Genomic DNA, 115,343 nt, shown 5'->3' with positions numbered 1-115,343 from the left:
TGCTCCTTGATGAAATGTGCAATGCTCATCGGTTCAAATCTCTTCCAAACATCCGTCGTTCATATCGTTCAAGCGACCAAAGAAACCGACCGGTGTGGCACTATCCGAATACCGCATCATGCTCCGCTGCCCTTCTTCTTTTTCTTGCCGCCCTCCGTCGTGGGTGCTGGCTCGTAGAGATCCTCCAGGTCGTGGGCGATGGCGAGTGACTTATCTGTCTTGCATTTTTCGCGCACGCGATCGGGCCAATAGCTCATGGCCAGATGCGCCCAGTCATAATCGCCCTTTTCAAGCTTGGCCCAGGTGTCTTTCAAGACCTTCTGCCAGGGCTTGTGGCGAAACAGCGGCCACAGGGGTGCTGCCGTGATCTGAACGCCGTCGTCATGGTTGGGGCGATAGGCCGGGGCTATGTCCAGCAAGGTATCGCGCAGCTCGATCAGCTCTAGCTCAAGCGCTTGAAGCGCTTCGAACGCCTTTTCGTCATCGCGGGTGCGGGCAGCGCCCTTGTCGCGCAGCGTGGCGGCGTCGCGGCTGACCTGCTTTAGTTTCGGCTCTACGAAATCGTTGACGGCGGTGTAGAGCGTCTGGCTGGTCAGGCTGGGGTAATAAAGCCACAGCGTATAGCTGCCCGAAATGGTCGAGAGCGGCCAATAGATCGGGGCCTTACGGCGGCTCTTGCTGTATTGCTTCAGGTGCAGGGGGAAGAAGTCACGCTGCAGCCAGCGGCGCACGTCTGCCGGCACATCTGCCTCGACACGGGTCAGGACCTCTTCGATCAGCCGCGCCAAATCATGCGGATGGCCCTGGTCGTCCACAAGGATACCGCTGTGATCGTGGAATGGTGTGGCACCCTCAGGCAGCATTCCAGGGCTTTTGGCTGGAAGCGGGTCAAACGGATCAGGCTCGGGCGGTGCTTCGCGCTCACCGGTTGCCAGACGCCAGTCGAAGCGACCAAAGGCGACGCCGATAGCCCAACTGAGAAGGCCGTAAGACTGGTCGATGGCGTCGGCAACATCTTCATCCTCGCTTTCGTCATCGTCCTCGAATCCTTCGCTGTCATCGTCTGCCGCCATACCAGGTGGTCCGAGCGCAGCGTTACGATCTGCGTCGACAAACCGGTATAGTTGCATTGCAATCTCGTCGATCTCGGCTTGGATCTCGGCCAACCTCGCATCAGTGGACAGCGGGTCGTAGTCTCCTAGGTGGGTTATCAGCGCAACTGGCAGAAGAAATGCAGGGGATGTTTCATCGACCGTGGCCAACATTCGTTGGGTCGACCAAGCTCGGCGAGCCAATGCTGACAAAATAACGGTTTGGTCGCGTGTGAGAGTCGGCAAGGGCGTCTGTTGAATTAGTCCAACTTCAAATGACTGGGCCAATTCGGTGCGGGCCAAACGAACTGAAACAAGAATGCCAAACGGCTCACTATTTGAAATAGCGCAAAGCGCGAGAAGCTTCTGAGGGTCATCACCTTCAACGAACACGGCCGGCCCTTTATCCCCGAAAACACAACCTTCCGGCAACGCTCTGAAGCTCAAGCCATTCGTTCGCCTTGGCCAGGTCAATCCTGGCCTGAAATAGAGATGTGCGTTGAGTAAAGCGGCAGTCCAATGAGGACTGAAACCTCTTCCACGTCTGTATTCTTCAACGAAAATTTTTATCTCTTCGCCGTCATTCTGCCAGTTTATACGTAGATAAACTGTTGCATAGTAAGGTGAGAACTTTCCACCTTTTGCCAAGAACGGAAACTTAGAGTCATCTATTTCCCTCTCCCAGGCAAGGCGTAGGAACCTTTCGTCATCCTTGGATGAAGCCCCACTCGCTACCGTAATCCCCTGAGATTTTACGCTCTTGGAGTTCTTAAACGCTGATCTCACTCCAGGCCCAGTCCAGTAGGCAAACGGCGTTCCAGGAATAGAACGAAAGTCGTCGGGCTGGACTTCAAACACGTCATGATGATAGCCGGAGCTTCGGAGCGCAGCAGTTGACTCCCGAAGGGCGTCCTGCTGTGAATCCTTTCCGATCAGACGAAAAAAAAGTGCCACTAATTCTTCTCCAAAACATAGGCTGCCGCTTCCACTGCAGCATCATCCATGACCCCAACTCCCAGGTCAGAAAAGACAATGGGTAGTGCTGAGCCTAGTACTATTTTTTCTCGCCATGGGGCGAATCGCTTCAAGAAGAAACAAGTTCTAGAGGTGATTGCGCCAATCATTCCCTTTGATCGCGTCGTCTCAAGACTTCTCTCAACAAATATAGCAAGGAGGTCATTTTTCGAATTTGGGTATCTCTTTATCAGGTAGTCCTTGACACTGAGGCTAAGCCCCCCAAACGGCGGGTTCATCACCACTACATCGAACACCTCCCGGCAGTGGTCAATCATTCGCAGCCCTTGGAGCGCGTCCTCGGCAAAGAGCCGCCCTTGGTAGGTGGACCTCGCTGCGCGGGCATAGTCCGTCAATGCTGTTCGCAGTCGCGCCTCCGCCTTCTGCCATTGCGCCATATCTTCGGTGCGGAACAAATCACCATGCTCACCAAACACCTGTCGGATCAGCGCAGGTAGCTCCTTTTCGACCTGCAGCAGCACGCCAAGTTCCGGCAGGCCCTTGAGCATAAACAGCGTTTGCTCGAAAAGCTTGGCATCCAGCGGGTCGAGGTCCTCCATAAATCGCTTACGCAGGTCCACCTCTGCCGGCGGTGCCACTGCGGCCACCACTTGGCCTTGGCCCACTTGCGGCCGGTCTCTGGCCTTCACCCCCGCTTCATGCCAAGCGCGCTGCGCCCGTAGCCACAAGGCCAGGGATGCAATCTGGGCCGCCCGAGGGTCAATGTCGACGCCATAGATGTTGTGCTCGATGATCAGCCGCGGCACGTCCCGAAGCAGCGCATCCTGATCGGCATAGGTTTGAGCAAAAGGTTTCAGATCTGGGCTGCCGCCGGTTTCTCGATCTAGCGCCGCGGGGCCATGGGTTTGCTCCCAGTCCCAAGCCTCGCGATAAATCTCCTCAAACAGGTCGAAGGCATAGAGGCCAAAATGCATGGAACCGCAGGCGGGGTCGAGCAGCTTGATCGTGCGGGGGTCGCGCAGCCTTTTTGCCGCTTCAGGCTGTTCGTCTGGTTTCACAAGAAGATATTGGCAGCGGTCACGCAGACCAGTCTGACCGCCTGTCCAGTTGAACCAGAGCCGCCCCAATGTGTTGTCGACCAGGAACTCCACCACATAGCGCGGCGTAAAAAACTGGTTTCGCACCGCCAGTTCGCGGCTGTTGCGCGGCGCCTGGGAGGCGTCGCGCATGGCTTTGCGCTCTTCTTTGGAGTTGAAATACTGGTAGATCCAGCCGATTGTCTCATCCTCGGCCCAGAGAGGATCGATTTCACCGTGATTGATCAGAGACAGGACCTGCACAAGCGCCGCTTCGCGCGGAAACAGGCGCCCTTGCGGCGAGTAGCGATCGAAAAGAGCCGGAAGATCCTGCGATAGCTCATCGAAAACACTGAGAAGATAGGTGCGATAGGCATCTCCGGTTTCGCCAAGGCCGGCTCCCGCCAGCCGGGCATATAGCTGAAAGCCTTTTGCCTGGTATCCATTGCCGACAGATTCGATCAAAAGCCCGCGCGCTTCCGCCATGCGCAAGGCTGCCAATCGGTTGAGAACCGTGAAGGCCTGTTCACGCACGATGCGGTCAAGCCCGGAGGCAGGACTTGTCCCTGGACTTGCGCAATAATGCGCCAGCGTGTCCCGCAGGATACGCGCCGTTTCTCTCTGCGTGTCATTGAGATGACGCAGGTTTTCGATTGGCGTTACCGTGCCAGAGGCAGGGTCAAGGCCGTAGTCGAGCTGTAGTTGGCGCGTAAATTCTTCTTCAAGCGCCTTGCGAGCCTCATTCACGAAGCGTTGCAAACGGCCACGTGTTGCCTGATCGAAAGCCATGGCTATTTCTCTCCCTCGATAATGAGCGAGAGCTCCACATCCTGATAGGTTGAGAACTGACCGCGAAGCTCATTCAAGCGCAGAATGAGCATTTCCAGATCTGCAAGGGTCGTCAGCTTTGCCGGCAGCGGGATCGCCTCGGTCCGCTTCTTGGGGCCGCCGTCCTCCATCCCCTTCGGCTTCGCTTCGGCGCGCTGCAGGATGCGCTCTTGTCCCTGGCGCTGAATGAAGCGGCGCAAGTGGTCAACCGTGCTGTTGATGTCGTAGTCCCGGGTTAGAAGCCGCTTCAGGCCTGCGAGATTATGGTCAACGCTGATCTCCAAGGCATCAAGCCGAGCAGCGACGTTGCTCCGCTCTTCCTGGGTGAGCTCGCTCCATTCGGGAACACGCTGCAAATCGTCCAGACCATCCTTCAGTCGCTGCTTTTGCTGGTCTGCCAATGTGGCGACGGCATCTCTCACTCGCGCCTTTGTCTCGGTCAGCTGGGTGCTGAAATCGGCCGCATGACGATAAAACTCATCCGTGGCGATCCAATCCGTGACAGTTTTCAGGGCATCTTCCGAATCCCGACGGAGGTCGCCCGGAACCCCGGTGTTTGGCAGTTGGCTGATTTCGCGGCAGTGATCCTGGAGTTCGCTCAGCGTCTTTTCCAGACCATTGTCGAGCGCGAGCTTGACCTCGTGCGCCCACTTCAAGTTGGTGTAAATCGACGACTCTTCGGCGCCGAGCCGTTGCGGGGCATCGGAGGCGTCGGTGAACAGGATATCGGCGATCTCCTGGTTCATGCCTCTGACGCGCTCGCTGCCGCCAAGCCCCAGGCGGCTCAACCTTTCGGACAGCGTTCCGTATTCCAACTGCAACTGTGTGAAGTGTTTGGCTGTCGCTTTGCTGATCTCTTGCTCCAGCGGGATGACGACGTCGCCGAGGAGATCCGTCAATCGCTGCGCTGCTCGGCTGAGTGTCTCGTTCGAGGGCCGTTCATGACGAAGAGAAACACCCACTTGGCGGAAGCTATTGTTTGTCTTGAGCGCCTCGATCGCCTGGGCGCCCGCCGCGGTGACTTCTCGCCCCGATACGGTCAGCTTGATTTCCCCCGCCATCAGCATAGCGGCCAGGATGTATCGGGTGGTGTCTGGGGACCAGCCGAACGGATCCGTGGAGAAGTCATCCAACAAGCGCTTGCCGTTGGCGCTGCCATGGCGATCAATGTAATCGCGGATGCTGATCATTGCGCGGTGATCCGTCCGGAAGCTGGCTTTGCCGGCAACCGTCTGAACCAAGCTCAAGGGGTCGAGCGTGCTTGCAAGGGCGGCGGGATTGGCGACTTTGAGGAACTTCTCTGCATTGTCTGTTGGCACACGAACCGGGGCTTCTACGTAACGGTCGAAAACCTCCGCCGCGACCTTGCCAAGCAGCTTTTTCGCAGCTTCCAGGAGATCAGCGTCCAGCGCAGCAACGGCGGTTGCTTCACCCCGGAAGACAAAGGACCCGGCCTGGAGCGCCTGCTTGATCTTGCTCTGAAGTTGTAGCGACAACTTGGCAGCGCGTTCCAACTGACCGGTGCAATAATCTCTGATCTCCTGCTCCGGATCATTGCGGTGAAGTTCGGCAATACGCTGACAACGATAGATCTCGCCATTGAGATCATCGAGGTCTGTGTTGGTTCGCGCAACAAGGCCAATGACATTGCGGTTCTGGCGTCCGCGCGAGTCGTCGAGCATCCTCGTTCGGGCGGTTTCGTAGTCGTCGGCCTTAACAAATTCGACGACGGTCTGGATGGCGTTCTGATCGCCCGCCACGCTCGTTGCGATACTGCCTGATTGCAGTTTCACGCCTGTGGCAACAGCCATCGACCCGTGCAGGGTATAGCGCGGGAGCGGGTCGAACACTTCGCGCAAGTTCGATGCGAAGATGCTCTTGAGATCAACAGACCGCAGGGCAATTCCACCCCGCTCTTCCTCAATGTCGCGCAAGCGTTCACTCAAGAAGACCAGATTGCCGTCCTTCTCGCCTAGCGGCACACGCACATTGACGAGCATCTCTTCGACGGCTTTTTTCACATCCTCAAGCCGCGAGGGCGCCGTTACGCCAGGCTGCATGAGAGCAGCAACATTTTGGGCGGTCACCGGTAGATTGCCGAGGATCTGAAGAATGGCGATGGTTTTTGCCACCTCCTGGTGGAGCTCACTGCCAAAATATTCGATCTGCACTTTCCCAACAGATTGGAAGATTGAAGGGAAGGCACGCCTGATATCCTTCTCAAGGTCGTCGTACAGTGTAACAGTTGTGGCGAGCCAGCCGACTGGCTGGTCGGCCATTGGCTTCGAGCCGCCTTCGCCCTTGAGAACGTCCTGAATGACCTTGATCGCTGAGCGCAGGCCAATGCCGCCGGTTGATTTCGCAAGCGCGCCGAGCAGATGGAGGAGGATATCAAAATGAGCCGGCAGGAAGGGATAGAGGTTGATGAAGCTTTCACGACTGAAGTCAGCGTCGTAGTATCTCGCGTCGTGAAGCTTCGTGTTATGGCGCAACGCTTGCCCGTGTGTGTCAAAGATCTTGCCCAGTTCTGCTGCGCCGGCCGCAGACTTTCCGAGAAGACGCCGATAGCAAATTTCCTTGATATCATTCGACTCAAGGTCAATCTGGATCGGAAAGCGATCCTTCAGTTTGAACAGCTTGTCGGAATTGAGGGTCGCGCGGGGGTCGTCCTCCGTCAGTGTTTGTTGCGCAGTCGAGATGATCCAAACTTTGCCGTCTCCCAGTCGCTTGAGGTTTTTTGCAAGCCCGTCAAGATTGAGGATCAGGTTGTCTCGTGACGCCACATACTGGCCGACCTCATCGACCACGAAAATGATGTTCTCTTTACCGCTTTTCTCGCGAACGATGTCGATCATCGCTTGAACGCGCTGATCTTCAAACTCGTAAAACCCCTCAGTGCTGGATGAGAAAGACTTGGGTTCCGGGAACAGCGCCGGATACATCTCATGCGCAATCTTAGGGATCAGACCATCGATGGCGAGCGGGTTGTTCTGAACTCGTGACCAATCTGCGCCTTTCAGAGCGCGGCCTACGCACTCCTCCAATTCTTGCATACGGCCATCTTTTTCGACCATACGCTCGAACGCCGCAACCTTCAGGTTGCGAGAGTAACCTGCCCACTGCAGGACCTTAAAATAAAGGACAGTTGAGACGTCCTCCATCGTCGCGCCGGCAAGCATCTCGCTTGCCAGATCCAGCATCACGACTGCAGCCGGGAAACGTCTAGCAACCGTAGTGAGGAGAGCTTTCGTTTGGGCCTTGTTCAGCCGGTCCTGAAGGTGATTGATGAAAGGCGTTCCATCAATGGTGCGTTTGTCATCGAACGCCATACCAAGATACTTCGTGAAGGAGCTCTTGCCTGATCCGTAGAAGCCTGAGACCCAGACACCTATTTCGTTCTCGCCTCCCGTCTCCATGGCAAGTTGCATGCGATCGAGAAGCTTACGAAATTGCTCTTCGATGCTATCAGTGACGACGTACTCAGAGATTTCGGCCTTCAGACGGCTTTCCTCTGAAGCGCCGTAGCTGATGACCTTCTCAATGGTTCTTTGAATGTCTTTGTTTGGGTCAAAAAGCGCACGGATCGCCATGTTCATCTCACTGCATCAATTTGTTCACCCGCCCACATGGACGGAGCGGTAATTGCCATCTTCGGGATAAAAGCCCAGAAATTTCAGTCGAGTTTTGCCTGTCCTTACACCGGGGTATAGGAACACGGTGGGCACGTGGAATTTGCCCTGCAACTGGCTCTCGATTGCACCAATGCGCATAAAGGGATGCAGCGCTTCGAGGTCCGTGACCAAGACAAGAGAATTCGGTTTGCCCTCTCGCTTCGCCAGAACTGACTCAAGCCGCGACAGTAATCCGTTGCCTGTAGTAATGATGTCCGCCAGGGCCCGGTTCGAGCGCTGCCAATCGGTTGGCGCCGACCTATCCTCTGCGACACAAAGATCCCAGAACGGATCATCTCTGAGAAGCGCCCACAGATGCTCTGCGATAGAAAAGACCTCAACTTCCCACTGATCTTGTCGTAGCTTAGACATCCAAGCGGGTGTCTGTCGTTTGACATCCACGATCTGCTCTGGGGGGAATACAAGGTAGAATATTGGCTCGAAACTGGCGTGACCGAGTTCTCGGCCCTGCCTTATTCGTTCACGCAGCTCATCAAAATCAGCCTTTAGAGATGTCATCGCAAAGCGCCTCCATGCTTCGGTGCTTCCAGCCGATACGCACGACGTCCCCGGCTGCCTGCACAATCAGGTGGCCCTTCAACGCCAGACGCTTGAGTTCATTGATGACATCCTCACGCGCCATCCCGAAGAGTTGCCAATCCTGGTGAGTGAGCAAGGCATTGTCGCCCAAGCCCTTAAAGTGAAGGTCGTGCGCTAGATAGGCCGAAGCTGTTGTCGTCGCTCGGTATGGAAGAATACGTCTATTCGACCTAAGTCCCTTTTCCAGGAGGCCGTAGTCTGCGCAACAACCTGTGAGGTAGCCGGCGACTCTCCGAACGGTAGTGTCTGACCAGCGCTTTGAAGTAAGGCCGTCATCGATCGCTCGTTCGACAAATGCGCGCGCCTCTTCGTTACTGACCTGTTGGTAGCCACCAGCATAACGAGACCAGTAGATCTCTCGTACGAAATCTCCCAGGATAGGGTTTGCTCTGCTTGTGAATAGCAACATTAGTTGCATGAGGTCAGCCAATGGTACGGATGCCATTAGCATCTTAAGGTGAGACGCGGGAGATGCTCCTGAAACGAGGTAGCGGGGCGCAAAACACTCAGTGACGATATTGCGAAGCCTCCGTGCGGTGATCATCGGGAAACTTCCGGACTGCCGTGCGACTTCCTGGAGTTCCCCAGTGCTCATACCGGGAACCCATAGGTCCAGCAGGGCCTTGGTCTCTGCGACCAAACCCAACCCTGCTTGAAGCTGCGTTGTGTAGATTGCGCCGGTCACTTCAGGCCCGAGTGAAATAGGGGAAAGCCTTGCTTCCCCGCTGAAATGAAGCCGCATAAATCCCTGCCAGTTGCACGATGGAGTGTGATGTACGTAAAACGTTGATTTGTCCTAGCGAGATGGGGCCATCTGGCGGGGAGATCGATTTGTCGCCCATCTCCCGCAACCTCTCGAAGGCAGCATCTTTCCCGTGTATTGAGGCATCTTGAATCTCTGGGTCTTCAACTTCAGCAAGAGCTGTATGCAGATCATGCTCTAGCTCTTCTGGAAGTCGAAACAGGTGATATGATCCAGCACTTAAACTCTCGTCATGAACGAGCCGCGCCGCCTCTGCCACACCGTGATACTTTGCGACATGGCCGGTACGTGGAAAAATGGGCGCGAGAAACGCTTGGCTTGCTGGCTGGTAGAACGAGGTTTTCCACCAGCCAAATTGATCAATCTCACCGAGATAACCGACGAGCAGCCGAACTTTCAACAGATCGGCCAATGGGTCACTATGCGCCGACATCTACTTGAAACCAATGATGACAACAACCGTCAGAAAAGCGGGTGCCCCTCGATCCAATATCCGCTTATTCGCTCTCATAACCTCGCCCCTTACCAAATTGCTTAAAGCATTCAACCTATTGCGATTTCGAACACCTGTTCGTATTCCCCCGCTCAACCAGTCGCTCGAATTCCTCGATACTCAAAACCACCACCACGGGCCGTCCATGCTTTTCGACTGTGACCGGCTCAGCGCGCGCCGTGTCAATCAACAACCCAAACGCATTCTTGGCGTCCTTCGCCGACATGGATTTCATAGTGCTGGCCCAGCGTGAAAGTGTGACTATAATGGTCATTTTAGTTCGTATGTGCAACCGTGATGCGGTGCGATCTTGGTGCTTCCAACTTGTTTTGCAGCGGCAACTGTTGAGTGAAGAGGTGGTTCGTAGCACCGGTGACATTGACTTAGGCCGATTGGAAATTCCAAGCCCGCTAATTGGAGGCGGCAGCGATCACAATCGGGCGCCTTGAAGGTCAATCACACCATCGGATTCCGATCCAGCTTGCCCTGATATGCCGGATGTCTGTGCGACACGATCGCCTCTACAAGTGCTGGCGGTTTTGATCCCGCCAGCAATAGCATCTTGCTCGTCTTCATTTCCAGGATCTGATCGGCGGTCATGAGCTTCTGGCGTTGCTCGGCGGTTGAGGTCTTGCGGCTCTCGCCGAACTTCGCGGACGATTGTTTGGTGTGGGTCAGTACCGTCTGATCGCCAAGCGCGCTCGCGGCCCAATTGGCGGTTTCGAATTCGGCGCGACCGAGACCGAAAATGCGGGTTGTAACGCATGAGCCGAGAATGCTGGCGGTGTCGCCCTTGCCATACACGCTTTCGATCTGGCCCTTGTCCTGGGTGATGAATAGCGCCTCGATGCCGCAGCCGGCGGCAACGTTGGCGATGTTGATCAGCTTTTCCATTCGGCCGAGGCGGACAAACTCATCCAGCACCAGAAGCACGTTCTTTTTCGGCTTCTTCGCGCCTTCAAGGCGCACGGCCATGCCGAGAATGATGTTTGTCAGCAGCCGGAGAAAGACGGCCTGGGCGTCCACCTGATCGAGCGGGACCACCATGAAGAGATCGGCGCGGCCCTCGAACAGGTTTTCGAGCGAGCATGTGGAGGCGCTGAGGAAACTGCGCAGTTCGTCGGATCGCGCCCAATCGAAGGCCTTCTTGATCGTCGTCTTGATCGCTTCGCGCTCGTTTTCCCCGGCTGCGAGGAAGGTGGCAGCGGCGGCGGCTGGGCGGGTTCCGAACGTTTCCGGCGCACCGGCCCATTCCGTCATCGTCTTTTCAAAGCCGGCGGAAAACAGCAGGTCCATGACGGTGATCAGGTTGCGATCGGCCTCGACGCGCTTGGTCATAACAACCTCGATCACAGCGGCGATCATGGATTTCGCCATTTCGGCAAAATGCGCGCCGTTTCCGCCTTCCGGTCGCACAAGCCCCTCGGCAATGACCTCGATGTCGCGGACGAGGTGCGCTTGCCGGATATAGTCGAGTGGATTGAAACGATCTTTCGACGGCTCGATGACGCCGAAGGGATTGAGAACCACGACCTGGCGGCCGAGCGACTGCCGATAGCGGCGCGTCACGGCGAAGTTTTCACCCTTGATGTCGAGGACCGCGACCGGCCCATCATGGTCGATGATGGCGGGAATGACGACGGACACGCCTTTCCCGGCGCGGGTGCCTGCGATGGCAACATGGTGGCCTGCGCGCCATCCAGTCTTCGGGTTGGGGCGGTAGCGCAGCATTGCTCGGCCGGAAAGACCGAGTGGCAAGCCCGCGTCGTTGTGCCGGAGCTGGCGCAGTTCGTGGCGGTTCATCCATCGGGCGCGCCACGGGCCTTCTTTGGAAATCCGGCTGGATGATGCCGGGGCGGCGATCGAAATCCCCCACAGAATGAGGAACAGCGGCACAGGCAGGCCTATGGCGAGGCTGGTTTGCACACCGAGCTTTTGCGCCTCTGTGAAGCGGTCCCATGTCGAAACCATGCCTCGGATGCTCTCGATTCCGGAATAACCGGCATTTCGCCAAGCCTTGATGCTGTCGAGCAGGACGCCGGCCGCAATGGTGGGGTCGGTAAGGGCGAGAGCAGACGCGGCAAGAAGGGCAGCCCCCACAGCTAAGCCCGACGCGCTGCGGATGCGGCCCTGGGTGTCTCCCGCCAACGTCAACAGCGCAAACCCGCAAAACATCACCAGGATGGCGGCGCGCGCGTTTTGGTAGATCGGTGGCCATAACAACGGTGCGGTTTCCATCAGCAGGAAACCGGTGGCCACGATGGCAATGGAAAGGGCATAGCGGTAGGGCTGAATGATCAAATTCATGGATCGAAACTCCAGACGGAAATAAAAATCAGTTGCGGCCGCGACCGGGCGCGGGCGGTCGGGCTGTCACGTCGGCGGCGCGATCGTCTCCAGCATCGCTTCGGCTTGCTCCAGCAGGCCGAACGCTTCCGTCAGCTCGGTCGAGGTCGTGTCGCTGGAATGATTGCCGGAGGCGAGCCAGGCGTTCATGAAGGTAGCCTGTGACGCGATGAGCGATTTCAGCGATCCTTCCAAAGCCGCTTGCCGGTTTTCGATCATGTCGGTCGAGCGTTTCTCCAGCGCCTCGAACTGCGCGGTTCCGCTCTGCAAGGTGTTCATCAACGTCTCGACGTAACCCAGCAATTCGCGCTCCAGCGGCGACAGGGTCTCGGTCATCGGTGGTCTGGTCGTTCCGGTCATCGGTCAATCTCCCTGGACGATCTTCAGGCATGGGGTTTTGCCGGTCCCGGCCTGACAGGTGATCAGCTGAAGGCGGTTGACGTCCCAGGTCAGGACTTTGCCGTTGCCGGTCTGGTTGATCTGCAAGCCCATCTGCCAAAGGCTGGCGTTCTGGGCGCGGTCGATCATCAGTCCCGCCCAGAACCAGCTCGCGGTGAAACTCAACAGGCCGATCAGCAGTGCCACCGCGCCCATGGTCAGGAAGAACGGCTGCACCATCGACCGAAGCCGGTTCACGTCCGCCTCGGTCGTCGCCAGTGCCTCGCTCAAGTGCTGGCGGTTCGCGTCCGTGAAGCTGCGGATATCGGTCTCGATTGTAGCTTGCGCGCGCTTCAAGGCTTCGCTCCAATCGGTCTCGAAGCTCGTCGAGGGCGATGGCATCGAGCCGGCTTCCGGAGCGGCTGGGCTCGCCAGCCGATCTTTCAAGCGCTCGCTCAAGGGTATTCTCTCGGGTCCAGTCTTCACGGAACAGGTCTCCTTTCAAACGCCAGCGCTCGCCCGTCTCCGGATCGCGCACGGTGATGTAATTTTTGCCGGCGCGCGGCAGATCGAAACCCGCCGCCGTCAAGGCTTCGGTCATGCTCGGGCGGTCATGGATTTCGCCGGTCTCGATGCGCTGGACGATCCAGTCATGGATCAGCTCGCGGGCATCGCCGCGCCTGACGCTCTCGATGAGGCTGACCGTCTCGCGAGAGCGCTCGGGCGTCATCGGATCGCTCCAGCCGTGTTCCTTGTTCAGAACGTCGCGCAAGGTGTCGTAGTGCTTCTGGTAGCCGGGCGGCGCGATGTTGAGACTGCGTCCGCTCACAAGCTCCATGCGCGGCGTTACGAAATGCAGCTCGACGCGGCGCTCATGGGTGTGGCGGACCCAAAGCATATCGCGCTGGTCGGATTCGAGGCCGGCAAAGGCAAGGCTCTCGAAGGCGTCCATCACCTGCCGTTGCTGGGCAGGGTTCGGCGCGTCTTCCGCCGTGAAGGCGATGACGCCGGCGCGATAGGTCCACTTGTGCGGACAAGCGTCGATCAGCGCGCGCATGCGGTCTGCGTCGCCGCGCAGAACCTCCGGCAGAGGCTCGCGGGCAAACAGCATGACGTCGCGCTCGACCAGGTAGTCAACCGGTCCCGATCCGCCGCCCTGGCCGTTTCGGAAAAACTTGATCAGCACGGCGCGCCATCCTTGGCCGTGAACTGCTCAAGCGTTTCCGATAACGCCCGCTCGATGGCGACCAGGCGCGCGGCAGCCGTGATTGCGTCGATGGCGGACACCTGGCCCTGAACCTGGGCCGCGTTCAGCCATCGCGCAATCTGGTTGAGGTTGCCGCCGATCCGCGCGACGGCGCGCATCAGCTCCGGGTCCACCTTGGGAACCGGACGGCGGCGGCGCGCCTCGGTGAGGCCGAGCGCTTCCCGCATCAGCGTGGCGAAGGGCAGACCGGCCCGCGCCGCGCGTGCGGTCAGCGCCTACTTTTCCGATGCCGTGCAGCGGAAAACCACGACGGCATTGAGGTCGCCTTTGGGTGGTCGCCGTGTGCTCTTGGTGGGGTTTGAAGGGGAGGCTTGCATCCCCTCACAAGGCTCCCTGTCGGACGGCTCGCCGTATGACAGGGGTCGCCTTGCTCCCTTCAAATCGCCAGCCGTCATGACGCCCTCCGAAGGTCGGTTTGTCGGGCAGTCTCATCGGCGATGTGGTCACGGCGGCGGCTGGCCCTTGGATGCGCGTCTCCAAGTGGAGTGGCGGGCGGCGTTTCTGCTTGAGGGGAAACGGCAAAACCAGCGCACAAGGCTGCGCTGGCGAAATAAAATGGAATGGCTGGGTGGTTCAGGCGGCGAAAAGGATCTTGAGCTTGGCCTCGTCGCGCAGACCGCGCCGGTACAAGTCGATCATCGTGGTCGCCAGGATTCGGGCTTCCACACCATTCTTGCAGTAACCGAACCGCTTTACCGAGCCATCGAAGATGCCCTGAAGCATGTTCAATTCGTGCGGCATCAAAACGCCTTCTTTTGTCGAAAAGTCCATGAGCATTGGTACACCCCGCTTGCTCCGTCGGACGTCCCGATTTCGGTGGCAGACATCATTCTGCTTCATGTTCCAAAATGAGACATTCCCACATGTGTTGCTGTGTGATTGCATACAAGATGGACAACTCTTACACGAACGTCGCGCAGATTTGGAGAGTGTCCTTGGTAAATTATTATGAACGTTAGGTTTTGTGCCAAAGTGGCACGAATTAACGCTTTCGAAAGACCTTCTTTCTGCCATCATCCTATGGGTACGCGAGAAATGACCGTGTTCCATTTTTCAGGCCTGATATGAAGTCGTCGTTCATCCTTTCAATGCTCTTTTTGCAGCTTGCGTTCCCGGCAATCGCGCAGGAACTTGCACCTCACTCTGCCAAGCCGTCCGGGCCACCTCTTGCTGCTTCAGTCACGGCAGGGTTTCCCAGGCTTTTGGAGCCGAAGTTGAGATTGAATTTCCCCACACCCTCTGTCAGGCCGCGCGTGGCGCTGACGTTCGATGCCTGCATGGGGCAGGTGGATCAGCGTATACTGTCGCTTCTGGTGGAGCAGCGCATTCCAGCAACGATTTTCGTCACTGCCCGTTGGCTGAAGCGGAATTCACAGACTGTGGCGGTGTTTCAGGCGCACCCGGATCTTTTTCAGATTGAGAACCACGGCGAAAATCACATTCCGGCCATCGATGTACCGGTTTCCGTCTACGGCATCGCTTCGGCAGGGTCTCCCGAGGCGGTGCGGCGGGAAGTCGCCAATGGGGCGGCTGCGGTTCAGGCGGCGGGCTTTGCGCCGCCGCGATGGTTCAGAGGATCAACTGCGAAATACGATGACAGTGCAATCCGGCAGATTCGCAGCATGGGCTACAAGATCGCCGGCTATTCTGTGAACGGGGATGGAGGCTCGCTTCTGGGCGCCAGCATGACGGAAAAGCGCCTTTCCGCAGCCAAGGATGGAGATGTCATCATTGCCCATATCAACCAACCTACCCATGAGGCAGGTTCAGGTGTGGTGAGGGGAATTATCGCCTTGCAGAAGCGCGGTGTGCAATTTGTTCGTCTGGAGGATGCTCAGGAAGCGGCCAATGCGGCCACGCCGAACAATTGATGCTTTGCTTTCAGGCGCGCCTCAGCAATCGGAAGAATGGCGCTTCCGTGCGTTCATCTGTTTGAGGCATCGGTTCGGTGCGCAAGTCAGCTGGCGCTTTTCCGGTATGCCTGACGTGCCAGCATGGACTGGTCCAGCCGACGATAGAAATCATCTGCGTGGGATTTGCGGATGTGCGTTTGAAGCTCGGCAAGTTCCCGCTCGGCGGTGTGTTTGCGCAATTCGTCCAGATCCTGAACGGCGACGCCATCTGCCTGCATCAGCAAGGCAATGAGCGGATCGCTCGTCAATTCCTGGAAGGTCATCTCCTGTTCCATAATGGTGTCCTCCAATCACATTTGGCACCATGACCGCAGATTGCGACAAAAATTGTGTCGGCTGCGCATTTCCTGGATTTTGTTCTCGCGGCACTTTTCCCCAATGTTCCAAAGCGGGGTTTGTCTACATCCTCTTTTTTTACTCGCCAGACCTTGTTTGAGATCAGCGGCTTCACTCTGTGTTCATCTGTTGAGGCTATTGTGGAGAAGCTGTGGAAAAGGTTTCGGCGCGGCGTTGGGGTTGCTCTTTCGTACGCAGATGTTCTCTGTTGTGTGAAGGGTGCTAAAACAAGGAGTGGCGTAGCGCCGAAGGCAACTGCAGCGAGAGCTTGCAGTGCTTTGGATGGTTAATATTAACTATTTTCAGCTTTGCTGGAACGTATCGGTTCAGTTGCCGTTGTTGCCGGCAGAGTGACTTGGGAGGGCGCATGATGATGAAGTTTCTGCACACTCTTATTCAAGAGGCCGACATCGTTTCAACTGATGACGATGTTTACGCTACCGGCACTTATGCGGATGGTCTTTTCTATCTGACACGTCAGGGTGTGGATGCTGAGCGCTGCGAGCGCAAGCGCCTATCCTATGGCCGGGATTTTCGTGCCGCTGCCCACCTGTTGGAGCACCCGACTGTTCTCGGATGACGCTTCTGTGCGCCTGCGTGCTATCTCTGCCTATTTGCTTGTATAATAGCAGCCGCGCACTATAACCTGTTGCATCAGTGAATGCGGCAGGGGACAGTGAATGTTTCGGCAGACCGGGCTGGCCGGAAGCGACATCGAGCAGCTATTTAACTCATCACCCAATCCATATCTGATCGTTGATGCAGAATTGACGATTGTGGGGATGAATGGCGCTTATCTCGCTGCCACAATGCAATCGCGCGATGCTATCTTGGGGCGCAATCTGTTTGTCGCCTTTCCAAGCGATCCGCAAAGCGAGAGCGGGCGCATGTTGCGCCAGTCCTTTGCAAAGGTCTTGAAGACCGGGCAGGTGGACCATCTTGCCCTCATTCCCTATCCCATCGCCTCGCCGGACGGCTCCATGGCGGAGCGCTATTGGAGTGCCACCCACACGCCGCTGCTCGATGAGCATGGCAAGGTTAGGCTGATCCTTCAGCACACCGTGGATGTGACCGAACTGCACCTGTTGCGTCAGTCGAATTGGCAATCGGCCTTCGATGTGCATACGGAAGTCATGCGCCGCGCGGATGCTGTATCGGGCGAGAACCTGGCTCTGGGAGAAGAACGGGAACATCTTCGCAGCCTGTTTGAGCAGGCACCTGGCTTCATGGCTGTTTTGCGCGGGCCCAGTCACGTCTTTGAAATCGCCAATGATGCCTATGTTTCCCTTGTCGATCGCAAGGACCTGATCGGCAAGTCAGTGCGTGAGGCGCTGCCCGATATCGAGGGGCAGGGGTTCTACGAGCTTCTGGACGAGGTCTATGCCACCGGCAATATCTACAGCGCCGTCAGCGAACGTGTCTTCCTCGAGCGAGGCGGCGAGAAGGATGAGCTGTTCATAGATTTCATCTTCCAGCCCTTGCGGGATCATCGCGGAACGATCACCGGCATCTTCGTGCAGGGGCATGAGGTGACGGAGACGAAGCGTGCCCAGGAAGCCGCACGCGAGAGCGAGGAGCGGTTCCGCACGCTGGCAGAGGCCATTCCCAACCATGTCTGGACGGCAACTCCAGAAGGCAAGATGGACTGGTGTAACTTCCAGATGCAACGGTACATGGGGATCCAGAACCCGCAAGCCCGCGAGAATCTGGTGGCCGATGCTCTTCACGCGGAAGATCTCGTCAAGGTTCGCTCCCTCTGGGAGGAATCGCTTGGCAGCGGCAAGCCGTTCCAGTCCGAACTGCGCCTGAAGAGCGCCGATGGCAGCTATCGCTGGTATATTTCTCGTGCAGTGCCGATCCATAATGCCGAGGGTGGCGTTGTGCGCTGGGTGGGCACCAATACCGATATTGAGGATCAGAAAAAGACCGAAAGCAGGCTTGAAAATCTCGCCACCACGCTGGAAAGCCGAGTGGAAGAGCGGACGGCAGAACTGTTGAAGACCCAGGAAGTGCTCCGTCAGAGCCAGAAGATGGAAGCCATCGGCAATCTGGCTGGCGGCATTGCGCATGATTTCAACAATCTGCTGCAGGTCATCACCGGCAATCTTCAACTGCTGCATCGGGATTTTGCCGGGCAGGAGCAGGTTGAGCGGCGCATGAACAATGCGCTTGCTGCGGCTTCACGCGGAGCACGCCTTGCCTCGCAACTCCTGTCCTTCGGCAGAAGGCAGCCGTTGGCGCCCAAAGTGATTAATCTCGGCCGTCTTGTGCGCGAAATGGATCACCTTATTCGCCGCAGCCTGGGGGAAGCGATCGAGATTGACACCATTGTCGGTGGCGGTTTGTGGAACACGCTGGTCGATCCATCCAATGTGGAGAATGCGCTTCTCAATCTCGCAATCAATGCCCGTGACGCCATGGATGGGCGAGGCCGCCTGACCATCGAGCTCGGCAATGCCTATCTCGATGATCGATATGCACAAAATGCTTTCGATGTGGAGGCGGGGCAATATGTGATGCTGGCCGTCAGCGATACAGGCTGCGGCATGCCGCCGGATGTTCTGGCGCGCGCCTTCGATCCGTTCTTCACTACCAAGCCGGAAGGCAAGGGCACGGGTCTTGGCCTGTCTATGGTTTACGGCTTCGTGAAACAGTCCGGCGGTCACATCAATATCTATAGCGAGCAGGGCAACGGCACCACGGTCAGGATCTATCTGCCGCGCTCCGTGCAGGCGGAGGATGTTCTGGCGGAAGATACTGCGGGCGAGATTACCGGCGGAAGCGAGACGGTTCTGGTGGTTGAAGATGACGACGCGGTGCGCGATGTTACCGTCGCCATGCTTGCAGACCTTGGCTACAATGTTCTCAAGGCACGCGATGCCGATGCAGGGCTTGCCATTATCGAAAGCGGCGTACCGATCGATCTTCTGTTCACCGACGTGGTGATGCCGGGCAAGCTGAAAAGCAGTGAGCTTGCGCGCAAGGCGAAAGAACGCAGGCCCGAACTCGAAGTGCTGTTCACTTCCGGCTACACGGAAAACTCCATCGTCCATGGTGGGCGTCTTGATCCAGGCGTCAATCTGCTCAGCAAGCCCTATGCGCGTGAGACGCTGGCCCGCAAGATCAGGATGCTGCTGGACAAGGCGAGGGAGCGTGCAGCGCAAACAGAGGTCACGGCTGCCACCAATGTCGGCTCCAGCGCCGGGCAGAAGCTGCCCGCCTCCATTCGCGTGCTTCTGTGCGAAGATGAAGCGCTGATCCGGATTTCCACGGCGGATTATCTTCAGGATTTCGGCATGGTTGTCGTGGAAGCGGGAACCGGGCGCGAGGCCATGGAAGCCATTGACGGTGCGGCGATTGATATTCTTGTCACGGATGTCCACCTGCCTGATATGAATGGTCTCGACCTCATCCATCGGCTTCGGGAGGATCATCCCAGCCTGCCGGTGATTTTTGCCACCGGCGATCTGCATGTGCCGGGTTCGGAAGCGCTCGATCAATCCAGCCTCGTCACCAAGCCATATGATTACGATGAACTTGCAAAGCGTATTCGTGAAATGGTGCGAGGAAGACGGTAGATCCTAACCAGCTGTTGATGATTTTGGTAGGCGCGTTGGCGCATCTGGTAGTCTTTCATATTTCCTGCTTAGCTCCCTGGCAGATGGCCGGGGGGTATCATGCGCAAGATCGCACTTATTGTTTCCGGGATGGTTGTGCTTGGTTCACTGCCATCCTGCTATTCCCTATCGAAGGAAGAATGCATTGCCGCCAATTGGCGGGTGATTGGCGACACAGATGGTGCTGCGGGCCGCGATCCGCAGAGCCGCTTTGCCGAGCATGTGAAATCCTGCGAGCGGGTCAAAATCGTGCCGGACCAGACAACCTGGTATCAAGGCTTTCAGGAGGGCGTTAAGCGCTATTGCACGCCGCTCAGTGGTGCGCAGCACGGGGAAGCGGGCGACACCTACAACAATGTCTGCCCACCGCAAGCAGCCACCGGCTTCTTGCAGGGCTATGCGCTGGGCAAGCGGGTCTATGAGGTTCGCCAGCGCAAGGATTCCGTCGACTCCAGCATCCGCGCTCGCGAAGCGGAAATAGATCAGGCCTATTTCTCTTTGAAAACGGCCAAGGATGATGAGCGTCGTAACCTGCAACGGCGTATCGACGACAACGACTTCGAAATTCGCCGTCTGCGGCGCGAATCCGATGATCTGCGGTATGAGCTGGCCGATGCGGAAGCGGAACTGGCCGACTTCCGCATGAGCCCTATGGCGGTTGCGAGACCTGCCCGATGACAGGCAAGGCCTCAGGCTGAATTGGAGCCTGAGGCATGACTTCGCTGCGGGATTAGAGAGTAGCGCCGTTTTCAGAAATCACCTTGGTCAGGCTTCCTGTCGCGGGGAAGAGCGGGATGAGGCAGGCCTGCATAGCGTGATAGATATCCCCCTTGCCGGGGAAGAGCGTGTTCGATGGTTGAAGGTCCTCGGTCGTCTCCTCGAACCAGCCACCGTTTTCGCGGTCAATGAAGTGGGCCGCAATCGTGGACCAGATCTGGCGATAGCTCTTTTCATGGAAGTCGCCCGGCACATGGGCATTGAGAAAATGCGCCGCACCAGCTGCCTCGCACATGGGCCACCAGAGCTTGAAACGCTTGTCCGGCCTGTCCTGCCAATCCAGCGTATAAAAGAAGCCGCCTTTCTCGGTGTCCCAGCCGAGTGTCATCGAGCGCTCGAAAAGGGCGGTAGCGGCTTGTGGCATCCAGCTGTGCTGCTTGCCGCCCAGCGCGAAGAGTTGCAGAAGCAATCGCGCCCATTCCAGCCAATGGCCAGGCGTGGTGCCGGCCGGGCGGAACATTTCATTGGGGTGGTAGTAGTTACGATCCACGCCCCAGTTCTCGTCGAAATGCTCGGCAACACGGAAGCCTTCCTCACGTGCGCGGCGATTTATCAGAAGGTCTGCGATACTCTCCGCCCGGCTCAGATAGTGCCGGTCCCCGGTCACTTCGAAGGCCGCCATCAGGCTTTCGGTGAGGTGCATATTGGAGTTCTGGCCACGATAGCCGGGCACTGCCTGCCAGTCCTGCGAGAACTCTTCCGCAATCGCGCCATGCTGTTCCTCCCAGAAATGCCTGTCCAGAACCTCGGTGATATCGGCCAGCATGGCATCGGCAAGGGGATGGCCCACCACCTTGGCCGATGAGGCCGCCAGCAAGACAAAGGCATGGCCATAGCCCTGCTTGGAGGCATCCGCCGCGCCCTCGTCATTGGCCTGCCAGAAATAGCCGCCATGGCGGGTGTCACGATGCTGGTTCCAAAGATAGCGCATTCCGTGGTCCACCACGTCGGCAGCGCCCGCGCGGCCCAGGAGATCCGCAATGGCAAAGCAATGCACCATGCGGGCGCTGGCATGAATGCCGCGAGGCGCATTGTTTCTGTCCAGCGGCTCGCCTTTCGGATCCAGTTCGAAAAAGCCGCCTTTGGGATTGATGGCGCGATACTGGAAGAAATCCATCAAACCTTCAGCCTGCGCAAGCAGCCAGCGCCGATGATAAGGGCGATCTGCCCACAGAGGTGGATTGCTGCCAGTTGCGGTCATTATGGGTCTCCTGTCGTCTTCAACCTGAAACGGAATGTATTTGTTATTGGTTCGCAGGTTAGAAGTCCGAGGGCAAGAGCTTGATAAGTCGCAAGCGATTCAATTGACATAAAGATATCTTTATGTGATTAAACGTTGTGGTTCGCGGTGAATGTGAGGAGATGCCAGTGTTCGACCATCTGTTTGGCCCCGAGGGCGCAAATCGTAATGGTAGCGAGATTTTCGAAGTGCTGGCAAAGGCTGCACGCGAACGCATCCTCATTCTTGATGGTGCCATGGGCACGCAAATCCAGGGGCTGGGTTTCCAGGAAGAGCATTTTCGCGGTGATCGTTTCCTGAACTGCGCCTGCCACCAGCAGGGCAATAACGACCTTTTGATCCTCACGCAGCCGCAGGCCATTGAAGATATCCATTACCGCTACGCCATGGCTGGTGCGGATATTATTGAAACCAACACCTTCTCCTCAACCCGCATCGCCCAGGCCGATTACGAGATGGAAGGTGCCGTTTACGACCTGAACAAGGAAGGTGCGCAGGTTGTGCGCCGCGCTATCGAGCGTGCGCAGCGGGAGGATGGAAAGCGCCGCTTCGTGGCGGGTGCCATCGGGCCCACCAACCGCACGGCCTCCATTTCGCCGGATGTAAACAATCCCGGCTATCGCGCCGTCAGCTTCGATGATTTGCGGCTTGCCTATGCGGAACAGATCGACGGTCTGATCGATGGTGGTGCCGATATCATCCTGATCGAAACGATTTTCGATACGCTGAATGCCAAGGCGGCGATCTTCGCCTGCGAGGAGCGTTTTGCAGAGAAAGGCATTCGCCTGCCGGTTATGATTTCCGGCACGATTACCGATCTTTCCGGTCGCACGCTGTCAGGTCAGACGCCAACCGCGTTCTGGAACTCCGTGCGCCATGCCAATCCCTTCACCATCGGCTTCAACTGTGCGCTCGGTGCCGATGCCATGCGTCCGCATTTGCAGGAGGTTTCCGCCATCGCGGATACCTTCGTCTGCGCCTATCCCAATGCCGGTCTGCCTAACGAATTCGGTCAATACGATCAGTCACCGGAAGACATGGCGCGCCAGGTGCGCCAGTTCGCCAAGGAAGGCCTGGTCAACGTGGTTGGCGGCTGCTGCGGCTCGACGCCTGAGCATATCCGCGCAATCGCTGAAACCGTGAAGGACTTTGCGCCGCGTCAGGTGCCGGAGCATCGCCCCTTCATGTCTCTTTCCGGTCTTGAGCCCTTCGAGCTGACAAAGGACATTCCTTTCGTCAACGTCGGCGAACGCACGAACGTCACGGGCTCTGCGAAGTTCCGCAAGCTGATCACGGCTGCCGATTACACATCCGCTCTGGCCGTTGCACGCGATCAGGTGGAAAACGGCGCGCAGATTATCGACATCAACATGGACGAGGGCCTGATCGATTCCGGCCGCGCCATGGTTGAGTTTCTGAACCTCATCGCTGCCGAACCGGATATTGCCCGTGTTCCGGTGATGATCGACAGTTCCAAGTTCGAGATCATCGAAGCTGGCTTGAAGTGCGTTCAGGGCAAGGCCATCGTGAATTCCATCTCGCTGAAGGAAGGCGAGGAGAAGTTTATTGAGCAGGGCCAGTTGATCCGTCGTTTCGGTGCGGCGGTCGTCGTCATGGCCTTCGATGAACAGGGGCAGGCGGATACCTATGAGCGCAAGGTGGAGATCTGCCGCCGCGCCTACAAGATCCTGACCGAGCAGGTCGGCTTCTCACCGGAAGATATCATTTTCGACCCGAACGTCTTTGCCGTGGCAACGGGCATTGAGGAGCACAACAATTACGGTGTGGACTTTATCGAAGCCACACGCACGATCCGGCAGGAAATGCCGCTGGTGCACATTTCCGGTGGCGTCTCCAACCTTTCCTTCTCCTTCCGCGGCAATGAGCCGGTCCGTGAAGCCATGCATGCTGTCTTCCTCTACCATGCCATCCAGGTCGGCATGGATATGGGCATCGTGAATGCGGGCCAGCTGGCGATTTACGAAAACATTGATCCCGAGCTGCGCGACGCGTGCGAAGATGTGGTTCTGAACCGCCGTCCGGATGCGACTGAACGTCTTCTGGAGATTGCTGAGCGGTTCCGGGGCGCTGGTGCGCGCGAAGCCAAGGCGCAGGATCTTTCCTGGCGCGAATGGAGCGTTGAGAAGCGGCTCGAACACGCGCTCGTCAACGGCATTACCGATTACATCGAGGCCGATACCGAGGAGGCGCGCTTGCAGGCAGATCGCCCGCTGCACGTTATCGAAGGGCCTCTGATGGCAGGCATGAACGTGGTGGGCGACCTCTTCGGCTCCGGCAAGATGTTCCTGCCGCAGGTGGTGAAATCCGCGCGTGTGATGAAGCAGGCCGTTGCTGTTCTTCTGCCTTATATGGAAGAGGAGAAGCGGCAGAACGGCGGCGATCAGCGTCAGGCGGCTGGCAAGGTGTTGATGGCGACCGTCAAGGGCGACGTGCACGATATTGGCAAGAACATTGTTGGCGTCGTTCTGGCCTGTAACAATTACGAGATCATTGATCTCGGCGTGATGGTTCCCGCGACGAAGATTCTGGAAACCGCCATTGCCGAGAAGGTTGATGTGATCGGGCTTTCCGGCCTCATCACGCCGTCTCTGGACGAGATGGTGCATGTGGCGGCTGAAATGCAAAGACAGGGTTTCGAGGTGCCGCTGCTCATCGGTGGGGCAACGACAAGCCGTGTGCATACGGCTGTGAAGATCCATCCGCAGTATCAAAGCGGGCAGGCGGTCTATGTCACCGATGCCAGCCGTGCCGTTGGTGTTGTCTCCAATCTTCTGTCGGAAACGGCTCGGAAGGATTACATCGAAGGTATTCGTGCCGAATACGCCAAGGTTGCGGCGGCGCATGCACGGGCAGAGGCAGAGAAGGTTCGTCTGCCGCTGGCGCGCGCCCGCGCAAATGCACAGAAGGTGGATTGGTCGCTCTATGAGCCGACGCGGCCGAGCTTCTTTGGCACCAAGATCTTCGAAGATTATTCCCTTGAGGAACTGGTGCCCTACATCGACTGGACGCCCTTCTTCCAGACCTGGGAATTGAAGGGGCGCTACCCGGCTATCCTCGATGATGAGAAGCAGGGCGAGGCGGCGCGCCAGCTCTATAGCGATGCGCAGGCAATGCTTGCCAAGATTGTTGAAGAGAAGTGGTTCCGTCCGCGCGCGGTCATCGGCTTCTGGCCCGCCAATGCCGTCGGTGACGATATCCGCGTTTTTGCCAAGGAAGATCGTAGCGAAGATCTGGCAACCTTCTACACCCTGCGTCAGCAGCTCTCCAAACGCGATGGTCGCCCCAATGTTGCGCTATCGGATTTTGTCGCGCCGATGGAAAGCGGAAAGCTGGATTATGTCGGCGGCTTCGTGGTCACGGCGGGCATTGAAGAGGTGGCAATTGCCGAACGCTTCGAGCGTGCCAATGACGATTACTCGTCGATCCTGGTCAAGGCATTGGCCGACCGCTTCGCCGAAGCCTTTGCGGAGCGCATGCATGAGGAAGTGCGCCGCAATTATTGGGGCTATGCCAAGAACGAGAACTTCTCCAACGACGAGCTGATACACGAAAACTATGCCGGTATTCGCCCGGCCCCTGGCTATCCTGCCCAGCCGGATCACACCGAGAAGCGCACGCTTTTCGACATACTGGATGCCGAGAAGGCGACCGGCGTGACGCTGACCGAGAGCTATGCGATGTGGCCGGGATCTTCCGTTTCCGGTCTCTATATCGGGCACCCGGACAGTTATTACTTTGGCGTAGCCAAGGTGGAGCGCGATCAGGTGGAAGATTACGCGCGGCGCAAGGGCATGGATATTGCCGAGGTGGAGCGTTGGCTTGGACCCGTGCTGAACTACGTACCGGGCGGTACTCCGGAAACGGAAGAGGCGGCCTGAGCCGCCTCCAGAGGTCAGTCCTTTTTTATCCCTTCACATCGCAACTGATATGATCCTGCCTCGTATCTGCGACGATTTCCTGCCTGCATGTCCATATGACGTGGGCAGGAGCCGTTTGCTTTATGAGGTTTGCACATCAAACAACCGGCGCGACGGTTTTTGGGACGCTTACGTTTATGATGCATGGCATTTCTCCGTTTTCCGGCGCGGCCTCTCGCCGCCCGGCCATCTTGGAGAAATTTTGGCTTACCCTTTTATAGTTGATCATGCCGCTCTGAACTCAGGTATGTTCGCCAACTGATCCTTCAACGCTTCGGCCTGAATTTCCAGATCATAGTGCGACTGTAGGTTCATCCAGAATTCCGGTGATGTTCCGAAGAATTTGGCAAGGCGAAGCGCCGTGTCGGTGGTTACCGACGTCATTTCTTTGGCGAGTCGTTCAATGCGTGTCCGTGGAACATCCAACTGCCTTGCTAAGCGGCCTGTGCTCAAGTTCAGTGGAACAAGATATTCTTCCCGGAGGATTTCACCCGGATGTACGGGACTAAGTTTTTCAGTCATATCCTCAGCTACCCCGATGCTTCAGTGGTAATCAACAATTTCAACGTTATCTGCACCACCATCTTTCCAGATGAAACATATCCGCCACTGATCGTTGATGCGGATTGAATGCTGCCCGTGTCTATCGCCTTTTAGCGCTTCAAGCCTGTTTCCAGGCGGTGAGCGAAGGTCGTCAAGTCGTAGGGCGGCATGCAACATAGTCAATTTTCGAAGTGCAACCTTCTGTATGTCGGTTGGCAACCCCTTTGCAATATTGCGCTGAAAGACAGCTTCTGTTCGTGAATTGCCAAAAGTTCGGATCACGCGGAATGATCTTTCCGTATCACGTTGTGATACATAGCATGGATGAAACGAAAAGCAAATACGAAGAATGAAGAGGCGGCCTGAGCCGCCTCTTCGATAGGTTACTCAAACCGATCGATGATGCTGATGCCGCTTTCCTGGAACCTGTTCATGGCAGGGAGGGCTTCAGCGGCTTGCGACAGGGTGATATGGCGGCCGATCAGCTTTTCCGGTGCAAGGCTGCCTGCCTCGATCATCGCCAGCATATCATCGTAGCGCCAGGCTTGCATGCCATGGCTGCCGTAGATTTCCAGTTCATGGGCAATGACCCGCGCCATGGGAATTTGTGGCATGGCATGATCCGCCAGCATCAGGCCCACCTGCACATGGCGTCCACGGCGGCGCAGGTTTGAAATGGAATTGCAGCAGGTCTGCGGGTGGCCGAGAGCATCGACGGACACATGCGCGCCGCCGCCGGTTGCATCCCGCACGGCTTCCGCCACATCGCCAACGTTGCGGCTGTTGATCAGAACTTCCGCGCCAAGCGCCTTCGCCATAGCCAGCTTGTCTTCCGCAATATCAATGGCGACAATGCGGGCACCAAGGCCCTTGCCAATCATGATGGCGGACAGGCCGACACCGCCGCACCCGTGAACAGCCAGCCATTCGCCGCCCTTCAGGCGACCCTGATCGACGACCGCCCGGAAGGAGGTCGCGAAACGGCAGCCAAGGCTTGCCGCAGTCGCATAGCTCATGCTGTCCGGCAGATGCACAAGGTTCTGTTCCGCGTGGTTGATGGCAACATATTCCGCGAAGGAACCCCAATGGGTAAAGCCCGGCTGGAATTGTGCTTCGCAGACCTGCTGGTTGCCGGAACGGCATTCATGGCAGTGGCCACAGCCGGAGACGAACGGTACGGTGACCCGATCGCCAATCTTGAAACGGCGCACATCCTTGCCCACGGCCGAAATGACACCAGCAAATTCGTGGCCAGGAACATGCGGCAGCCGGATATCCGGATCGTGGCCCATCCAGCCGTGCCAATCGCTGCGGCAAAGGCCGGTGGCCTTCACCTCGATCACCACCCCATCCGGGGTCGGCTCTGGATCCGGCAACTTTGCCACCTTCGGTGCCTCGCCGAAAAGCTCATAGAATAATGCGCGCATAAGTGACCTCCTGAGATGGGCTTGCAGTAGTGCTTTTTCTCAGGCGGAAACAGCGCGCTACTCTGCTAGAATCATCAAATCTTCTGATGCAAAGTTGAGATGGATGCGTTCGCCAAGAGCCGGTGGTGCGGTGCCGGGATCGTTGAACATGTCGAATGAAACCAGTGCCCCGCCCACGTCCAGCCGCGTGCGGATGACCGAGCCGAGGAAATGGCTGGACGTCACCACGCCCGAAATTCGCACATCGCCTTTGGCGCTTTCTGCCAAAGAGCCGGCTTCCGGGCGAAGCGCTACGGTGATCTTTTCGCCATTTGCCTTGGCAATGGGTTTCTTGAGCAGGATCTGCTGATCACCGATGGCGATCTGGCTGGCCGAGGCATCCAGTACCTTGGCCTCGATCAGGTTCAGCGTGCCGACGAAAGAGGCGACAAAGCGCGTGGCCGGGTTGTTGTAGATCTCGAACGGCGTGCCGATCTGATCCGCCTTGCCGCCGTTCATGACGACGATCCGGTCAGAAATGGAGAGCGCCTCTTCCTGATCATGCGTGACGAAGACGGTGGTGATGCCAAGCTGCCGCTGGATCTGGCGAATTTCCTCACGCAGCGAAACGCGGATCTTTGCATCGAGAGCGGAGAGAGGCTCATCGAGAAGCAGGACCTGTGGGGCAGGGGCCAGTGCGCGCGCCAGCGCCACGCGCTGCTGCTGGCCGCCAGACATCTGGTAGGGATAGCGATCCGCCAGATGCTCCAGATGGATGAGCTTCAGCATTTCATCGACGCGCGTTTTGATCTCGGCCTTGGACTTACCCGCCACCTTCAGTCCGAAGGCCACGTTGTCGAAAACGTTCATATTGGGAAACAGCGCATAGGCCTGAAACACCATGCCGATATTGCGCTGGTTCGGGCGAAGCTTCGTCTGGTCCTTGCCGCCAATTGCGATGCTGCCATTGGACGGTGTTTCGAAACCGGCAATCATGCGCAGAACGGTGGTTTTGCCGCAGCCAGATGGGCCGAGGAAAGAAATGAACTCGCCCTTCTCAATCGACATGTTGAAATCATGCACGACCCGGACAGAGCCGAAGGACTTTTGCAAATGGGAAAGTGTGAGAAAGCTCATATCAATTCTATCCTCAGACCGGGCGCTGCGCGGATTTTTGCAGGCGGGAGACCAGTTGGATCAGGCCAAGGCAGCCCCAGGTGATGGCGAAGGCAATAACGGCAAGCGCAGCCGGTTCATAGGCGCGGTTCGCCCCGAGTAGCTGCATGTAAGGACCAAATGCCGGGCGGTTCAGAAGGGCGGCCATGGTGAATTCGCCAATGACGATGGCAAAGGTCAGGAAGGCACCGGAAAGCACGGCAATCAGTACGTTTGGCAGAATGATGCGCCCGATAATGGTGAACCAGCCAGCGCCAAGGCTTTGCGCCGCTTCCGTCAGGGTTGTCACATCGATGGTGCGCAAGCCCGTATCGACTGCGCGATACATATAGGGAAGGGCGAGAACGGTGTAGCCGAAAACCAGCAGCATATCGGTTCCGAAGGCGCTTCCCGTCAGCGGCAACCAGCTGGATGTGTTGTAGAGCCGGATATAGCCGAAGACCACGACAATGGCCGGGATGACCAGCGGCAGCAGGGTGATGAATTCGATATAGGGCCGAAGAAAGGGCAGCTTCAAGCGGACCCAGTAGGCGGTTGGCACAACGAGAAAGACGCCGACGAGAATGGTGAACAGCGCAAGTGTGACCGAGTAGCTGAAGGTTTCGCGAAAACGGTCGTCGCCAAACACCTTCAGATAGGCGTCAAAAGAATATTCGCCACGACGCATTTTCAGCGAAAAATTCGTCATGCCGATCAGCGGCAGGATGAAATAGAGAAGACCGACAGTCAGCGCGGCCCAGGCCCATAGACGTTTCATTTCATCCACCTTTCACTGCGCGCCCGCAGCCAGATGTAAACGGTGTTGGCCACGCCGGTGACCACGATCATGCCGAAGGCGAGCGCATAGCCAAGATGCGGATCTCCCAGCACATCGCCGCGAATTTGCGCGAAAAGCAGGATCGGCACGATGTTCAGCGAGGAGCCGGTAAGCGCGATCGCCGTTGCAACTGCGCCAAAGGCATTGGCGAAAAGCAGCGCGAAAGTGCCGAGAATGGCAGGGGTGAGAACCGGTAGGGCGACCAGGCGCCAGTATTGAAAATTGGTGGCACCCAGGATCGAGGCGGCTTCCCGCCACTCCTTCTTCAAGCCATCGAGGGCTGGTGTAATGATGAGGACCATCAATGGGATCTGGAAGAAGAGATAGGTGAGGGTGAGGCCCCAGAATGACAGAAGGTTGAAACCCAGCGCTCGCAGGTTGATGCCGAATTGCTGCTGAATGAAAACCGTGATGAAGCCTAAGGGCCCGAGTGTGGCGAGGAAGGCGAAGGCCAGCGGCACGCCGGCAAAGTTGGAGGCTACGCCCGAAAAGGTGAGCAGGGGGCCGCGGATCCAGCGTGGCAGGCCGCCCAGCACAACGGCGGCGGCAACGCCAAAGCCAATGAGGCAGCCGAAAAAGGCCGAGGCAAGGCTGATGCGGATGGAAATGCCATAGGCAGCCATGATGGAGGGGGTGAAGAGATTCAGCACGTTCTCGAAACTGAAGCTTCCATCCGGCCTTTGAAAGGCCCCGACCACGATCTTCAGCGTCGGCATCAGTAGAAAAAGAACAATGAAGGCGGCGAAGGGCACGATGCCCAGCCAGTGCAAGGGCAGGCGCAAATACCGCGCCGGTGCAGGTTGCGCCGGTTGTGTTTCTGTCGTCATTCCCCTCGGTCCCGCTCGTTGTCGTGCAACGTTATTGTTTTTTGCCAGTTTGCGATGCCGTCCCGGTCAATGCAACCGGGACGGCACGTTTTCAAGCGCTTACTTCACGTTGGCGCCGACAACCTTGTCCCAACCGCCGGTAACAGCGGCCTTGTTGGCATCCACGTCTTCCAGCGTCGGGAAGATGGCCTTTTCATAGGCGGCTGCCGGTGGCAGGGCGTCGATCAGTTCCTTCGGAATCTTGTTCGCCTTGACCATGGCGTTGAAGCGGATCGGGTGGCAATAGCCCTTCAACCAGCCAATCTGGCCTTCGTCGGAATAGAGGTGCTCCATCCAGAGCTTGGCAGCATTCGGATGCGGTGCGTAGGCGGAAATGCCCTGCACGTAAACGCCAGCGAGAACGCCCTTTTCCGGTACCACAACTTCAGTCGGCGGGTTGCCGTTCAGCGTCTTGCCCCAGCCCAGAGCGTTGTAGTCCCAGGCGATGACGATCGGGGTAGCACCCTGAGCGAGCGTTCCGGCCTTGCCGATGACAGGCACGAAGTTTCCGGCCTTGTTCATTTCGGCAAAGTATTTCAGACCAGCTTCACCGGCGTCCTTGCCAGCCTTCGCGCCCGTGGAAAGACCGGCAGCGAGAACACCCAGGATTGCCTGGTTGGAAGCGCGCGGATCACCGGCGAGAGCAACCTGACCGGCATATTCCGGCTTCAGCAGATCGGCCCAATCCTTCGGCGTGTTCTTGACGAGATCCTTGTTCACGAAGAAGGACATGACGCCATAGTAATCGCCGTACCAGTAGCCTTCCGGATCCTTAACATTGTCCGGGATCTCGTCCCAGGTGGAAACCTTGTAAGGCTGCAGAAGACCTTCCTTCTTGGCCTGCGGGCCGAAAGCCAGACCAACGTCGATCACGTCAGGAGCCTGCGGGCCCTTGTTGTCCTTGTTGGCCTTGATGGCTTCCAGTTCATCGGCCGAACCGGCATCCGGGTTCAGTTCGTTGACCTTGATTTCCGGGTACTTCTTCTTGAAGGCAGCGATGACTTCGCCATAGCCGCACCAGTCGTGCGGAAGAGCGATTGTCGTCAACATGCCTTCCTTCTTGGCGGCTGCGATCAGTTCTGCGCTCGGTTCTGCAAAAGCAAGGCTGCTCGATGCAACCATGATGGCAGTCGTCAGCGACAGGAGTCTCTTGGTCTTCGTCATCACGATGTCCTCCGTTTGGTCTGTTCGTGTGGGCGCAACTCGTAGTTCCACTTCATGAATGGCATGTGACATTTTCGTATCTGGCCTGCCTTGGCCCAGTCTTATTTTGATCTGGCAGTTTTTCCCTTGTTTTTGCTGGATTTAGCGCTCCCTGCTTGTGTCCGCCCGCCGGAAAAGGCGACTGCGTTCAAAGAGTTTTTCCAGAGAATTCATGCGCTCGCGGGTCTTGTCCCAGCTTGCGCTCTGCACCGCCTCGATCAGCGCCTCGACAGTGAAGAGTGTGACGACCGAAGAGTCCCAGGCGGAAGGGGCTTCGATCCGTACCTTGAAGACATGCGCTGCGTGACGCGCCACGGGCGAGGCCCAGACATCGGTAAACAGAATGATGATCACGCCGCTCGCCGCAGCCGTTTCCGCCAGCGTTGCCAGTTCCTGTTCATAGCGGCGGATATCGAAAATAACGATCACATCGCCCGCGCTCATGTTCAGCAGATATTGCGGCCATGAACTGCGATTGGTGGAAATCAGCGTGGTGCGTGGGCGGATGACCTGCATATGTGTGAAGAAATATTCCGCCAGCGCGCCCGTAATGCGGCCGCCGACGAAATAGATCGCCCGCTTTTCATCCCTGAGGATCGCGGCAACCTCATCGAAGGTTGCAACATCCATGGAGGAGAGGGTGTCCCTCAGATTATTGGTCATCGCCTCGGCAAAGCGGTTGAGAATATGCGCAGTTGGCGCACCGGCCGCCCAGCGATCATGTTTGGCGATGGGGCTGGAAATGGTTGCTTCCAATTCCTGGTGCAGATGCGCCTGGAATTCCGGATAGCCCTTATAGCCCAGTTTCTGCACCATGCGGGCGACCGTTGGGGTGGAGACGCCAGCATTATCGGCAGTCGCGGTGATGCTCCCCAGACCGGAGACCGGATAGTTCTCCAGCAGGCTGTCTGCGAGCCGCTTTTCAGCCGGGGTCAATCCGTCATAGCGCTGACGGATGACCTCCAGCACGGTGTGCGATGGAGAGGTCACTGTTTACCCATTCCCCTTCCGGTCTCTTGCCGGTTTAGCGTTAGTTAACATTTGTGACAGGCGTCGAGTCAATCCGCGCGCTGAAAAGAATTTTTCAAATGGCAGTTGACGATGACGTGATGATGAAGAATTCTCTTCCGTGACGCAGGGCATGATGCTGGACGGGGGCGATGTTAGCTCAAACGGACTTCCTTACCGAACGCGACGGGCACCCGGTTGCCGTGGAGAATGCGCAAGGCCGCAGCCCGGTTCTGCTGGTGTGTGAGCATGCCTCGCTGAAACTGCCGGAAAAGCTTGGCACGCTTGGTCTGTCTGACGATGCGCTTACATCCCATATCGCCTGGGATCCCGGCGCCTTGGCCGTGTCCCGTCTGATATCGCGAAGCCTCGATGCCACGCTCATCCATCAACGGTTTTCGCGCCTGATCTATGATTGCAACCGTCCGCCGGACTCGCCCGCTGCCATTCGAGAGGTCAGCGAGATCTTCCGCATTCCCGGCAATGAAAATCTGAGCGAGACTGAAAAGGCATCGCGCGCTGAGGCTCTTTATTTTCCGTTCCAGAACCGCATTCGCGATGAGATTGCACGGCGGAAAAGTGAAGCGCAGGCGCCGGTTCTCGTGACCGTTCATTCCTTCACGCCGGTCTATTTCGGCCAGCCGCGCGACGTGGAAATCGGCATTCTTCACGATAGCGACAGCCGCCTGGCTGATCGTATGCTGGCTGCGGCTGAGGCCACAACGCTCTATCGCGTCGAGCGGAATGAACCCTACGGCCCTGCCGATGGCGTGACGCACACGCTGGAACTGCATGCGCTGCCGAACGGGCTTTTGAACGTGATGATCGAGGTGCGCAACGATTTGATTGCAGATGAAACCGGCCAAGGGGTCGTGGCCGATTTCCTGACAGGGCTTTTGAGCGAGAGCTTGCAGCCGAACTAAAAGACGAGACCCCGGGGAGACAGTTGTTGGCGTGCCGTGGCTGCGAGGCTGCGGGAAAGGAAATTCGAGGCCGTTCTGGCGGCCATTCGATGACAGGGGAACGTCATGTCTGATTATACCGAGAATGACAAAAAGCAGGACATTCAGATCCTGCACTCCATGGGGTATGCGCAGGAACTGGAGCGGCGCATGAGCTCCTTCTCCAACTTCGCCATTTCATTTTCAATCATCTGCATTCTGTCCGGCGGTATCAATTCACTGGGGCAGGCCACGTCTGGTGCGGGGGGCGCATCCATTGGCATTGGCTGGCCGCTGGGTTGCCTCATTTCGGGCATTTTCGCGCTTGGGCTGGCGCAAATCAGCTCCGCCTATCCCACCGCGGGCGGGCTCTACCACTGGGGCTCGATCCTCGGAAACCGCTTCACCGGCTGGCTTTCCGCCTGGCTCAACCTGCTCGGGCTGGTCACCGTGCTGGGGGCCATCAATGTCGGCACCTTCTACTTCTTCTTCGGGGCCTTCGGTGCCACTCTCGGCATTGAGGATACGCTGGTTAACCGCGTCCTTTTCGTTGCCATCATCACGGCAGGTCAGGCGCTGATCAACCATTTCGGCATTGGCCTGACGGCAAAGCTCACCGATTTTTCCGGTTATCTGATCCTGGCAACGGCGGTAATCCTGACGGTGGTGTGCCTGATCAGTGCACCTTCCTACGAATTTGCCCGCCTGTTTACCTTCGGCAACTATACCGGACAGCCGACAATGGCCGCCGATGGCAGCCTGACCGGAGCAGCCGTGTGGCCGACTGCGGTTTCGGGCGGCATGGCATTCATGCTCGGCCTTTTGCTGCCGATCTACACGATCACCGGATATGATGCGTCCGCGCACACGTCTGAAGAAACGGTCAAGGCGGCAGTTGCCGTGCCGAAGGGCATGATCTCCTCGGTTATCTGGGCCACGGTGTTCGGCTATGTCATGCTCTGCGCCTTCGTTTTGATGCTGCCCAACATGGATGACGCGGCAAAACAGGGCTGGAACGTGTTTTTCTGGGCGATGGACGCGCAGGTCAATCCGGTCTTGAAGAACATCATGTACGCACTGATCTTCCTGTCCCAGCTTCTGTGCGGTCTGGCAACGGTGACATCTGTATCGCGCATGATCTTCGCCTTCGCTCGTGACAAGGGGCTGCCTGCCTCCTCCGCGCTGGCGAAAGTGAGCGTCAAATACCGCACGCCCGTTGCTGCGATCTGGACCGGTGCCGTTCTGGCCGTTCTGTTCGTCTGGTTCACCTCGGCCATCACCATTGCCGGAACCCCTGCCTATTCCATTGTGGTTTCCTGCACGGTCATCTTCATTTTCCTGTCCTTCGTGCTGCCCATTGCCCTTGGCTTCCTGGCGATCGGCACATCGAAATGGCCGGCGATGGGGCCGTGGAACATGGGGGTGGGCACTTACAAGCTGGTGGCGGTGCTGGCCGTGATTTCGATGGCCATCATCTTCTACATCGGTGTGCAGCCACCCAATGACTGGGCGCTGGAAATCACGGTTGGCTTTCTGGTTCTGACCGCCATCGTCTGGTTCGGCTTCGAGAACCGCCGTTTCATGGGGCCGCCTATCGGCGACGCCATTGCCAAGCGCAAGGAGCAGATCGCAGCCGCCGAGGCTGCCGTGGGCGAAGCCTGACCGGCGCACAAGACCATAAGCCGCCACGCGGGAGGCGTGGCGGTTCTTGCTACACGAACGGATACGGAAAATGACCTCGACCTATACCTTTGACGACCTGAAGATCGATGTGGCCGCCGGGCGGATAGACACGGTCATTGCAGCCCAGATCGACATGCAGGGGCGCTTGATGGGCAAGCGTTTTCAGGCGGAATATTTTGTCGATAGCGCGTGGAAGGAGACCCACAGCTGCAATTATCTGCTGGCAACGGACATGGAGATGGAAACCGTTTCCGGCTACAAGGCGACCAGTTGGGAGAAGGGCTATGGCGATTACACCATGAAGCCGGATCTTGCCACGCTGCGCAAAATTCCGTGGCTGGAAGGCACGGCGCTGGTGCTATGCGACGTGCTGGATCATCACACCCATGCGGAAGTGCCGCATTCTCCTCGTGCCATTCTGAAGAAACAGGTCAAGCGGCTGGAAGACATGGGCTTTACCGCCTTCATGGCCACGGAGCTGGAATTCTTCCTGTTTGACCAGAGTTTCGAGGCTGCACGCGAAAGTGGCTATCGCAATCTCAAACTCGCCAGCGCTTACAACGAGGATTACCATATCTTCCAGACCACCAAGGAAGAGGAGGTCATGCGGGCCATCCGCACCGGGCTTCAGGGAGCCTGCGTTCCTGTCGAGAATTCCAAGGGTGAGGCCTCTGCCGGTCAGGAAGAGATCAACGTGCGCTATGCCGAGGCTCTGACCATGGCGGATCGCCACGTCATCATCAAAAACGGCGTGAAGGAAATCGCTTGGGCCAAGGGCAAGGCGGCGACCTTCCTGGCCAAGTGGCACTATAATGCCGCCGGTTCTTCCTCCCACATTCACCAGTCTCTCTGGAGCACGGACGGAAAGACCTCCGCCTTCTTTGATGAGAAAAGCGAATACGGCATGTCGGAGGTGATGCGCCAGTATGTGGCGGGACTGCTCACCTATGCTGCGGAATACACATACTTCCTCGCGCCTTACATCAACTCCTACAAGCGCTTTGTCGCGGGAACATTCGCGCCGACAAAGATCGTCTGGAGCAAGGATAACCGCACCGCGGGCTTCCGGCTTTGCGGGGAGGAAACGAAGGGCATCCGTATCGAATGCCGCATCGGCGGCTCCGATCTCAACCCCTATCTGGCGATGGCTGCCCTGCTTGCTGCCGGTATGGAAGGCATCAGGAACAGGATACAGCTTGAACCCGCTTTCGTGGGCGATGCCTATAGCGGCAAGGGCGTGAAGGAAATTCCGCGCACATTGCGTCATGCCACAGAAACGTTGCGCAATTCCGCCATGCTGCGTGAAGCCTTCGGCGATGATGTGATCGATCATTATGTGCGCGCTGCCGAGTGGGAGCAGGAGGAATATGACCGCCGTATTACCGATTGGGAAGTTGCGCGCGGTTTTGAGCGGGCGTGACATCCAGCACCATTCCGTGCCGTCGCTGACGGTTCTATAGCTTAAAAGATCGATGGCGGCCCCGGCCGCTGTCGCCAGTTGAAGGGTAACAGGAAAACGATCATGACAATGATCCAATGTATCTCGCCGGTAGATGGTTCGATCTATGCCGAACGTCCGGCCATGAGTTTCGAGGCGGCGGCTGAGGCCGTTCAGCGGTCGCGCCGGGCGCAGAAAGACTGGGCGAAGCGTCCGCTGGAAGAGCGCGTTCAGCTCGTGATGAAGGGCGTGGCGCGTCTCAACGAGATGGCGGACGAGGTGGTGCCGGAACTGGCGTGGATGATGGGCCGCCCGGTGCGCTACGGCGGGGAGTTCAAGGGATTCAACGAGCGTTCCAATTATGTTGCGAATGTAGCTGCGGAAGCGCTGGCGCCGATCCAGATCGAGGACAGTGCTGCCTTTACCCGCCGCATTGAGCGGGAGCCGCATGGCGTCGTCTTCGTCATTGCGCCCTGGAACTATCCTTATATGACGGCCATCAACACAATCGCCCCGGCGCTGATGGCGGGCAATACGGTGGTCATCAAGCATGCGGCCCAGACGCTTCTGGTAGGTGAACGTATGGTGCGCGCCTTCGTGGAGGCAGGAGTGCCGGAGGATGTGTTCCAGAACCTTTTCCTGGATCATCCGACCTCCGAGAAGCTGATTGCGGCAGGCTCCTTCAACTTCATCAACTTTACCGGTTCTGTTGCCGGTGGCCGCGCAGTGGAGCGCGCTGCGGCTGGCACCTTCACCGGCATGGGGCTGGAGCTTGGCGGCAAGGACCCCGGCTATGTCATGGAAGATGCGGATCTCGATGCTGCCGTCGATACGTTGATGGATGGCGCGACCTATAATTCCGGGCAGTGCTGCTGCGGCATCGAACGGATCTACGTTCACGAAAGCCTCTATGATGCTTTCGTCGAAAAATCCGTCGCCTGGGTCTCGAACTATAAGCTTGGCAATCCGCTGGACAAGGAAACGACGCTTGGCCCGATGGCCAATGCGCGCTTTGCCAAGGTGGTGCGCGAACAGATAGCCGATGCGGTGGCCAAGGGTGCCAAGGCGCTGGTCGATCCGAAGCTCTTTCCGCAGGACGATGGCGGCGCCTACATGATGCCGCAGGTTCTGGTGGATGTGGACCATTCCATGGACTTCATGCGTGAAGAGACCTTCGGCCCTGCTGTCGGCATCATGAAGGTGAAGAGCGATGATGAGGCGCTTCGCCTGATGAACGACTGCAAATACGGGCTGACCGTATCGCTCTGGACCAGGGATGAGGAACGGGCCTCGCGCCTTGGTGGCGAGCTGGAAACGGGCACGGTCTTCATGAACCGCTGCGATTATCTGGATCCGGCGCTGGTTTGGACGGGTGTGAAGGAAACCGGCCGGGGCGGTTCGCTCTCCGTGCTTGGCTTCCATAACCTGACCCGGCCCAAGTCCTATCACTTCAAGAAAGCTTAAAGACCATGAATATCACCGCAAACTGGAGCTATCCCACCGCCATCAAGCTGGGCCGCGGCCGCATCAAGGAACTGGCGGATGCCTGCAAGTCGCTGGGCATGAAAAAGCCGCTGCTGGTTACCGATCGCGGGCTTGCCAATATGGCCATCACTCTCGGCGCGCTGGATGTGCTGGAGGAGGCAGGTCTTGGTCGCGCAATTTTCGCGGATGTGGATCCGAACCCGAACGAGAAGAATCTCGAAGCCGGCATCAAGGCCTTTCGCGATGGCGGACATGATGGCGTTGTGGCCTTCGGCGGCGGCTCCGGCCTCGACCTCGGCAAATGCGTCGCCTTCATGGTGGGGCAGACGCGGCCTGTCTGGGATTTTGAAGACATTGGCGATTGGTGGACGCGTGCCAAGGTGGAAGGCATCGCGCCCATTGTTGCTGTGCCAACAACAGCAGGCACCGGCTCCGAAGTTGGTCGCGCCTCGGTCATCACCAATTCCCAAACCCATGTGAAGAAAATCATTTTCCATCCCAAGTTCCTGCCCGGCGTTGTAATTGCCGATCCGGAGCTGACGGTGGGCATGCCGAAAGCGATTACGGCAGGCACCGGCATGGATGCCTTTGCCCATTGCCTGGAAGCCTATTGCTCTCCCTTCTTCCATCCCATGAGCCAGGGCATCGCGCTGGAAGGCATGCGGCTGGTCAAGGAGTTTCTGCCCCGAGCCTACCGCGAAGGAACTGACCTCGAAGCCCGCACCAACATGATGGCTGCCGCTGCCATGGGGGCCGTGGCTTTCCAGAAGGGGCTGGGTGCCATCCATGCGCTTTCGCACCCGATCGGTGCCGTCTATAACACCCATCATGGTATGACCAATGCGGTGGTCATGCCGCCGGTGCTGAAGTTCAACCGTGTGAAAATCGAGGAAAAGATCGAACGCGCCGCTGCCTATCTCGGCATATCCGGCGGCTTCGATGGTTTCTACGATTATGTGCTGAAGCTGCGTGCCGAACTGCATGTTCCGGAGAATTTGACAGCGATGGGCATTCAGCCAGACCGCATCGATGAACTGGCCGCCATGGCAATCGAGGATCCATCCTGCGGCGGCAATCCCGTGGAAATGACGCTGGAAAACACCAAGGAGCTTTTCCGCGCTTGTTTCTAAACCAAGCCATACGTTAACTTCTGAAGCCCGGCTTGTCCGGGCTTTTTGATTCAATGGCAGCGCGTAACCGGCTGAAATCTTGCGCTTTTGCAAATTTGAGAATGAATGGAATTAGCCAATGCAATTTCTATTAGGTAAGTTTAACGGCTCGTAAATTTACCGCTCGTTAACCATGATTGCTCAGAATTGTAGCATGAGCACAATGTAGCGGTGCTCGGTTGAGCGATGCGGCTCAAACACCGACGGGGACGCAAATAAATGCCAGTGATTTCTTTCGCAAATGCCAAGGGCGGGGCCGGCAAGACAACTGCGGCGCTCCTTCTTGCCACGGAGCTTGCCCATCAAGGACATCGCGTCACCTTGATCGATGGCGATCCGCAGCGTTGGATCAGCCAGTGGCATGAGATTTCGGGTGCAGTGCGCAACATCACCATTATCACGGAAGTCAGCGTGGCGTCGCTACACTGTCACCTGCGCGAAATGGCCAGCCAGACCGATTACTTCATTATCGATCTCGCAGGTGCCCGCGATGCGCTGGTCACGACCGCGCTCGGTCTGTCGGATCATGTGTTCATTCCGGTTCAGGGGTCCGCAATGGATGCCAAGGGCGCGGCGCAAATACTCGATCTTCTGGCCCAGATGAAGCAGAAGGGCGGGCTAGATATTGCCCATTCCGTCGTGCTGACGCGGGTGACGCCAATGGTGACCACCCGCTCGCTCGTTGCCATCAAGGGCTTGCTGGCGCAGCGCGGCGTGAATGTTCTGAATACGCCCATCGGCGAGCGCACGGCCTTCCGCGAGTTGTTCGAAACCGGCGGTACGCTCTACACGCTCGATCCGGCGAAAGTGTCCAACCTCGATAAGGCGCGGGAAAACAGCCGCGCGCTGGCCGATGAAGTGAAACGCCTGATGCCGGTGCGCGTCGTTCGCTCCGGCGTGGGCCGCGTGCTGAGCTTCAACCGCTCTGCCGCGTGAGCACGTATTCCACGGCATGAAAAAAAGGGGCGCCCGGAGCGCCCCTTTTTTGTTTCGGACATGTACTGCGTTCAGTCCACGAACTCCACCACCGTTCCGGGCTTCACCATCTTTGCCAGTTCGGTTGCATCCCAGTTGGTCAGGCGAATGCAGCCGTGGCTGTTCGTCTTGCCGATCTTGGATGGTTCGGGTGTGCCGTGGATGCCGTAGGTGGGTTTTGACAGGGCAATCCAGACCGTGCCGACAGGGCCGTTCGGACCTGGAGGGATCTGCAGGATCTTGTCGTTGTTCCCCTGTTTGAAATTGATCTTCGGATTGTAGGTATAGCCGGGGTTCAGCGCGATGCGCTGCACTGTATGCGTGCCGGTGGGCGAGGGCGTATCCGATGAACCGATGGTAGCAGGGTAGGCTGCGATCAGCTTGCCATCCGCGCCATAGGCGAAAACCTGTTTCTTTGCCTTGTCCGCAACAACGCGAACCACTTCACCGGTCTTGGCTGGGCCTGGATTGACGACCTTGATGATCGTGCCCGGGATCGTGAAATCCGCGCCCGGATTGAGCGACTTGAGGAAGCCTTCATCCATGTGGAAGCGCTCGGCCAGCGCTTCACTGACAGAAGTGAAGGACATGGCGGGAAGCTGCGCCTTGTGAGCGTAGTCATCCGGAATGGATGCGACATAGGGGCCTGCCGCATCTGCTGCCGTGATGGTGTAATCAACCATCGGCAGGCCGCCTTCGTAAGTGAGGCGCTGCATGATGTCTTCGGAATTGTTCGGGTCGAGCGTTTCGCCCGTCATATCCTGCCAGGCTGCAATGGCCTTGTTGACGTTGTCGCCCAGATGGCCGTCGATCACGCCCGGCGAGATGCCCTGACGGTCAAGAAAGACCTGCAGCGCCACGATTTCGGCCAGCGGCTTATTGGTAGGGGTGATAACCGGCTTGTTGCTGCGCGGCGCGAGATTGGGCTGAGGAAGAGGTTGCTCCAGTGCCCCGGTCTCCGCTCCATCATCCATGATCATGCCGTCATCGTTGAGAGGCAGACGCTCGATGGAGGCATCGCGACGGATGGTGCCGGTGATGTCTCCCGGTTCGCCGGGCCGATATTGGCGATAATCCTGATAGCCGCCTGCATTGGCCTGGCCATAGGGGTCATAGCCGTTTTGGGCCCGTCCGGGAGGGGGAGGATAGGCACCGGGAGCGCGACCATAGCTGTCGGCGCGAATTTCCGTGGCAATCACATTGCCCCAGCGATCGATGAAGACGCGGCGACCCATGCCGTCGCGGCTGATGGCAGCATCGCCGCCATCCGGCATGTAATCGAGAATGGCGCCATCCGGAGCAACCAGAACGGTGTCGGACGGCGCGCGAGCATAGCGCCCCTGGGCGGCGGCTGGCGTTGCCAGCTGCGTTCCCACAAGAGCAAGGATACTCAGGCTTGTAATGATGAAGCGCTTCACGTTATCACCGTTTTCAGAATTAAACGAAGAACGGCGAATCTGCCGTCCCGTTCCCCCAGATTATCGCGTTTTCTCAGACAGGCGGAATTTGACGCAAGTGTGGAAAAATAGAAAGTTAGGGTGAACGAAGGCTTAAATTCGTAGTTTCCTAACCGTCTTGGCAAATCACGGATCAGGGAGAAGATTGTGAAGGCGTTGTTCGCAGCCCGCGGCCCAAAGATTTATCTCGATCCCACCAGCGTTCTCGATATCGGCAGCTGCATCGTCAATGGCACGGATATCGCACCCGGACGCGCCATTCCCGATGATGGCGACCCGCGCATCGACCATTCCCTTGAGGGCTTTCTCTTTACCTGCGGGCCGGACCATATTCGCCATCCCGAGCCAATTGCGGGCGGCGAGGGGCGCTATCCTCTGCACGGCTCCTATTCGTCCCATCCGGCAGAAATTCTTTTCTGGGATGCTCAGGGGCAGGATGCCGAATGCACTGCGCGGGTTCCTGTGAAAACGGCGGACGGGGGAGAGGCGCTGCTGGAGCGCCATTGGCGCATCGATGGCGAATCGGGCGAGGTCTGTCTGAGCGACAAGGTGACAAATGTGGGAAAGGTCGCCTTTGCCAAGGTGCATATGTACCACATGAACATTGGTGCCTGGCTGTTCGATGAACAGGTCCGCCTGTCCGGGGCCATGTTGCAGGACGGAGGCTTTGCCTGGAACTTCGGGGAAGATCCGGGTGGTGTGTTTTGCGTTTCGGCGCAAAGGAAGGGCGAGGAGTGGGCAGAGGTCTCGCTTGGCCCTATCGCAGCACTTGGCGGGTTGACCTTGCGTGTTCGCTTTGCCACTGCCTCGCTGCCCTATTTGCAAATCTGGCGAAATCAAAAGGCACCGGCCCATGTTCTGGGCATTGAGCCTGTTTCGCACCGCTGGGTCAGCCGGGCCGAGCTGCAAAAATGCGGCGAACTCGAAAAGTTGAAACCCGGAGAGAGTGCTGAATACGGGCTTCGTTTCTCTTTCGTGTGATGCCTGCCGGCCAAGCTGCGATTGACGCCACTGCCGCACCGTCGTAATTGGAAAGCCTCGATTTTTCAGAGCCGGAGGCCGAACAATGGATATCCGCCAGATCAACGACGAATATTCTGTGACGGGGCAGATTACCCCCGCAGATCTCGATGACATAAAGGCCATGGGGTTCAAGTCCATCGTCTGCAACAGACCGGACGAAGAGGAGCCGGGCCAGCCAAGCTTTGCGGAAATCTCTGCGCGGGCCAAGGAACTCGGGCTTGAGATTGCCTATGTGCCGGTCGGTCGCATGGGCGTGGATGCGGATGCTGTTCGTGGCATGGTGGACGCACTGGACGACTTCCCGCGTCCGATGCTCGGCTATTGCCGTTCTGGCGCGCGCTCCACGGCGATCTATGAGAAGAGCCTGCATCTGCGCGGCTGATCCCTTCTATCTCCATTCATTTCTTGAAGCTCAATTCATTGGGGAGCATTTCCATGAGCATTAAGCGTATCGAACCCGGCAAGCGCATGAGCGGCGCCGTTGTGCACGGCAACACCGTTTATCTCGCAGGTCAGGTTGGTGAAGGCACCTCCGTTACCGAGCAGTCCAAGTCTGCTCTGGCGGAAGTCGATCGCCTTCTGGCTCTTGCCGGTTCGGACAAGTCCAAGATCCTCCAGACGATCATCTACCTCTCCGATATGTCCACCTTCGCCGAGATGAATGCTGTTTGGGAAGCCTGGATCGACCCGGCAAACCCGCCAGCACGCGCAACCAGTCAAGCTGCACTGGCGACGCCGGATTACAAGGTTGAGTTCATCGTCACGGCTGCGATCTGAATCCGTACCGAATGAAGTGATTCAAAAGCCCGCCGGATCGTGTTGATCCGGCGGGCTTTTTAGTGATTCTATCTAGGCAGTCTTGTCGCGAATCTGCGTCAGCGTGCGGGTCGGAGTGATGGCTTCCGGCGATAGCATGACTTCGATAATCGCGGGCTTGCCGGAAGCGCGGGCGCGCTCGAAGGCGGGGCCGAATTCGTCTGTTTTCGATACGCGCTCCCCATGGCCGCCATAGGCGGCGGCGAAGGCCACGAAATCCGGGTTCACCAGGTCGGTGCCGCTGACTCGTCCCGGATAATCACGCTCCTGATGCATGCGGATGGTGCCATAGGTGCCGTTGTTTACCAGCACGGTGATGATAGGCAGGCCATAGCGCACGGCGGTGATGAACTCCTGACCGTGCATCATGAAGCATCCGTCGCCTGCAAAGCAGATCACCTCACGCTGCGGAAACAATTGCTTGGCGGCAACTGCTGCTGGCAGGCCATAACCCATGGAGCCGGATGTTGGTGCAGATTGCGTGTTGTAAGCACGGAAGCGATGGAAACGGTGAACCCAGGTCGCGTAATTGCCAGCGCCATTGGTGAAGATGGCGTCGCGAGGAACATTCTCCTCGATCCAGTTCATGATCGGTCCCATATGCACATCGCCCGGGCCGGTTTCCGGCGGTGTCGACCAGCGCAGATAGGCATCGTGCATGGCGGCGCTGCGCTCCGCCCAGATTGGCAGGGCTGGTGGTTCCAGCTTGGAAATGGCGTCCACGAATTCTGCCGGGGCCGCGACGATGGCCAGATCCGGACGGTAGATGCGGCCAAGCTCTTCCGGGTCTGGATAGATGTGAATGAGCTTCTGTGAAGGATAAGGAATATCCAGTAGCGTATAACCGGAGGACGGCATTTCCGACATGCGCGCGCCGAGCATCACGATCAGGTCGGAATCCTTGATCTCCCTGGCGAGTGCGGGATTGATGCCAATGCCGACATCACCCGCGTAACAGGTGTGCATGTGATCGAACAGCATCTGGCGGCGGAAGGAGCAGCCGACAGGCACCCGGAATTTCTCCGCGAATGTGCGGAAGTCGGCCACTGCCTTTTCGCTCCAGCGCGTGCCGCCGAGAATGAACATCGGGCGCCGTGCTTCCCGCAGCATCTGCTCGAATGCCGTTACCTGGCCTGCACCGGGATGGCTTTCCACAGGCGTGTAGGGCTTTGCCTCCGGTGCCTCCACCATGTCGCGCAGCATATCTTCCGGCAGTGTCAGCACCACGGGTCCGGGACGGCCTGACGTTGCAACGGCGAAAGCGCGGGTGACGAATTCTGGAATGCGGCGGGCATCGTCAATTTCACCCACCCATTTTGCAAATTCGGTGAAGGCGCGACGATATTCGACCTCCTGGAAGGCTTCACGTTCACGGGCATCGCGCTGAACCTGGCCGATGAAGAGAATCATCGGAATGGAATCCTGCATGGCGACATGCAGACCTGCTGATGCGTTTGTGGCGCCCGGGCCGCGCGTAACCATGCAGATGCCCGGCTCGCCGGTCAGGCGACCCCAGCTGTCGGCCATCATTGCTGCGCCGCCTTCCTGGCGGCAGATCAGCACGTCGATACCGCTCTCATAAAGCGCGTCCAGGACAGCAAGATAGCTTTCTCCCGGTACGCAGGATACGCGCTTGACGCCATTTGCCTTGAGCGCTTCGACAATCAGTTCGCCGCCGGTTTTCATGCCTTTTTCCTCTTCTGGTCCCGCGCCTCAAGCTCGGCGAGAACGTCTTGCGTGTGCTGGCCCAAAGCTGGGCTTGGTCTGTGATAGACAAGCGGTGTCTCGGACAAAATGATAGGCGTCCGGACACCGGGGATGACGGTGCCATCCTCTGCCTCCAGGTCGATGCGCAATTCGCGCGCCTTCACCTGGGGATCCTCGAACATTTCATGGATCGCGTTGATGGGGCCGGCGGGAACGGCGTTCTCACCACAGGCCGCCAGAAGATCGGCCTTGGTCCAGCTGGCCGTCCGTTCAGTCACGGCCGCGCGGACATCTTCCCGATTGGCAACGCGGGCCTTGTTGGTGGCATAACGCGGATCCTGTGCGAGTGCTTCGAGGCCGAGGATCTTGCAAAGGCGTGAAAACTGCCCGTCATTGCCAACGGCCAGAATGAGATGGCCATCGGCTGTCGGCACCACTTCGTAAGGGCTGATATTGGGATGGGCATTGCCAAGCCGCACGGGCGACTGGCCCGATATCAGGTAGTTCATATTCTGGTTTGCAAGCACAGCGGACATGACATCGAGAAGGGCCATATCCACATGCTGGCCTTGTCCCGTCCGCAGGACATGAATGAGGGCTGCCTGAATGGCTGTCACGGCATAGATGCCGGTAAAGATATCGGCAATGGCAACGCCTGCCTTCATGGGTTCACCACCGGGTGCGCCCGTGATGGACATGAAGCCGGACATGCCCTGCACGATGTAATCATAGCCAGCGAGTTGCGCATAGGGGCCGTTCTGACCGAAGCCCGTAATGGAGCAGTAGACCAGACGCGGATTGATGGCGCGAAGGCTCTCATAGTCCAGGCCATACTTTTTCAGGCCGCCCAGCTTGAAGTTTTCGATGAGGACATCGGCATCTTCAACCAGCCTGCGAACGATGTCCTGTCCTTCCGGCGTGCTGAAATCGACTGCAATCGAGCGTTTGCCGCGATTGGTGGAATGATAATAGGCGGCGGAGAGATTTTCCCCGTCGATGCTTTCAACGAAAGGAGGCCCCCAGGCGCGGGTATCATCGCCGCCATTCGGGTTCTCGACCTTGATGACATCGGCACCCAGGTCTGCCAGCATCTGGCCCGCCCAGGGGCCAGCCAGAACTCGCGCCAGTTCAATAACCTTGATGCCTTTCAAGGGCGCCTGCCTGCTGCTCTCGTCGTTCATGAGTTGCACCCGTCCTGCCATTTGTTCCGCGTCATCAATCCATAGCGGCGCCTCACGCGCTCGGCACGTGAATTAAAGTCATGGCTCTATTCCGGTGCGTTAAGGGTGCCGTGCCTGAACGACGCCGTCTGCCCATTGGCAAAATTCCTGCATGGCAACGTCACGACCAAATTCGTTGAGGGTTTCATGGCGCATTTCCGGGTAGATGCGCTTGTGAACATTGGAGAAGCCCGCCTGTGCCAGCCGATGCGACAGCCAGGAAGTTGCCTTGGCCTTGTCGGTCGCAGGGTCCTGGCCGCCGCCGACGAGGTGGAAGGGCAGGGATTTCGGCAGGCGGTAGAGCCTTTCGCTTTCCGTGCCACGAAAGGTGAGGGCAAACACATCCAGCCACATCGAGACGCTGATGTCGAACCCGCAAAGCGGGTCTTTCTCGTAGGCTTCCACCTCATTCCGATCGCGGCTGAGCCAATCTGCCTGGCTTTTGAAATCGGGCATGGAACGGCCCCATGTTTCAAAGGTCAGCTTTGGCAGGATAAGGCTTGGCACATCCGAACCTTTCAGGGCCCGTTCGGTCTTCAGGACCCATTGTGCCACGCGTCCGAGGGCGCCGACGGCGAAATTCGAGTTCCAGATTGCCACGCCCGCATATTGACGGGGCTGATCCAGCACCGCATTCATTGCAATCAGCCCGCCCATAGAATGGCCGAACAGCAGGATCGGCAGGCCGGGATGTCTGCTTTGCGCATGATCAGCTACGGCTTTGACATCAGCCAATACTTTTTCGACGCCGCCACGTTCCGCAAACCGCCCCCGCACCGCATCTGGCGCTTTAGTCAGGCCATGGCCGCGATGATCATGGGCATAAACTTCATAGCCATTCGTCGCCATGAAGTCAGCAAAGCCAGCATAGCGCGCAGAATGTTCGGCAAGCCCATGGCAGATTTGCAGAATGGCTTTGGGTGCTTCCAGCGCAGGTTGATGGCGAGTGGCAAGTGTCGCGCCCGTTGGGCTTTGCAGTTCCTCGACTGTCGAAAACATCATTCCTCCGCAAACCGCTTGGTGCTGATCAAACTTGTGACGCCACCTATCGAAATTTGCAACGGCAGGGCTTGTTAATGCTTCAGAGAGGATGAAGAATTATTCTAGTTAAAATTGAAGATATTGATACTCTGGTTGTTTTTCATGTCTCAGCTTTTCAATGGTCGAAAGTCCCGCTCGGCTGAGAACATGAAGGGTGCACAGACCCGTCGCGGCCTGTTGTTTCTCGTCGCAGCAGCCACCTGGCTCGCGTTGATGGTCGGCGATATGTTGGATGCCCGATCGTATTTCGGCGATGTGGATGATGTGCTGCGCAAGGTGCAGATTCAGCAACTTCTTGCGCATGGCCACTGGTTTGATCTGACCATTCAGGGCGTTGATATGCCCGGCGGCTATGTTTCGTCTTGGTCTCGGATTGTCGATCTACCCTATGTCATTCTTGTCAAGCAGTTTGCCCTGGCGCTGCCTGAGGCACAGGCCCTGCATTTTAGCCTTGCCCTTTGGCCGTGCGTTTTAGGGCTTCTGTTCTGCTGGACGTGGGTGAACACGGCAGTGAAGCTGGGCGGTTCTCAGGTTAAGCTCCGCCCCATCCACATCGTTGCGGCATTTGCAATCATGCCATTCTCTCTATGGGAATTTTCTCCGGGGCGGATAGATCATCACAATGTGCAACTCGTTGCCTTAATTGTGCTGTGTCTGGGATTGGCCACCCGGTCCCGCACGGGTGGCGCTATCGGCGGTCTCTGTGTCGTGGTTTCGCTGTGCGTCGGGCTGGAACTCCTGCCTGTCATCGCCCTGTTGATGCTGGGCCTGTCGCTGGCATGGTGTTTCAATTTGTCCAATAGCCGGGATCTGCAACTTGGCTTTTGCCTCGGATTGATAATCGGGCTTTCGCTTTCGCCACTTTCGCGTGGGTTTGACAGCCTGATCTCAGCCGAATGCGATGTCTTTTCTGCGCCCTTTGCGCTGGCTTTGGCAGGGTATGCTGCAATCACCTCACTGGCTGTTTTTTATCTGGCAGGATGCGGGCCTCTTGTCCGCCTTTGCCTGCTGATAGTCAGCGGCTCATTTTTGATTGCTGTTATTTTCGCAGCTTATCCCGCCTGTCTGAATGGTCCTTATGGTTTCATCGATCCGACGGTTAAAAGCCTATGGCTTGACCGCGTGCAGCAGGAAAAATCGGTTCTTGAATTTTACCGGGATGACGAACTTTTCAAGGTCATTCTGCTCATTCCGCTGCCAATTGCACTTTTGGCAGCGCTTCCCTTCGTGCTTCGGCGGGTACGAGAGAAGGATGTGGTTGCGGCCTTGCTATGGAGCGCTGCGCTTTCGCTCACGCTCCTAGCCATTTTCCAGACCCGCTACATTCGCTTTCCGGCTGCGCTAACGATGCTGTTTCTGCCAATCGTCTGGCAGGAGTTGGAGGAGCAGAAAAAGCTGACGGCGAAATTGGCTGGCATCAGTGCTGTTTCTGTCGTCATCGCTGGTCTTTATGGAGCGTGGCGTTTTCCGGTTCAGCCGTTTCGGCCCGATGTTGTCGATTATCTTAGTATCAGCTTCTGCAAATGGAGTGCGACACAGGTGAAGGCTGATATTCCGCCGGGCCGCATTATCATGCCGATGGGCGACGGTTTGATGATGCTGGAGCAAATGCCAGATGGGCTGACAATCAACGCAATACCGTTTCATCGATCAGCCGAAGGCATGCGTTTGATGTATGATTTCTTTGCGGCAAATGATGAGGGCAAGCGTCGTGCAGCGTCCGAGCCGTTTGACTATGCTGCCGTCTGCCGTGCGCCGATCCTGCCATCCATTCCGAATGATACGGTGTTTGCGGCTTTGGGCAGGGGCGGGTCCTGGCCGGGCCTAGAGCCTGTGCTGGATGATGCGGCGAGGGGTTTGCGCGTGTTTCGCATCAATCACACAAAGTTTCGATAGGGTTTGATGGTTGCCCCCAACGGCGGATTCGCCTAAATAGCGGCAACTTTCCCATTCGACGCCGGAGCAATCGTCCTTATGGCACGTCAATTCATTTATCACATGGCCGGTCTGAACAAGGCTTACGGCAACAAGAAGATTCTTGAGAACATTCATCTGTCTTTCTACCCGGATGCCAAGATCGGTATTCTTGGTCCGAACGGTGCCGGTAAATCGACCGTTCTGAAGATCATGGCAGGCATAGACAAGGAATGGACCGGCGAAGCCTGGCTGGCTGAGGGCGCGACACTGGGCTATCTGCCGCAGGAGCCCCAGCTTGATCCTTCCAAGAATGTTCTTGAAAACGTGATGGAAGGGGTGGCCGACAAGAAGGCTATTCTCGACCGTTACAACGAATTGATGATGAACTATTCCGACGAGACGGCGGAAGAGGGCGCAAAGCTTCAGGACATCATCGACAGCCAGAACCTGTGGGATCTCGAAAGCCAGGTCGAAATGGCCATGGATGCCCTGCGGTGCCCACCCGGCGATGCAACGGTTGATAATCTGTCCGGCGGTGAAAAGCGTCGCGTTGCCCTTTGCCAGTTGTTGCTGCGCCAGCCAGACCTGCTTCTGCTCGACGAACCGACCAACCACCTCGACGCCGAGACAATCGCCTGGCTGGAAAAGCATCTGCGCGAATATCCGGGCGCCATCCTGATGGTTACCCACGACCGCTACTTCCTCGATAATGTCACGGGCTGGATTCTCGAACTCGACCGTGGCCGCGGTATTCCCTACGAGGGCAACTATTCCGCCTACCTGCAGGCCAAGGCAAAGCGCATGGCACAGGAAGACCGTGAAGAAGGTGCGCGCCAGAAGGCCCTTGCCCGCGAACAGGAATGGATTGCATCCTCGCCGAAGGCACGTCAGGCCAAGTCCAAGGCGCGTATCCGTGCCTATGACGAGCTGGTCAAGGCGGCTGAAGACCGCCGCCCCGGCGAAGCGCAGATCATCATTCCGGTCGGCGAGCGCCTTGGCAATGTCGTCATCGAAGCGGACAATATTTCCAAGACCTATGGTGACCGCGTCCTCTTCGAAAACCTCTCCTTCAAGCTTCCGCCGGGCGGCATCGTCGGTGTAATCGGCCCGAACGGTGCCGGTAAGACTACGTTGTTCCGGATGATCACCGGGCAGGAGCAGCCTGATTCCGGTTCCATCACCATTGGTGAAACCGTGCACCTCGGCTATGTCGACCAGAGCCGCGATGCGCTGGACGGCAACAAGAGCGTTTGGGAAGAAATTTCCGGCGGCAACGACATCATCAAGCTCGGCAAGCACGAGATGAACTCCCGCGCTTATTGCGGTGCGTTCAACTTCAAGGGTGGCGATCAGCAACAGAAGGTTGGCACACTCTCCGGAGGTCAGCGTAACCGCGTTCACCTTGCCAAGATGCTGAAGGCTGGCGGTAACGTCGTTCTCCTCGACGAACCGACGAACGACCTCGACACGGAAACGCTGGGTGCGCTCGAAGATGCGCTGGAAAACTTCGCTGGCTGCGCTGTTATCATCAGCCACGACCGCATGTTCCTCGACCGTCTTGCAACGCATATCCTTGCATTCGAAGGCGATAGCCATGTCGAATGGTTCGAAGGCAACTTCGAGGATTACGAGAAGGACAAGATCCGCCGTCTCGGTGCGGATGCCGTCAATCCCAAGCGTGTGACCTACAAGCGCCTGACGCGCTGATCGTTACCGACCCTTACGATTCTGGCGCCGCCCTTTGGGCGGCGTTTTTGTGTGTCAGAGATGACGAAGATGATTTAAGCCTTGCAAAACGCGCGCTAACCACATAAAGATATCTTTATATCTTGATTGTGGTGGATGCGGAAATGACGCTGGTTCTCGATAAACTGGTGGATGTGTTGAAGACGGCGGGTGAAACCACTCGCTTCCGTTTGCTCATGCTGTTGTCTGCCGGCGATCTGACTGTCAGCGACCTTACAGACATTCTTGGTCAGTCGCAGCCGCGGATCTCCCGCCATTTGAAGCTTCTCTCTGAGGAAGGGCTCATCGAGCGCTATCAGGAAGGGGCATGGGCCTATTTCCGTCTCTGTCGGGAGGGGGAGGCGTCCACTCTCGTTCGGCAGTTGCTGAATGCGGTGGATCAGACCGATCCCGTGCTGGTGAAGGATGATGAGCGCCTTGCGGAGGTGAAGCGCAACCGTGCAGAGCGTGCACAGGCCTATTTCAGCCGCAATGCGGCAGAGTGGGATGAGCTTCGTCGTCTCCATGTCAGCGATGAGCAGGTCGAAAACGCGCTCAGCAGTTTGATCGGCAGTGAGAAAATCGATGCCCTGCTCGATCTCGGCACGGGCACCGGCTGGATCCTGCAGCAATTCCAATCTCTCTATCGCCGCGCTGTTGGCATCGATGCCAGCCGTGACATGCTGGCGGTTGCGCGTGCCAACCTGGATCGCGCCGGAATCCTCAAGGCATCCATTCGCCACGGCGATATTTTCAATATCCCGGCAGAGGCCGGTGATTTTGATCTCGTGACCATCCATCAGGTACTTCATTTTCTCGATCAGCCGGAAAGGGCTGTGACTGAGGCGGCGCGCGTGCTGCGCCCCGGCGGTCGTCTCATCATCGTGGATCTGGCGCCGCATAGCCTGGATTATCTTCGTGACGAGCACGCCCATGTCCGTCTCGGTTTTTCCCATCAAGCCGTGCAGGAATGGCTGGAAAAGGTCGGTCTGCGCGTGGAGAATCTTCTGGATCTCAAGCCCGCAGGCACGAAGGGTTCGCCCTCTCTGACCGTTTCCATCTGGGTTGCGCGGGCACCGGTACAAGCAAGCCCGATCGAACAGCGCGAGAAGCACGACACTCTGACCACGGAAGCCGTTTCATGACCAATACGTCAGCCAACAAAGAGCCTTTTCGTATCTCGTTCGAGTTCTTTCCGCCCAAGTCTGCCGAAATGGAAGAGCAGCTTTGGCAGACGGTTGATGAACTTGGCCTCTATCAGCCGGATTTCGTTTCGGTGACCTATGGCGCGAGTGGAACGACAAAGCTTCCGACATTTGCAACGGTGGAAAGGTTGATTTCGCAGACAAACCTGCCCACTGCCTCCCATTTGACCTGTGTGGATGCCGACCGGGATGAAACGCATGACGTGATCCGCCAATTGCGTGATCTTGGCGTTCGCCACATCGTGGCGCTGCGTGGCGACCCTTCCAGCGGCATCGGCACGGCCTATGTCCCGCATCCGCATGGCTATGCCAATGCAGCGGCGCTGGTTGCTGCCCTGAAGGAAGAGGGTGGCTTTGAAATCTCCGTATCTGCCTATCCGGAAAAGCATCCTGAAAGCCGTGACGCGGCCGCCGATATCGACATGCTGAAACGCAAGGCCGATGCCGGAGCCGACCGGGCGCTGACTCAGTTCTTCTTCGATAATGACATGTTCGAGCGGTATCTGGATAAGGTGGTCGCCGCTGGTGTCAAAATCCCTGTCGTACCCGGCATCATGCCCATCCAGAATTTGACACAGCTGAAGCGGTTTGCCGGGCGCTGTGGCGCAAGCATTCCTTCATTCCTGGATGATCGCTTTGCGGGGCTGGACGATAAGCCTGAAGAACGCGCAGAGGTGGCCGCAGATGTCGCCGCTGAGCAGATTGAGGACCTCATTCGGCGCGGGGTGAACGAATTTCATTTGTACACGATGAACCGCGCACCATTGGTAACGGCGACGCTTTCGCGTCTTGGGCGCAAACCCGCAGCAGCCCATCAGGTGAGCGAACGCGCTCTCGTCTGAGAAAGACGAAGGCCCAATCCGGCTTTGCAGATTGGGCCCCGTTGGAAACTTCTAAGGCAATTGACGGAGTCTTGACTGAACCTCGGCTCCCGGTGCCCTTCGACGCTTAATCCTCATAATGTTGTCCGGATCTGCTCTAGATAAACAACATTGAAGCGACGAATACGAACGCTGCACCGACGAGAAGGACATTAAAGGAATGTGTTCGTCCCATGTCTGCCTCCTTGCGTTGACAGTGAGAATGTGGGGCATTTAAGCGCTCTTGAAAAGGAGATAATGTGCTGCGGTGCAGCGTGAGTGTGGCTCACATATTGTTAGTTTGATGCGCAAGTTATTGATTCACAACGATTTATTTGCGTTGTACTGACGGTAAACAGAAGATGAATTTTCTGTTTCCGATTGTTAAGAAGCGTCACATTTTGTGATACTTTGCTGCACCGCGGCAGTCATAATTGCTATTATCTCCTAAACGGTGACCACAAAAAAGCGCGGATTTCCCCGCGCTTTTTGCATGTCTTCTGGCTTGCTCAGAGAGAATCGAGGAGAGCCTGGGTGGGCCAGCCATCTGCGGCCATGCCCAGTCGCTTCTGCTCCTTCTGCACCGCCACGCGAGTGCCTGAGCCGAGAATACCGTCAATCTTTCCGACATCGTGTCCGCGTGCCTGGAGCTTGGTTTGCAGTGCCTTCATGCCGGCATCGTCGAGACCCGGTTCAGGTGTTCCCTTGAGGTAGGGCGGTGCGCCCGAAAGGCGGGTCGCAAAATAGGCGGCAGAGGTGGTGTAAATGAAGGACTGGTTCCATTTCAGGTATACGCCGAAATTGGGATAGGTGAGGAAAGCAGGGCCTTTGCGCCCCTGCGGCAGAACCAGCGCCGTTGGCAAGTCGCCGAACTTGGTATCGCCATCGCGCGGCTTTACGCCTAGCGCGAACCATTCCGAAGCAGGCATTTCGTTTCCAAGACCGGATTTTTCCCAGGGCAGGTTTTCAGGAAGCTCCACTTCCTGAAGCCATGGCTGGCCTGCCTGGAAACCCATTCCCTTGATGAAGGCAGCGGCTGTCAGAACCGCATCGGCGGCACTGGTCTTCACGTTGATGTGGCCATCTCCGTCGCCATCCGTGCCGTATTCGATAATGTCAGCGGGCAGCATCTGGACCTGCCCGATCTCCCCTGCCCAGGCGCCGGTATTGGTGGCAGGTTCGAGGTCACCGTGCTGCACCATCTCCGTCAGTGCAATCAGCTGCTTGCGGAAGATCTCCGGTCTGCGGCAATCGTGCGAAAGCGTGACGAGGGCATTGCGCGTGTTGAAGTCGCCTTGAACAGCACCGAAATCCGTTTCCATAGCCCAGAAGGCCGTCACCACGCCGGGCGCTACGCCAAACTCCTTTTCCATCCGTTCAAAGATGGGCGCGAGCTGCTTCAGCTTCTGGCGACCGATATCAAGCCGTGCCTGACTGACCGTGCGCTGCGAGAACTCCAGGAAGGTCTGGCGGAAAACGCCCTGTGCGCGATCCCGTGCAAGCACCTTCTGGTCGATCTGTGCACCATCAAGTGCTTTGTCCACCGCCTCTGCCGGAACGCCTTTGGAAACGGCTTCCGCCTTCACGCCAGCCAGAAAGGCTGGCAGATCGCCACCGCAAGCAACAGACGGCGTTGCAGGGGTTGCGGCGGAGGAAGGTGCCGCCTGTTGAGCGAGAGCTGTTGTGCTCAAGAGAGCGGGCAGGGTGAGTGTAAGTGCGATACGGCGCAAAAGGGCAGCAGACATCCGGTAATCCTCTGACGGACAAACGCGGTCATTCAGCAATTCATAATGGCCGAATGGAGGCGTTAAGAATGGCTGCGTTACACCAGTTCACAGCGAAAGATGCAAGCCAAACAAAGCTCGTCACGTCGATCAATTCGCAGCAATGACACTTGTTTGCGGTGAAGGTTTGGAGACGGCAGCCAGCCACTGTTTCCAGTTCTTTTCCGAGCCCGCAAACACATTGATATCTGTGCCACCCTTGATGCCGGGTACGACCCCCGTGGATGTGTATTGCCAGAAGGCCCAGCGCCGCCCCTCGTAGATCTTCTGGGGATGGGCTGCGACCGAGCGAACCCAGAAATGATAGTCCTGGAAGTGGCCAATCAGATTATCGCGATGGAAATCGACCGAGGTATAGATGATCGGCCGCTTGCCGTAATGGGCTTCCAGGCGATCCATGAAGCGCTGCATCTGGGCGCGCACGGTCTCCGGATCTGGCCGTGCCTTGCAGGTCTTGGAGGCGTGGTTCCATTCGACATCGATGACAGGCGGAAGGTGGGATGCGCTCTTGGGCACGTTTTGAATGAACCAGTCTGCCTGTTCATCTGCCGTCGAGCAGAAATAGTAGAAGTGGTAGGGCGCATGCGCAATGCCGGCAGCCATGGCATTGCGCCAGTTGGCGTCGAAGGTGGGATCGATCATATCCTTGCCTTCTGTTGCCTTGATGAAGACGAAGGCAATGCCGGATTTGCGCACTGTCATCCAGTCGATATTGCCATTCCATTTCGAAACGTCGATGCCGTGCACCTCGTGGCGATGGGGATGGTTCGCACCGAAATCCTGCGGGTCCGTGTCGTGAAATTTCGGCTTGCCGATGGATGCTGTTTCCAACAGATCGAAGCTTGTGGCGGTGCATCCGCTGATCAGCATGCAGGCGGCAAACAGTGCGGCGGATGGACGAAGCATGCAGATCCCGTCAAGTTAGCGTAAGGGGCAGCTTCCATGCCATGCAAAGCGACCACTTCAACATTAACCATAACGTCGTAAATAATCCGTTAGAGCAAGCGAAAAGCGAGCGGCTCAGATCCCCTTAGCCCTCCGGTTTGCGAAGGACCGCGTGCCAGGCATAGCCGCGATAGAGGCGCTCGAATGTGATGTCGCAGCCTGTTGCTGCCGCTTTCTGCCTGAGGACCTCTTCGAGATCTGCCCGTGGCGTAACGTGAAAGCGTGCCAGCCAATTCTGCAACAGTGTCCGGAACCAGGCGGGCAGTCCCTCCTGCTGGCCGAAATCCACGATATGCAGCGAGCCTCCCGGCGAAAGTGCCGCGAGTGACGCGTCAATTGCGCCGGTCCAGCCGGGGATCATGGAAAGCGCGTAGGAGATCAGGATCCGGTCGAAGCCGGTGGTGGAGAAATCCTGCGCCTGAAACTTCGTTGCATCAGCCACGCACAGGTGCGGCTTTGCCGATGCGCTGGCAAAATTCCTGCGCGTGCTCTGAAGCATCTGGGCTGAGATATCGAGACCATACAGGGCAGCCTGAGGATAGCGCTTGTGCGCAAGCAGGAGATTGCGGCCCGTGCCGCAACCAACCTCCAGAATCGTTTCGCCGGGGGCGAGGTGCAGATCGGCAATCGCCTTGTCACGCCCGAGAAGATAGTATTTTCGCGATAGATCGTAGATGTGCCGCTGATAGCGATACATGCGGTCCATGCGTTCGGCATGGTCGGTGTCGATGGCGTCGATCCGGCTCATGCGCGCCTCTCGTAAATATGGAAGCCGCCATAGATTGCCGAGCGATCCTGGAGGTTCAGCTCTTCCGAACGTGGTTGCAGGTAATTCCACTGCTCACGCAGGGCAGGGGAAATGCGCCCTTCAATGATGCTCTTTTCGGCGGCCGTTCTGAAAATGACGCGCGCTCCCGGCGTTGCGGTGCGGGTGATTTCGCTCCACAGCTCGTTCAGTTGCTGGTCGTTCATCCAGTCCTGGGCATCCAGAAGCACATAGCGATCGACAGTACCCGCCGATTTCGTCGTCAGCAGTTCGGTGAATGTGGCGTGATGCACTTCCACACGATCCGCACATGCGCGAATGGCTTCGTAATTTTCCTGTTTGAGATAGGCTGGCAGAACGCCTTCGTGTGGCTGCGGATAGCGGCGCACGAAAGCCTGCCAGGCAAAGGGGTTTTCCCGCAGCGGGAAATGGCAGGCGAGTTTTTCCAGTCGCTGCCGCAAGACGGGCGCAATAGATCCATCCGTCGCCAGGCTGGCCAGTTCATCATATTGCTGCGGCGGAATGCCAAGGCCGAAGAGCGAGCTTTTGCGGCTTGTAAGCCAGCGGATGGTTGGCTTGTCGAACAATGGTGCAATCTGCGTATCGAAGAAGTGCCGCTGTTCGCGCAGTGAGCGAGCCTGGGCAAGATCGGAAAGCTTGACCCCGTGGAGGCGGGCCAGAATGTGCCCTGCTGCGATGAAACGGCCCAGCAGGCCCGTGCGGTAGATGTTGCGGTTGAAAACCGCGATGCGGCGTCTGCCGGACAGCCCGCGTTTTTGCCAATAGCTGCGGGTAGCCGGATCCAGCTGGGGGGCAATCGTGTGCTGGAAGGCCGTGCTGTTGCCGCGCTCATTCTCCTGAGAGAGAAAACGCACCAGCTGCGGATGCGAAGGCAGGGCGCGGAAGGCTGCAAGCTTCAGCTTGTTCAAAGCAATGTGATGCGGGTTGAGATCGACCACATCGATTGCGGCTGGAGAGCGCGAGAGATAGGCCAGCATATTGCAGCCACCCGAACCGATGCAGACGATCCGGTGCCCTGCGGATAGTTCCATCGCTTCCATATCCACTTCAGGGTCTTCCCAGATCTGCGGATAGACGAGGCCGGAAAACAGCAGCCCGAACAGCCGCTCGGACAACCAGCTACTGGAAAAGCTCTGGTGTTGAAGCAGTGCCGTTTTGAGTTTGCCGTTTCGAAGGAAGCCAGCTTCCGGTGCAATTTCAGCCATAGACGAATCCCCGCCATATCTGGAGCTAAGAGCCAATATCGATGATAGGATCTGATTGTGCCGGAGCGTTTCTCGTGTTCGGCGCGGAGGAAACCACAGTCGGCCCCGTCGGTCTGGTGCGGATGTCTGACCAGCTGCAAAGGCAAAAAGCCCGCTCCTTCGGATGGGCGGGATTTCCTTCCCCGACGTTGTCACAATCCTCAAGCGATGCCGCTGGCACTGCTCCCCGGTGTGTTATGCGTCGGATGAAGGCCTGCGGTTCCACGCAATCTGTTCCTATCATCGACAATTGGTATTACGAGGCTGTAGACGCCGCCTGCTACAGTTTCATGACGTTGAAAACAGGGGGCATCAGCCGATTGATGCTTCCCACAGAAAGTAAATGCTGCTTGCATGCCCGCGCACATGGAGGGCATGGAATGGGTTGGATAAAGCGTCTTGCGAAACTCGCGCTGGTTATTGTTCTTGCCGGCTTACTGGGCGTTTCCGCCTGGCTTTATGCGGCGCCGCCGGAGCTGCTGCGCGTTGCCAGTGGATATGCTGCCAAGATCGTCTGCTCCAACGTCTTTATCGCCGGGCGCGATGCGCAGCAGGTGCTGGCGGATGATGTGCAGGCACCGGGGCACCCTCTTTTGAAATACATGAAGCTCGATGTGGACACGGCGCAGCGGACCGTCACAACCAGCCTGCCTGTCGGCATTGCCAAGCGCGTGGCCTTGTACCGTCCGGGCTATGGCTGCACGCTTCTTGGTGATGATGGTGCAATGCCTCCCGCGGTACCCGTTGCAGAGGTGCCGAGCAAGACACCGGAGGCGGGAGCGCTTTGGCCGGAAGGCGAGGCTGTGACCCTCAATGGGCGCCTTCAGGCCGTGATTGAGCAGGAGGAACTCGCCGGCCCAAATGCGCGCGCCATCGTCGTCGTCAAGGATGGGCGCATCGTCGCGGAACGTTACGGCACAGGTTTCAATGCCGCAATGCCGCTGCTTGGCTGGTCCATGACCAAGACCGTGAATGCAATGGTCATTGGTGCGCTGTTGGGGGAGGGAAGATTGGGGCTGGATGATAGTCAGCTTCTGCCTGCCTGGCAGAATGATTCACGCTCCAGCATTCGCTTGCGTGACCTTCTGGCGATGGAAGACGGCCTCACATTCAACGAGGATTATGGCACGGTCGATGACGTGACGAGAATGCTGTTTCTGGAGCCGGACATGGCACGCTATGGCGCGTCGCTGCCCGCAGATCAGCCGCCAGCCAAGGTCTTCAACTACTCCACAGGTACCGCCATTCTTCTCAGCCGCATCTGGATGAACAGGATGGGCGATAACGCGGCTGCCATCAGCTTTCCCAGGCAAGCCATTTTCGCGCCTCTGGGCATGAAGACCGCCACGCTTGAACTCGATGCCAGCAACACCTTTGTGGGCGGATCCTACATGTATGCCTCAGCACGAGATTGGGCGCGGCTCGGCCTGATGCTGGCACAGGGCGGCATGTGGGAAGGGACCCGCCTGTTGCCGGAGGGTTTCGTAGAGGACATGGGAGTGCCAAACGCAACGTCTGACGGTCGCTACTCCAAGCTCCAGACATGGCTTCCCAAAAACATGAAACTCGACCTGCCCGCAGGAAGCTTTCAGCTGAAGGGCCATGATGGCCAGAGCATGACAGTAATTCCCGCCAAGGGGATTGTGATCTTGCGGATGGGGCTGACGCCGTCGAAGCTGCGATATACGCCACAAAAGCTTATTCAGGCCGTTATGAACGAGCTGGGATAGGCTTGCCGCGGTTCCTGCCCGAAGGAACATGCTGGCCTTGTGTGTTCGCTCTGACGCAGACCCGACGCAAAGCGGTTCACGCTGTTTTGCGTTCGGGCTGCATCATCTTGTCATCGGAATATCTGAAACGAACAAAGGTGAGGCGTATATGCGTGGCAACGGCCCGAAAAAGCGAAAAGCCCGCTATGGAACGGGCTTCTCTCGAACAGACTTTGGCTCTGCTGCTTACGGCTTCAGGACGTGCAGCATGTCCTTGCGCTTGGCATCGTAATAATAGCCTCGCGCATAGAGCTTTATGGCATCGTCAGGCTCATTTTCGGCAACAAGCCACGCGCCACGAAGATACTTGATCGCATATTTCAGGTTGGTTTCGGCATCCAGCAGGCCCTGTGGAGTGCCTGTATAACCCATGGATTTTGCGGTGGAATACTTGATCTGCATGAGACCGAAGAAACCACGCTTGTTGAAGGCCTGCGGATCGTACTTGCTTTCGCGATGGACGACGCGATGAACCAGTGATTCTGGAACGCCGTAAAGTCCGGCGTAGCGCTTGATCAGCTTGTTAAGCTCTGGCGAACTCATGGCTGCCGTTTGCGGAATGGCCTCGCCGGGGGCTGGCGGAAAGAAGTCCGCCGACATGGCAGAAACCGGCTTTGCCGGGGCCGCATAGGCCACCATGTTGGAGGGCGCGCTTGGCGCAATTCGAGGGCGCGGGGTCGGGATTGCCGTGTAGGCTGCCGTCATCTCCTGCGGCAGCGCGGTAACCTGTGCGGAAGCCGGTGCTGCGAGCGAAGAGGGCGCGACAGCCGGAGCCGCCACCTTCGAGGTTGCCGTTGCCATGTTGATGGCCTGCAAGCCGGCGCTTTTGTCAACGGAGGTAGGGGCGACCGCAAGGGCGGGCGTCTGCATGGCAGCAGCCATCTGCTGTTCCTTGCCAGCGAGCGACGCAATCACGGCGTCATTTTGCGCGCGAATGGCCGAACTGCCGGTGGGAAGCGCGAGGGTGTAAACCCGTCCGCCTTTTTCCGCGACCTGCGTGATCGATCCTGTGGGAACGGCGACGGGTCCTGATGCGGCAGCGAGTTCAGGTGCAGAAACGGCCAGACGTCCTGTCTTGGCTGCTGCGCCGCCTTCTGCCGAAGCAGTCTGTTCGCCAGATTGAGACGGGGACTGTGGTTGTACAGCCGCTACATCTGCCTTTGCAGGTGTATTGGAAGCTGTTTGAACGCTTGAGCAGCTGGATACCGCCCCGCAGATTGCAGCCACCACGACCGTTTTCGAACCGATCAATCGGGTTATCGCCATCGTCTCACTTTCATGAAGATGAATGTTTCCGCCCGCCGGTCCAGGACCGCACTGCGACATCCATTAACGTAAGTTCACAATTGCGGCAAGCATCAATGACTTCATGCCGCGATTCTGCGGTAACCAGCCGTTACCGCCCTGCTGGCGATAAATCGCGTCGGTGCCTTGCGCGAGGCTTGAAATTGCTGATGAAAAGCCTTTGCTTTGCGGGCAGAGCGCGCAGCGAAAGCCACCTGTACAATGGGTGCCGCAAACGCCGCGAAAGCCATGGCGGTCAGGAGGTTCTGCGCCAATTCGATATGTGGAGAACTCGAATCAGCCATCTGCATGATCAGGGCGCAGAGGGCCAGAACCAGGGCCGGATGGACGTTTATCAGAGTTATATGAACCGCTGTTCTAAATGCGCCATTTCGGGGCAGGTTGTCGTTATCCGCAACCCTCAGCCGCAATCGCTGAACCTGTGCGCGCAAGATGAAAATGAAGAAAATCGCAATGCCGATCCAGTCAAAGGCTGCCTGCATGGCGGGTAACGCCAATCGGAGCCCGATCAAGGCTGCCACGGCCAAACCGCACGCAATGGCATTGCCCAGCCATAGGCCCGGCAAAAGCAAAAGCGCGCGGGTTTTCCCGCGCGCAATGCAATAATCTCGAACAGCATGGCCGGCTGCCGAAGGCAACAGCAAAGTGAGCAGGGACAAGGCTGCTGTTATCAGCATGGTCTCAATGCTCATTCTCTCCTCCCGAGCCGGAGAATCGCTTCTCTCCGGTGAACCTGTGAAGATCGTCTCTTCGATCAGGCCGGGCGGTAGGACTGTCCAATGTAATCCATTGTGTCCTTGAACCAGCCGACCGAAATATCGAAGTGCTTGCCTCCCTTGATACGCGGGAATTCGATCGTGCGCAATTTCCCATTCTGGTCCTCGTCGTGTCCGGTCACGCCGGAGACCTTGTTGAGGGCACTCTCGACAGCCAGATCAACCATGCTCTGGATCAGGCGCAGGTCATCGCCGTTCGCGGGGGCGGAGCGGGCGTAATAGCCTGATTTCTGCACCATCGAACGTTCTGCATTCAGAAGGGTTGCAAAATGCTTCTGGAACCAGTTGCCAACGTTGATGGTGTCAATCTTTACGTGACCGAAGGCATCGCGCTTGATGGTCTCGCCCGCAGCTTCACGTTCCGCGACGATGGTGTCGAGGCCCGCCCCTTCGGAGACGAACAGGGTCACGTAGCCGTGTTTATCCATGATGGCGCGCAGGCGTTCCGCCTCGGCTTCCAGATCGAAAGCCATCTCGGGCAGATAGAGCCCGTCGATGTTCTTCATCTGGGTGTTCATCATGAAGCCTTCGGCATATTCGTTGTTTTTCGTGTCTTGAATGTAGGCACGAGCGGTTGCGGCGGTCAGCCAGCCGCAGTGGCGGCCCATGACCTCGTGGATCACGAGCGTGCGCGGTGCAGCACTTTGTTCATTGCTCACATGATCGAAGAAATGCGCTCCGACCTCGGCAGCCGTCCAGGCGCCAAGCGACTGGCGGATCGGAACGACATCGTTATCGACAGTCTTCGGCAGGCCCACGACCGTCAGATCATAGCCGTTTGCGCCGAGATAGGCCGCAAGATCGGCTGCGGTCGTATTGGTGTCGTCGCCGCCAATCGTGTGAAGAATGGTGATGCCATCGGCAGCCAGACGATCTGCCGCGACTTGCAGCGCATTCTCGCCCTCCTTGATCAGTCCGCGCTTGACGCAGTCTGCCGTGTTGGTCAGCTTCACGCGGCTGTTGCCGATTGGCGAGCCGCCATAACGATGAAGAAGATGCGCGCGCTCACGCATATCGGCCGTGATTTCGATGCGGTCAGCCAGAAGCAGTCCCTGATAGCCGGAGCGATAGGCCACCAGTTCGATCTCGGGGGCAATGTCGCTGTAACGCTCGATCAATCCGCCCACCGCAGAGGAAAGGCAGGGAGCCAATCCGCCCGCCGTCAGCATCGCAACCTTCTGTCTGGCCATCGAACCTCCTTCGCACGCTCTGGTGCAGACCACTTGAAACCGGCGAATGGATGCGACACCGCGCCGCGCCTGTAAAGTGAATTTCTCAAGAAAATCCGGTATTTCGCCGTTCTGCAGCTTTCAATCGGTTCAATTCGCCGAGGCCGATTTGTTCCAGATCGCGCCAACTGCGCGCCCAATGTGGAAAACCTGTTCAGGAACGTTTTTTCATCTAAGGATTTAGCTCTTGCAGATCCGGACGAATCTGCATCACGTAAGATGAAGAAAGATTAATCGAACGCGTGCCGGCGGCAGCTTGCCAAGAGCGGTTTAATTTGGTCAGGTGAGTCATGATTTTCGATTTTGCATGCCTTCAACTGACATCGCTCTGGGACCGCCTGCTGGGCAGTGTGGGCGATGCTGCGCATAATGCGCTTTCCCGCGTTGTCGAAGCCATCCGCACTCTGTTTGAGGGCGACCCGGAAACGCGCCGGCAGGTTTCCTTCTCTGTTGCTATCATTGCCTTGTCTGCAAAGATGGCAAAGGCCGACGGTGCCGTGGTTGCCTCTGAGGTTGAGGCCTTTCGCCAGATTTTTGACTTCCCGGAAGAGGAAGCCCGAAACGTTGCGCGGCTTTATAATCTTGCGCGACAGGATGTGGCGGGCTTTGAGGCCTATGCAGAGAAACTGGCGGGTCTGTGCGGATCTGGCGAGTGCAATTGCCCTATGCTCGAAAACGTCATCGACGGGCTGTTCCACATCGCAAAGGCGGATGGAATGGTGCATGAGAAGGAACTCGCCTTCCTTGCCCGGATTGCCGAGATCTTCCGCATCGATGAAGACCACTTCCGCCGCATTATGGCGCGCCACATCGAGGTGGAGGATGGCAATCCCTATCTGGTGCTGGGCGTTTCTCCTGAAGACGATTTTTCCGAGATCAGGAAACAGTACAGGAAGCTTGTGGCGGAGCATCATCCCGACAAGCTGATTGCGCGCGGCGTGCCGGAAGCGCTGCACGCCGCGGCCAATGAGCGTATGGCGGCGTTGAATGCGGCCTATGCGGCGATTGAAAGAGAACGCAAAGCAGCATGAAACTGGTGCCTGATTTTGCGGGGGCGCGGGTTGAGCCGTCCCCTAACCATGGCGAGCGCAAGGATTGCGATGCGCCGGATATGATCATCCTGCATTATACGGGTATGCCCGATCACGGACAGGCGCTCTCCTGGCTCAAGAACATCCAGAGCGAAGTTTCCAGCCATTATTTCGTCTGGCCCGATGGGCGTATTGTGCAACTGGTGCCGGAAACACGTCGCGCCTGGCATGCGGGAAAAAGCAGTTGGGCCGGGGCGACTGACATCAATTCAAGGTCCATCGGCATAGAGATAGCAAATACCGGCCATCCCGGTGGATTGCCGGATTATCCGCAAGAGCAGATCGATGCGGTTATCGCGCTGTGCCGTGATTGCATCAGCCGATGGCAGATCCGCCCGGAACGTGTTCTGGCGCATTCGGATGTCGCGCCAAGACGCAAGGTGGATCCGGGTGAACGTTTTCCTTGGCAGCGCCTGCATGAGGCGGGTGTCGGCCACTGGGTTATGCCTGGCCCCATTCGCAGCGGCCGCTTTTTTCAGCGGGGAGAGCAGGGGCAGCCAATCGAGGCCCTTCAAGGTATGTTGGCGCTTTATGGCTACGACATCAGTATCAGCGGGGAATTCTGTGAACGGACGGAAGGCGTGGTTGAAGCCTTCCAGCGCCATTTTCGCCCGGAGAAGGTTGATGGGGTGGCGGATATGTCCACCATTGAAACTTTGCATAGGCTTCTGGCAGAGCTGCCGCGTTTTCAGGGCACTGATGAAGCCTGATTGAAGGCGAACGGAATATTTTCATGTCTGGTATTTTTAAATTCATTGTCGTTGGTCGCGGAATGATGGGATCAGCCGCCGCCAAATATCTTTCGCGAGCAAGCGCAGGAGTTGCCGTGATCGGGCCTGGCGAGCCGGCGGATAAGGCAAGCCACCAGGGCGTGTTCGCCAGCCATTACGATGAGGCGCGAATAACGCGCACAATCGATCCGGACCCGGTATGGGCGCTGCTCGCAAATCGCTCCATCGCCCGTTACGCTGAAATTGAGAGAGAGAGCGGAATTCCGTTTTACCATGATGTCGGATGCCTGATGGTCGGGCCGGAGCAGTCGAGCGGAAATCCCTATATTGGCGGCATCCTGAGTGCTGCTGAACAGCTTGGCGTTCAAACCGAGCTTCTTGATGACCGCGCTCTTGCATCCCGCTTCAGCTATTTCGGTTTCGAAGCTTTCAGTGAGGGGGTGTTTGAGCCGAGCAATGCTGGCCATATCAATCCGCGCGCACTTGTCTCTGCCCAGTCGCTTCTTGCCGAAAGACAAGGGGCAAGGCTGATCGACGAGACTGTGCTGTCCATCCGCAAGGAGGGCGAAACGGTTGTGGTTCGCACGGATACAGGCGCAGAGTATCGGGCAGAAGGCGTCTTGCTCGCGGCGGGCGGTTTTTCCATTGCGGAGAATCTGTTGGCGCGTTCCGTTCAGATGTCGGTTTATGCGCGCACAGTGACATTCTTTGAAGTCTCAGAGACAGAGGCGGCAGCCTTTTCGGGAATGCCCTCACTGATCTATCAGCCGCGTGACGCGAAGAAGCATATCTATCTTCTGCCGCCCGTTCGCTATCCTGACGGCAAGCTCTATCTGAAGATTGGCGGGGATCCCGATGATCTGGCTGTGACAGGCAAGGATGATATGGTGCGCTGGTTCCAATCCGGCGGCAGATCCAGTGTGCGGGAACACCACGTTGAGATCGTTCGCGAACTGGTGCCGAAGATTGACGCGGAACGCGCCAGCATGGCTGCCTGTGTCGTCTCACAAACGGCAACGAATTACCCGTTCATTGCCGCAGCCGCGGACCCTGCTATTGCCGTCGTCACGGGCGGGTGCGGTGCGGCTGCCAAGAGTTCTGACGAGATCGGACGTCTGGGTGCTAGCCTCCTGCTAAATGGCTCGCTTGCGGATGAGGGCTACCCGGTCGGCTTCAATGCCCATTTTGCGTGAGCTTGCGCCATAAAAGCGGTAGCGCGTCACTGGCAAACCGTCTAAGGAGGCGCTGCCAGTTGGCCGGGCAGCCGCGCTTTACCAATGTCGAAAGGCGGTAAGGTGAGGAAAGTCCGGGCTCCACGGAAATACGGTGCCGGATAACGTCCGGCGGGGGCGACCCCAGGGATAGTGCCACAGAAAGAAAACCGCCCCGCCTTTTGTTGCGTTCTGCCGGAGCGCAAGAGGTGGCGGGGTAAGGGTGAAAGGGTGGGGTAAGAGCCCACCGCAGGTCTGGCAACAGGGCTGGCAAGGTAAACCCCACCGGGAGCAAGACCGAATAGGGATGACGCGGGCTGTGCGAAAGCGCTGCCACAGCCGGTTTCCGGGCCAGTCATCCGGGTGGGTTGCATGAGGCAGTGTGTAAACGCTGTCCCAGATGAATGGCTGCCACGTTCCGGGAAACCGGGGCCATACAGAACCCGGCTTACAGGCCAACTGGCAATTTCATTTTCTTTCATATTCAACCTGTGGGCGGTTTCGCGATGCGCCCGTTTGTTCGCTCGGGGCACGTCCTCAACTGGGCGTGTTGGCGTCAGGATGCCTGCAATGGTTGTATCTGCAGGTGTGATTCAGCAGGCTCTGGCGAGCCTTATTCACGAATTTACAATAGCTTAGCTAAGAGACGTGAGAGTTCGGCTTGACGAAAGTCAGGATGGCGGAACCTGTGTTTGCTAACCCTTTGTTAAACTTAACGGGTTATAAATATTTCATGTTGCGGATCTTCCGTGGAGCCGCTTCCCATTGACGCCCATAGGGTCCCATGTTATCCCAAACCCACACTGCGAAGGGGCATAATCTTGCCCAATCATCGGACAGAAACGGGTCGCCTTCCTCGGAAGGTCGCGGGCAGAGATTTTCGCGCCTGAACGGCTGGGTTGTGTCTTTTGGTGCGTTAGAAGTGGGGCGTGTGGCGGCCCTGCGTGTCACGGGAGCGGATGTTTGGCGTTATGAACCGCTTCTTGTCCAATGCGACGAACAGGATCGATGCGAAGGGCCGTGTTTCGGTGCCTGCGCCGTTTCGGTCTGTTCTGGCGCAGCGGGATATCCAGGAGCTTTATTGCCTCCAGGATCTGGTATTTCCGGCGATCAGCGTCGGCGGTCCCGAGTTGCTCGAGCGGTACGAGCGGCAGATCGCCTGCGTCGATCCTTTTTCGCCGGAGGCAAATCAGATGTCGCTGCTTGTGCATGGCGGCGGCGTCTACATGCGGCTCGACTCGGAGGGCCGGTTGATGGTGACGGATTTCATCCGCAGCTTCACCGGCATTACCACGGAAGTGGCTTTCGTCGGACGGTCGGATCATTTTCAGCTTTGGCATCCGCAGGCGTTTCACGAGGCTCAGCGGATTGCTCGGGAAGGTCGCGCGCTGACTGGGGTGCGACCAATGTAAGACAGGGGATTGGAATGGCGGCGAATCTTGGCGACGGAAACCCCGAGGCCGATGGCGGACCGATGCGTCACATTCCAGTCATGCTGAACGAAGTGCTGGAGACGCTGTCCCCGGCGCCCGGCAAACTCATTCTGGATGGCACCTTCGGTGCTGGCGGCTATACGCGCGCCATTCTCTCAGCAGGCGCCAATGTGATCGCTCTCGACCGTGACCCGAATGCGATCGCTGCCGGGCAGGCTATGGTCGCCGAATATGCGGGCAGGCTCAATCTCATTCCCTCCCGTTTCTCGCAGCTTGCGGAACATGCGCCGCCCGAAGGGCTGGATGGCGTTGTGCTGGATATCGGCGTTTCATCAATGCAGATCGATGAGGCAGAGCGCGGTTTTTCGTTTCAGAAAAATGGACCGCTGGATATGCGCATGTCGGCGTCCGGTGTGTCGGCGGCGGATGTGGTCAATCGCGCTAAGGCGGGTGATCTGGCCCGCATTTTCGGCTTTCTCGGAGAGGAAAAGCAGGCGGGAAGAATTGCGCGCGCGATTGAGAAGCGCCGCGCAAGCGAGCCCTTTGCAACCACGCGGGATCTCGCCAACCTGATCGAGAGCGTCAATCCCCGCAAAGCCAAGGACAAGATTCATCCTGCCACCCGCGTTTTTCAGGGGCTGCGCATTTTTGTGAATGATGAATTGGGCGAGTTGGCCCGCGCTCTTTTTGCGGCGGAACGGGCGCTCAAGCCCGGTGGCCGGCTGGTGGTCGTCAGCTTCCATTCTCTGGAAGACCGGCTTGTGAAGCGGTTTTTCTCCGATCGTTCCGGCAAAGCCAGCGGCTCACGCCATCTGCCGATGGTGGAGGATAAGGCTGCGATTTTCGAGCCTATCGGCAAAGGGTTGCTTGCTGCGACGGATGAAGAAGCGCGGAACAACCCTCGCGCAAGGTCAGCCAAGCTACGTGCCGCTTTTAGAACGGCTGCTCCGGTGGGTGCGTCGGACTATTCGATTTTCGATCTGCCTGATTTGGCAAGCCTGGAAAAGATGGGAGCCTGAATATGCTGCGGAGCTTCGATCTGGTTTTGATCGGTATCATGACGGCCACGGCCGTTGTGACTTATACCATCAAGCATAAAGCTGATTTGAAATTGGAGGAGGTTCGGCGGCTGGAATCGGAGATCAAGCTGGAGCGTGACACAATTGATCTTTTGAAAGCGGACTGGGCCTTGCTGACACAGCCAAACCGTTTGCACCGCCTGATCGGCCAATATCAGGCAGAGCTTGAACTGCAGCCAACGCAACCGACGCAGCTTGCCTTGCCGCAGGAGTTGCCCATGTTCAAGGCGCAATTGCCGCAACCCGAAACCACGATCGAGCAGCTCATTGCCGAAGTGGATCCGGAAGTGGCTGCTGCATTGAAGGGCGTCGATGCTGCTAAGGCAAAGCCGCCGAAGGAGAAAATCCCGGTGCCTCTGGCGCGCGGAAAAACCAGAGTTGATGTGATTTCAACCGGATCGGTGGAAGACTGATGGCTTTTCTCTCCCGCGTTATGGTCTTGAAGAGCCGGGCTCATTTTTCCGCCGGCTCAAAACGTCCGGGTCCTTCTTCCGGGACCTTTGAAGGCTCGCGCAAGCGTAAAGCGTCACAGGCACGCAATCGCGTGGCAATCATCATCGCCTGCTTTATCGGTTTTTACTGCGTGATCGGTGGTCGCCTGGTGGTGTATGCCATGCGGGAGCCTGAAGCGACATCCAGCATCATGCCCGCCGACCGCCTGCTGGCATCGAGGCCAGATATTCTGGACCGCAACGGCGAAGTTCTGGCGACCGACATTCGAACGGTCTCGCTGTTTGCCGAGCCGCACAAGATTGTCGATGCCGATGAGGTTATCGAGAAACTCCGCACGGTTTTGCCGGATCTTGATGCCAAGCAGATCTATCACAAGCTGTCTTCCAATTCCCGTTTCCAGTGGCTTCGTCGTCAGCTGACGCCGAAGCAGCAAAGCGAGATCCTGGCGCTCGGTATTCCGGGCATCGGCTTCCGCCCGGAGAAGCGCCGGTTTTATCCGGGTGGTGCGACGGCCGCGCATATTGTCGGCTATGTGAATATCGATAATCGCGGCGTTGCCGGCATGGAGCGCTACATCGACAGCCAGGGTCTGGCGGACCTGGCAGCCGTGGGCATGACCAGCGATCAGCCGCTTGAGCCGGTACGTCTCTCCATCGATGTTCGCGTGCAGGCGATCCTGCGTGAAGTCCTGATGTCGGCAATCCAGAAGTTCCGTGCCAAGGGCGCGGGTGGCGTGGTTCTGGATGCCAATACGGGCGAAGTTCTTGCCATGGCCTCTGCGCCGGATTTCGATCCGAACGATCCGGCTGCGGGCGGCGAAGAGGGCTGGCTCAACCGTATGTCGAACGGCACCTTCGAAATGGGCTCCACCTTCAAGTCCTTCACGCTGGCTATGGCGCTCGATTCCGGCAAGGTGAATATGAATGACAGCTTCGATGCGCGTTATCCCATTCGCATCGGCGGTTTCACCATCAAGGACTTCCACGGCAAGGGGCGGTTTCTGACGGTTCCTGAGGTCTTCCAGTACTCTTCCAACATCGGTACGGCCAAGATGGCCGACGTTGTCGGGATTGACGGGCACAAGGAGTTTCTGACGAAGCTCGGCCTGTTGAGCCGTATGAAGACCGAGCTTCCGGAAGTGGCGACACCTTCACAGCCGCGCACCTGGAAGAAGATCAATTCGATCACGATTTCCTTTGGCCACGGTGTATCCACCACGCCGCTTCAAACGGCAGTAGCGGGTGCTGCCCTGGTGAATGGCGGGCGCCTGATCGAGCCAACATTCCTTCCGCGTTCCCAGGTCGATGCGGAGGCGGTATCGACGCCGGTGATCAAGAAGACGACGAGCGACAACATGCGCTGGCTGTTCGAGTGGAATGGTACGCAAGGTTCCGGCAAAAGCGCGCTTGTCGAAGGCTTTGATGTGGGTGGCAAAACCGGCACAGCCGATAAGGTGATCAATGGCCGCTATAATCACGACCATAACTTTAACGCCTTTCTGGCCGCATTCCCGATCTACAAGCCGAAATATGTCGTCCTGACATTCATTGACGATCCGCGCAGCGAAACCGACCGCGCCGTTCTGGCCGGTAACAGCGCGGCGCCTATGGTGAAGGAAATCATCAGCCGGTCTGCTGCGATTCTCGGTGTAAAACCCAGATTTGGAGAAAACGGCTCCGCCATGCTTGTGTCCTATTAGGCCATAATGAATGAGCCCGACGATTCGCGGCTCATGGACATAGCCGTCTCGCAGAGAGGGTAGCGATGAAACTCAAAGATTTCTCCGGGGTGCTCCCGGAGGTTGCTGCTGAGCTGGAAGGCGAAGCTGGCACTATAGATATAACCGGAATTTCCGCTGATAGCAGGGCGATAAAGCCGGGAATGCTGTTTGTCGCTATTGCGGGCAACAAGGCCAATGGCGCGGCTTTTGCTCAAGATGCTGTAGCACGTGGGGCCGCAGCAATTCTCGCCTCCGAGGCAGTGGAGGCTCCGGTTCCTGTTTTGCGTGTGCAGAATGTGCGCAAGGCGCTGTCGCTGACGGCTGCCCGGTTTTACGGCGTGCAGCCGGCCACCATTGTGGCTGTAACAGGCACAGCCGGTAAAACCTCGGTTGCTTCCTTTACGCGTCAGATCTGGGCCCATGCCGGGCTTGCCGCCGCTCAAATTGGGACCACCGGCGTCATTTCTCCCAAGCGCAACGATTATGGCACGCTGACCACGCCTGATCCTGTGGCGCTGCACGCGCTGCTGGCGGAGCTGGCCCAAGAGGGCGTCACCCATGCAGCAATGGAGGCTTCCAGTCATGGTCTCGATCAGAGCCGGCTGGATGGCGTAAGGCTGTCTGCAGCCGGCTTCACCAATCTTGGCCGCGACCACATGGATTATCATCCGACCGTGGATGATTATTTCGCGGCGAAGATGCGCCTGTTCGATACGCTTCTGCCCAAGGGAAGCCCGGCGGTGATCTTTGCCGACGATCCTTGGTCAGCCAAGGCCGTCGATGTGGCAAGAGCTGCCGGTCATGATGTGCTGACAGTAGGACGAAACGGTTCCTTTCTCAGCCTGAAGCGGGTGGAGCATTTCCGGCACAAGCAACTGGCTGAGATCCACATCGATGGCCAGATTTACGAGGTGCAAATTCCGCTTGCAGGTGAGTTTCAGGTTTCCAATGCTCTGGTTGCTGCGGGTATGGCCATTGCGACGGGACTTGCGCCCAAGGTGGCCATGGCAGCTCTGGAGCGTTTGGTGGGCGCTTCCGGACGGCTGGAGCTGGTGGGGCAGACAAAGCAGGGAGCTCCCGCCTATGTCGATTATGCCCATAAGCCGGAGGCGCTGGAAAATGTGCTGACATCGGTGCGGCCCTTCACAACGGGGCGCGTGATTGTCGTCTTCGGTTGCGGTGGCGACCGGGACAAGGGCAAGCGGCCAATCATGGGCGAGATTGCCAGCAGACTCGCGGATGTGGTCATCGTGACCGACGATAATCCGCGCACTGAACATGCCGAAACAATCCGATCCGAAATCATGGTGGCGGCACCGGATGCCACCGAGATTGGCGATCGGGCACAGGCCATTCGTTACGCCGTCTCGCTGATGGAGGCTGGCGATAGCCTCATTGTTGCCGGTAAAGGGCACGAAGAGGGGCAGACGGTGGGCACCACGGTTCTGCCGTTCTCAGACCATTTGGAAGTCCGAAAGGCTTTGGAGGAGTTAAAGCAGTGAGCTGGTTGTGGACGACGGCTGACATGATTGCCGCCATGGGGGGACGTCCCATCGGCTCCCTTCCGGCAGGGATAACCGGGATTTCCATCGATAGCCGCACGATAGCACCGGGCGAAGCCTTCTTTGCTATCAAGGGCGACCGCGTCGATGGGCACGATTTTGCAACAATCGCCGTTGCCAATGGCGCGGCTCTGCTTGTTGTCGCCGAGGCCAAGCTGCCAGCCATGGGGCGGATCACCACACCGCTGATCGTGGTGGAGGATGTGCTGGTGGCTCTGGGCAAGCTGGCGGTTGCTGCACGCTTGCGCAGCCGCGCGCAGATTGTCGCCGTCACCGGCTCCGTCGGCAAGACGACGACCAAGGAAATGCTGCGCACCGTGCTTGCGCCTTCCGGAAAGGTGCATGCAGCTATCTCTTCCTTCAACAATCACTGGGGCGTGCCACTGACATTGGCGCGCATGCCGGAGGATACGGATTACGGTGTCTTCGAAATTGGTATGAATCATCCTAATGAGATTAGGCCATTGGTGAAGATGGTACGGCCTCACGTAGCCGTCATCACCACGATCGGCGCGGCGCATCTGGGACATTTCAACAGTTTGGAGGAAATCGCTGCTGCCAAGGCTGAGATCTTTGAAGGGCTGGAGCCGGGCGGTGTTGCGCTGTTGAACCGGGACAACAAGCAATTCGGTTTTCTGGAACGGGTGGCGCAGGATCTTGCGTTGCCCCATGTGTTGACATTCGGCCAGCATGCCAAGGCCGATTTCCGTCTGGCCGATTTTGAAGGAACGGCGGAAGGCTCTACGATCTGGGCGGTGCTGAACGGCGAAACCGTAGAGGTGCACATTGGTGCACCGGGCCGACATATCGCCGAGAATGCTCTTGCTGCGCTTGGCGTCGTTGCTGTGTTCGGTGCCAATCTGGACGCTGCGCGTGAGGGGCTTGCATCTCTGCGCCCCGTCAAGGGGCGGGGGGAACGGCATCGTCTGGCAATCGGCGATGGCGTGCTGACCCTGATCGACGAGAGCTATAACGCAAACCCTGCTTCCATGCGCGCAGCTATCGCATTGTTGACTGCGAGCCAGCCGGAAGGGGCGGGCCGGCGCGTCGCGGTTCTTGGCGACATGCTGGAAATGGGCGTTTTTTCGCAGCGGGTGCATGAGGAACTGGCGGGACCACTGCTGGCTGCGGGTATTGAGCATGTCTGGCTTGCGGGGCAGGAAATGGCTGCGCTGCGCGATGCTCTGCCGGAGAGCGTGCAGGTGGAATATCGCGCCACGACAGCAGAGCTTCTGGATTACGTGCTCGCACATGTGGTGCCGGGCGATGTGTTGATGGTGAAGTCTTCGCTTGGCATTGGTTTCGGCAAGATCATCGCCGCGCTTATTGACAAGTACCCGCCCTTGGCCGACAGGGAGCGCCAAATTTGATCCTCCTTGAGAAAGACAAACAATGCTGATTTGGCTTGTGGAACTCGCGAGCAGCTTTCAGGTCTTCAATCTGTTCCGTTATATTACCTTCCGGACAGGTGCTGCTCTGTTTACCTCCGCCCTGATCGTCTTCCTGTTCGGCCCTCGTATGATTGCCTCCCTGCGCATCCGCCAGGGCAAGGGGCAGCCGATTCGTGCCGATGGGCCGCAGACGCATTTCAAAAAGGCCGGTACGCCCACCATGGGTGGTTTGATGATCCTGGCCGGCATCGTGGGCGGTTCGCTGCTATGGGCCGATCTTTCCAACGTCTATGTTGTCGCCACCTTGCTCGTGACGCTGGGCTTTGGCGCAATCGGGTTTTATGACGATTACCTGAAAGTGACCAAGCAGACGGAGAAGGGCTTCTCCGGAAAGGCGCGTCTTGGCCTTGAGTTCGTCATCGCCTGCATCGCCGTTTACTTCATGATGCGCACGTCCGTTGCAAACAGCCCCAACGGCTCTTTGCTGGGAACCTCCATCTCCTTCCCGTTCTTCAAGAGCGTATTGCTGAACCTTGGCATTTTCTTCGTGCTCTTCGGCGGCTTCGTCATCGTGGCCGCAGGCAATGCCGTGAACCTGACCGATGGTCTCGATGGCTTGGCCATCGTGCCGGTGATGATTGCCGCAGCTTCCTTCGGCGTGATTGCCTATCTGGCCGGTAACGCCGTTTTTGCCGATTACCTGCAGATCAACTTCGTGCCCGGCACTGGTGAGCTTGCCGTCATTCTGGGCGCGGTGATCGGGGCTGGTTTGGGCTTTCTGTGGTTCAACGCTCCACCGGCTGCCATCTTCATGGGCGATACGGGTTCGCTGGCCCTTGGCGGGTTGATTGGCTCGGTCGCAGTTGCCACCAAGCACGAGATTGTCATGGCCATCATTGGTGGCCTGTTCGTGATGGAAACGCTGTCGGTCATCATTCAGGTTGGCTTCTTCAAGATGACGGGGCGGCGCGTGTTCCTGATGGCACCGATTCACCATCATTTTGAGAAGCTGGGCTGGACGGAAAGCCAGGTGGTTATACGTTTCTGGATCATCGCTGTGGGCCTCGCAATGCTTGGCCTTTCCACGCTGAAGCTGCGGTAAGGCCATGATAGCCGTTACGACATTCGCAGGACGGAAGGTTGCTCTGTTTGGCCTCGGCGGCTCCGGGCTCGCCACGGCCAAGGCATTGCTTGCCGGGGGTGCCGATGTAACTGCCTGGGATGACAATCCTGACAGTGTTGCAAAAGCGAATGCCGACGGCGTGAAAACAGCCGACTTGCGGGGCATCGACTGGGCCTCGCAAGCTGCTCTCGTGCTTTCCCCCGGCGTTCCGCTGACGCATCCAAAGCCACATTGGAGCGTTGATCTTGCGCGAGCCGCTGGCGTGGAAATCATCGGCGACGTGGAATTGTTCGTGCGGGAGCGGCGGGCGCATGCGCCCGGTTGCGCCTTCATCGCGATTACGGGAACGAATGGAAAATCAACCACGACCGCGCTGATTGCGCATATCCTGCGCAGCAGCGGCCGCGATACGCAGCTTGGCGGCAATATCGGCACTGCGGTTCTGACATTGGATCCGCCGCGTGACGATCGGTTCTATGTGGTCGAGTGCTCGTCCTACCAGATCGATCTTGCGCCCACCATCAATCCCACGGCTGGCATTCTGCTCAACCTGACCCCCGATCATCTGGATCGGCATGGGACGATGCAGCACTATGCGGATGTGAAGGAGCGACTGGTTGCCGGAAGCGGCACGGCAATTGTGGGCGTGGACGACAGTTATTCGAGCGTCATTGCTGACCGCCTTGAACGTGCGGGGGTGGCAGTCGATAGAATCTCCAAACGATCGCCGTTGCGGAATGGATATTATCTTGCCGGAACCGACATCGTGCAGGCGAAAGAGGGTGAGGTGGTCTCGCTCTACTCGCTCGACGGGATCGATACCCTGAAGGGTTCGCATAACGCGCAGAACGCAGCGGCGGCCATCGCCGCCTGCCTTGCGGTTGGCGTTTCGGCAGAAGACATTCGGTCCGGTCTGATGAGCTTCCCGGGCCTGAAACATCGCATGCAGCCGGTGGGCCGCAAGGGCCGGGTTGTTTTCGTCAATGATTCCAAGGCAACGAATGCTGAGGCGGCCGCGCCTGCGCTTTCCAGCTATGACCGGATTTTCTGGATCGCTGGCGGATTGCCAAAGGCTGGCGGCATCGCAAGCCTCGCGCCACTCTTTCCTCGTATCGTGAAAGCCTATCTGATTGGAGAAGCTGCACCGGAATTTGCCTCAACGCTGGGTGACGCGGTCCCTTATGAGATATCCAGCACGCTGGATCGTGCCGTTGCCCATGCGGCAGCTGAGGCGGAAGCCGATGGCGGAGATTGTGCCGTGATGCTTTCGCCCGCCTGTGCGAGTTTCGATCAGTTCAGGAATTTCGAGGTCAGGGGCGATTATTTCGTTTCCCTGGTCGCAGCACTCGAAGGCATTTCCATGCTGATCGAGCCGGAGAAGGGAACGTGAGATGGTAAGTCGCGCCGACCGAGGGGCACTCGCAGACTGGTTCTGGACGATTGATCGCTTCTTTCTGGCGACGTTCATCCTGCTGATGGGCATTGGCTTCATGCTGTCCTTTGCGGCGTCTCCGCCGGTCGCGGAGCGCATCGGCCTGCCGAGCTTCCACTTCGTCGAGCGCCACGCCGTCTTTCTCGCGCCGTCCATTCTGGTGATGATCGGCCTTTCCTTCCTTACGCCGCGTCAGGTTCGCCGTGCCGCCATCATTATTCTAGTGCTCTCCATCGTGATGATGGTGCTGGCACTGTTTTTTGGCGCGGAGATCAAAGGCTCGAGGCGCTGGTTCTCGATCGGCAGTTTTTCAGTCCAGCCATCGGAGTTTCTGAAGCCTGCCTTCGTGGTGGTCTGTGCCTGGCTGTTTGCCGAACATGCACGCCAGCCGGAAGTGCCTGGCAATCTCTTTGCGATCATTCTGTTTGGTATCGTTGCTGCCCTGCTGGTTGCGCAGCCTGATCTTGGTCAGACGATTCTGACGAGCGCCGTATGGGGCGCAATGTTCTTCATGGCTGGAATGCCCTGGCTCTGGATCATTGTTCTAGGCGGTTTGGGCGCTGGCGGCTTGGTGGGCGCCTATTACATTTTTCCGCACGTGGCGGGCCGAATTGACCGCTTCCTGACCGGGGAAGGCGACACATTTCAGGTCGATACCGCACGTGAGGCCATCATTCGTGGCGACTGGTTCGGCCAGGGTCCTGGCGAGGGCATTGTGAAGCGCATCCTGCCGGATAGTCACACCGACTTCATCTTTTCCGTTGCCGCCGAAGAATTCGGCATCATCTTCTGCATGGTCCTGGTTGCCATCTTTGCCTTCATCGTGATCCGTGGTCTCAGCCATGCCTATCGCGAGAAGAATGATTTCAACCGCTTTGCCGTTGCCGGACTGGTCCTGCAAATCGGCATTCAGTCCATGATCAATATTGGCGTCAATCTGGAGCTTATGCCTGCAAAGGGCATGACGCTTCCGCTGATTTCCTATGGCGGCTCGTCCATGATCGCGATCTGCATCACGGCAGGCTTTGTTCTCGCCTTGACGCGCCATCGACCCGAAAAGCGAGCGCAGGAGCGCAGCCTGTTCCGTGTGTCCCACGGCGTTCCGGCGGAGTAAACCATGAGCAAAGGCATTATCATGCTTGCCGCCGGTGGTACCGGCGGTCATCTTTTTCCGGCGGAAGCCCTCGGCCATGAGTTGAAGGCGCGCGGCTGGTCTGTCCATCTGATTACGGATAAGCGCGCGGAGCGTTTTGCTGGCACTTTCCCTGCCGATGAAATCCATGTCGTGCCGTCTGCCACGCTGGGCTCGAAGAACCCCGTTGCAGTGACGCGCTCACTGCTGACCCTCTGGCGGGGTTTGAGAACGGCGCGCCAGCTTTTGTCACGCACGCGACCAGCGGCTGTTGTCGGTTTTGGCGGCTACCCCACAGTTCCGCCTCTGCTCGCTGCTACGGGAATGGGCATTCCATCCGTCCTTCATGAGCAGAATGCGGTGATGGGGCGGGCGAACAAGGCGCTTGCCAATCGCGTGCAGGCAATTGCCGGTGGCTTTTTGCCAGCTGACAGCGGAAAATTTGCAGCCAAGACGGTGATTACCGGAAACCCGGTACGTCCTGCAGTGCTTCAGGCGTCCAACATTCCCTACCGTGCATCGCGGGCGGGTGAACCCTTCAATCTGGTCGTTTTTGGCGGCAGCCAAGGTGCGCAGTTTTTCTCCGGTGCGATTCCAACGGCACTGGCGCTGTTGAGCGATGAAGAACGCGGTCGTTTGCGGCTGACCCAGCAGGCGCGTCCGGATGATCGCCAGCAGGTCGATTCATGCCTGGTGAAGCTGAAGATGCAGGCGGAGGTTTCGCCGTTCTTCAGCGATATGGCGGCGCGTATCGGTGCGGCGCATATGGTCATCAGCCGGTCCGGCGCCTCCACCGTTTCCGAACTGGCGGTGATCGGCCGTCCGGCGCTTCTGGTGCCTTATCCGCACGCGCTGGATCATGACCAGGCTGCCAATGCCGCCGCTCTGGTAAAGGCCGGTGGTGCAAAGGTGGTTGCGCAAAGCGAGCTTTCTCCAGAAAAACTGGCGAAGATCATTTCCAGCGCCATGCAGGAGCCGGATCGGCTGGAAAAGATGGCGCTGGCTGCGAGACAGGCAGGCCACCCCAATGCTGCGGCCTTGCTTGCTGACCTGGTGATCGCTATCGCAGGCAGACAGGATATTGCGACTTATAAAGGAGTAGAGTCATGAAGATGCCGAAGGCAATTGGCCTCGTCCACTTCATTGGCATCGGCGGGATCGGCATGAGCGGCATTGCCGAAGTGCTGCATAACCTCGGTCACCGGGTGCAGGGCTCCGACCAGTCGGACAGTGCGAATGTTCAGCGCTTGCGTGACAAGGGCATTCCGGTTTTCGTGGGGCACCAGGCCGATAATCTGGGCGATGCGGAAGTGGTTGTGGTGTCCACCGCAATCAAGAAGAACAATCCGGAATTGATTGCCGCGCGCGAAAAGTCCCTGCCCATTGTACGGCGTGCGGAAATGCTGGCCGAGCTTATGCGCTTCCGCAATGCCATTGCCATTGGCGGCACGCATGGCAAGACGACGACCACATCCATGGTGGCTACGCTGCTCGAGGCAGGCGGCCTTGATCCGACCGTGATCAATGGCGGCATCATCAATGCCTATGGCACCAATGCCCGCATGGGCGAGGGTGAGTGGATGGTCGTTGAGGCCGACGAATCGGACGGCACCTTCCTGAAGCTGCCTGCCGATGTGGCGGTTGTTACCAATATCGACCCGGAGCATCTCGACCATTACGGCAGCTTCGATGCCGTGCGTGCGGCGTTTCGGCAGTTCGTGGAGAACGTACCCTTCTACGGATTTGGCGTGCTGTGCATCGACCACCCGGAAGTGCAGCAGCTGGTTGGCAAGATCGAGGATCGCAAGATTGTGACCTACGGTGAAAATCCGCAGGCTGATGCGCGCTTCTCCAATATCCGCATGGATGGGACGCGTGCGATCTTCGACATCGAGATTCGCCGCCGTCGCACAGGCCGCGTTTTCCACTTCAAGGATCTCAGCCTGCCAATGCCGGGCCGTCACAACATTTCCAATGCGACCGCGGCGGTTGCTGTTGCCAATCGTCTTGGTATCTCCGAGGAAGACATTCGAAAAGGGCTTGCTGCTTTCGGTGGCGTAAAGCGCCGCTTCACGCTGACCGGCACCTCGAACGGGGTTTCGGTATTTGACGATTACGGCCACCATCCTGTTGAAATCAAAGCCGTGCTGCGTGCCGCGCGCGAAAGCTGCCAGGGGCGGATTATCGCCGTCCATCAGCCGCACCGCTATTCGCGCCTGTCCAGCCTGTTTGAGGATTTCGTAACCTGCTTCAACGATGCTGACAGTATCATTCTCGCTCCGGTCTATGCTGCGGGCGAAGATGAGATCGAGGGCATCAATTCCGAGGCGCTCGTTTCGCGCATTCGCGCCGGAGGACACAGGGACGCGCGTTACATGGCTGAACCCACTGCATTGCCAGGTATTATTTCGAGCATTGCAAAGCCAGGTGATTTCGTGGTTCTTCTGGGGGCTGGCAATATTACACAATGGGCAGCAACCCTGCCCAAGGAACTGGATAGCATTTCGGGACAATCTTGATGAAGCAGGTGAATGGGGAGAAGCTTCTGGCCTCATTAGGGCCGGGGGTGAATGAATTGAGAGGTCGGCTGACGCCCGATGCGCCGATGGACCGGGTGACATGGTTCCAGGCCGGTGGGCTTGCCGAACTGATGTTCCAGCCGCACGATACGGAAGACCTCATCACCTTCCTGAAGCTGTTGCCGGAAGATGTTCCGTTGACGGTCGTCGGCGTGGGTTCCAACCTGCTTGTGCGTGACGGCGGTATTCCGGGTGTGGTGCTTCGCCTTTCGGCCAAGGGCTTTGGCGGGTTGGAGCTGGCTGGTGAGAACCGCATTCGTGCGGGCGCAATCTGCCCGGACAAGCACATCGCGGCGATGGCCATGGACCACAATATCGGTGGCTTTGCCTTCTACTACGGTATTCCGGGTTCGATCGGCGGAGCTCTGCGCATGAATGCCGGTGCCAACGGTGGCGAGACCGCGGCGCGCGTGGTGGAAGTTCATGCGGTTGACCGCAAGGGCAACAAGCACGTGCTGACGAATGCCGATATGGGTTACAGCTATCGTCACTCTTCCGTTGCTCATGACCTTATCTTCACGCATGCGGTCTTTGAAGGCTATGCGGATGAGAAGGCAAAGATTCGCAGCGAGATGGATGCCGTTCGTCATCATCGCGAAACGGTGCAGCCAGTGAAGGAAAAGACCGGCGGTTCCACCTTCAAGAATCCGCCCGGCCATTCCGCCTGGGAATTGATCGATCAGGCTGGTTGCCGCGGTTTGATGAATGGTGGTGCGCAGATGTCGTCTCTGCACTGCAACTTCATGATCAATATCGGCCATGCATCCGGCTATGATCTCGAATATCTCGGCGAGCTTGTTCGTCAGCGTGTTTTCGAACATTCCGGCGTGAAGCTTGAATGGGAAATCAAGCGTCTCGGCATCTTCATGCCCGGACGTGAGGTAAGACCGTTCCAGGGAGTGACGTCCGAGTGACAAGCGGTTGAGGCAGGACTTTCGATGAGCCTCGTTCACAATGAACGGACGAAGCTTTTGGCCAATGCGCTGGACAGGCTCTCGACAGCCTGTGCAGCTGCTGGCTTCATAGCGCCTGCCACCTCGCTCTCCTCCGGCAACGGGAACATTTCGCTTGCCGTGGCATTTTCCACTTTGACTTGGCTTTTTGCGGCAATGCTATTACATTTGCTGGCAAGACGGACGCTCGGAGGTCTGAGACCATGAACGGCGCAACACTGTTTTTCCTTTACGGCTTGCCCGTGTTGATCGTGGCTGGTGGATGGGTTGCAGTTGTTCTCAATGAACGCAACGCTTCCCCCAAGCATCACATTCACCCTGGTGAGTGAGCCTGTTCCCAGTTAAGAAAAGCCCGCGAAATCAGAGATTTCGCGGGCTTTTTTGTTGTTCAGAATCTGATTCAAGTGAGCCTCCTGCTTATCCCGCAGCCGTCCGGCCACGGACGCATAGGGTGTTATGTATGAATAGCAGTGCAGTGCCTCAATTAGGCTGCAAAACGCCGGCGGAATCAAAGACTACCGAGTAGCGTCTATTGAGTGCAATGAGGGCAGGGACTCTCAGCCTGGCATCGCTGGAGTGCGGCGCGCGAACGTGAGCAGCGTTCTGCGATGACCACAGGCGATAAAACAAAGACTTAAAGCGTCAGGCGGATCTGAAAGATCGCGACACGCTTCAAGGGTAATTTGGTAGCTGAAATTCGATCACAAAAATTTTCCGACACTTATTCTTCTTGCTAAAACGGCTTGTTTTACAACGGTTTTCTTCGGTCCATTAACGAAAGTAAACGTTTTGTTAACCATATTGGCGCTCTAATGGGTGGGCGAGGGGAATCAGCCTCGCGCAAGTTTCGAACCGTAGTGCGCGGCTTTTCAAGTTGAGGTGTCGTAATGAGTGGCAAGCATGTGGCTGTTCTGATGGGTGGTCTTTCCGCAGAGCGTCCGGTGAGCTTGTCTTCCGGCAATGCCTGTGCGGACGCCCTTGAAGCGGAAGGCTATCGCGTCACTCGTGTTGATGTCGGTCGTGATATCGCAGCAGTGCTTTCGGATCTTCGCCCGGATGTGGCGTTCAATGCCTTGCATGGGCCCTTTGGCGAAGATGGTGCTATTCAAGGTGTGCTTGAATATCTTGAGATTCCTTACACGCATTCCGGTATTCTGGCCTCGGCTCTTGCCATGGATAAGGCGAGGGCGAAGTCTGTCGCGGCGGCGGTTGGTATTCCTGTCGCTCCTGGTCTGGAGATCAATCGCTTCGAGATTGGCAACAAGCACCCCATGGAGCCGCCATATGTTGTGAAGCCGGTCACGGAGGGATCTTCTTTCGGCGTTGTTATTGTCCGGGAAGGGCAGTCGCATCCGCCGCAGGTTCTGGGTTCTTCGGAGTGGCGCTACGGTGATCGTGTCATGGTCGAGCGCTACATCGCTGGCCGTGAATTGACCTGCGGTGTCATGGACGGTGTCGCCCTTGGTGTGACGGAAATCGTACCGCTATCTGGCGCTTTCTACGATTATGATGCCAAGTATGCGGCTGGTGGCTCCAAACATGTCATTCCGGCGGAAATTTCACCAAATATTTACCAAAAAATTCAAACACTGGCTGTTAAGGCGCATCAGGCGATGGGGTGCCGTGGCGTGAGTCGTTCTGACTTCCGCTTCGATGACACCGTTTCCGAAGAAGGCGAGCTCATCTGGCTGGAAATTAACACGCAGCCGGGTATGACGCCAACCTCCCTGGTGCCTGAAATGGCTGCGCATGCTGGTCGCAGCTTCGGTGATCTCGTTCGCTGGATGGTGGAGGACGCTTCGTGTTCTCGATGAACGGAAAAAGGGCGTCGATGCAGGCTGGGCGCTCCGCTGGTGGAGTCGGCGGTGACGAGCGCATGGTGCTTCCGCGTCCCATGCGTCGCATTGTGCGCTTCTGTGTGAGCCTTGCGACGGGCCGTATCAATATTCCGCGCCACACGGGCACTGTTTCCGTCTTTCTCTTCTTCGGCACAGTCGGTCTTTACGGCATGTCATTGGGTGGTCATTCCGCCGATGTTGCACAGGCGACAACGGCAGCCGCCGGTTTTGCTATTGAGAATGTTCGGGTTTCCGGCAATGTCGAGACCTCGGAAATCGATATTCTTCAGTTGCTTGGGCTGGATGGTACGACTTCGCTTGTTGCCATGGATGTGGATGCTGCCCGGCAGAAGCTCTCAAAGCTGCCATGGGTTCAGTATGCGGAAGTTCGCAAGGTTTACCCGAAGACGATTGAGGTAACCCTGAAGGAGCGGGAAGCCTTCGGCATATGGCAGCACGGCGATAACCTCTCCCTCATCGAGAGGAATGGCAGTGTGATTGCGCCGTTGCGCGACAACAAGTTCGCTTCGCTGCCGCTTTTCGTTGGCCGTGGCGCGGAGGCGGCTGCTGCAAGATTCAAAGATGAAATGGCGAAGTGGCCGGATATCCGCTCGCGCGTGCGGGCCTATGTCCGTGTTGCGGGTCGCCGCTGGGATCTGCATCTCAACAATGGCGTCATCATCAAGCTACCGGAAGAAGGCATCGATGAAGCGCTGGCTTTCCTGACGAAATACGAATCGAGCCAGGGTGTTCTGGAGCGCGATATTGCGTCTGTCGATCTGCGTTTGGCGGATCGCACCACTGTTCGGCTGACAGAAGGGGCAGCTGCGCGCCGCGCCGATGCGTTGGTCGCTCGGGCAAAGGCATTGAAAAAGGCTGGAGGTCAGACGTGAGTTTGTTCGGATCTTCCGGATTGGGTCTGCCGCGCTTGAAGCCGCTTTCGTCCAAGCGGTCGCATGTCGTTTCAGTCCTGGATATCGGCTCGAGCAAGGTTGTCTGCATGATCGCGCGGCTGACGCCTCGTGAGGAAAGCGAAATCCTGCCGAATCGTACCCACAGCATCGAGATCATCGGCCTTGGTCACCAGCGCTCGCGTGGGGTGAAGTCTGGCGTAATTTCCGATCTCGACGCCGTGGAAAGTGTTGTTCGCCTTGCTGTCGATGCGGCAGAGCGGATGGCGGGGCTAACGGTAGACAGCCTCATCGTGAATATCTCCGCCGGTCGTCTGACCAGCGATGTCTATACAGCTAGCATCGATTTGGGTGGGCAGGAAGTGGTGGCGTCGGATCTGCGCAAGGTGCTCGTCGCTGCCAGCCAACAGTCCCTGCGCCATGATCGTGCCGTTCTTCATTCTCTGCCGACTGGCTTTTCGCTGGATGGCGAGCAGGGCATACGTGATCCGCTTTCCATGTATGGCGATCTCCTCGGCGTCGATATGCATGTGGTGACGGCTGAACGTGCGGCGCTCAAGAACATTGAGCTATGCGTCAACCGCGCACATCTTTCCGTCGAAGGACTGGTGGCGACACCTTATGCAAGCGGTCTTGCGGCCTTGGTGGATGACGAAGTGGAACTCGGCTGCGCGGCTATCGATATGGGCGGCGGCACAACGACCATTTCTGTTTTTGCGGAAGGCAAGCTGGTTCATACCGATGCCATCGGGATTGGCGGTCATCACGTGACGACCGATCTGGCGCGTGGTCTCTCGACGCGAATCGAAGATGCCGAGCGGCTGAAGGTTGTGCATGGATCTGCCATTGCCTCTGCCGCTGACGAGCGCGACCTCATTTCCGTGCCGCCAATCGGTGAAGATGACCGCGATCAGCCGACACAGGTTCCGCGCGCCCTGGTGACGCGAATCGTGCGCGCGCGCCTGGAAGAGACGTTGGAACTGATTCGTGATCGCATTCAAAAATCAGGTTTCAGCCCGATCGTCGGCAAGCGCGTGGTGCTGACGGGTGGCGCCAGCCAGCTCACCGGCCTGCCAGAAACGGCCCGCCGTATTCTTGCCCGTAATGTCCGCATTGGTCGCCCCATGGGGGTTTCCGGTTTGCCGACGGCGGCAAAGGGGCCGGCGTTTTCGACGGCGGTTGGGCTGCTGATTTATCCGCAGGTTGCGGACATGGAAACACATGCCGGGCAGGGCGGGCTTTTGTCCGCGCTTGGTGGAGGAAGTGGCCGGATTGCCCGCATGGGGCAGTGGCTCAAGGAAAGTTTTTGACGCTTTAGCTTCGGGCAAGGGTGTCAGCGTAATGGAACGGATCGGCGCGCTTGGCGAGGCGGCCAGAGAAAGAAGGAACGGTTCATATGACCATCAAGCTGCAAAAGCCGGATATCACCGAGCTGAAGCCTCGGATCACCGTCTTCGGCGTTGGCGGGGGCGGCGGTAATGCTGTCAACAACATGATCACCGCGGGCCTGGAAGGCGTCGATTTCGTCGTTGCCAATACGGACGCGCAAGCTCTCATGATGTCCAAGGCTGAGCGCATCATTCAAATGGGTGTTCAGGTTACGGAAGGTCTTGGCGCAGGTTCGCAGCCGGAAGTCGGTCGCGCCGCTGCCGAGGAATGCCTCGACGAAATCATGGATCACCTCAGCAGCACGCATATGTGCTTCGTGACTGCCGGCATGGGCGGCGGTACGGGTACAGGTGCAGCACCCGTTGTTGCCCAGGCTGCCCGCAGCAAGGGTATCCTGACGGTCGGCGTTGTAACCAAGCCGTTCCACTTCGAAGGCGGTCGCCGCATGCGCCTTGCCGAACAGGGTATTCAGGAGCTGCAGAAGTCCGTCGATACGCTGATCATCATTCCGAACCAGAACCTGTTCCGTATCGCCAACGACAAGACGACCTTTGCCGATGCTTTCGCAATGGCTGACCAGGTTCTCTATTCGGGCGTTGCCTGCATCACCGACCTCATGGTCAAGGAAGGTCTGATCAACCTCGACTTCGCTGACGTTCGCTCGGTCATGCGCGAAATGGGCCGCGCGATGATGGGTACCGGTGAAGCTTCGGGCGAGGGCCGTGCAATGCAGGCTGCGGAAGCGGCAATTGCCAACCCGCTGCTGGACGAGACCTCGATGAAGGGTGCGCAGGGTCTTCTGATCTCCATCACCGGCGGTCGCGACCTGACCCTGTTCGAAGTGGACGAAGCTGCAAGCCGTATCCGCGAAGAAGTCGATCCGGATGCAAACATCATCCTCGGCGCGACCTTCGATGAGGCTCTTGAAGGCGTCATCCGCGTTTCCGTTGTGGCGACCGGCATCGATCGCGCTCACAACGCCAATGATGGGCGTGATTCGGACCTGCGCACCGCGCAGAAGACAATTATCCGTCCTTCCGCGGCCGTTGCCCCGGCTCCGGCCGCAGTTCAGCCTGTAATGACGCAGGCACCCCGCATCACGCCGGTTGACCCGGTTGCAGAAACCATCCGTCAGGCTGAAGCCCAGATGGAGCGCGAACTCTCCATCCCGGCTCCTCAGGCTGCCGCTCCAGCTCCGCAGCCTGCTCCGGCACCGGTTGCTGCCGCTGCACCTGCAGCTGATGAGTTCCGTCCGCAGAGCCGTCTGTTCCAGGCCGCTGCTCCGGTTGAGCCGGTTGCTCCGCGTGCTGCACCTCTGCAGCCCTCTGCTCCGGCTTCCACTTTTGCGGCTGCACCTGCGCCAAGCTTCAACGCCGCTCCGGCCCCAAGCTTTGCAGCTCAGCCTGTGGCTCAGCCAATCGCAGCCGCACCGGCTCCACGCATGGCGCCGCAGCCAATGGAGCCTGCAGCTCCGATCATCCGTCAGGCTGCTGAACAGGTTCGCATGCCGAAGGTCGAAGATTTCCCGCCTGTTGTTAAGGCTGAAATCGATCAGCGGACGCAGCCTGCCTATCAGGCACAGGAAGAGCGTGGTCCGATGGGGCTTCTGAAGCGCATCACCAACTCGCTTGGCCGTCGCGAAGAGGATGAGGCCGTTGCCGCTGAAATGACGTCGGCACCGTCGGCTGCATCCCAGCAGCGTCGCCCGCTTTCGCCTGAGGCCAGCCTCTATGCGCCGCGTCGGGGCAATCTGGATGATCATGGCCGTCCGGTTGCTGCACCGCATCACCACGATGACGATCAGCTGGAAATTCCGGCCTTCCTGCGCCGTCAGTCGACCTGATTGTTACAATTTGCCAACAATGAAGAACCCGGGCCATCAGCCCGGGTTTTTCTTTATGTTTAAATGGCTTGCAAGAGTTCTCTAATGTGCATGTGAATTGTGAATTCGTAACAATTCGAAATGAACAGTGATTTGGATTGCGGGAGTTCCCGACGTATCTACAGCATAAGAAATACCCCCGGAATCACCTCGGCTCGCGGGGCAGGCAGATCAGACTTCCGCTGAATTGCGGAAGATAAGAAGGCAAAGACAATGACTATCGGACTCTTGGGTTTTCAAACGACGATCGCTGCACCGGTTACGCTTTCCGGCATCGGCGTTCATTCGGGCAGCCCGGTCTCGATCACCTTCCAGCCGGCTGAAGCCGGAACTGGCATCGTGTTCAGCCGCAGTTTTGCCGATGGCTCCACGGTCGAATATCGCGCTGTTTCCTCTCAGGTTGGCAATACGGATCTTTGCACGGTTCTCGGCACCTCGCTGGCGCGTTCTGTCGCGACGGTTGAACATGTTATGGCTGCGCTTTACGCACTTGGTCTGGATAACGTGGTGGTTGACGTTGACGGTGCCGAAATGCCGATCATGGACGGATCTTCGTTCCCGTTCATCGAAGCGATCGAAAGCGTCGGTATCGTCAATCTTGGCGAGAAGCGCCGTTATATCCGTGTTTTGAAGCCGGTTCGCATCGAATCGGGTGCCTCCTGGTCCGAGTTTCGCCCCTATGACGGTACGCGTTTCGAAGTTGAGATCGACTTTGAAACGCCGCTCATCGGTCGCCAGTCCTGGAAGGGCGATCTGACGGCGCAGGTTTTCCGGGATGAGCTTTCCCGTGCGCGGACCTTCGGTTTCATGCGCGATGTGGAGCGTCTCTGGGCCGCCGGTTATGCACTTGGTTCATCGCTGGAAAATTCGGTGGTCATCTCCGACGACGATACCGTGGTGAACGTCGAAGGGCTGCGCTACGCGGATGAGTTTGTGCGCCACAAGACCTTGGATGCCGTGGGTGATTTGGCTATGGCTGGTGCCCAGTTCATCGGTTGCTACCGCTCTTATCGCGGCGGCCATAAGATGAATGCAAATGCATTGAAGGCACTGCTGAGCGACCGGACGGCTTACGAAGTGGTCGAGGCGCCGGTGCGCAGCCAGCGTGTCCGCGCACGCGAATTCGTTGCGGTAAACGTTCCAGAATTTGCGCCTTGGGTTGGCTAAGCCAATCTCATCGTCAATTTTAAAGGGGCCGCCTGCCTTGGGCGGCCTTTTTGTTTTGAGGAGCTGTTGAGATTGCCACAAAATTGCGTCAAAGCAGCATCATTGCGTTGGCCTCTGGCTTCTTATATGGCTAGAACGCCAATTGGGGCGGTCGCTGAAAGAGCGCGTGGCAATCGGGAACTGTCGAATGACTGAGTCTATATCTTTCGGAATGAGGAACACTGTGCGGGTTGCATTGGTGTCCCTGGCTTTGGTGAGCACAGCATCGCTGATAACCTCGTGCCAGTCAGATCCGGATATCGATATTACCAAGCTCGGTCTGGCAACCGATCCGCCGGAGCAGCTCTACAATCAGGGTCTGGCCAATATGAAGGCCGGTAATCTGGCTGAAGCCAGCCGCAAGTTTGATTCCATCGACAAGCAGAACCCGTTCACGGAATGGGGGCGTAAGGCGCTTGTGATGAGCACCTTCACGAAATACAGGCTCGGTCGTAACGATGAGGCGGTGGCAACGGGTAATCGTTACCTGAAGCAGTATCCAAGCTCGGAAGATAGCGCCTATGTGCAATATCTCGTTGGCCTGTCCTATGCCAAGCAGATCCCGGATGTAACGCAGGACCAGAAGCCGGCGCGCAACACGATTGAAGCGATGCAGAAGGTCATCGATAACCATCCCAAGTCGGAATATGTCGAGGACGCGCAGGCGAAGATCCGCTATGCACGCGACCAGCTGGCCGGCAAGGAAATGCAGGTTGGGCGTTATTATCTTGAGCGCAAGGAATATCTTGCTGCCATCCAGCGTTTCCGCACCGTCGTTGAAAATTACGGCAATACGAATCAGGTTGAAGAGGCGCTCGCCCGTCTGGTGGAAGCTTACTATGCCATGGGCGTGCAGGAAGAAGCACAGACAGCTGCCGCTGTCCTGGGGCAGAACTATCCTGACAGCAAGTGGTACGCCGATTCGTTCAAGCTACTGCAGGGCGGCGGACTTGAGCCCCGCGAAAATCGCGGTTCCTGGATTTCCCGTGCTGGCAAGAAGCTTATCGGCGCCTGATCTGAAATAGGAAGACCATGCTCATTCAGTTGTCGATCCGCGATATCGTATTGATCGAGCGGCTTGACCTGTCCTTCGAGAAGGGCCTCTCTGTTCTCACCGGTGAGACCGGAGCAGGGAAATCCATTCTGCTGGATAGTCTTTCGCTGGCATTGGGTGGGCGTGGTGATGGCGGGTTGGTTCGCCACGGCATCGACAAGGGTCAGGTGACGGCGGTTTTCGATGTGCCGAACCACCATCCTGCGCGTCTTCTTCTGCGAGAGAACGGACTAGATGATGAGGGCGATCTGATTTTCCGCCGGGTACAATCGGCGGATGGTCGCACTAAGGCATCCATCAACGATCAGCCCGTGAGCGTGCAGATGATGCGTCAGGCAGGGCAGTTGCTGGTCGAAATCCATGGCCAGCACGACGATCGTGCGCTGGTGGATATCGATGCCCATCGCGCTTTGTTGGACGCCTTCACCGGACTGACCGATGACGTTGCTCGTGTCGGCGAGCTTTACCGCAACTGGCGCGAGGCGGAGCGGCATCTGAAAACGCACAGAGCGCGCGTCGAGGCTGCTGCCCGCGAGGCTGACTATCTGCGTGCCTCCGTCGAGGAGCTGGAGGGCTTGAGCCCACGCGACGGCGAGGAAGATGAACTTGCAGAACAGCGTGCCCGGATGCAGAAATCCGAGCGTATTGCAGGTGACATTGCGGAGGCCTGCGATTTCCTGAACGGCAGTTCGTCGCCCGTGCCGCTGATTGCGTCTCTGGTTCGTCGTCTTGAGCGAAAGAGTCATGAGGCACCGGGCCTTTTGGAAGAAACGGTGCAGCTGCTCGATACTGCGCTGGATAACTTATCCAATGCGCAGATGGAGGCGGAAGCGGCGCTGCGGCGCACGGAATTCGATCCGCGTGAGCTGGAGCGGGTTGAAGAACGCCTGTTCGCCCTACGCGCTGCCGGTCGCAAATATTCGGTTGCCGTTGCCGATCTTCCTGCTCTGGCGGAAAAGATGGTGGCTGATCTTGCCGATCTGGATGCCGGAGAAGAGCGCCTTGGCGAGCTGCAGCGTGCGGCCTCCGCTGCGCAGGCTGCGTTCGACGAGGCAGCCATTGCTCTGTCCGCCAAGCGGCAGAAGGGCGCAGGCACGCTTGCCGATGCGGTCATGGCTGAGCTTCCAGCCCTTAAGCTGGAACGGGCTCGCTTTATGGTGAATGTCACGGCGGATCCGGATTCAGCGAGCGCCGAAGGCATTGATGTCGTGGAATTCCATGTGCAGACGAACCCTGGCACGCGGCCGGGGCCGATCATGAAGGTGGCTTCTGGCGGCGAGCTTTCGCGTTTCCTTCTGGCATTGAAGGTGGCTCTGGCGGATCGCGGTTCTGCGCCGACGCTGGTGTTCGATGAGATTGATACGGGCGTCGGCGGGGCCGTCGCGGATGCTATTGGCCAGCGGTTGAAACGGCTTTCCGATAAGGTTCAGGTCCTTTCAGTAACCCATGCTCCGCAGGTTGCGGCACGGGCTGCCACGCATCTGTTGATCTCGAAAGGGCCGGTCGAAGGTTCGGACAAGATCGCCACGCGCGTTGCCACCATGTCTGCTGAGCATCGCACTGAGGAAATCGCCCGCATGCTGGCGGGCGCTTCCGTGACGGATGAGGCAAGGGCCGCTGCTGCGCGCCTGCTGGCAGGCAGCGTTTAAGCTTATTCAGCCGCCTGAAGCTGTCGTCCAGCCATTCTGGCCCAGACATCGTCCTTCCACACGTGACGATGGATAAAGACCATGGCGATGTGCCCGGCGACAAGTGCAAGCAGCGCCCATGCCAGAAGGCCGTGGGCGGCATTGCCGAGTGATACCATCCACTCCAGTTTTTGCGGTGCACCGGGAATGATCGGAATGCCGAAGAAGGTCGCGCCGCGCTGTGAGCCATAGGCACGCAGGATTGCCAGCAGCGGCACGCAGAGAATGAGCGCGTAAAGCGCGAGGTGGCCAAGCCGGGCAGCTGCACCGATCCATCCTGTCCCATGCGCAGGGCGGTTTCTCAGGTTGAAAATGCCCCAAAGAGCGCGCAGTGCAGCGAGAAACATTAGTAGCAAGCCGATGGAGGCGTGGGTGCCAACGAAGAAGCTGACGAGCGGGGTTCTGCCCAAAGCGAGCCTCAAGCCCATGCCAAGAAACTGCCAGGCAAACAAGGCTGCCATGGCCCAGTGCAGCAGCCGCGTAACTCGTCCATAGTGCAAGCCGTTATCGCGCCAGCGGTTCATTTTAGCCTCCAATGAAATCCTGAGTATCCGGTTCTTCTTTTGGTGTTGCGTTGCACAAAAGTCTAGAAAACTTTCCGCCAACTGAAGCCTTCCACAAAAACGCTTGCGTGAGCGAAGATGTGAAAGGCTGTGAAACGGGGAAGGGCCGCGCTGTGAATCTGTTTTGGCTACTCCATTCTTTGAGCTAAGAGATCTGTGAAAAATCGCCGTCCCGTCTGGCAGTGGAGTTTTGAATATGTCGGCTGAACAAATGGCTGTCGAAACGTTGACTGAAGAGCAGGCCAAGGCTGAACTGGCCTTTCTGGCGGCGGAGCTTGCGCGGCATGATGTTCTCTATCACGCAGGCGATAAGCCTGAAATTTCCGATGCCGATTACGATGCCCTCAAGCGCCGGAATGATGCCATTGAGGCGCGTTTTCCCGCTCTTGTGCGGGCGGATAGCCCTTCGCAGCGGGTTGGAGCTGCGCCCGCTTCTGCATTTGCGCAGATTACTCATGCGCGTCCCATGCTGTCGCTGGACAATACGTTCTCCGACGAGGATGTGCAGGATTTCGTCGGCTCCGTTTATCGCTTCCTCGGTCGTTTGCCGGACGAATCCATTGCCTTCACCGCCGAGCCTAAGATCGACGGTCTTTCCATGTCCATTCGGTATGAGAACGGTAAAATGGTAAGTGCCGCGACGCGTGGCGACGGCACGACAGGCGAGAATGTGACGGCCAATATTCGCACCATCAAGGAAATTCCGCAGCAGCTGCCTGCTGGGGCGCCTGCTGTGGTGGAGGTGCGCGGCGAAGTCTACATGTCGAAGAGCGATTTCTTCGCGCTCAACAAGCAGATGGAGGCCGAGGGCAAGCAGACCTATGTGAACCCTCGCAATACGGCGTCCGGCTCGTTGCGGCAGCTTGATCCGAAGGTGACAGCGAGCCGCAATCTTCGCTTCTTCGCCTATGCCTGGGGCGAAATGTCGGAAATGCCTGCGAACACCCAGATGGGAATGGTGGAGACGTTTCGGGGTTGGGGCTTTCCGGTAAACCCGCTGATGAAGCGGCTGAGCAAGGTTTCCGATATTCTTGACCACTACCGGGACATTGGCCTGAAGCGGCCTGATCTGGATTACGATATCGATGGTGTTGTCTACAAGGTGGATGATCTGGCTCTACAGGAGCGCCTGGGCTTCCGCTCTCGCAGTCCGCGCTGGGCGACAGCACATAAGTTTCCGGCGGAGCAGGCGTTCACAACGGTCGAGAATATCGACATTCAGGTTGGCCGCACGGGCGCATTGACGCCGGTGGCGCGTCTGACGCCGATCACTGTTGGCGGCGTGGTTGTGACCAATGCAACCCTGCATAACGAAGACTATATCAAAGGTATCGGCAATTCCGGCGACCGCATCCGACCGGAAGAGCATGACATACGCATCGGCGATACGGTGATCGTGCAGCGGGCAGGGGATGTCATTCCCCAGGTGCTGGACGTGGTGCTGGAGAAGCGTCCGTCTGACGCGAAGCCCTATGAGTTTCCGAGAAAGTGCCCGGTTTGCGGCAGCCATGCCGTGCGTGAGCGAAACGAGAAAACCGGGCGGCTCGATTCTGTCACGCGCTGCACGGGCGGATTTGTTTGCCGTGCGCAGGCGGTGGAGCATTTGAAACACTTCGTTTCGCGCAATGCATTCGATATCGAGGGCCTTGGCTCCAAGCAGATCGATTTCTTTTTCGAGGCGGAAGACCCAGCACTGCAAATTCGCACCGCGCCGGATATCTTCACGCTGCAGAAGCGACAGGACCAATCCCTGACCAAGCTGGAAAACATCGAGGGCTTTGGCCGTGTGAGTGTCCGCAAGCTCTATGAGGCGATTGATAATCGACGCGAGATTGCGCTGAACCGCTTCATTTTCGCGCTCGGCATTCGCCACGTGGGGGAAACGACGGCCAAGCTGCTGGCGAGATCCTATGGCAGCTATGAAGCCTTTGAAGCAGCCATGCAGCAGGCAGCAAGCCTGAAAGGCGATGCCTGGGAGGATCTGAACAGCATCGAAGGCATTGGCGAGGTGATGGCGCGGGCTATTGTCGAATTCTTCAAGGAGCCGCGTAATGTCGAGGTGATTTCCCGCCTGTTGCAGGAAGTTCGGCCACAGGCCATGCAGCAGGCCGTGGCTGCCGATAGCCCGGTTGTGGGCAAGACGGTTGTCTTCACCGGCTCACTGGAAAAGTTCACGCGAGAGGAAGCGAAGGCGAGAGCCGAGAGCCTTGGCGCCAAGGTGGCAGGCTCCGTTTCCAAAAAGACGGATTATGTGGTGGCGGGGCCGGGGGCCGGATCAAAGCTCGACAAGGCTCGGGAACTCGGCGTCACCGTTATGGACGAGGATGAGTGGCTGGCGCTGATTGCGGGCTGAGGGCGGGCCGCCAGAGCATTTCCGGCTAGAGCGTTCTCGTTTCGCATAGAAACACGACAACGTTCTAGCTCTTTGTTTTTAAGCATTCCCGGACGGAATACCGCTGCGGTCAAACTTGCCCGGATCCTCCATTGCGTCAATGGCGGTGTCACGAAAACTTGTAAACATGCGAGCTGTGCTTATCTCTGAAGCAGATTGTTCAATCGGGAGACCCCTCCATGCGCTCTGTTAGCTTTTTCGCAGCCGCTCTGGCCCTTGCGGTAACAACTGCCGCGCCCGCTGTTGCGGATGTGGTGGGCAAAGTCGGCGTCGACTGGATGGGCAATGACATTATTGTGGATGCCATGACCGATCCCAAGGTCAAGGGTGTAACGTGCCATGTGACCTATTTCGATCGCGGCATGCTGGATCGCCTCAAAAACGGCAACTGGTTCGAAGATCCTTCCAACAATTCCATCGCCTGCCGCCAGACCGGTCCGATCGAGATCGGCGATATCGACCTCTCCAAAGGCGGGGAAGAGGTGTTCAAGCAGGGTATGTCGCTGATCTGGAAGAAGCTCGTGGTGAACCGCATCTACGACAAGGAAAACAATACCCTCGTTTACCTCGTGCATTCGAGGCAAGTGGTGGATGGTTCAGCCAAGATGGCAATTTCCACTGTACCGCTGTTCAACCAGAATGTTGTTTGGCAGAACGGCGCACCAAAATGATTGCGGAATGCGGCGAGGTTAATCCACTGGCCCGCCGCGACCGTCATCGACGGAATCGTCTTTGCCGCCAAAGCCATGCATCTTCACTGCCCATTGCAGGCCGATAACGCCACCTTTGATCGGCTGTATCATCAGCAGGCTCATGATGATGGTGACGGGCACCCAGACGGCGAGGTGCGTCCACATGGAAACCTGCCACTTCAAATCCGTTAGCATAAAGCCAGCAAGCGCCACGTGGCCTACAATCACTATGACCAGATACGGAGGAAGGTCGTCTGCCCGCTGGGGCGTAAAATCCTCGCCGCAGACAGCGCAGTTATCAACTGGCTTCAGAAAAGCCCTGAACAGCTTGCCTTCGCCGCATTTCGGACAGGTGCAGCGCATGCCACGCTTGATGGATTGTCCCAGATTGCGCTCAGCCTCTTCGCCGCCACCGAAGCGCATGGTTTTGGTGGATTGAGCGGAGCTGTTTTGACCGTTCATCATTCTATCTCCAACCGCTATGGGCGAACCTCGTGTAAACCGCCAGGTTCCCCACATGTATGGGATTAGCGCCCTCTGCGGGGTGGGCGAGTTCCTGGCTTCTTTGGTGCTGACCGCCCACGCCTTCCGGACTTGTGGAAGGAGCGCATGGAAGAGCCCATCTTCTGGCCCTCGCTCAGCATTTCAAAACGCAGCGCGCCAGCAAGCGGAATAGCCTCTGCCAGCCGCACATCCACGGAATCACCCAGCTGGAAGCCCAGACCGTGTCGCTCTCCGATGAGAGCCTGTCGTGCTTCATCATATACGAAGTAATCCGTACCCAAGGTGGATACCGGCACAAAGCCATCAGCACCATAGGTTGGAAGCGTGACAAATAGTCCCGCCTTGGTCACGCCGGACACGCGCCCTTCGAATTCCTGGCCAACACGTTCTGCCAGATGGTGCGCGATCAACCGGTTGATCGTATCGCGCTCTGCGGCCATGGCGCGGCGTTCGAAGGTGGAAATCTCCGCCGCGATATCATCCAGTTGCGCCTCTTCTTCCGGCGTAATGGCGCCTTCACCGAGGCCAAGCGAGCCGACAAGTGCACGGTGAACGATCAAATCCGCATAGCGGCGAATGGGCGAGGTGAAGTGGGCATACTTCATCAGATTGAGGCCGAAATGCCCGATATTATCCGGGCTGTAGACGGCCTGGCTCTGGCTGCGCAGCACCATTTCGTTGACCATGACCTGATGCGGCGTATCGAAAGCCTTCGCCAGAATGCCATTGAAGGAGTTGGCTCGCACCTGCCCGCCCTTGGCCAAGGGAATGCCGAGAGTCGCCAGAAATTCGCGCAACACTTCCTGCTTGGCCAGCGACGGCGCATCATGGACGCGATAGATCAGCGGTTGCTTCTTCTTCTCCAGCGTTTCGGCAGCCGCCACATTCGCCTGGATCATCATTTCTTCGATCAGCTTATGGGCATCCAGACGCTCTGGAATGATGACCTTATCCACCGTGCCGTCAGGCTTCAGCAGGATCTTTCGCTCCGGCATATCAAGCTCAAGTGGCTGGCGGCGGTCGCGCCCGCGCTTCATGATTTCGTAAGCGTGCCAGAGTGGCTTCAGGATCGGCTCGAGAAGGGGGGCCGTCTTGTCGTCAGGCTTGCCGTCAATGGCCGCCTGAGCCTGCTGGTAGGAAAGCTTGGCGGCACTTTTCATCATGATGCGATGGAACGTGTGACTGGCTTTGCGTCCTTCCTTGGAGAAGGTCATGCGAACCGCCAGCGCCGGCCGGTCTTCGCCTTCGCGTAATGAGCAGAGGTTGTTGGAAATGCGCTCCGGCAGCATCGGCACAACCCGATCCGGGAAATAGACCGAGTTGCCGCGCTTCAGGGCTTCTCGATCCAGCTGGGATCCCGTGCGGACATAGTCGGACACATCGGCAATTGCGACAGTCACGATCACGCCGCCCGGATTGTCTGGCGAAGGATCATCCTCCGCATAGACGGCATCGTCATGGTCCTTTGCGTCGGCCGGATCGATGGTCACGAGTGGCACATGACGCCAATCCTCACGTTTCACCATACTGGCAGGCTTTGCCGCTTCGGCCTCATCCATGACCGATTGCGGGAAGATGTGCGGAATGCCGTGCGAGTAGATGGCGATCATGGAAATCGCCTTCTCGGATGCGACAGAGCCGACGACCGATAGAACCTTCGCCCGTGTGAGGCCGAAACGATTGCCGCGCAACACATCGGCTTCGATGAGATCGCCGTCCTTCGCATCGCCGAGGTCGGACGCTGCGATCTGCATTTCTTCGCCACGCCGATCAATGGGCAGAAGCCGAGCGCCGCCCTCCGGCATCATGCGGATCACGCCAAGTGCCGCGTTGCGGTGCTTATCGATGATCTTGACGACGCGGGCCGTGTAGGCGGGGCCGCTACGGTCCTTATTGGGGAAAATCTTGGCAAGAACCCGGTCTCCGAGACCCGCCGCCGGTGTCTTGCCCTTTCCGCGCTGATCGGACGACTGGCGGATGAGAACAGCGGGAGCTACCCCGGCTTCTTCCAGCCATTCGGCTGGGCGTGCAATGAGTTCGCCATCCTTGTTCCGCGTGGTGATGTCCAGCACCGTCATGGGCGGTAATGCACCTGGCCGGACAAGCGATTTGCGGCTCTTCTGCAAGAGGCCTTCGTCTTCCAGATCGCGCAATAGATCTTTCAGTTCGACCCGCGTTTCACCCTTCAGGCCGAAGGCCTTGGCGATCTCACGCTTCGAGGCGCGATCAGGGTTGTCCGCGATGAATTGAAGCAGAATTTCGCGCGGTGGCACCACGCCCTGCACGATGATGGATTTGTCACCGGAGGCAGCAAGTTCCGCGCGAAGGGCAGCCTTGCGGCTGGGAGGCATGGATTTTCTGTCTTCGCGCGGTTTCTTCGTCACGTATCAGTCTTCTTCTTTTTGGCGGCTGCCTTGGGTTTGGCAGCGGTTTTGGTTTTGGCAGCGGCCTTCTTGGCAGGCTTTTCGTCGCCCGTGGATGCCTTGGCGCTGCCCTTGGCCTTGGCCGACTTCGCCTTTGCGCCAGCCTTGGCTGCCGGGGCTTTACCAGCCTTGTCGGTGATCAGCGCAAGTGCTTCCTCCAGCGTTACGCTTTGCGGGTCCTTGCCCTTAGGTAAGGTGGCATTGACCTTACCCCAGTTTACGTAAGGGCCGTAGCGGCCTTCACGCACTGTAATGGCACCACCAGCATCGGGATGTTCACCCAATTCCTTAAGTGCAGCAACAGCAGTTCTGCCGCGGCCCGGACCCTTGCTTTGCTTGTCTGCCAACACGGTGACAGCGCGGTTGAGCCCGATGCTGAACACATCCTCAATGCTTTCGAGATTGGCATAGGTGCCATCGTGCAGGAGGAAGGGTCCGTAGCGTCCCAGGCCAGCAGAAATCATTTTACCGCTTTCGGGATGCTGGCCCACATCGCGCGGCAGGTTGATGAGCGCCAGCGCCTTTTCATGATCGATATCTTCCGGCTTCCAGCCACGCGGCAGGGAAGAACGCTTGGCTTCCTTCCCCTCGCCCCGCTGGATGTAGGGACCAAAACGACCGGAGCGAAGGGTGAGTTCCTCTCCTGTCATCGGATCAGCGCCCAAAGCTTTCGGTTCGTTCAGCGCCGCAGCTTCCGTTTCCCCACCATCCGAGGATAGCTGGCGCGTAAAATTGCACTCCGGATAGTTGGAGCAGCCAACGAAGGCGCCGTACTTGCCAAGCTTGAGCGAAAGATTTCCGGTGCCGCAGACCTGGCAGATGCGCGGATCGCTTCCATCTTCCCGCTTCGGGAAGACGAGCGGTGCCAGTGCTTCATTCAAGGCGTCCAGAACATTGGTGACTCGCAGTTCCTTGGTTTCCTCGATCTGCGAGAAAAAGTCCTGCCAGAAATCACGCAGGACCTGCTTCCAGTTCAGTTCTCCCGCAGAAATGCGGTCGAGCTTCTCTTCCAGATCGGCAGTGAAATCGTATTCGACATATTTCGTGAAGAAGTTCTCCAGGAAGGCCGTTACAAGACGGCCCTTGGAATGGGGAAGCAGCTTACGCTTTTCGATGACGATATATTCGCGATCGCTCAATGTCTTCAGCGTGGCGGCATAGGTGGACGGGCGACCAATGCCAAGCTCTTCCATCTTCTTGATGAGGGAGGCTTCGGAATAGCGCGGCGGCGGCTCGGTGAAATGCTGGCTTGCATTGACCTTGGACTTGTCCAGCTTCTCGCGTGCGTTGATTTCCGGCAGGCGGCCGTCTTCCTCGTCCTCGCTGCTCTCACCTTCTTCGCGCGTATCCATATAGGCTGCAAGGAAGCCATCGAAACGCACGACCGACCCTACGGCACGCAGCCTGGCGCGATCGCTGCCGTTGGCAGCCAGGATTTCAACCGTCGTGCGCTCCATCTCGGCAGAGGCCATCTGGCTGGCGATGCCACGCTTCCAGATGAGTTCGTAAAGGCGAAGCTGGTCACCATCCAGGAAGCGGCGAACCTTATCCGGCGAGCGATTGAAATCTGTCGGGCGAATGGCCTCGTGGGCTTCCTGCGCGTTCTTGGCCTTGGTGGAATAGAAGCGTGCCTTTTCCGGCAGGTAACGTTCGCCAAACTGATCGCCAATGGCGCGGCGGGCAGCATCGATGGCTTCCGGTGCCATCTGCACGCCATCGGTACGCATATAGGTGATGAGGCCGACCGTCTCGCCGCCGATATCCACGCCCTCATACAGTTTCTGGGCGACCTGCATGGTGCGCGATGCCGAGAAACCAAGGTTTGAAGAGGCGGCCTGCTGCAAGGTAGAGGTTGTGAAGGGAGGGCCTGGGTTGCGCTTGACCGGCTTTGCTTCGACCGATTCAACCGTGTAGGCGGCACCCTCCAGCAGGCTCTTCAGGCGGCTTGCATCCTCGCCGTTCTTGACGCCACGGCTCTGCAAGCGCTTGCCATCGGCTGAAACAAGTCGTGCCTCGAAGGTATCGCCGCGCGGTGTCTTCAACAGGGCAGAAATATTCCAGTATTCTTCCGGCACAAAGCGTTCGATCTCGGACTCGCGGTCGCAGACCAGGCGAAGCGCGACAGACTGAACACGACCGGCTGAGCGGGCGCCGGGCAATTTGCGCCAGAGCACGGGTGAAAGATTGAAGCCGACAAGGTAATCCAGCGCACGGCGGGCCAGATAGGCATCCACCAGCGCAATATCGATATCGCGTGGATTGGCCATGGCATCCAGAACGGCTTTCTTCGTGATGGCGTTGAACACCACACGCTTGACCGGCTTGTCGCCAATAACCTTCTTCTTTTTCAGAAGATCCAGAACGTGCCAAGAAATCGCTTCCCCTTCACGATCAGGGTCGGTCGCGAGAAACAGTCCGTCCGATCCCTTCACGGCATCGGCAATATCCTTCATCCGTTTGGCAGAGGCACTGTCCACTTCCCAGGACATCTCGAAATCCTGATCCGGCAGGACCGAGCCATCCTTGGCGGGCAGATCACGCACATGGCCGAAAGACGCGAGAACCTTGAAGCCTGAGCCAAGATATTTGTTGATCGTCTTGGCCTTGGCAGGAGATTCTACGACAACAACATTCATTTTTTTTCTCTGAAACGCACGAGGAGGGCGGGGAAAAGTGCTTCCGCCTGAATCTGACCTCCCGACATGGAGGGCCTTTTGCTTGCGGTCAAGGGGGGAGCCTCATTTTTGCAGCTTTGGCAAATGCAACCTTTGCGAGCTTGAATGATTCTTGCAATCTAGAATAAAAAATGTCAGTTTGCGTGTGTATGTATAACACTGCGCGTCAAGAGTGTATTTAATTTATTGAAATTTTGTGAGGTTTGAATGGTGCAGCGGACTCGTAAGTCGGAGGAAACTGAGGAGTGGCGCGCAAATGTCGCCTATATTCGTCAGATGTTGGGTCAGCTACAGCAGGTTGCCCGCAACGAGGGAGCCGATATGCTCGCCTATCTTATTGAGATGGCCTATCTGGAAGCAGGGGACTTGCACGCAGGGCGCAAGCCGCTGTCACGCCGACATGGAGATTGACACCATGCCGCCCGGATGTCGGTGAAGACGTCCGGCCAGATCGAGTTCCAGCAGAACCAGGTAGACTGTGGATGCTGGAAGCTCGGTGTGGCGAATGATGTCGTCGATTTCAACCGGCGTTGGGCCAAGGGCTGCGGCAATGCGCGTGCGGTCACTTTCATCGAGCGGCTGCATCAATGGCGACGGCCCTTCTTCCGTGGGTTCCTTGATGGACGGTGCATCGAACAGGTCGAGTTGAGAAATCGGGGCAAGCGCTTCCAGAATGTCCTGGGAACTGGTGGTGACAATGCCACCGTTTTTCAGCAGATCATTGGTGCCATGGCAACGCGGATCAAGCGGGGAGCCCGGAACGGCAAAGACCAGTCGCCCGAAATCACCCGCCATTCGCGCCGTAATCAGGGAGCCGGAGCGCTGCGCGGCTTCGATCACAACGACACCGAGCGATATGCCGGCGATGATACGGTTGCGCCTGGGAAAATCGCGGGCGCGTGGCTCCCAGCCAAACGGCATTTCACTCACCGCAAGGCCGCAGCCTCCAGTTATCTCGCCAAGCAGCGGAATGTTTTCCGGCGGATAGGGCTGATCAAGGCCCCCGGCCAGAACGGCAATGGTGCCCGTATCGAGGCTGGCACGATGGGCGGCGGTATCGATGCCCCGCGCAAGCCCTGACGTGATGGTATAGCCGGCACGTCCGCAATCGCGAGCGAACATTGCTGCAATCTTTGATCCACTGATGGAGGAATTGCGTGAGCCAACGACGCCGAGGGAGGGGCGCAAGGCGGCGGAGAAGTCCCCCTTCATTGCCAGAAGCGGCGGCGCGCCGTCGATCTGTCGCAGCGCTGGCGGATATTCCGGCTCGCCGATCCCGACGAGTTTTGCCTTGAAGCGGCGGGCAAAATCGAGTTCCCGTTCGGCCTCTTCGACGGTGGCAATGCGGATGGCGCGCGAGGCGCCGCCACGGCGGGACATTTCGGGAATGGCGGCCAGGGCGGCATCTGCCGACCCGAAATGATTGATGAGGTCGCGGAAGGTTGACGGACCAACGTTATCGCTGCGGATCAGCCTGAGCCAGGCAATCCGTTGAGCGTCCGTCAGTGCAACCCCCCTCCGATTCGCGCTGCCGGAGGACACGGTGCCATTATCCCTTCTGGCCGATCTTGCTTTCTGTTCCGTTGATCAGACGCTCGATGTTGGCCTTATGCTTCAAATACGTAATGACGGTCATGATGGCCATGACCAAAGCGGCTTTAGGTTCCCCGACGAGCCACAGCACGACGGGGATCAAAAGAGTGGCGACCAGCGCCGATAAAGAAGAGTAGCGGCTGAGCTTTGCAACCGTCAGCCACAAAAATGCAAATACAAGTACCATGCCGGGCGCGACACCCAGAAGTGTGCCGATATAGGTGGCGACACCCTTGCCGCCCTTGAAGCCAAGCCAGACCGGAAAAAGATGGCCGATAAAGGCTGCAAAACCACCGAGCAGGCCGGCCTCCGGTCCCCAGAGCGCGGCGGCCATCAGCGCCGCTGCGGTTGCCTTGAAGGCATCGAGGAGAAGCGTGGCGAGGGCCAGCTTCTTGTTGCCGGTGCGCAGGACATTCGTTGCGCCGATATTGCCGGATCCGATGGAGCGAATGTCTCCCATGCCGGCTGCCTTGGTCAGCAGCAGACCGAAGGGAATGGAACCCAGCAGATAACCCATGGCCAAGGAAGCCAAGGCGAGGGGGAGCGTGATTTCCCAGCTGAAAAGTTCCGACATGCGCAAGTGCTCCTTAAACGGAATAGACCAGACGGCCCGCAACATAGGTGGCAACTGCCCGACCGCTGAAGCGTGCGTCTTCGAAAGGCGTGTTTTTGGATCGCGAAAGAAGCGATTCTTTTGCAACGATCCAGGGTTCATCCAGATCGATCAGCACGATATCGCCGTTGGCGCCGGGTTTCAGCGTTCCCGCATCTAGGCCGAAAATCTCGGCTGGGCGCGTGGACATGGCATCGATGAGGCGCATCAGCGGGACGCGATCTGCGTGATGGAGACGCAGAGCTGCCGCCAGCATGGTTTCAAGGCCGATGGCACCATCCGCCGCATCGGCAAAGGGCAGGCGCTTGGTATCGACATCCTGCGGATCGTGCGAGGAGACGATGATATCGATTGTGCCATTTGCCAGCGCATCCACCATGGCCTGACGGTCATCCTCGGTTCTCAGCGGCGGCGAGAGCTTGAAGAAGGTGCGATACTCGCCGATGTCGTTTTCATTGAGCGAGAGGTGGTTGATCGAAATCGCGCTGGTTGCGTTGACGCCGCGCTGGCGCGCAAGGCGTATGGCTTCTGCCGATTCAGGCACGGAAATCTTGGCGGCGTGGTAGGCGGCCTTTGTCAGTCCGGCAATGCGCAGATCGCGCTCCAGCGGAATGAGTTCGGCCTCACGCGGCGAACCGGACAGGCCAAGCCAGCTTGCGAACAGACCTTCATTCATGACGCCGTTGACGGCGAGATAAGGGTCGCGCGCTTCGAGGGCGATCACCGCAGAAAATTCCCGCGCATAGGTCATCGCACGGCGAAGAACCTGCGTGTCTGCCAAGGCATGGCGCCCTTGGGTGAAGGCGACGGCACCTGCATCCCGCAGAAGGCCGATCTCCGTCATCTCTTCGCCCTTCAGGCCACGCGTCAGCGCCGCAGCGGGGTGAACATTGACAAGGGCCTTGTCGCGGGCGGTCTTCTTCACGAATTCGATAAGGGCAATGTCGTCAAGAACGGGATCGGTGTCCGGCATCATGATGAAGCTGGTAACGCCGCCGGCAGCCGCTGCACGGCTGGCGGATTCGATGGTTTCCCGATGCTCGGCACCCGGTTCACCCACGAAGACGCGTGCATCGACAAGACCGGGTGCCGCAACAAGACCGGTGCAGTCTCTCACGTCTGCTCCGTCCGGAGCGCCCTGGTTTGCGGCTGCCGCACCGGAAGCGAGAATGCGGCCGTCTTCCCCGACGATGATCGCGCCGATTTCATCGAGATTACGCGACGGGTCGAGAACGCGGACATTTTTCAGAACAAGCGGTCTGCTCATGCGCCCACTCCTTCGCTTCTCGGATCCTGATTTTGCGACAGCAGAAGCGCTTCCATGACAGCCATGCGCACGGCAACGCCCATCTCGACCTGGCTTTCAATCACGCTTTGCGGGCCATCGGCCACGTCGGAGGCGATTTCAACACCGCGGTTCATGGGGCCGGGATGCATGACAAGGGCATCCTCCTTGGCAGCCTTCAGTTTGCAGGAATCAAGACCATAGTACTGGAAGTATTCACGCACCGAAGGCACGAACGAGCCGGACATACGCTCCCGCTGCAGCCGCAGCATCATGACCACATCGGCATCTTTCAGGCCTTCTTCCATGGAGTGGAAGACCTCGACACCCATTTGAGCGATGCCGGAAGGAAGCAGCGTGGACGGTGCGACGACGCGAACGCGTGCGCCCATGGCGTTGAGCAACAGGATATTGGACCGCGCCACACGGGAGTGCAGAACATCGCCGCAGATGGCGACGATGATGCGGGAAAGCTTGCCCTTGGCACGCCGAATGGTCAGCGCATCCAGAAGGGCTTGCGTTGGGTGCTCGTGCTGGCCATCGCCAGCATTGACCACCGAGCAGGCAACCTTTTGCGCCAGAAGTGCTGCCGCACCGGCTGATGAGTGACGGATGACCAGCACATCCGGGCGCATGGCATTCAGTGTCATCGCCGTGTCGATCAGGGTTTCACCCTTCTTGACCGAGGAATTGCCGACCGACATGTTCATGACATCTGCGCCGAGCCGCTTGCCCGCAAGCTCGAATGAGGATTGGGTGCGGGTTGAGGCTTCAAAGAAAAGATTGATCTGCGTGAGACCACGCAGGGTCGATGTTTTCTTTTCTCTTTGACGGCTGATCTTGACCGCCTCGTCGGCTTTGTCGAGAAGGAAAGTAATATCCTGCTCGGTCAGGCCCTTGATCCCGAGGAGATGGCGGTGGGGAAAGAAGACCACGAAAACGTCCTCCGCTTGTTTACGCGGTCTATAGAGATACAGGGCTCTGCGGGCAAGCACATGCTTGGCTGGAGATTTTCTGATCCCCATGCAATTTTATCGGAATTGGATTAGAAACAGCCCATGAATCAGATGACCCGGACCGACGACAATCATAACGAGCTGAACCAGCCAAGCCTCTGGTCCGGTATCAATGCCTATCGCACAGATCCCCTGATGGTGGATTTGACAGCCGGGCTGCATCGTGCGCTGCGTGAGGAATTCGATGCATTGGGCCGCTATGTGACTTCGCCTGAAGCACAGGAGCTGGCCCGTATGGCCAATGAAAGCCCGCCCAAGCTGAAGACGCATGGGCCTCGTGGCGAGCGGCTGGATATGGTGGAGTTCCACCCGGCATGGCACGCGCTGATGCGGCGTTCGATGTCTTCCGGGCTTCATTCTTCCATCTGGGAGAATGCGCCGGAAGCGCGCAACAACCAGCACCGGGCGCGCGCTGCGCGCTTTTACCTGACATCTCAGCTTGAATGCGGCCATTTGTGCCCGTTGACGATGACCAGTGCCTCGGTTGCCGCCATGATGGCATCGCCGCGTGTGCAGAAGGAATGGGCACCACGCATTCTTTCGCGCAAATACGATTCATCCAATCGCCCGGCGCAGCAGAAAAGCGCGATCACCGTTGGCATGGGGATGACGGAGAAGCAGGGCGGCACGGATGTGCGCGCCAACCGCTCCATCGCTGAACGGGTGGGTGAGGGCGTCTATCGTCTCTCTGGCCACAAGTGGTTCATGTCGGCGCCGATGAGCGATGCCTTCGTCATGCTTGCGCGAACGAATGAGGGCATTGGCTGTTTTCTCGTTCCACGCCTGCTGGAAGACGGCACCGCCAACGGGCTTCAGTTTCAGCGCCTGAAGGACAAGCTCGGCAATCGTTCGAATGCTTCAGCGGAAGTAGAATTTCACGATGCCTTTGGCTACCTGCTCGGGGAACCGGGCGGTGGCATCCGCACAATCCTGGACATGGTGACACTGACGCGGCTCGATTGCGCGCTGGCAAGCGCCGGAATCATGCGTGCCTCCTTGGCGGAGGCCGTGCATCATTGTCGGGGCCGCAGCGTATTTGGCAAAAATCTGATTGACCAGCCGCTGATGACGCGGGTTCTGGCGGATATGGCGCTGGATGTGGCGGCGGCCACCGCGCTTTCCTACCGCCTCGCGGAAGCTTTCGACAAGGCGGGCACCAACCCCTCCGATGCGGCCTTTGCCCGCGTCATGACGCCGGTGATCAAATACTGGGTGTGCAAGATGGCGCCGCCGCTGATCTATGAGGCGATGGAGTGCCTGGGTGGCAACGGCTATGTGGAAGAGCGGCCTCTCGCCCGCCATTACCGGGAAGCCCCGGTGAATGCGATCTGGGAAGGTTCCGGCAATGTGATGGCGCTGGATGTTCTGCGCGTGCTTAGCCGTGGCCGCGATCTCTTTGATTCGGTCCTCTCGGGCATCGAGCGTGATCTTGGCCCCAGCGGCCGCAAGACCACCGATGTGCTTCGTGCCGCCATGGCTCTCGCAGAACGGGATGAGGGGGCGGCGCGCCTTCTGGTGGAACAGCTTGCTCTCGCTGCCGGTGCCGCCGAGCTGTTTCGACTGGGCGCGGGCAAGATTGCCGATGCTTTTGTCGAAACGCGTCTGGCCGGAGGCTGGCGCGCGACCTATGGCATGCTCGATTCGCGCTTCGATGCTGCCTACATCGTGGACCTGCTCTATCCCGCCACGAGTTGACGGCCCCGTTTTACAGCGCTTCTGACGTTACCCACAGCCCGCGTTAACCATGACGCGGGCTTTTCGTTGCGTTTTGGCCCTGCGGCTCTAGGTTTCCGTTAACGCTTTGTTAACCAGGTTCCGACGGGCCGTACGTGACTGGAAACCGATCATACAATTTGGGGTTACTGTTTTCGTCGCTCAGCTTCTTCGCGGTTCTGGCGCTCGATATCACCGTGCCAGCATTCACTTTGAGCATCATGGCTCTCATGCGCTGGCTCATCGCACCGGCAGGTCTGCCGGCAATGGAAGGAGAGGCCGCATGAAGTGGTTTCTGATTCTGTGGGCAGGTCCGGTTGCGCTTCTGGGTGCCTGGTATGTCCTGTCCCTGCATGACATGAGCTTCGGTTTCTTCATGCTGACGCGCCAGACCCATGATCTCGTTTTCGAAATCTACGGCAATATTCTTGGCATCGCGCCGGATAAGCTTCCGGCCCTGGTGGCGCGTGCCATCGCTATCGATAGCCTCATCGTGATGGGCATCGTGGCCCTCAGGAAGCGCCGCCAGATTATCGCCTGGTTTCGCGCCCGTTATGGTGCGCCGGTATCGGACCTTGCCAAGGATGCCAGCCTGTCCAGCGCGCCTTGAAGAATGAAACTTGCGGCAGCCGAATCGATGCGTTCGGCCCGCTTGGCACGCGATACATCCATTTCCAGAAGTGCGCGTTCTGCTGCGACAGTGGAAAGACGCTCGTCCCAATAGGTGAAGGGGATCGCGGTCTTCTCGCTCATGCTGCGCACAAATGCACGTGTTGCCTGAACACGCGGTCCGGCTGATCCATCCATGTTCATCGGCAGCCCGATGACGAAGGCTGCGATGCGCTCCTTCTCAGCGAAGGCAAGAAGCACTTCAGCATCCTGCGTGAACTTCGTTCGTTTCAGCACCGGGCGAGGAGAGGCAAAGCGCCGTCCGATATCGGAAATGGAGAGGCCGATTGTTTTTGTGCCGAGGTCCAGTCCTGCGATCGGTTGGCCCGGCAACAGAAATGCACTCAATTCCTCGATTGTCAGACTTGCCAACTCGGCACCCTTTCCGCGGCTTTGCCGCTTGTCGTCTCTTGACCTTGAGAGGTCTGTTCTAAATCAATGACCAGGAAATCCGGCCGTCATCTTGCCGCGTATCATGGCCTTGCTTATCACCGGCAAAATAAAATTCCGTCGAGGATTGTCATTCTTCCCTAACACGAACAAGGAGATTTTCCATGAAGATCACCTGGCTTGGCCATTCGGCCTTCAGGATTGAAACCGCAAACGCCAAGATCTTGATCGATCCGTTCCTGACCGGAAATCCCTCGTTTGCGGATCAGGACCGCAAAGACGTGGCAGCGGGAATCACCCATATATTGCTGACACACGGTCACGGTGACCATGTGGGCGATACCATTGCTTTGGCTGAGGAAACCGGTGCCGTTGTGCTGGCAAACGCCGATCTGGCCGCATGGCTGGGTTCAAAAGGTGTATCCAGGCTGGAAATGGGCAATACCGGCGGCACCGTGAATTTCGGCAGCTTCACCGCCACTTTCACACAGGCTTTGCACTCCTCAGCCCAGATCACGGAAGATGGTGTTTCGCATGCGCTTGGCAACGCAAATGGCCTGATGTTGCATTTCGAGGGTGAGGCATCGCTTCTTCACATGGGTGACACCGATATCTTCACCGATATGGGCCTGATCAACGAATTGCATCAGCCAGACATTGGGCTGGTTCCGATTGGCGACCGTTTTACCATGGGCGGTGCCGTGGCAGCGCTGGCCTGCCAGCGCTTCTTTGACTTCAAGCATGCCATTCCCTGCCATTATGGCTCCTTCCCGATCATCGACCAGACGCCGGATAAGTTCGTCAAGGGCATGGAAGGTCTGAAGACGCGCGTGGAGACGCCGAAGGTTGGCGTTACGCTGAGCATCTGATTTTGTGCTTGGAGGCGGCATTTGTTGCCGCCTCTTTGCAAGATTGTGCCGCCAGAACCGTTGCGAAGGAGGCAAGCGGACATTATAGCGGGAGGAAATTCCATCCGGAGAAGTCCCATGTCCGTTGATATTGCCACCGTAAAGCGCGTTGCGCGCCTTTCCCGCATTGCCGTTTCCGAAGAAGAGCTGGAGCGCATGACCGGGGAATTGAATGGCATTCTCGGCTTCGTTGAGCAGCTGTCTGAGGTGGATGTGTCTGGCGTTGAGCCCATGACCTCCGTCACGCCGATCACCATGCGCAAGCGCGAAGATGTGGTGACGGATGGCGACAAGGCCGCCGATATTGTGGCTAACGCTCCGAACTCCGACCAGAATTTCTTCCTGGTGCCGAAGGTTGTCGAATAAGACGCGGCTTTTCCCTGCGCCGACCTTCCCTAGCATCCGCGAACGAGTTTGAGATCACCATGACCGAATTGACCAGCCTGACCATTTCCGAAGCGCGCGAAAAGCTGAAGGCGCGTGAGTTTACCGCTGTAGAGCTGACGGACGCCTATATCTCCGCCATTGATGCCGCCAATGGCGCTTTGAATGCCTATGTCACCGTGACGCCGGAAAAGGCGCGTGACATGGCGAAGGCTTCCGATGCACGTCTCGCAGACGGCAAGGCGGGCGCGCTGGAGGGTATTCCGCTTGGCGTGAAGGACCTGTTTGCAACGCGCGACATTCACACTCAGGCCTGCAGCCATATCCTCGACGGCTTCAAGCCGAAATACGAATCGACCGTGACGGAGAACCTCTGGAACGCCGGTGCCGTGATGCTGGGCAAGCTCAATATGGATGAGTTTGCCATGGGCTCTTCCAACGAAAGCTCCTATTACGGTCCAGCCGTCAATCCCTGGAAAGCCGAAGGGTCCGATGAAAAGCTCGTTCCCGGTGGCTCATCGGGCGGCTCTGCCGCAGCCGTTGCAGCGCATCTTTGCGCCGGCGCCACGGCCACCGATACGGGCGGCTCTATCCGTCAGCCTGCAGCCTTCACTGGCACTGTCGGCATCAAGCCGACCTATGGCCGTTGCTCGCGCTGGGGTATTGTTGCCTACGCTTCGTCGCTCGATCAGGCTGGCCCGATTGCCCGTGACGTTCGCGATGCGGCCATTCTTCTGAAGGAAATGGCAAGCGTCGATACCAAGGATACCACCTCTGTCGACCTGCCGGTGCCGGATTACGAAGCTTCGCTTGGCCAATCCATCAAGGGCATGAAGATCGGCATTCCGAAGGAATATCGAATCGAAGGTCTGCCGGAGGAAATCGCCAAGCTCTGGGACCAGGGCGTTCAGTGGCTGAAGGATGCCGGTGCGGAGGTTGTTGAAATCTCGCTGCCGCATACGAAGTATGCTCTGCCAGCCTATTACATCGTGGCACCCGCTGAAGCCTCTTCCAACCTGGCCCGCTATGATGGCGTGCGCTACGGTCTTCGCGTGGATGGTAAGGATATTGCCGACATGTACGAGAAGACGCGCGCCAGCGGCTTTGGCAAGGAAGTGCAGCGCCGCATCATGATTGGCACCTATGTGCTTTCCGCAGGCTATTACGATGCCTATTACCTGAAGGCGCAGAAGGTACGCACGCTGATCAAGCGCGATTTCGAAGATGCCTTCCATGCGGGTGTGGATGCTATCCTTGCGCCGATCACGCCATCGTCTGCCTTCGCCATTGGTGACAAGGAACTGGCGGCAGATCCCGTCAAGATGTATCTTCAGGACGTCTTCACCATTACCGTCAACATGGCGGGTCTTCCCGGTCTCTCTGTGCCGGCTGGCCTCGACCACAAGGGTTTGCCGCTTGGTCTTCAGCTGATCGGCAAGCCCTTCGAGGAGGAAACGCTCTTCAAGACGGCGCATGTGATCGAGCAGGCGGCTGGCAAGTTTACCCCGAAGAAGTGGTGGTAACAGGCTCTTTCTCGTGAGGTTTGGAGACCGGCCCCTGTGGCCGGTTTCTTTTTGAGAATTGGCGAAAACTACGTGCAGAGATCTGTCGATTTAATGGCTAGCAGCCCGCTCTAACGAGACCTGCGGATATATATCCAGCTAGAGGTGTACGAGACGGTTGGCCGGGTACTTGGGATAGTTCCACAAAGCACCATGTTTGACGGTCAGCTAAACGTGTTGCACTGAGAACCTTTACCTCGATTCCATTTTGCAGTTCTGCAAGCATGCGGAAATTAGTTCCCGGTCCTTCACGAAGATTAGAGAGTGGTCCCCGCGGATTGTAAATGGATGAATAAACGACAGAAGGGACTGTCTCGGTGAAGTTGGGGGGCATCTGGAGGCTATTGGCCGGAGGAGGTTGATTTTCTTTCAAGTGGAGCAGGGGTTTACTAGCTGGCTCTACTTTCGGTGTTACAAGAGTTTCGGTTCTAGTGCAGACATCAAACCAGTAGCACAGGGTAGGTATTTCGCTTCCTGTCAAGTCCTGCCAAAAACTCCGAGCCGTTCCATATGTCAGGACAGGCACAAATGCGACAAATAAGAGAATGGAGATAACACTCAGAGTTAAGCCCCTTGATCTTTCGATGGCAAACTCTCGAGCGGTCGTTGGCATAAATAGCATAAGCAACATTGTAGAGGTTAGTATGATAGGCGCGAGCGTGTTCAAGCTTAAGGTCCTATTGGATTTATGAATCTATGACTTGTGCATTTGTGCCAGTACTGGTTGTGAAAGAGCCAACGCAGAAGGAAAATTCTTCGTAAACGCGGGTTTTCCGGGGTTCTTTCATCGCGCTTGATGAAGGGGCTTGTCGTCTATTGTTGACAACGTTGCTTATGACCTGAACCTGTGGTCAAGTCGTTGCGGCTTCGGCTTCACTGAGGGCGGACATGCACCACATTCGCAATGCACGTGAAGATGAGATTCAGGTTCTCACCAATATCGGCTTGCGTGCCTGGGCGCAGGCCGTGGGGCCGATTGGTGCAAGCGATGAGCTGCAGGAAAATGCAGCCCGCGCTTTTACAGATTTCGTTCGTTCCTCCTGGCTGAAAATTACGGTTGTTGAGGATGATGGCGTTGCGGCTGGCTGGGCGGCGCGCGAGGCGCTGGATGACAAGATCACCGATTTTTGGATCGATCCACAGCATCAGCGTCGTGGCCTGGGTTCGGCTCTGCTGCAAGCGGAAGAGGAGCAGGTGCGGCATGGCGGGTTTGAAAGTATCCGGCTGGAAACACATGCGCATAATACCGATGCGGTGAGTTTCTTCGAAAAGAACGGCTATCGCATCAATTGGCTTTCGATCGCCTATGCACCAAAGCTGGATCAGGATGTGCAATCTGTGGGGATGACCAAGGAACTGGCGAAGCCTTCCACTGCCTACGGTGCGGAATTTTGAGGCACCTTGTCATCTGATCTGCCCTGCAGGCTGGGCAAAAGCTTGCGCCGCCTCGCCATTTGCTCTACCTGACGATCAACCAAACGACAGCATGAAGAGCCATTTGAGATGACCATTGTCGATGTTCGCACCCCTGATCCGAAACGCCTGATTCCCGGTGCCACCGGCGATTGGGAAGTCATTATCGGTATGGAGGTGCATGCGCAGGTTCTGTCGAATTCGAAGCTGTTTTCCGGTGCTTCGACCACATTTGGCAAGGCGCCGAATTCCAACGTTTCACTCGTTGATGCAGCCATGCCCGGCATGCTGCCCGTGATCAACGAGGAATGCGTGAAGCAGGCGGTTCGCACGGGCCTCGGCCTCAAGGCGCAGATCAACAATCGCTCGATCTTCGACCGCAAGAACTATTTCTATCCCGATCTGCCGCAGGGCTATCAGATCTCCCAGTTCAAGGATCCGATTGTCGGCGAAGGCAAGATCGTGATCTCGCTCGGGCCGGATCGTCAGGGTAATTTCGAAGATATTGAAATCGGCATCGAGCGTCTGCATCTGGAGCAGGATGCGGGCAAGTCCATGCATGACCAGCATCCCACGATGTCCTATGTCGACCTGAACCGCTCCGGCGTCGCGCTGATGGAAATTGTTTCCAAGCCCGATATGCGCTCTTCCGAAGAGGCGAAGGCCTATATGACGAAGCTGCGCTCCATCGTGCGCTATCTTGGCACTTGCGACGGCAACATGGATGAAGGTTCCATGCGTGCGGATGTGAACGTTTCTGTCCGCCGCGTCGGTGAGCCCTTCGGCACGCGCTGCGAAATCAAGAACGTCAACTCCATCCGCTTTATCGGCCAGGCCATTGAATATGAAGCGCGCCGCCAGATCGCAATTCTGGAAGAGGGCGGTAGCATCGATCAGGAAACGCGCCTGTTTGACCCGCATAAGGGTGAAACCCGCTCCATGCGTTCCAAGGAAGACGCGCATGATTATCGCTATTTCCCCGATCCCGACCTTCTGCCGCTGGAATTCGACGACGCCTTCGTAGAAGCTTTGAAGGCCGATCTGCCGGAGCTACCGGACGATAAGAAGGCCCGTTTCGTTCGCGAGCTCGGCCTCTCGGTATACGATGCCTCCGTTCTCGTTTCGGAAAAGTCCATAGCCGACTACTTCGAAGCTGTTGCGGAAGGACGTGATGGCAAGACAGCGGCCAACTGGGTCATCAACGATCTTCTGGGTGCCTTGAACAAGGCAGGCAAGAGCATTGAAGAAACGCCCGTTTCGCCAGCGCAGCTTGGCGGGATCATTGACCTCATCCGGGCTGAGACCATTTCCGGCAAGATTGCCAAGGATCTGTTCGAGATTATCTGGAACGAGGGTGGCGATCCGGCTGAGGTGGTCGAGAGCCGGGGCATGAAGCAGGTTACCGATACCGGCGCAATTGAGAAGGCTGTGGATGAGATCATTGCCGCCAACCCTGATCAGGTGGCAAAGGTTCAGGCCAAGCCGACACTGGCCGGCTGGTTCGTCGGTCAGGTCATGAAGGCAACCGGCGGCAAGGCCAATCCACAGGCCGTTCAGGCGCTGGTCAAGGCCAAGCTGGGCATCGAGGAGTAAGCTGCTAACGCAGTCGCAGGAGAGCGCCATGTATTTCGTCAGGACAGCCAGCGAGCGAGATGTGGAGGCACTTCAAGCCTTGCTCGTCGAGACCTGGCACGCGACCTATGACGCTCTCCACGGTGCAGAAAAGATCACCGAACTGGTTCAGCACCTGCATCGGCCAGAGGCGATCCGCGCGAATATCAATAAGAAGGACGGCGAGTTTCTGGTTGCCGATAATGGCAAACAACTCGGAGGCATGGGCTTTGCGGCCATGTCGCCGACAATGACCAAGACAGCCGTTCTTTATCAGCTCTATGTTCGCCCCGGCTGCCAGGGTGAAGGTATCGGCCGCGATATTTTCGCCGAGCTGGAAACCTGCTTTCCCGATGCTGAAATTTTGCGGTTGGAGGTTGATACCGTCAACCTGCGCGCAATCTCCTTCTATTCCCGGCTCGGCTTCATAGAAGTTGACCGGACGAAGAACTGTGGTGGAACCGATAGCGGCATTGAGGCCGTCATTATGGAGAAGCCGCTCGCGCAATAGGGGTGCGCCCCAGGGAGGTTCGTCATGACGGAAGCCGCAGTTTCCATTCGTCGCGCAAGAGAGGAGGATTTGCCGCAGCTGATCGCCCTCTTCGAGCAGGATGATCTTGGAGGGCATGGCGATACCAGTCATGAGGATGCCTTCAACGATTACATCCGCGCCTTTCACATCATTGATCAATCCCTCAATGAGCATATTTATGTTGCCGAATTGAACGGTGACGTTGTGGCGAGTTTCCAGCTTGCCTTTCTGCGCACGCTGCGCGGGCGTGGTGGCCTTACGGGCATCATCGAAGCCGTGCATACGCGCCATGATCTGCGCCGTCAGGGCATCGGGATGAAACTGCTGGATTTCGCTGTTGCCGAGGCCAAGCGGCGTGAATGCCGTCTGGTGCAGATTACTCACCGGGCCGACCGTGAGGAGATCCGGAGCTTTTATGAGAAGGCGGGCTTTTCAGCCGATTACATCGGCTTTAGAAAGCACCTCAAATAATGGTGGTTCAGTCTGCAAAGACTGGACATTCCCATGCCGAGATTGCATAAGCGGATCAAGGAAACATTCCTTGTCTCTCGCGAGGACGTTGGAAAAACATGAAGAATCTCCTGCTTCAAATCTTCACCTGGTGGAATGGCCAGACGCTTGGAACGCGCTTTTTCACATGGCGCAATGGCAAGCGCGTTGGTGAAGATGAATTTGGCAACGTGTATTACGAAGGCGGCATGACCTCCTTCGGACTTCCGCGCCGTTGGGTTATCTACAAGGGTTATGCGGAAGCCTCTGCTATCCCCGCTGGATGGCACGGATGGATGCATTACCGCACAGATGTTCCGCCGAGCAAAGAGAACTATGTTGCGCGCGAATGGCAGAAGCCGCATCACGAAAACCTGACAGGAACGCCGTTCGCTTACCGCCCCAAGGGCTCGCTTGATGCGACGGGTGAGCGTCCGCGTGTGACGGGTGACTATGATGCCTGGACGCCGGGTGCCTGAGCGGGTGCTCCGCTTTCACGCCACATTTTCCGTCTAACGGCAATTGGTCCCGACATTGATCGGGACCATTCGTTTCAAGGTGATTCAGTCCATGCAGCTTGCAGGTTTCCGCACGGCACTTCTGGCAACAGCTCTTTGCGCGATGACGGCAATCTCCAGCCCTGCAGTGGCAGCCCGGATTGAGAATCCGGTGGCCGAGTTCTCCGGGATCGACAAGATCACCGGCCGCATTACGCGTTTCGATGTGTATGTGAACGAGACTGTGCAGTATGGCGCCCTGCAGGTGACGCCAAGGGTCTGCTATTCTCGCGATGATACGGAAGCGCAAAAGATTGATGGCTTTGTGGAAGTTGATGAAATCACGCTGGACCGCAAGATCCGGCGCATCTTCACAGGCTGGATGTTTGCCGACAGTCCCGGACTGAACGCGTTGGAACACCCGATTTATGATGTCTGGTTGACGGGCTGCAAACAGAAGTCGGATGTGCCGCCGCCGGTAACGAAGAAGTAGTTTTCGCTTCAACCACCCTTTCGCGCCTTGCGATTGGACGCGCCGCTACAGCGTGCTGCGAATTTCGAGAGTGGTTGACTGTTTCACGGAAACGATGAGCCGTTTTAACTCTTTGTATTTACGCATTTCCGAACGAAAAACCGCTGCACACTTTTTCAGGTAAATGCTCTAGGGTCGAAACCCAATCAGGGTATTGATGAGATTAGCTATCCATGATTCACTTCCTGCAGCAACAGGAG

100 protein-coding genes and 1 other RNA gene (1 of these 101 running past the window's edge) are annotated in these 115,343 nt (G+C 57.8%); 59 read left to right on the top strand and 42 right to left on the bottom strand.

Translation table 11 applies throughout. From position 1 onward, the window contains the following. From ACFSE1_RS16305 to ACFSE1_RS16255, 11 genes are all read right to left on the bottom strand, one after another. Window positions 1–29, bottom strand: the beginning of a protein-coding gene (locus ACFSE1_RS16305) for a PglZ domain-containing protein (protein WP_377403566.1). 2,500 nt of this gene lie to the left of the window's left edge; the window shows 29 of its 2,529 coding nt (coding positions 1–29); it begins with the start codon at window positions 27–29; its stop codon lies beyond the left edge, outside the window. A gap of 87 nt (window positions 30–116) precedes the next feature. Then, complete coding sequence (locus ACFSE1_RS16300; protein ID WP_377403563.1) at window positions 117–2,045, bottom strand: BREX-1 system adenine-specific DNA-methyltransferase PglX; 1,929 nt, start codon at window positions 2,043–2,045, stop codon at window positions 117–119. Continuing rightward, a complete protein-coding gene (locus ACFSE1_RS16295) occupies window positions 2,045–3,676 on the bottom strand; it encodes an Eco57I restriction-modification methylase domain-containing protein (RefSeq protein WP_377403560.1) in 1,632 nt (543 codons plus the stop codon). Before ACFSE1_RS16295 ends, ACFSE1_RS16300 begins: the two co-directional genes overlap by 1 nt. Window positions 3,677–3,933: 257 nt before the next feature. Beyond that, complete coding sequence (gene brxC / locus ACFSE1_RS16290; protein ID WP_377403557.1) at window positions 3,934–7,560, bottom strand: BREX system P-loop protein BrxC; 3,627 nt, start codon at window positions 7,558–7,560, stop codon at window positions 3,934–3,936. Between the two features lie 24 nt (window positions 7,561–7,584). After that, complete coding sequence (locus ACFSE1_RS16285; RefSeq protein WP_377403554.1) at window positions 7,585–8,160, bottom strand: BREX protein BrxB domain-containing protein; 576 nt, start codon at window positions 8,158–8,160, stop codon at window positions 7,585–7,587. Further along, the gene (locus ACFSE1_RS16280) at window positions 8,141–8,983 is read right to left on the bottom strand and encodes a BrxA family protein (protein WP_377403551.1); all 843 of its coding nucleotides are present in this window, start codon (window positions 8,981–8,983) and stop codon (window positions 8,141–8,143) included. The genes ACFSE1_RS16285 and ACFSE1_RS16280 overlap by 20 nt, the downstream gene beginning before the upstream one ends. Then, window positions 8,928–9,416: a BrxE family protein gene (locus ACFSE1_RS16275; RefSeq protein WP_377403548.1), complete on the bottom strand. Its 489-nt coding sequence runs from the start codon at window positions 9,414–9,416 to the stop codon at window positions 8,928–8,930. Before ACFSE1_RS16275 ends, ACFSE1_RS16280 begins: the two co-directional genes overlap by 56 nt. Window positions 9,417–9,552: 136 nt before the next feature. Next, window positions 9,553–9,723, bottom strand: coding sequence for a type II toxin-antitoxin system Phd/YefM family antitoxin (locus tag ACFSE1_RS16270; protein WP_377403756.1), 171 nt, complete (start codon window positions 9,721–9,723; stop codon window positions 9,553–9,555). 230 nt (window positions 9,724–9,953) lie between these two features. Continuing rightward, window positions 9,954–11,804 (bottom strand): type IV secretory system conjugative DNA transfer family protein, encoded by a 1,851-nt coding sequence (locus ACFSE1_RS16265; RefSeq protein ID WP_377403545.1) that lies wholly within the window; start codon window positions 11,802–11,804, stop codon window positions 9,954–9,956. Window positions 11,805–11,870: 66 nt separating this feature from the next. Further along, window positions 11,871–12,203 (bottom strand): hypothetical protein, encoded by a 333-nt coding sequence (locus tag ACFSE1_RS16260; protein ID WP_377403542.1) that lies wholly within the window; start codon window positions 12,201–12,203, stop codon window positions 11,871–11,873. A 3-nt stretch (window positions 12,204–12,206) separates the two neighbouring features. Continuing rightward, window positions 12,207–12,707, bottom strand: a complete 501-nt coding sequence (locus tag ACFSE1_RS16255; protein WP_377403539.1) for a hypothetical protein — start codon at window positions 12,705–12,707, stop codon at window positions 12,207–12,209. 127 nt (window positions 12,708–12,834) lie between these two features. Between ACFSE1_RS16255 and ACFSE1_RS16250 the strand changes: the two genes are divergently transcribed. Then, window positions 12,835–13,518, top strand: a complete 684-nt coding sequence (locus ACFSE1_RS16250; protein ID WP_377403762.1) for a hypothetical protein — start codon at window positions 12,835–12,837, stop codon at window positions 13,516–13,518. Here the strand turns inward: ACFSE1_RS16250 and mobC are convergent. Then, on the bottom strand, window positions 13,401–13,700 hold the full coding sequence (gene mobC / locus ACFSE1_RS16245; RefSeq protein WP_465269781.1) for a plasmid mobilization relaxosome protein MobC: 300 nt from the start codon (window positions 13,698–13,700) through the stop codon (window positions 13,401–13,403). The genes ACFSE1_RS16250 and mobC overlap by 118 nt on opposite strands. Before the next feature lie 250 nt (window positions 13,701–13,950). Here mobC and ACFSE1_RS16240 point away from each other — a divergent pair, with 250 nt between their 5' ends. After that, window positions 13,951–14,340, top strand: coding sequence for a hypothetical protein (locus ACFSE1_RS16240; RefSeq protein WP_377403533.1), 390 nt, complete (start codon window positions 13,951–13,953; stop codon window positions 14,338–14,340). 212 nt (window positions 14,341–14,552) lie between these two features. Beyond that, window positions 14,553–15,359, top strand: a complete 807-nt coding sequence (locus ACFSE1_RS16235; protein WP_377403530.1) for a polysaccharide deacetylase family protein — start codon at window positions 14,553–14,555, stop codon at window positions 15,357–15,359. Window positions 15,360–15,445: 86 nt separating this feature from the next. Here the strand turns inward: ACFSE1_RS16235 and ACFSE1_RS16230 are convergent, their stop codons facing one another. Continuing rightward, window positions 15,446–15,676, bottom strand: a complete 231-nt coding sequence (locus ACFSE1_RS16230; RefSeq protein WP_377403527.1) for a hypothetical protein — start codon at window positions 15,674–15,676, stop codon at window positions 15,446–15,448. Between the two features lie 428 nt (window positions 15,677–16,104). Between ACFSE1_RS16230 and ACFSE1_RS16225 the strand changes: the two genes are divergently transcribed. The 3 genes from ACFSE1_RS16225 (at window position 16,105) to ACFSE1_RS16215 (ending at window position 20,032) form a co-directional block, all read left to right on the top strand. Beyond that, a complete protein-coding gene (locus ACFSE1_RS16225; protein ID WP_377403524.1) occupies window positions 16,105–16,317 on the top strand; it encodes a hypothetical protein in 213 nt (70 codons plus the stop codon). 100 nt (window positions 16,318–16,417) lie between these two features. Continuing rightward, a complete protein-coding gene (locus tag ACFSE1_RS16220; protein WP_377403521.1) occupies window positions 16,418–19,315 on the top strand; it encodes a hybrid sensor histidine kinase/response regulator in 2,898 nt (965 codons plus the stop codon). A 99-nt stretch (window positions 19,316–19,414) separates the two neighbouring features. Further along, entirely contained in the window at window positions 19,415–20,032 is a 618-nt protein-coding gene (locus ACFSE1_RS16215) for a DUF2799 domain-containing protein (protein WP_377403518.1), read from the top strand. 52 nt (window positions 20,033–20,084) lie between these two features. On the opposite strand, the gene ACFSE1_RS16210 is transcribed toward ACFSE1_RS16215, so the two are convergent. Further along, the gene (locus ACFSE1_RS16210) at window positions 20,085–21,332 is read right to left on the bottom strand and encodes an AGE family epimerase/isomerase (protein ID WP_377403515.1); all 1,248 of its coding nucleotides are present in this window, start codon (window positions 21,330–21,332) and stop codon (window positions 20,085–20,087) included. A 167-nt stretch (window positions 21,333–21,499) separates the two neighbouring features. Between ACFSE1_RS16210 and metH the strand changes: the two genes are divergently transcribed. Further along, the gene (gene metH / locus ACFSE1_RS16205; protein WP_377403512.1) at window positions 21,500–25,270 is read left to right on the top strand and encodes a methionine synthase; all 3,771 of its coding nucleotides are present in this window, start codon (window positions 21,500–21,502) and stop codon (window positions 25,268–25,270) included. A gap of 264 nt (window positions 25,271–25,534) precedes the next feature. Here metH and ACFSE1_RS16200 read toward each other — a convergent pair whose 3' ends face one another. The 8 genes from ACFSE1_RS16200 to ACFSE1_RS16165 all read right to left on the bottom strand — a co-directional run bounded on the left by ACFSE1_RS16200 (window position 25,535) and on the right by ACFSE1_RS16165 (window position 32,310). After that, window positions 25,535–25,831 carry a HigA family addiction module antitoxin gene (locus ACFSE1_RS16200; protein WP_377403508.1) on the bottom strand — a complete coding sequence of 99 codons (297 nt, stop codon included), beginning with the start codon at window positions 25,829–25,831 and terminating at the stop codon, window positions 25,535–25,537. 21 nt (window positions 25,832–25,852) lie between these two features. Next, the gene (locus ACFSE1_RS16195) at window positions 25,853–26,134 is read right to left on the bottom strand and encodes a type II toxin-antitoxin system RelE/ParE family toxin (RefSeq protein ID WP_377403505.1); all 282 of its coding nucleotides are present in this window, start codon (window positions 26,132–26,134) and stop codon (window positions 25,853–25,855) included. A gap of 101 nt (window positions 26,135–26,235) precedes the next feature. Then, window positions 26,236–27,279, bottom strand: coding sequence for a zinc-dependent alcohol dehydrogenase family protein (locus ACFSE1_RS16190; RefSeq protein ID WP_377403503.1), 1,044 nt, complete (start codon window positions 27,277–27,279; stop codon window positions 26,236–26,238). A gap of 57 nt (window positions 27,280–27,336) precedes the next feature. Beyond that, window positions 27,337–28,395 carry an ABC transporter ATP-binding protein gene (locus tag ACFSE1_RS16185; protein WP_377403500.1) on the bottom strand — a complete coding sequence of 353 codons (1,059 nt, stop codon included), beginning with the start codon at window positions 28,393–28,395 and terminating at the stop codon, window positions 27,337–27,339. A gap of 13 nt (window positions 28,396–28,408) precedes the next feature. Next, on the bottom strand, window positions 28,409–29,191 hold the full coding sequence (locus tag ACFSE1_RS16180; protein ID WP_377403497.1) for an ABC transporter permease: 783 nt from the start codon (window positions 29,189–29,191) through the stop codon (window positions 28,409–28,411). Then, the gene (locus ACFSE1_RS16175) at window positions 29,188–30,078 is read right to left on the bottom strand and encodes an ABC transporter permease (protein WP_377403494.1); all 891 of its coding nucleotides are present in this window, start codon (window positions 30,076–30,078) and stop codon (window positions 29,188–29,190) included. Before ACFSE1_RS16175 ends, ACFSE1_RS16180 begins: the two co-directional genes overlap by 4 nt. A gap of 99 nt (window positions 30,079–30,177) precedes the next feature. Then, complete coding sequence (locus tag ACFSE1_RS16170; protein ID WP_377403491.1) at window positions 30,178–31,281, bottom strand: ABC transporter substrate-binding protein; 1,104 nt, start codon at window positions 31,279–31,281, stop codon at window positions 30,178–30,180. 141 nt (window positions 31,282–31,422) lie between these two features. Next, a complete protein-coding gene (locus ACFSE1_RS16165) occupies window positions 31,423–32,310 on the bottom strand; it encodes a MurR/RpiR family transcriptional regulator (protein ID WP_377403489.1) in 888 nt (295 codons plus the stop codon). A 170-nt stretch (window positions 32,311–32,480) separates the two neighbouring features. On the opposite strand from ACFSE1_RS16165, the gene ACFSE1_RS16160 reads away from it, so the two are divergent. From ACFSE1_RS16160 to ACFSE1_RS16135, 6 genes are all read left to right on the top strand, one after another. After that, the gene (locus ACFSE1_RS16160; protein WP_377403487.1) at window positions 32,481–33,251 is read left to right on the top strand and encodes an N-formylglutamate amidohydrolase; all 771 of its coding nucleotides are present in this window, start codon (window positions 32,481–32,483) and stop codon (window positions 33,249–33,251) included. Between the two features lie 105 nt (window positions 33,252–33,356). Then, entirely contained in the window at window positions 33,357–34,931 is a 1,575-nt protein-coding gene (locus ACFSE1_RS16155; RefSeq protein WP_377403484.1) for an amino acid permease, read from the top strand. A gap of 70 nt (window positions 34,932–35,001) precedes the next feature. Continuing rightward, window positions 35,002–36,372: a glutamine synthetase family protein gene (locus ACFSE1_RS16150; RefSeq protein ID WP_377403481.1), complete on the top strand. Its 1,371-nt coding sequence runs from the start codon at window positions 35,002–35,004 to the stop codon at window positions 36,370–36,372. 102 nt (window positions 36,373–36,474) lie between these two features. Continuing rightward, window positions 36,475–37,854 (top strand): aldehyde dehydrogenase family protein, encoded by a 1,380-nt coding sequence (locus ACFSE1_RS16145; protein ID WP_377403478.1) that lies wholly within the window; start codon window positions 36,475–36,477, stop codon window positions 37,852–37,854. Window positions 37,855–37,859: 5 nt separating this feature from the next. Next, window positions 37,860–39,005, top strand: a complete 1,146-nt coding sequence (locus tag ACFSE1_RS16140) for an iron-containing alcohol dehydrogenase (RefSeq protein ID WP_377403475.1) — start codon at window positions 37,860–37,862, stop codon at window positions 39,003–39,005. Window positions 39,006–39,263: 258 nt separating this feature from the next. Further along, entirely contained in the window at window positions 39,264–39,980 is a 717-nt protein-coding gene (locus ACFSE1_RS16135) for an AAA family ATPase (protein ID WP_377403473.1), read from the top strand. A 71-nt stretch (window positions 39,981–40,051) separates the two neighbouring features. Here ACFSE1_RS16135 and ACFSE1_RS16130 read toward each other — a convergent pair whose 3' ends face one another. Continuing rightward, window positions 40,052–41,437, bottom strand: coding sequence for a L,D-transpeptidase (locus tag ACFSE1_RS16130; RefSeq protein ID WP_377403470.1), 1,386 nt, complete (start codon window positions 41,435–41,437; stop codon window positions 40,052–40,054). A 186-nt stretch (window positions 41,438–41,623) separates the two neighbouring features. Here ACFSE1_RS16130 and ACFSE1_RS16125 point away from each other — a divergent pair, with 186 nt between their 5' ends. The 3 genes from ACFSE1_RS16125 to ACFSE1_RS16115 all read left to right on the top strand — a co-directional run bounded on the left by ACFSE1_RS16125 (window position 41,624) and on the right by ACFSE1_RS16115 (window position 43,276). Further along, a complete protein-coding gene (locus ACFSE1_RS16125; protein WP_377403467.1) occupies window positions 41,624–42,457 on the top strand; it encodes a DUF4432 family protein in 834 nt (277 codons plus the stop codon). Window positions 42,458–42,542: 85 nt separating this feature from the next. Beyond that, complete coding sequence (locus tag ACFSE1_RS16120; protein ID WP_377403463.1) at window positions 42,543–42,881, top strand: protein tyrosine phosphatase family protein; 339 nt, start codon at window positions 42,543–42,545, stop codon at window positions 42,879–42,881. Window positions 42,882–42,934: 53 nt separating this feature from the next. Beyond that, on the top strand, window positions 42,935–43,276 hold the full coding sequence (locus tag ACFSE1_RS16115) for a RidA family protein (protein ID WP_377403459.1): 342 nt from the start codon (window positions 42,935–42,937) through the stop codon (window positions 43,274–43,276). Window positions 43,277–43,348: 72 nt separating this feature from the next. Here ACFSE1_RS16115 and ACFSE1_RS16110 read toward each other — a convergent pair whose 3' ends face one another. The 3 genes from ACFSE1_RS16110 to ACFSE1_RS16100 all read right to left on the bottom strand — a co-directional run bounded on the left by ACFSE1_RS16110 (window position 43,349) and on the right by ACFSE1_RS16100 (window position 47,241). After that, the gene (locus tag ACFSE1_RS16110) at window positions 43,349–45,001 is read right to left on the bottom strand and encodes a thiamine pyrophosphate-binding protein (RefSeq protein ID WP_377403456.1); all 1,653 of its coding nucleotides are present in this window, start codon (window positions 44,999–45,001) and stop codon (window positions 43,349–43,351) included. Further along, on the bottom strand, window positions 44,998–46,203 hold the full coding sequence (gene caiB, locus ACFSE1_RS16105; RefSeq protein ID WP_377403453.1) for a succinate--glutarate CoA-transferase: 1,206 nt from the start codon (window positions 46,201–46,203) through the stop codon (window positions 44,998–45,000). The genes ACFSE1_RS16110 and caiB overlap by 4 nt, the downstream gene beginning before the upstream one ends. Before the next feature lie 99 nt (window positions 46,204–46,302). Continuing rightward, window positions 46,303–47,241: an alpha/beta hydrolase gene (locus ACFSE1_RS16100; RefSeq protein WP_377403451.1), complete on the bottom strand. Its 939-nt coding sequence runs from the start codon at window positions 47,239–47,241 to the stop codon at window positions 46,303–46,305. A gap of 144 nt (window positions 47,242–47,385) precedes the next feature. Between ACFSE1_RS16100 and ACFSE1_RS16095 the strand changes: the two genes are divergently transcribed. The 4 genes from ACFSE1_RS16095 (at window position 47,386) to metF (ending at window position 52,972) form a co-directional block, all read left to right on the top strand. After that, window positions 47,386–49,179 carry a hypothetical protein gene (locus tag ACFSE1_RS16095; protein WP_377403449.1) on the top strand — a complete coding sequence of 598 codons (1,794 nt, stop codon included), beginning with the start codon at window positions 47,386–47,388 and terminating at the stop codon, window positions 49,177–49,179. A 78-nt stretch (window positions 49,180–49,257) separates the two neighbouring features. Continuing rightward, window positions 49,258–50,907 (top strand): energy-dependent translational throttle protein EttA, encoded by a 1,650-nt coding sequence (gene ettA, locus ACFSE1_RS16090; protein ID WP_377403447.1) that lies wholly within the window; start codon window positions 49,258–49,260, stop codon window positions 50,905–50,907. A 143-nt stretch (window positions 50,908–51,050) separates the two neighbouring features. Then, window positions 51,051–52,070 (top strand): ArsR/SmtB family transcription factor, encoded by a 1,020-nt coding sequence (locus ACFSE1_RS16085; protein WP_377403445.1) that lies wholly within the window; start codon window positions 51,051–51,053, stop codon window positions 52,068–52,070. Further along, the gene (gene metF, locus ACFSE1_RS16080) at window positions 52,067–52,972 is read left to right on the top strand and encodes a methylenetetrahydrofolate reductase [NAD(P)H] (protein ID WP_377403443.1); all 906 of its coding nucleotides are present in this window, start codon (window positions 52,067–52,069) and stop codon (window positions 52,970–52,972) included. Before ACFSE1_RS16085 ends, metF begins: the two co-directional genes overlap by 4 nt. Window positions 52,973–53,499: 527 nt before the next feature. Here metF and ACFSE1_RS16075 read toward each other — a convergent pair. The 4 genes from ACFSE1_RS16075 to ACFSE1_RS16060 form a co-directional block, all read right to left on the bottom strand. Next, window positions 53,500–54,735: a lytic murein transglycosylase gene (locus tag ACFSE1_RS16075; RefSeq protein WP_377403441.1), complete on the bottom strand. Its 1,236-nt coding sequence runs from the start codon at window positions 54,733–54,735 to the stop codon at window positions 53,500–53,502. A gap of 129 nt (window positions 54,736–54,864) precedes the next feature. Beyond that, entirely contained in the window at window positions 54,865–55,680 is an 816-nt protein-coding gene (locus tag ACFSE1_RS16070) for a glycoside hydrolase family 25 protein (RefSeq protein WP_377403439.1), read from the bottom strand. 124 nt (window positions 55,681–55,804) lie between these two features. Next, window positions 55,805–56,467: a class I SAM-dependent methyltransferase gene (locus tag ACFSE1_RS16065; protein ID WP_377403437.1), complete on the bottom strand. Its 663-nt coding sequence runs from the start codon at window positions 56,465–56,467 to the stop codon at window positions 55,805–55,807. Further along, complete coding sequence (locus tag ACFSE1_RS16060) at window positions 56,464–57,711, bottom strand: BtaA family protein (protein WP_377403435.1); 1,248 nt, start codon at window positions 57,709–57,711, stop codon at window positions 56,464–56,466. Before ACFSE1_RS16060 ends, ACFSE1_RS16065 begins: the two co-directional genes overlap by 4 nt. A gap of 419 nt (window positions 57,712–58,130) precedes the next feature. Between ACFSE1_RS16060 and ACFSE1_RS16055 the strand changes: the two genes are divergently transcribed. After that, a complete protein-coding gene (locus ACFSE1_RS16055) occupies window positions 58,131–59,480 on the top strand; it encodes a serine hydrolase domain-containing protein (RefSeq protein WP_377403433.1) in 1,350 nt (449 codons plus the stop codon). Window positions 59,481–59,705: 225 nt separating this feature from the next. Here ACFSE1_RS16055 and ACFSE1_RS16050 read toward each other — a convergent pair whose 3' ends face one another. The 3 genes from ACFSE1_RS16050 to ACFSE1_RS16040 form a co-directional block, all read right to left on the bottom strand. Further along, complete coding sequence (locus ACFSE1_RS16050; protein ID WP_377403431.1) at window positions 59,706–60,785, bottom strand: transglycosylase SLT domain-containing protein; 1,080 nt, start codon at window positions 60,783–60,785, stop codon at window positions 59,706–59,708. Between the two features lie 101 nt (window positions 60,786–60,886). Then, entirely contained in the window at window positions 60,887–61,516 is a 630-nt protein-coding gene (locus ACFSE1_RS16045; RefSeq protein WP_377403429.1) for a hypothetical protein, read from the bottom strand. Between the two features lie 62 nt (window positions 61,517–61,578). Beyond that, window positions 61,579–62,790, bottom strand: a complete 1,212-nt coding sequence (locus ACFSE1_RS16040) for a pyrophosphate--fructose-6-phosphate 1-phosphotransferase (RefSeq protein ID WP_377403427.1) — start codon at window positions 62,788–62,790, stop codon at window positions 61,579–61,581. 329 nt (window positions 62,791–63,119) lie between these two features. Between ACFSE1_RS16040 and ACFSE1_RS16035 the strand changes: the two genes are divergently transcribed. From ACFSE1_RS16035 to recN, 24 genes are all read left to right on the top strand, one after another. After that, a complete protein-coding gene (locus tag ACFSE1_RS16035) occupies window positions 63,120–63,860 on the top strand; it encodes a TerB family tellurite resistance protein (RefSeq protein WP_377403425.1) in 741 nt (246 codons plus the stop codon). Beyond that, on the top strand, window positions 63,857–64,630 hold the full coding sequence (locus ACFSE1_RS16030) for an N-acetylmuramoyl-L-alanine amidase (RefSeq protein ID WP_377403423.1): 774 nt from the start codon (window positions 63,857–63,859) through the stop codon (window positions 64,628–64,630). The genes ACFSE1_RS16035 and ACFSE1_RS16030 overlap by 4 nt, the downstream gene beginning before the upstream one ends. A gap of 23 nt (window positions 64,631–64,653) precedes the next feature. Further along, on the top strand, window positions 64,654–65,844 hold the full coding sequence (locus tag ACFSE1_RS16025; RefSeq protein ID WP_377403421.1) for an FAD-dependent oxidoreductase: 1,191 nt from the start codon (window positions 64,654–64,656) through the stop codon (window positions 65,842–65,844). Between the two features lie 55 nt (window positions 65,845–65,899). Continuing rightward, window positions 65,900–66,329, top strand: an RNA gene (gene rnpB, locus ACFSE1_RS16020) — RNase P RNA component class A. A gap of 504 nt (window positions 66,330–66,833) precedes the next feature. Further along, the gene (mraZ, locus tag ACFSE1_RS16015; protein ID WP_377403419.1) at window positions 66,834–67,274 is read left to right on the top strand and encodes a division/cell wall cluster transcriptional repressor MraZ; all 441 of its coding nucleotides are present in this window, start codon (window positions 66,834–66,836) and stop codon (window positions 67,272–67,274) included. 14 nt (window positions 67,275–67,288) lie between these two features. After that, window positions 67,289–68,314, top strand: coding sequence for a 16S rRNA (cytosine(1402)-N(4))-methyltransferase RsmH (gene rsmH / locus ACFSE1_RS16010; protein ID WP_377403417.1), 1,026 nt, complete (start codon window positions 67,289–67,291; stop codon window positions 68,312–68,314). A gap of 2 nt (window positions 68,315–68,316) precedes the next feature. Then, a complete protein-coding gene (ftsL, locus tag ACFSE1_RS16005; RefSeq protein ID WP_377403415.1) occupies window positions 68,317–68,787 on the top strand; it encodes a cell division protein FtsL in 471 nt (156 codons plus the stop codon). Beyond that, complete coding sequence (locus ACFSE1_RS16000; protein WP_377403413.1) at window positions 68,787–70,526, top strand: peptidoglycan D,D-transpeptidase FtsI family protein; 1,740 nt, start codon at window positions 68,787–68,789, stop codon at window positions 70,524–70,526. Before ftsL ends, ACFSE1_RS16000 begins: the two co-directional genes overlap by 1 nt. A 65-nt stretch (window positions 70,527–70,591) precedes the next feature. After that, window positions 70,592–72,049 (top strand): UDP-N-acetylmuramoyl-L-alanyl-D-glutamate--2,6-diaminopimelate ligase, encoded by a 1,458-nt coding sequence (locus tag ACFSE1_RS15995; RefSeq protein WP_377403411.1) that lies wholly within the window; start codon window positions 70,592–70,594, stop codon window positions 72,047–72,049. Continuing rightward, window positions 72,046–73,479, top strand: coding sequence for a UDP-N-acetylmuramoylalanyl-D-glutamyl-2,6-diaminopimelate--D-alanyl-D-alanine ligase (locus ACFSE1_RS15990; protein ID WP_377403409.1), 1,434 nt, complete (start codon window positions 72,046–72,048; stop codon window positions 73,477–73,479). The genes ACFSE1_RS15995 and ACFSE1_RS15990 overlap by 4 nt, the downstream gene beginning before the upstream one ends. 22 nt (window positions 73,480–73,501) lie before the next feature. Further along, window positions 73,502–74,602 (top strand): phospho-N-acetylmuramoyl-pentapeptide-transferase, encoded by a 1,101-nt coding sequence (mraY, locus tag ACFSE1_RS15985; RefSeq protein ID WP_377403407.1) that lies wholly within the window; start codon window positions 73,502–73,504, stop codon window positions 74,600–74,602. Between the two features lie 4 nt (window positions 74,603–74,606). Beyond that, on the top strand, window positions 74,607–76,013 hold the full coding sequence (gene murD / locus ACFSE1_RS15980) for a UDP-N-acetylmuramoyl-L-alanine--D-glutamate ligase (RefSeq protein ID WP_377403405.1): 1,407 nt from the start codon (window positions 74,607–74,609) through the stop codon (window positions 76,011–76,013). Window position 76,014: 1 nt separating this feature from the next. Beyond that, a complete protein-coding gene (gene ftsW / locus ACFSE1_RS15975; protein WP_377403403.1) occupies window positions 76,015–77,169 on the top strand; it encodes a putative lipid II flippase FtsW in 1,155 nt (384 codons plus the stop codon). A 3-nt stretch (window positions 77,170–77,172) separates the two neighbouring features. Continuing rightward, entirely contained in the window at window positions 77,173–78,297 is a 1,125-nt protein-coding gene (gene murG, locus ACFSE1_RS15970) for an undecaprenyldiphospho-muramoylpentapeptide beta-N-acetylglucosaminyltransferase (protein ID WP_377403401.1), read from the top strand. Beyond that, window positions 78,294–79,706: a UDP-N-acetylmuramate--L-alanine ligase gene (gene murC / locus ACFSE1_RS15965; protein WP_377403399.1), complete on the top strand. Its 1,413-nt coding sequence runs from the start codon at window positions 78,294–78,296 to the stop codon at window positions 79,704–79,706. The genes murG and murC overlap by 4 nt, the downstream gene beginning before the upstream one ends. Continuing rightward, window positions 79,706–80,680 (top strand): UDP-N-acetylmuramate dehydrogenase, encoded by a 975-nt coding sequence (gene murB / locus ACFSE1_RS15960; protein ID WP_377403397.1) that lies wholly within the window; start codon window positions 79,706–79,708, stop codon window positions 80,678–80,680. Before murC ends, murB begins: the two co-directional genes overlap by 1 nt. 242 nt (window positions 80,681–80,922) lie before the next feature. Beyond that, entirely contained in the window at window positions 80,923–81,048 is a 126-nt protein-coding gene (locus ACFSE1_RS15955; protein ID WP_377403395.1) for a hypothetical protein, read from the top strand. A 558-nt stretch (window positions 81,049–81,606) separates the two neighbouring features. Continuing rightward, window positions 81,607–82,533 carry a D-alanine--D-alanine ligase gene (locus ACFSE1_RS15950; RefSeq protein ID WP_377403393.1) on the top strand — a complete coding sequence of 309 codons (927 nt, stop codon included), beginning with the start codon at window positions 81,607–81,609 and terminating at the stop codon, window positions 82,531–82,533. Beyond that, window positions 82,530–83,450 (top strand): cell division protein FtsQ/DivIB, encoded by a 921-nt coding sequence (locus ACFSE1_RS15945; protein WP_377403753.1) that lies wholly within the window; start codon window positions 82,530–82,532, stop codon window positions 83,448–83,450. The genes ACFSE1_RS15950 and ACFSE1_RS15945 overlap by 4 nt, the downstream gene beginning before the upstream one ends. Then, window positions 83,447–84,778, top strand: coding sequence for a cell division protein FtsA (gene ftsA, locus ACFSE1_RS15940; protein WP_377403391.1), 1,332 nt, complete (start codon window positions 83,447–83,449; stop codon window positions 84,776–84,778). The genes ACFSE1_RS15945 and ftsA overlap by 4 nt, the downstream gene beginning before the upstream one ends. 86 nt (window positions 84,779–84,864) lie before the next feature. Further along, on the top strand, window positions 84,865–86,700 hold the full coding sequence (gene ftsZ / locus ACFSE1_RS15935) for a cell division protein FtsZ (protein WP_377403389.1): 1,836 nt from the start codon (window positions 84,865–84,867) through the stop codon (window positions 86,698–86,700). 252 nt (window positions 86,701–86,952) lie between these two features. Continuing rightward, complete coding sequence (gene lpxC, locus ACFSE1_RS15930; protein WP_377403387.1) at window positions 86,953–87,906, top strand: UDP-3-O-acyl-N-acetylglucosamine deacetylase; 954 nt, start codon at window positions 86,953–86,955, stop codon at window positions 87,904–87,906. A 211-nt stretch (window positions 87,907–88,117) separates the two neighbouring features. Then, window positions 88,118–88,960 carry an outer membrane protein assembly factor BamD gene (locus tag ACFSE1_RS15925; RefSeq protein WP_377403750.1) on the top strand — a complete coding sequence of 281 codons (843 nt, stop codon included), beginning with the start codon at window positions 88,118–88,120 and terminating at the stop codon, window positions 88,958–88,960. A 17-nt stretch (window positions 88,961–88,977) separates the two neighbouring features. After that, complete coding sequence (gene recN, locus ACFSE1_RS15920; RefSeq protein WP_377403385.1) at window positions 88,978–90,648, top strand: DNA repair protein RecN; 1,671 nt, start codon at window positions 88,978–88,980, stop codon at window positions 90,646–90,648. A gap of 2 nt (window positions 90,649–90,650) precedes the next feature. Here recN and ACFSE1_RS15915 read toward each other — a convergent pair whose 3' ends face one another. Beyond that, on the bottom strand, window positions 90,651–91,211 hold the full coding sequence (locus tag ACFSE1_RS15915) for a cytochrome b (RefSeq protein ID WP_377403383.1): 561 nt from the start codon (window positions 91,209–91,211) through the stop codon (window positions 90,651–90,653). A 235-nt stretch (window positions 91,212–91,446) separates the two neighbouring features. Here ACFSE1_RS15915 and ligA point away from each other — a divergent pair, with 235 nt between their 5' ends. Together ligA and ACFSE1_RS15905 are read left to right on the top strand one after the other, a co-directional pair. Then, window positions 91,447–93,603, top strand: coding sequence for an NAD-dependent DNA ligase LigA (ligA, locus tag ACFSE1_RS15910; RefSeq protein ID WP_377403381.1), 2,157 nt, complete (start codon window positions 91,447–91,449; stop codon window positions 93,601–93,603). 218 nt (window positions 93,604–93,821) lie between these two features. Further along, entirely contained in the window at window positions 93,822–94,313 is a 492-nt protein-coding gene (locus ACFSE1_RS15905) for a CreA family protein (protein WP_377403379.1), read from the top strand. Window positions 94,314–94,331: 18 nt separating this feature from the next. Here ACFSE1_RS15905 and ACFSE1_RS15900 read toward each other — a convergent pair whose 3' ends face one another. The 3 genes from ACFSE1_RS15900 to topA all read right to left on the bottom strand — a co-directional run bounded on the left by ACFSE1_RS15900 (window position 94,332) and on the right by topA (window position 99,897). Further along, window positions 94,332–94,799: a DUF983 domain-containing protein gene (locus ACFSE1_RS15900; RefSeq protein WP_377403377.1), complete on the bottom strand. Its 468-nt coding sequence runs from the start codon at window positions 94,797–94,799 to the stop codon at window positions 94,332–94,334. A gap of 62 nt (window positions 94,800–94,861) precedes the next feature. Next, window positions 94,862–97,189, bottom strand: coding sequence for a ribonuclease R (gene rnr, locus ACFSE1_RS15895; RefSeq protein ID WP_377403747.1), 2,328 nt, complete (start codon window positions 97,187–97,189; stop codon window positions 94,862–94,864). A 29-nt stretch (window positions 97,190–97,218) separates the two neighbouring features. Continuing rightward, the gene (topA, locus tag ACFSE1_RS15890) at window positions 97,219–99,897 is read right to left on the bottom strand and encodes a type I DNA topoisomerase (protein WP_377403374.1); all 2,679 of its coding nucleotides are present in this window, start codon (window positions 99,895–99,897) and stop codon (window positions 97,219–97,221) included. A 246-nt stretch (window positions 99,898–100,143) separates the two neighbouring features. Between topA and ACFSE1_RS15885 the strand changes: the two genes are divergently transcribed. After that, entirely contained in the window at window positions 100,144–100,347 is a 204-nt protein-coding gene (locus tag ACFSE1_RS15885) for a hypothetical protein (protein WP_377403372.1), read from the top strand. Here the strand turns inward: ACFSE1_RS15885 and dprA are convergent. Genes dprA through ACFSE1_RS15865 form a run of 4 tightly spaced genes read right to left on the bottom strand, consistent with a single transcriptional unit; the run spans window position 100,327 to window position 104,362 of the window. Further along, the gene (gene dprA, locus ACFSE1_RS15880) at window positions 100,327–101,478 is read right to left on the bottom strand and encodes a DNA-processing protein DprA (RefSeq protein ID WP_377403370.1); all 1,152 of its coding nucleotides are present in this window, start codon (window positions 101,476–101,478) and stop codon (window positions 100,327–100,329) included. The genes ACFSE1_RS15885 and dprA overlap by 21 nt on opposite strands. 7 nt (window positions 101,479–101,485) lie before the next feature. Continuing rightward, window positions 101,486–102,103 carry a glycerol-3-phosphate 1-O-acyltransferase PlsY gene (gene plsY / locus ACFSE1_RS15875; protein ID WP_377403368.1) on the bottom strand — a complete coding sequence of 206 codons (618 nt, stop codon included), beginning with the start codon at window positions 102,101–102,103 and terminating at the stop codon, window positions 101,486–101,488. A 13-nt stretch (window positions 102,104–102,116) separates the two neighbouring features. After that, window positions 102,117–103,409, bottom strand: a complete 1,293-nt coding sequence (locus ACFSE1_RS15870; protein ID WP_377403366.1) for a dihydroorotase — start codon at window positions 103,407–103,409, stop codon at window positions 102,117–102,119. Then, window positions 103,406–104,362, bottom strand: coding sequence for an aspartate carbamoyltransferase catalytic subunit (locus tag ACFSE1_RS15865; protein WP_377403364.1), 957 nt, complete (start codon window positions 104,360–104,362; stop codon window positions 103,406–103,408). The genes ACFSE1_RS15870 and ACFSE1_RS15865 overlap by 4 nt, the downstream gene beginning before the upstream one ends. Window positions 104,363–104,485: 123 nt before the next feature. Here ACFSE1_RS15865 and ACFSE1_RS15860 point away from each other — a divergent pair, with 123 nt between their 5' ends. Further along, the gene (locus tag ACFSE1_RS15860) at window positions 104,486–106,138 is read left to right on the top strand and encodes an acyl-CoA dehydrogenase family protein (protein WP_377403362.1); all 1,653 of its coding nucleotides are present in this window, start codon (window positions 104,486–104,488) and stop codon (window positions 106,136–106,138) included. 301 nt (window positions 106,139–106,439) lie between these two features. Further along, window positions 106,440–106,766, top strand: coding sequence for a DUF6105 family protein (locus ACFSE1_RS15855; RefSeq protein ID WP_377403360.1), 327 nt, complete (start codon window positions 106,440–106,442; stop codon window positions 106,764–106,766). On the opposite strand, the gene ruvX is transcribed toward ACFSE1_RS15855, so the two are convergent. Beyond that, window positions 106,709–107,197 (bottom strand): Holliday junction resolvase RuvX, encoded by a 489-nt coding sequence (ruvX, locus tag ACFSE1_RS15850; protein ID WP_377403358.1) that lies wholly within the window; start codon window positions 107,195–107,197, stop codon window positions 106,709–106,711. The genes ACFSE1_RS15855 and ruvX overlap by 58 nt on opposite strands. 182 nt (window positions 107,198–107,379) lie before the next feature. Between ruvX and ACFSE1_RS15845 the strand changes: the two genes are divergently transcribed. The 9 genes from ACFSE1_RS15845 (at window position 107,380) to ACFSE1_RS15805 (ending at window position 115,104) form a co-directional block, all read left to right on the top strand. Then, window positions 107,380–108,084, top strand: a complete 705-nt coding sequence (locus tag ACFSE1_RS15845; RefSeq protein ID WP_377403356.1) for a metal-dependent hydrolase — start codon at window positions 107,380–107,382, stop codon at window positions 108,082–108,084. 117 nt (window positions 108,085–108,201) lie between these two features. Continuing rightward, a complete protein-coding gene (gene gatC / locus ACFSE1_RS15840) occupies window positions 108,202–108,489 on the top strand; it encodes an Asp-tRNA(Asn)/Glu-tRNA(Gln) amidotransferase subunit GatC (protein WP_377403354.1) in 288 nt (95 codons plus the stop codon). A 59-nt stretch (window positions 108,490–108,548) separates the two neighbouring features. After that, window positions 108,549–110,030, top strand: a complete 1,482-nt coding sequence (gatA, locus tag ACFSE1_RS15835) for an Asp-tRNA(Asn)/Glu-tRNA(Gln) amidotransferase subunit GatA (RefSeq protein ID WP_377403352.1) — start codon at window positions 108,549–108,551, stop codon at window positions 110,028–110,030. A gap of 927 nt (window positions 110,031–110,957) precedes the next feature. After that, complete coding sequence (locus tag ACFSE1_RS15830) at window positions 110,958–111,464, top strand: GNAT family N-acetyltransferase (protein ID WP_377403350.1); 507 nt, start codon at window positions 110,958–110,960, stop codon at window positions 111,462–111,464. A 108-nt stretch (window positions 111,465–111,572) separates the two neighbouring features. Further along, on the top strand, window positions 111,573–113,075 hold the full coding sequence (gene gatB, locus ACFSE1_RS15825; RefSeq protein ID WP_377403348.1) for an Asp-tRNA(Asn)/Glu-tRNA(Gln) amidotransferase subunit GatB: 1,503 nt from the start codon (window positions 111,573–111,575) through the stop codon (window positions 113,073–113,075). A gap of 28 nt (window positions 113,076–113,103) precedes the next feature. Next, entirely contained in the window at window positions 113,104–113,604 is a 501-nt protein-coding gene (locus tag ACFSE1_RS15820) for a GNAT family N-acetyltransferase (RefSeq protein ID WP_377403346.1), read from the top strand. Window positions 113,605–113,628: 24 nt separating this feature from the next. After that, window positions 113,629–114,096 (top strand): GNAT family N-acetyltransferase, encoded by a 468-nt coding sequence (locus tag ACFSE1_RS15815; protein WP_377403344.1) that lies wholly within the window; start codon window positions 113,629–113,631, stop codon window positions 114,094–114,096. Between the two features lie 98 nt (window positions 114,097–114,194). Further along, entirely contained in the window at window positions 114,195–114,593 is a 399-nt protein-coding gene (locus tag ACFSE1_RS15810) for an NADH:ubiquinone oxidoreductase subunit NDUFA12 (RefSeq protein ID WP_377403342.1), read from the top strand. Between the two features lie 142 nt (window positions 114,594–114,735). Beyond that, a complete protein-coding gene (locus tag ACFSE1_RS15805; protein WP_377403744.1) occupies window positions 114,736–115,104 on the top strand; it encodes a DUF2155 domain-containing protein in 369 nt (122 codons plus the stop codon). The last annotated feature ends 239 nt before the right edge of the window (window positions 115,105–115,343 follow it).

Source organism: Affinirhizobium helianthi, assembly GCF_042680945.1.
GTDB lineage: Bacteria > Pseudomonadota > Alphaproteobacteria > Rhizobiales > Rhizobiaceae > Neorhizobium > Neorhizobium helianthi.
The sequence above is the reverse complement of the archived record's forward strand: the minus strand, read 5'-3'. Positions and strand labels throughout refer to the sequence as shown.

Excerpts from the sequence above, each read along its gene's own strand:
- brxC (WP_377403557.1), bottom strand. The coding sequence starts at position 7,560 with ATGGCGATCCGTGCGCTTTTTGACCCAAACAAAGACATTCAAAGAACC.
- ftsW (WP_377403403.1), top strand. The coding sequence starts at position 76,015 with ATGGTAAGTCGCGCCGACCGAGGGGCACTCGCAGACTGGTTCTGGACG.
- ACFSE1_RS16055 (WP_377403433.1), top strand. The coding sequence starts at position 58,131 with ATGGGTTGGATAAAGCGTCTTGCGAAACTCGCGCTGGTTATTGTTCTT.
- ACFSE1_RS16060 (WP_377403435.1), bottom strand. The coding sequence starts at position 57,711 with ATGGCTGAAATTGCACCGGAAGCTGGCTTCCTTCGAAACGGCAAACTC.
- ACFSE1_RS16120 (WP_377403463.1), top strand. The coding sequence starts at position 42,543 with ATGGATATCCGCCAGATCAACGACGAATATTCTGTGACGGGGCAGATT.
- ACFSE1_RS16160 (WP_377403487.1), top strand. The coding sequence starts at position 32,481 with ATGTTAGCTCAAACGGACTTCCTTACCGAACGCGACGGGCACCCGGTT.
- ACFSE1_RS15905 (WP_377403379.1), top strand. The coding sequence starts at position 93,822 with ATGCGCTCTGTTAGCTTTTTCGCAGCCGCTCTGGCCCTTGCGGTAACA.
- caiB (WP_377403453.1), bottom strand. The coding sequence starts at position 46,203 with ATGAACGACGAGAGCAGCAGGCAGGCGCCCTTGAAAGGCATCAAGGTT.
- ACFSE1_RS16265 (WP_377403545.1), bottom strand. The coding sequence starts at position 11,804 with ATGAATTTGATCATTCAGCCCTACCGCTATGCCCTTTCCATTGCCATC.
- ACFSE1_RS15915 (WP_377403383.1), bottom strand. The coding sequence starts at position 91,211 with ATGAACCGCTGGCGCGATAACGGCTTGCACTATGGACGAGTTACGCGG.
- ACFSE1_RS16155 (WP_377403484.1), top strand. The coding sequence starts at position 33,357 with ATGTCTGATTATACCGAGAATGACAAAAAGCAGGACATTCAGATCCTG.
- ACFSE1_RS16220 (WP_377403521.1), top strand. The coding sequence starts at position 16,418 with ATGTTTCGGCAGACCGGGCTGGCCGGAAGCGACATCGAGCAGCTATTT.
- ACFSE1_RS16145 (WP_377403478.1), top strand. The coding sequence starts at position 36,475 with ATGACAATGATCCAATGTATCTCGCCGGTAGATGGTTCGATCTATGCC.
- ACFSE1_RS16235 (WP_377403530.1), top strand. The coding sequence starts at position 14,553 with ATGAAGTCGTCGTTCATCCTTTCAATGCTCTTTTTGCAGCTTGCGTTC.
- lpxC (WP_377403387.1), top strand. The coding sequence starts at position 86,953 with ATGACTATCGGACTCTTGGGTTTTCAAACGACGATCGCTGCACCGGTT.
- ACFSE1_RS16200 (WP_377403508.1), bottom strand. The coding sequence starts at position 25,831 with ATGACTGAAAAACTTAGTCCCGTACATCCGGGTGAAATCCTCCGGGAA.
- ACFSE1_RS16280 (WP_377403551.1), bottom strand. The coding sequence starts at position 8,983 with ATGCGGCTTCATTTCAGCGGGGAAGCAAGGCTTTCCCCTATTTCACTC.
- rsmH (WP_377403417.1), top strand. The coding sequence starts at position 67,289 with ATGGCGGCGAATCTTGGCGACGGAAACCCCGAGGCCGATGGCGGACCG.
- ftsL (WP_377403415.1), top strand. The coding sequence starts at position 68,317 with ATGCTGCGGAGCTTCGATCTGGTTTTGATCGGTATCATGACGGCCACG.
- ACFSE1_RS16230 (WP_377403527.1), bottom strand. The coding sequence starts at position 15,676 with ATGGAACAGGAGATGACCTTCCAGGAATTGACGAGCGATCCGCTCATT.
- gatC (WP_377403354.1), top strand. The coding sequence starts at position 108,202 with ATGTCCGTTGATATTGCCACCGTAAAGCGCGTTGCGCGCCTTTCCCGC.
- ACFSE1_RS15815 (WP_377403344.1), top strand. The coding sequence starts at position 113,629 with ATGACGGAAGCCGCAGTTTCCATTCGTCGCGCAAGAGAGGAGGATTTG.
- ACFSE1_RS16045 (WP_377403429.1), bottom strand. The coding sequence starts at position 61,516 with ATGAGCATTGAGACCATGCTGATAACAGCAGCCTTGTCCCTGCTCACT.
- ACFSE1_RS16095 (WP_377403449.1), top strand. The coding sequence starts at position 47,386 with ATGTCTCAGCTTTTCAATGGTCGAAAGTCCCGCTCGGCTGAGAACATG.
- ACFSE1_RS15810 (WP_377403342.1), top strand. The coding sequence starts at position 114,195 with ATGAAGAATCTCCTGCTTCAAATCTTCACCTGGTGGAATGGCCAGACG.
- murD (WP_377403405.1), top strand. The coding sequence starts at position 74,607 with ATGATAGCCGTTACGACATTCGCAGGACGGAAGGTTGCTCTGTTTGGC.
- ACFSE1_RS15955 (WP_377403395.1), top strand. The coding sequence starts at position 80,923 with ATGAACGGCGCAACACTGTTTTTCCTTTACGGCTTGCCCGTGTTGATC.
- ACFSE1_RS16070 (WP_377403439.1), bottom strand. The coding sequence starts at position 55,680 with ATGCTTCGTCCATCCGCCGCACTGTTTGCCGCCTGCATGCTGATCAGC.
- ACFSE1_RS16190 (WP_377403503.1), bottom strand. The coding sequence starts at position 27,279 with ATGCGCGCATTATTCTATGAGCTTTTCGGCGAGGCACCGAAGGTGGCA.
- ACFSE1_RS16075 (WP_377403441.1), bottom strand. The coding sequence starts at position 54,735 with ATGTCTGCTGCCCTTTTGCGCCGTATCGCACTTACACTCACCCTGCCC.
- ACFSE1_RS16170 (WP_377403491.1), bottom strand. The coding sequence starts at position 31,281 with ATGACGAAGACCAAGAGACTCCTGTCGCTGACGACTGCCATCATGGTT.
- gatB (WP_377403348.1), top strand. The coding sequence starts at position 111,573 with ATGACCATTGTCGATGTTCGCACCCCTGATCCGAAACGCCTGATTCCC.
- ACFSE1_RS16175 (WP_377403494.1), bottom strand. The coding sequence starts at position 30,078 with ATGACGACAGAAACACAACCGGCGCAACCTGCACCGGCGCGGTATTTG.
- ACFSE1_RS15885 (WP_377403372.1), top strand. The coding sequence starts at position 100,144 with ATGGTGCAGCGGACTCGTAAGTCGGAGGAAACTGAGGAGTGGCGCGCA.
- mraY (WP_377403407.1), top strand. The coding sequence starts at position 73,502 with ATGCTGATTTGGCTTGTGGAACTCGCGAGCAGCTTTCAGGTCTTCAAT.
- ACFSE1_RS16085 (WP_377403445.1), top strand. The coding sequence starts at position 51,051 with ATGACGCTGGTTCTCGATAAACTGGTGGATGTGTTGAAGACGGCGGGT.
- mraZ (WP_377403419.1), top strand. The coding sequence starts at position 66,834 with ATGAACCGCTTCTTGTCCAATGCGACGAACAGGATCGATGCGAAGGGC.
- ACFSE1_RS16270 (WP_377403756.1), bottom strand. The coding sequence starts at position 9,723 with ATGTCGGCGAAGGACGCCAAGAATGCGTTTGGGTTGTTGATTGACACG.
- ACFSE1_RS16285 (WP_377403554.1), bottom strand. The coding sequence starts at position 8,160 with ATGACATCTCTAAAGGCTGATTTTGATGAGCTGCGTGAACGAATAAGG.
- ligA (WP_377403381.1), top strand. The coding sequence starts at position 91,447 with ATGTCGGCTGAACAAATGGCTGTCGAAACGTTGACTGAAGAGCAGGCC.
- ACFSE1_RS15995 (WP_377403411.1), top strand. The coding sequence starts at position 70,592 with ATGAAACTCAAAGATTTCTCCGGGGTGCTCCCGGAGGTTGCTGCTGAG.
- ACFSE1_RS16140 (WP_377403475.1), top strand. The coding sequence starts at position 37,860 with ATGAATATCACCGCAAACTGGAGCTATCCCACCGCCATCAAGCTGGGC.
- ACFSE1_RS15805 (WP_377403744.1), top strand. The coding sequence starts at position 114,736 with ATGACGGCAATCTCCAGCCCTGCAGTGGCAGCCCGGATTGAGAATCCG.
- ACFSE1_RS15925 (WP_377403750.1), top strand. The coding sequence starts at position 88,118 with ATGAGGAACACTGTGCGGGTTGCATTGGTGTCCCTGGCTTTGGTGAGC.
- ACFSE1_RS15870 (WP_377403366.1), bottom strand. The coding sequence starts at position 103,409 with ATGAGCAGACCGCTTGTTCTGAAAAATGTCCGCGTTCTCGACCCGTCG.
- ACFSE1_RS16250 (WP_377403762.1), top strand. The coding sequence starts at position 12,835 with ATGGATTTCGCCGGTCTCGATGCGCTGGACGATCCAGTCATGGATCAG.
- murG (WP_377403401.1), top strand. The coding sequence starts at position 77,173 with ATGAGCAAAGGCATTATCATGCTTGCCGCCGGTGGTACCGGCGGTCAT.
- ACFSE1_RS16025 (WP_377403421.1), top strand. The coding sequence starts at position 64,654 with ATGTCTGGTATTTTTAAATTCATTGTCGTTGGTCGCGGAATGATGGGA.
- ACFSE1_RS16135 (WP_377403473.1), top strand. The coding sequence starts at position 39,264 with ATGCCAGTGATTTCTTTCGCAAATGCCAAGGGCGGGGCCGGCAAGACA.
- murC (WP_377403399.1), top strand. The coding sequence starts at position 78,294 with ATGAAGATGCCGAAGGCAATTGGCCTCGTCCACTTCATTGGCATCGGC.
- ACFSE1_RS16100 (WP_377403451.1), bottom strand. The coding sequence starts at position 47,241 with ATGTTTTCGACAGTCGAGGAACTGCAAAGCCCAACGGGCGCGACACTT.
- ACFSE1_RS16065 (WP_377403437.1), bottom strand. The coding sequence starts at position 56,467 with ATGAGCCGGATCGACGCCATCGACACCGACCATGCCGAACGCATGGAC.
- ACFSE1_RS16030 (WP_377403423.1), top strand. The coding sequence starts at position 63,857 with ATGAAACTGGTGCCTGATTTTGCGGGGGCGCGGGTTGAGCCGTCCCCT.
- ACFSE1_RS15860 (WP_377403362.1), top strand. The coding sequence starts at position 104,486 with ATGAATCAGATGACCCGGACCGACGACAATCATAACGAGCTGAACCAG.
- rnr (WP_377403747.1), bottom strand. The coding sequence starts at position 97,189 with ATGCCTCCCAGCCGCAAGGCTGCCCTTCGCGCGGAACTTGCTGCCTCC.
- murB (WP_377403397.1), top strand. The coding sequence starts at position 79,706 with ATGAAGCAGGTGAATGGGGAGAAGCTTCTGGCCTCATTAGGGCCGGGG.
- ACFSE1_RS16035 (WP_377403425.1), top strand. The coding sequence starts at position 63,120 with ATGATTTTCGATTTTGCATGCCTTCAACTGACATCGCTCTGGGACCGC.
- ettA (WP_377403447.1), top strand. The coding sequence starts at position 49,258 with ATGGCACGTCAATTCATTTATCACATGGCCGGTCTGAACAAGGCTTAC.
- ACFSE1_RS16150 (WP_377403481.1), top strand. The coding sequence starts at position 35,002 with ATGACCTCGACCTATACCTTTGACGACCTGAAGATCGATGTGGCCGCC.
- ACFSE1_RS16180 (WP_377403497.1), bottom strand. The coding sequence starts at position 29,191 with ATGAAACGTCTATGGGCCTGGGCCGCGCTGACTGTCGGTCTTCTCTAT.
- ACFSE1_RS15845 (WP_377403356.1), top strand. The coding sequence starts at position 107,380 with ATGAAGATCACCTGGCTTGGCCATTCGGCCTTCAGGATTGAAACCGCA.
- ACFSE1_RS16185 (WP_377403500.1), bottom strand. The coding sequence starts at position 28,395 with ATGAGCTTTCTCACACTTTCCCATTTGCAAAAGTCCTTCGGCTCTGTC.
- ACFSE1_RS15900 (WP_377403377.1), bottom strand. The coding sequence starts at position 94,799 with ATGATGAACGGTCAAAACAGCTCCGCTCAATCCACCAAAACCATGCGC.
- recN (WP_377403385.1), top strand. The coding sequence starts at position 88,978 with ATGCTCATTCAGTTGTCGATCCGCGATATCGTATTGATCGAGCGGCTT.
- ftsZ (WP_377403389.1), top strand. The coding sequence starts at position 84,865 with ATGACCATCAAGCTGCAAAAGCCGGATATCACCGAGCTGAAGCCTCGG.
- ACFSE1_RS15820 (WP_377403346.1), top strand. The coding sequence starts at position 113,104 with ATGTATTTCGTCAGGACAGCCAGCGAGCGAGATGTGGAGGCACTTCAA.
- ACFSE1_RS16000 (WP_377403413.1), top strand. The coding sequence starts at position 68,787 with ATGGCTTTTCTCTCCCGCGTTATGGTCTTGAAGAGCCGGGCTCATTTT.
- ACFSE1_RS15950 (WP_377403393.1), top strand. The coding sequence starts at position 81,607 with ATGAGTGGCAAGCATGTGGCTGTTCTGATGGGTGGTCTTTCCGCAGAG.
- ACFSE1_RS16215 (WP_377403518.1), top strand. The coding sequence starts at position 19,415 with ATGCGCAAGATCGCACTTATTGTTTCCGGGATGGTTGTGCTTGGTTCA.
- metF (WP_377403443.1), top strand. The coding sequence starts at position 52,067 with ATGACCAATACGTCAGCCAACAAAGAGCCTTTTCGTATCTCGTTCGAG.
- plsY (WP_377403368.1), bottom strand. The coding sequence starts at position 102,103 with ATGTCGGAACTTTTCAGCTGGGAAATCACGCTCCCCCTCGCCTTGGCT.
- ACFSE1_RS16225 (WP_377403524.1), top strand. The coding sequence starts at position 16,105 with ATGATGATGAAGTTTCTGCACACTCTTATTCAAGAGGCCGACATCGTT.
- ACFSE1_RS15830 (WP_377403350.1), top strand. The coding sequence starts at position 110,958 with ATGCACCACATTCGCAATGCACGTGAAGATGAGATTCAGGTTCTCACC.
- ACFSE1_RS16040 (WP_377403427.1), bottom strand. The coding sequence starts at position 62,790 with ATGGCCAGACAGAAGGTTGCGATGCTGACGGCGGGCGGATTGGCTCCC.
- ACFSE1_RS16210 (WP_377403515.1), bottom strand. The coding sequence starts at position 21,332 with ATGACCGCAACTGGCAGCAATCCACCTCTGTGGGCAGATCGCCCTTAT.
- ACFSE1_RS15945 (WP_377403753.1), top strand. The coding sequence starts at position 82,530 with ATGAACGGAAAAAGGGCGTCGATGCAGGCTGGGCGCTCCGCTGGTGGA.
- ACFSE1_RS16050 (WP_377403431.1), bottom strand. The coding sequence starts at position 60,785 with ATGGCGATAACCCGATTGATCGGTTCGAAAACGGTCGTGGTGGCTGCA.
- topA (WP_377403374.1), bottom strand. The coding sequence starts at position 99,897 with ATGAATGTTGTTGTCGTAGAATCTCCTGCCAAGGCCAAGACGATCAAC.
- ACFSE1_RS16115 (WP_377403459.1), top strand. The coding sequence starts at position 42,935 with ATGAGCATTAAGCGTATCGAACCCGGCAAGCGCATGAGCGGCGCCGTT.
- ACFSE1_RS16110 (WP_377403456.1), bottom strand. The coding sequence starts at position 45,001 with ATGAAAACCGGCGGCGAACTGATTGTCGAAGCGCTCAAGGCAAATGGC.
- gatA (WP_377403352.1), top strand. The coding sequence starts at position 108,549 with ATGACCGAATTGACCAGCCTGACCATTTCCGAAGCGCGCGAAAAGCTG.
- ACFSE1_RS15855 (WP_377403360.1), top strand. The coding sequence starts at position 106,440 with ATGAAGTGGTTTCTGATTCTGTGGGCAGGTCCGGTTGCGCTTCTGGGT.
- ACFSE1_RS16260 (WP_377403542.1), bottom strand. The coding sequence starts at position 12,203 with ATGACCGGAACGACCAGACCACCGATGACCGAGACCCTGTCGCCGCTG.